We start from the raw sequence: 112,779 nt of genomic DNA on the forward strand, positions 1-112,779 counted from the left end.
GGATGGAAGCATAGCAGCCTCATTAAGTAAAAATGCTAATCTAGCACACAATTTACAAACACACCGATGCAAAGGAGACGCGGCATGAGCCAATTGAAAACCAGCCTAGTGCAGTGCGATTTACGCTGGGAGGATCCGCAAGCCAACCACACACATTTAGAGGCGCTGCTCGGTGAACTGGATAGCCGTGATACGGACGTGATCGTGCTGCCCGAGATGTTCGCCACTGGCTTTACGATGAACTCCAGAGAAATGGCGCAGCCCATGGCAGACAGCCAGAGCGTGGCTTGGCTGCAGGCTCAAGCGAAGGCAAGAGGATGCGTCATGACTGGCAGCGTCGCCGTTGTGGATGATGGCCAATATTTCAACCGTATGGTGTGGGCAACTCCCACTGGGAATGTAAGCTACTACGACAAGCGCCATCTGTTCCGCATGGCTGGTGAGCACGAACGCTATGGCATGGGCAAGCAGCGTCACATCGTCGAACTCAACGGATTCAAGCTTCAATTAAGTGTGTGTTATGACCTGCGTTTTCCCGTTTGGATGCGCCAGCAGCCAGCAGAAGGAGAGCATTTCGAGTATGATGCCATCCTGTGCGTGGCTAATTGGCCCGCTCCTCGGCGGCATCCGTGGCGTACGTTGCTACAGGCGCGCGCGGTGGAAAACCTCGCTTACGTGGTGGGCGTTAACCGCGTGGGTGAAGATGCCAAGGGGCTGGCCTATAGCGGCGACTCCATGCTGGTCGATTTCAAAGGGGAACCGCTGATCGACCATCCCGCCCATACTCCGTTTATTGAAACGGGGACGTTAGATAAAACGGAACTCGATGCCTTTCGTGACAAATTTCCTGCCTGGCAAGATGCCGACCGCTTTTCGTTGCTGCCAGGAGTGGGGCAATAATGCGCCTTGATCGTTTTTTAAGTGAGACCACACCGCTAACCCGCAGCCTAGCAAAACGTGCGCTTAAAAACGGTGAAGTGACGCTCAATGGCGAACCGATCAAACAGGCGGCCACCCAGGTAGATACCGGGAATGACGAAGTGAAACTCAATGGCGAACGGCTCGCCTTAGTGGGACTTCGCTACGTGATGATGCATAAACCGGTAGACGTGGAGTGTACTGCTCGTCGGGGGCTCTACCCACGAGTCATCGACATTATCGACTTACCGAAAGTGGAGCGGCTGCAGCCCGTAGGGCGTTTAGATGTGGATACTACCGGCCTGTTACTACTGACCGATGACGGCCAGTGGTCTCACCGAGTGACCTCGCCACGCCACCGCTGTGCCAAAGTCTACATAGCGGAGTTGGCCGAGCCGATGGAAGGTGAGGCCGCACAGTGGGCGGTAGATCAAGTCGCGCAAGGCATACTCTTGGACGGTGAAGAAACGCCGACACAGCCTGCCACGCTGCGATTTGTGACCCCACAGCAGGCAGAGCTGACCATTACGGAAGGGCGTTACCATCAGGTGAAACGAATGTTCGCTGCTTTAGGCAACCACGTGAATGCGTTGCACCGCCGCTCGATTGGCGATGTGGTACTGCCTGATGATTTGGCCCCAGGTGAGTGGCGGGAGCTGACGGCAGAAGAGATTGCCAGCTTTTAAGCGCTGATGATCCTCAATACGCCGCCTTGGACGCTATATCCAGAGCGGCGTTTTTGTAGCGAAGTAGGTCCTCATATTTATACCGTTATCTTGTATCCATCACTTTCGATTTGCCCACCCGAGTCATATTGACCCAACCGAAAATAAGTGAGGCAGAAACCTAGTGCAGATGTGCGGCTTCGATCAGCGCTTTGGTGTAGGCATGCTGAGGAGCGGCGAGCACTTCTAGACAGTTGCCTTGCTCCACCACGTCGCCATCTTTGAGCACCATGATGCGGTGAGCCATGGCGCGCACAACGGCAAGATCGTGGCTGATAAACAGATAGCTAAGCTGGCGGCGTGCCTGTAGCTCTCGCAGCAAGATCACCAACTGCTTTTGCACGGTGCGGTCAAGGGCAGAGGTGGGCTCATCAAGTACCAGAAGCTCTGGCTCCAAAATAATTGCCCGCGCCACGGCAATGCGCTGGCGCTGTCCGCCAGAAAACTCGTGAGGGTAACGAGCCGCGCAGCTCTCCGGTAAACCTACTTCACGCAGGGTGCGATGTACGCGTTCAGCGATGTTTGTCTCGTCTAAAGCGGGGAAGTGAAAGCGTAGCCCCTCACTGACGATATCGAACACCGGCATACGCGGCGAGAGAGCGCCATAAGGGTCCTGAAACACCATTTGAAAACGGTGGCGCTGACGTCGAAGCGCATCGCCAGAGAGCTGACTCAATGGCGTATCGCCCAGCTGCGCGTCGCCCTGGCTTGCCACCAAACGCATGATGGCGGAAGCGAGGGTCGTTTTGCCGGACCCGGACTCTCCGACGATGCCTAGCGTTTCACCCGGTGCAATGGTCAGATCAGTGGCCTTCAACGCGTCAAAGGCAGGCGGTTGACGTTGAAACAGTCGCGTTTTGGGCCGTGGGAAGCTCACGCGAAGCTGCCGTGTGGTCAACAAGGGCATCGTATTCGCAGGTTCTGCGGGTCGGCCTTCGGGCTCGGCGGCAATCAGCGCTTTCGTGTAGTCACTTTGTGGTTGGCTGAAGACCTGAGCAACGCTGCCGGTTTCTTGCACCTTGCCTTGGTACATCACGCAGACACGGTCGGCATGGCGGCGGACGAGGTTCAGGTCGTGGCTGATCAGCAGTACCCCCATGCCATGGTGGTCGCGCAGCTCTTTCAAGAGCGCAAGAATGTCTTGCTGCACGGTGACATCGAGTGCCGTGGTAGGCTCATCGGCAATCAATAGGGCGGGGTTGTTGGCAATGGCCATGGCGATCATCACTCGCTGGCGCTGACCGCCAGACAGTTGATGGGGCCATGCATCCAGCAACTCCTCGGAGCGAGGGAGTTTGACTTGTTCCAAAAGCGTTTTGGCTCTCTGCCGCGCCGCTTGCTCGGTTAAGCCTTGATGCAATCGAAGAGTTTCGCCAATTTGTTTGCCGATGCGATGCAGCGGGTTGAGCGATGTCATGGGCTCTTGAAAAATGAAGCCCACCCGGTTGCCGCGAATGCCGTTCCAGTCACGTTTGCCCAGCGTGGAGAGGTCGCGACCTTCCAGCCAGCGTTGGCCGCGCACCTGTGCATTGCTGGGCAATAGATCGATAGCCCCCAGCGCAGAAACCGATTTGCCCGAGCCAGATTCTCCTACAATGGCCAGCGTTTCACCCGCCCTCACTGAGAGCGATAGGCGGTCTACGACGGTTTTGCCGTCGAAGGCCACCGTTAGCTCATCGAGCTGGAGGAGCGGTTTGGCAGTGGAGTCAGACATGGGTGGCTTCCTGGGCAGTGGTAGAGCGCTGCTTGACGTGGCGCGGGTCGAAGGCGTCGCGTAGTCCTTCGCCGATGAAGACCAGCAGAGACAGCATGATGGCCAAGGTCATGAAAGCGGTAATCCCCAACCAAGGAGCATGCAGGTTATTCTTGCCTTGAGCCGCTAGCTCGCCTAGCGACGGTGACCCCGGTGGCAGGCCGAAGCCTAGAAAGTCCAGCGCCGTCAGGGTGCCAATCGCGCCGGTAAAAATGAACGGAATGAACGTCAATGTGGCCACCATGGCGTTGGGTAATACGTGTCGCCACATGATCAATCGAGAGGGCAGGCCCATGGCTTTGGCGGCGCGAACGTACTCCAAGTTACGGGCGCGCAGAAATTCGGCGCGCACGATATCCACGAGCCCCAGCCAGGAAAAGAGCAGCATGATGCCTAACAGCCACCAAAAGCCCGGCTGCACGAAGCTCGCCAGAATAATCAACAAAAACAGTACCGGCAGGCCAGACCATACTTCGGTGATCCGCTGGCCGATCAAGTCAACTTTGCCGCCAAAATAGCCCTGCACACCGCCCGCGAAGACACCAATCACCAACGATCCTGCCGTCAATACCAATGCAAACGCGACGGAAAGTCTGAAACCATAGATCACTCGGGCTAGCACGTCGCGGCCTTGATCATCGGTACCCAGCCAGTGGCGATGGTCAGGCGGCTCTGGTGAAGGCCGCGTCATCTGCATGTCCAAGGTTTGATAAGAGAACGGAATGATGGGCCACAGTGCCCAGCCGTGTTCGCTAATTTGCTGCTGAATGAAGGGGTCCAGGTAATCGGTGCGGGTCGGTAGAAAGCCGCCAAACTCCGTTTCTGGATACTCCACCAACAGCGGCACATACCACTGGCCGTCATACTGCATGACGATAGGTTTATCGTTGGCGATCAGCTCGGCAAAGAGGCTAACGAGAAACAAAACGCCGAACAGCCACAAAGAGACGCGAGCGCGGCGATTGTCTCGAAACGCGGCGAGGCGGCGCCGCGTGATGGGCGAAAGGCGTGAAGTGATCGCGTGCATATCAAGACTCCCTCGACGCAAAATCGATACGTGGGTCGACCCAGACGTAGGTCAAATCCGATACCAGCTTGAGCAAAAGGCCGATCACGGTGTAGAGGAAGAGCGTGCCGAAAATGACCGGATAGTCGCGTTGCATGACTGCTTCAAAGCCCAGCAGGCCCAGGCCATCCAGTGAGAAGATCACCTCGATCAGCAGCGCGCCGGTGAAGAAAATACCAATCATGGCAGAAGGCAGCCCCGCGATGATGATCAGCATGGCGTTGCGGAACACGTGGCCGTATAACACGCGCTGCTCATCGGCGCCCTTGGCGCGGGCGGTCAGCACATACTGTTTGTGTATTTCGTCAAGAAAGCTGTTTTTGGTTAGCATCGTCAGCGTGGCAAAGCTGCCAATCGAGGCCGCGATGACGGGAAGGGTGATATGCCAAAAGTAGTCCTTTACCTTTCCCCAGGTAGAGAGCTCGGCAAAGTCGGGCGAGGTCAGCCCGCGCAGCGGGAACCAGTCCAAGTAGGTGCCTCCGGCAAATAGGACGATCAGTAGAATGGCGAATAGGAAGCCGGGGATGGCGTAGCCCACGATCACCAGTCCAGATGTCCAGACGTCGAACCGTGAGCCGTGGCGCAGGGCTTTGCGGATGCCCAAAGGAATGGAAATCAGATAGACCAGTAAGGTGGTCCACAGGCCGAGAGAAACCGAGACGGGCAGACGCTCGATCATGAGCTCGATCACCGGTCTATCACGAAAGAAGCTGGTGCCAAAATCGAAGGTTAGGTAGTCAGCCATCATACCGATGAAGCGTTCGTGGGCGGGTTTATCGAAACCAAACTGCTGCTCTAGCTGCTCGATGAAGCGTGGATCGATGCCCCGTGCGCCTCGCGAGTCATCATTGACCTGGACATCCGCACCGCCCATGTCCAGCCGCGTGCTGGCCATGGCGTTGGCACCTTCGAAGCGCGCCAGCATTTGATCGATCGGCCCGCCTGGGGCGGCTTGGACAATCATGAAGTTGAGCAGCATGATGCCGAGCAGCGTCGGAATCATCAGTAGCAGTCGGCGTAAGGTGTAACGTGCCACAGCGCACTCCACGAAAGGATGACAACGAGCAGTGGTTGTCAGTAATGGTTGTCAGCGATCGATATCAGCGTTCATGCCAAGCGTCCAACCGCGCGATTCCCTAACGACGGCGGAGACGTTGCTGCAGTGCTGCTTCGCGTTCGGTATCTACCCACCACGCATCGAGGTCCATGGCGTAGTCAGGAAAAGGCTCGGGATAGCCAAATTTATCCCACACGGCGATACGTGTCTCGCCAGAGTGGTAGTGTGGAATGACATAAAAGCCCCAGCGCAGCACGCGGTCAAGGGCGCGCGTTGCAGTATCCAGCGACTCCCGGTCATCCGCGCGGATAAGGTCTTCCACCAGCGCATCCACGGCAGGGTGGGAAAGAGCCATACGGTTACGGCTCTGGGGCGCTTCGGCAGCGGCGCTGGTCCAATAATCACGCTGCTCGTTACCAGGGTTGTTGGATTGCGGGAAATGGCTGATGACCATGTCGTAGTCGTAATCCCGCACCCGGTTGAGGTACTGGTTGATATCGACGATCCGCATGGAGGTCTGAATGCCCAGGCGCGCCATGTTGCGTAACATCGGCTGGACCACGCGCTCCAGCCCGGCGTCATACAGCAGCACTTCGAGCGAGAGTGGACGCCCCGCATCGCTCACCAGCACGCCATCCTCGACCCGATAGCCCGCTTCGCGCAGCAGCTCCAACGCCAGTCGAAGGCGCTCACGCAACTCGGTAGGGTGTTCGATAGGCAGGGGGCGGTAAAGAGTCGATCCGATTGGTGCGACGCCAATAGCTCGTCACGGTAGGGTTCCAGCAGTGCCAGCTCCTCCTCGGAGGGCTTGCCGACCGCCTCCATTTCGGAGTTTTGAAAGAAGCTCTCGGTGCGAGCGTAGGTATCATAGAAAATGTTGGTATTGAGCCAGGGAAAGTCGAAGGTCAGGCTTAGGGCTTCCCGCACGCGGGGATCCTGGAATTTTTCTTTACGCAGGTTGAACACGAACGCTTGCATCATCGACGGGTTGACGTCTGGCACGGTGATGCGTTTTATCAGCCCGTCTCGGTAAGCAGGAAAGTCGTAACCAATCGCCCACGTCGCGGCACGCGCATCGATACGGAAGTCGGTTAGCCCCGCTTTGAAGGCCTCCCAGGCGATATCTCGATCCCGGTAGTATTCATATACCACGCGGTCGATGTTGTAACGCCCGACGTTAACGGGCAGGTCTTTGCCCCAGTAGTCGTCGTCACGCTGATAGACGATCCGGCGTCCCGGGTCGACCTCGCTAATTCGGTAAGGGCCAGAGCCGGGATGGGCGGCCAGCGTCGGGGTGCTAAAATCACGCGGTTCCCAATAATGGCGGGGCAGAATGGGTAGCTGTGCGACGATTAGTGGCAGCTCGCGAGACTCGGTGTCGTTAAACTCGAAGCGCACCTGATGCTCGTTTAGCGCGATGGCTTTTTCGACGCCTGCATAGTAACTGGCATAGAACGGATTGCCCTGTTCGCGAAGGAGATCAAAGGTAAACACCACATCGTACGCTGTGAGGGGCTCTCCATCCTGAAAGCGTGCCTGTTCGCGCAGGTCGAACTCCATCCAGCGCCGCTCGGGGTCTAGGCGCACACCTTCCGCGACCAGCCCGTAAAGGCTGAATGGCTCGTTGGGGTTGCTGGCCATCAGCGTGTCGTAGATTTGCGAAATGCCAGTGGCCGGTGTGCCGCGGATGATGAAGGGGTTGGTCGAATCGAAGCTGCCGCCCACGGCAGTGTGCGTGATGGAACCGCCTTTGGGCGCCTGCGGGTTGACGTGGGGGAAGTAAGCGAAATCGTCAGGCAGCGCCGGGCTATCGTAGAGCGATAGCCCATGCACGGTCTCGATGGAGGGGGCGGCCCTCTCGTCCGAGGCCCATAGCGAGCAGCTCAGCAGCAGAGCGCTGATCAGTAACACCGTATTCTTAAGCATGACGCTGCGTGCCATCGGTAAACTTCCTGTTGTAACCCTGACTCGTCGTGATACCACCCTAATACGGATTGTTGCCGTCTCTGCTACTGGCCCGACAGAGACAGCAGCTGTCCCGGCTGAAGTGCTTCCGGGCGCTCGATGGCATTCCAACGGATGAGGTCTTGCTGATCGAGATTATACTGTGCGGCAATCGTTGACAGGTTATCGCCCCGCTCGACACGGTGCACGTCCGGGGTGCTGGTCGAGGCCAGCGCCGTGTCATTGGATTGCGAAAGCTGAGCTAACACCTGTGTATCCACTTCCTCAGGCACCAGAAGCGTTTGTGCGCTGCGTGGGTCGAGGCTGCCATTGAGCAGTCCAGGGTTTAGCTCGGCCAGCGCGGATCGGCTGACATCCAACAGTTGTGATGCTTGTGCCAAGCTGACCGGCTGCTCCAACTTCACTTTGGCGAAGGCGGGGTCAGGATGGATATCCGGCAGTTTGACGCCGTACTTCTCAGGTTCGTTGATGATGGTGGCAATCGCTTTGAGCTTGGGCACGTACTGCATCGTTTCATGCGGCAGGGATAGATCCCAATACTTGCCTGCCAGCCCTTGGCTCTGCGCCTGGCGCTGAGCGCGATTGACCGTCCCTGCGCCCGCATTGTAAGCGGCTAGCGAGAGCATGAGATCTCCCTCGTACCACTCGTCGGCCTGCATTTCGAGATAGTCCAGCGCTGCTTCCGTCGAGGTCACGACATCGAGGCGGCCATCGTAATGACCGTTGCGCACCAGACCCAATGCATCGCCGGTGCCGGGCATGAACTGCCACAGACCCGCCGCGCCGAGATGGCTACGCGCGCTGGGGTCGAAGGAGCTTTCGACGAAGGGAATCAAGGCGATCTCACCCGGTAGGCCTCGGTCGCTTACCTGTTGGGCAATCCAGGCAAGCCAAGGTGTGGCCCGTTCGGTGATGGCCGCGATGTTCTCTGGGCTGGAGCGATAATACTCGATCCACTCATCGACTCTTGCCTGTGCATCGGCAGGCAGGTCTTTCTCTTGCCATTGGAAGCTGGCGCGCAGCGAGCTCCAAGCATCCTGGGGCTCCAGTACCAGCGATTCCCAGAAGTGGTGATGCAGCGCCGTAGGCTGAAAACGCGTTGCGCTGCGTTGGCCGCCATCCGTGGTGGCGTCGTTGACGGTGGTGTACGTCAGGTTTGGATCGGTAGCAGAGGCTTGCGAGCTTGCTGCCGCGGCCAAAAAAAGGCCCATTACTACGGTGCTCCCAGCGCTTAGCAATAAGCGCTGGCGAATCGTTCGATAGGTCATAATTGGGTTCGTGTCTAATCGATAGCGTTCTTAAAAACGGTTCTTCCACTCCCGAAGAGTGGTGAACGTAGCGAGTTCATCATGGATAGCCCCCTGGGTGCCTGCTGCTTGGCGCACGCTATCGGTGCCCACACGCAGGTAGGGGTTGATGGTCAGCTCGCGTCCTATCGTGCTGGGTAACGTTGGCCGGTCCAGTGCCCGCGCCTTCTCACACTCCTGCAGCGCGTGCGTTACAGCGTCATTCTCAGGGTCGGCAGCACGTGCAAACGCGAGGTTCGCCTGCGTATATTCATGCGCTGCAAAGACCAGCGTATCCTCAGGGAGTTCCGCCAAGCGATTCAATGAGCTGAACATTTGCTCGGGCGTGCCTTCAAAAAGGCGTCCGCAGCCAGCGCAAAAGAGCGTGTCGCCGCAGAACAGTAGGGCGGGAATACCCGCTGTAAAATAGCTGATGTGATCCAGCGTATGGCCCGGTGTGGCCATGACCTCGAACAGGCGACCCATAATACGTACCTGATCGCCGTCGCCAACACGCTCATCAATCCCCTGGATCGTAGGGTTGTCGGGTCCGATCACTCGGGGAGAGTAGCGTTGGATCAGCGTGGCCAAGCCACCAGTGTGATCCTGATGATGATGGGTGATCAGGATGGTGTCGAGGGTGAGCGACTCACGCTCTAGAAACTCGATGACAGGCGCTGCCTCACCGGGGTCCACCACGCAAACGCTTTGACTGGTATCCTGTCTTATTAGCCAAATATAGTTGTCGCTTAGGGCGGGTATCGGTGTCACGCTCATCATGGGCGAGATCCTTTAAATGCTAAAAATGCGTAACGTTCTATGATGCACGGTCGTGCGCCAAAACGGACGCATAAAGACGTTAAAAAGCCGTTACTGTGGAGGGAAGCGCCGTTTATGTCAAATTCGCCAAAGGCCATCAGCCTGGCCCAGCGCATGACCAACGCGCAGGCTTACTGGCAAACCGACGCCGGGCGCGCGCTTTGGGAAACACAACGCGCCTGTTTAGGCCCCGTGGTCGAAGGCCGTAAAGGCGGTCACAGTTTAGAAATGGGCATGGGGCCAGCGATGATGGATATGTCCGCCATCGCCCACCCGATCCGCTGGGCGCCCAGCCTATCCTTGGTGGAAAGCAGTGCCACCTTGGTCTGTCCGCCTGATCAATTGGCGCTGCCCGACCGCTGCTTGGATACCGTGGTCCTTCATCATTGGCTGGAACATCTTCCGGAGGCCCATTACACGCTGCAAGAAGCCGCCCGTGTCACGGCCGATAATGGGGTGCTGGTCCTGTTTGGCTTCAACCCCCTTGGCTTGAACGGGCTTACACAGCGCTGGCGCAAGCAGCAGGCGAACTTTCCCTGGAGCGGTCAATGGCGCTCGGCGAACCGTCTCAAGGATTGGCTGGCGTTTGTCGATTTTGAGGTGGAGCGCGTAGACTACTGCTGTTTTCGTGGCCCAATGAGCGCCGCCTGTGGTGAACGTTGGGAGGCGCTGGGCAGGCGGCATAACGTGCCCTTGGGCGAAAGCTATATGATTCAAGCCCAGCGACGCCAGCGCCATGCCCCGATTCAGCGTGTCAAATTTGGCCTGCGTGCACCGGTGGCGCCCTCATCACTGGGTGTCACCCGCACGGACGCCCCCTGGCGTTATCCGCAGAGCCAACGTCGTCTACAAAAGGAAAGTGAACGTGAGTAAGCAAGCAGCCGAGGGGCTGCCCCAGGTAACGGTGTATACCGATGGGGCCTGTCGAGGAAATCCGGGCCCGGGTGGCTGGGGGGTGGTGCTAGAAAGCGGCCCCCACCAAAAGACCTTGAAAGGCTATGAAGCCGAGACGACGAACAATCGTATGGAGTTGATGGCAGCCATCATGGCCCTGCGCACCTTGAACAAGCCATGCAGCGTTGCACTGTGGACCGACTCGCAGTACGTGCGTCAGGGCATTACCCAGTGGATTCATAACTGGATCAAGCGCGGCTGGAAAACGGCAGCCAAGCAGCCCGTCAAGAATGCCGAGCTGTGGAAGACCCTCCACGAAGAGACCCAGCGACACCAGGTAAATTGGCATTGGGTGAAAGGGCATAGCGGCCACCCAGGCAACGAGCGTGCCGATGAATTGGCCAACGAAGCCATCGACGAACATGAGAGGAGTGCGGCATGCGCCAAGTCATCTTAGATACGGAAACCACCGGCATTGACCCCAAAGACGGCCACCGTTTGGTCGAGATTGGTGCCGTCGAGATGATCAACCGCCGGTTCACAGGGCGTACCTATCATCAGTACATCAACCCTGAGCGCCATATCGATGCAGAAGTGGTGGCAGTTCACGGTATCGATGACGCCAAAGTCGCCAACGAGCCGGTCTTTGCGGAGATCGCTGATGCGTTTTGGGCGTTCATCGAAGGCGCCGAACTGGTCATTCACAACGCGCCCTTCGATGTCGGATTCATCGACCATGAGCTAGGCATGCTCAACAAACGCCGCCAGGCTCCCGCTCTAGGCCCGGTGCGCGATCACTGCCGCATTCTCGATACGTTGGTCATGGCTCGCGAGATGCATCCCGGCCAACGTAACAACCTGGATGCGCTGTGTAAGCGCTACGATATCGACAACGGACATCGGGTGCTGCACGGCGCACTGCTCGATGCCGAGATACTGGCCGACGTGTATCTGGCGATGACTGGCGGTCAAACCGCGCTGACGCTGGATGCCGATAGCGGTAGTGACAAGCGCCAGCAAAACGAGGCGAACGAGGGCCTCTCGGTAAGCCGCCTGTCGCTGTCGCCTGGGCAGTTGAGAGTGGTTCGTCCAACCTCAGAAGAGCGTGCGGCCCACCAAGCCAAATGTGAAGCGCATCAGTTGCGCTGGTTTCAAGAGTCGTTAGACGGTACCGCTGCCGATGCTTAAGCGCCTGATTCCGCACCATGCCAATGAAGGACGCGTGATACGCGTGTCTCGTAGCCACATTGCGCCTGCTCCTTTGACGGGTGAGCTGACACCGCTGCAGCCGTTTCAGCCGTGGACCGAGCAGATGCAGCCTTTGTGCTACTGGCACGATGAACCCGTCGCACTGTCAGTGGAAAGTCAGCCTGGGGATGACTGGATCGATGGGCGACAGTGGCTTGGGGAGCTGCCCGCGTCGTGGTTCAGTTTGCTATCGACGGCTCTGCAAGTGGGGGCATGGCTGGAAAATCATCGCTTTTGCGGCCGCTGTGGCGAGAAAGCCACCAAGCTCGAGGCCGAATTTGCGATGCATTGCCATGCCTGCGGACATCGCAACTATCCGCGTATTTCCCCGTGCATCATTACGCTAGTCACTAGTGGAGAAGCGATGCTGCTGGCGCGTAGCCCGCGCTTCCCGCCAGGGCGCTACTCTACGCTGGCGGGCTTTATCGAGCCTGGAGAGTCGGCCGAGGAGGCCGTGCATCGGGAAATTTTCGAAGAGGTGGGGGTCCATGTGGACCAGCTGCGGTATCACCATAGCCAGGCGTGGCCCTTCCCGCATTCATTGATGTTTGGCTTTTTTGCCGAAGCCACCACCAAGCGGATCAAGATCGACGGCGTGGAAATTAGCGATGCGGCATGGTTCTCGCCGCGGCAGCTGCCGGCGCTGCCGCCGCCTTTCTCGATTTCTCGGGACTTGATTGAAACGCACCTAGCGAAATGGCGCGATTAACAATAGCTTACTCGCTAGGGAACAGGCTGGTCAGTTTGGTGGCCAGCATGACGTTGCCGGTGGCTTTCAGTTTACCGGTCATGAACGCTGTCATGCCGTTGATGTCGCCATTCATGATGCCCTTCAGCGTATCCGTACTCATGCTCAGGCTCACCGAAGGGTCGTCGTGCTCGCCTTCATGCACGCCCAGCGTACCGTCTTGAATGTCTAGGTAGTGACTGCCCGCATCCGAGAAGTGAAACTGGAAGACTTCGTTCATGCCTTTGGCCGCATCGGGATTAAAGCGGGCCTGCAACTTTTCGAGCGTAGTGGATGACATAGGGATAATTCCTAAGCGTTAAGTGGGTCACAAAAAGGTCATGCCTGACGTGAGACTATTTCAAACATTTGTTTTAATCAAGCCTGATATACCAAGTGTGCGGCTTAGACTGACGACGTGGCAAAAAAGTAACCGTTTTAAACGTTTAAACACAGCAAAAGGAGAGTGACGATGGCTGAATGGCTCGCAGAAATGGGCACATTCCTACTGCAAACGACGCTGATCATGTCAGCCGCCGGGCTGATATTGCTCATCGTTTTGCGCAGCAAAGAGAGTAACGAACAAGGCCTGAAGCTACACGTCGAGTCGCTCAACGACCAGCGTCGGACTCGCCATCGCCGGCTTCGCGTCACGACCACCGCCCAGGGCGCACGCAAAAAGCTGTTGAAGGCGTTTCGCCAGGAAGAGAAAGCGCGACAAAAGGCGGCCAAGCAGGGCAAGAGTGATGACCAGACGCGCCAAAAAGTATGGGTGTTGGATTTCCATGGAGATATCAAAGCCTCGCAAGCGGAGCAGTTTGCCCAGGAGGTCTCTGCGGTCATCGAGATCGCCAGCGCCGACGACGAAGTCATCGTCAGGCTCGAATCGGCAGGCGGCTTGGTACATGCCTATGGTCTGGCTGCTGCTCAGCTCGACCGGTTGCGTCAGGCAGGTCTGAGCACGACCGTATGTATCGATAAAGTCGCGGCCAGCGGCGGTTATATGATGGCCTGTACCGCCAACCACATCAAAGCCGCGCCGTTTGCGGTCATCGGCTCGATTGGTGTCGTGGCGCAAGTCCCCAATATCCATCGCTTGCTCAAGCGAAACGACATCGACGTAGAACTGCTGACCGCGGGTAAATACAAGCGCACGCTGACGGTGTTGGGGGAAAACACCCAAGAGGGGCGGGAGAAATTCATCGATGACTTGGAAAACACCCACCGCTTGTTCAAAAACTACGTCTCCCAACACCGCCCAGAGATGGACATCGAAAAGCTCGCCACAGGCGAGATTTGGTATGGCAGCGAAGCCTTGGCGCAGAAGCTGGTGGATAGCGTCGGTACCAGTGAGGCTTACCTGGTAGAGCGCATTGCCGAAGCCCAGGTGTATCGTGTGAGGTTAGAGCCGCCGAAAACCATCAGCCGTAAGGTAGGGTTGGCGATCTCGGCGGGCGTAGAGCATGCCATGGTAAAAGCCCTGGGTGTGATCGACGCGGCGGGGTGGCAGCGTCGTTAACAGTGCGATAAGCGAACGATGATGACGCGTTATGCCGCGTAGTGTTGCGCCAGGGTGGCAATGATCGCCTTGGCGCTGTCGCTACTTAGGGAGTAATAAATGGTTTGCGACTCCCGCCGGGTATTGACCAGCTGGTCGCGACGTAAAATCGCGAGATGTTGCGACAGTGCCGATTGGCTCAATGAAAGTTGCTGGTTGATCTGCGTCACCGACAACTCTTTTTCCGCCAACAAGCATAGAATTTGTAACCGTTTTTCGTTGGCCAGCGCTTTGAGCAAATGTGTGCCTGCCTCGATGGCGTGACCGTTATGTTCCAGAAGACGTGCAGCGGCGCTAGTAGAAGCAGACATGAAGTTCTCCTTGCCTACACTGTTATGACAGCGTTGTTATAGATTATGTAGCCATCGTCGCGTCGCGAGGATTGGGTTGTTTAATGATCAGTAATTTAGGGGTTTTTGTCCAAATACCGGTTTAACGCTCTATCAATGGTAATGCCGCTGGTGTTGTTGACAATGCTGGCGCTTAGATACGGCTTTGGTCGAGTTTACGCCCATAGTATGAGGGTGAGATGGATGGTTACTTTATAAAGTGTCAACAATCCATCTTTGCTTTGAAGATGCTTCATCACTGACACAATAATCACAAGGTCACCATGAGCCTCTATCAGCGTACGTACCAGCACTCTATCGAACATCCCGACACGTTCTGGGCCGAGCAGGCCAAGCGGCTCCCTTGGTACACGCCGCCCAGCACCATTCTTACTTACGATGAGCAGCGCCACGCTCGATGGTTTGACGATGGCGAACTCAATATCTGCTACGCCGCCCTCGATTATCATGTGGAGCAGGGCCGCGGTAATCAGCCTGCGCTCTATTGGGACTCTCCCGTCACAGATGCCAAGCAAACGCTCAGTTACCGAGAGCTGCGTGATCGGGTGGCGCATTTTGCAGGTGGGCTTGCCAAGCTGGGGGTGAGCAAAGGCGACCGCGTGATCATTTACATGCCCATGGTGCCCGAGGCGCTGATTGCCATGTACGCTTGTGCCCGGCTAGGCGCGGTGCATTCCGTGGTGTTTGGCGGGTTTGCACCCCATGAGCTGGCGGTGCGCATCGAAGATGCCGAGCCCAAGGTGGTCATCGCCGCATCTTGTGGGGTTGAGGTCGATAAGGTGTTGCCTTACAAACCGATCGTCGATAAAGCCATCGCGCTGAGCAGCTTCAAGCCAGACGCCTGCGTGGTGTATCAACGCGAGGCGCATCGTGCAGAGCTTCAGCCCGGCGATGTGGACTGGCAAACCCTAGTGGCGGATGCCCCTTACGTGGAGTGTGTCTCCGTCAAAGCGACCGATCCACTTTACGTGCTGTATACCTCAGGCACGACCGGTAAGCCGAAAGGCGTCGTGCGTGATACCGGCGGCTATGCGGTCGCCCTGGCGTACTCCATGGAAGCCGTCTACGACTTGGCCCCAGGTGATGTGATGTTCACCGCCTCGGATGTGGGGTGGGTGGTAGGGCACTCCTACATCGTCTATGCACCGCTACTGCGTGGCTGCACCACCGTGGTGTATGAAGGAAAACCAGTGAAAACGCCGGATGCTGGTGCGTTTTGGCGTTTGATCGAGGAGTACAAAGTGAAGAGTTTCTTCACGGCTCCCACGGCGTTTCGGGCCATTAAAAAAGAGGATCCAGACGCCAAACAGCTAGAGAAATACGACATTAGCAGTCTGCGGCATCTTTACGTGGCGGGGGAGCGTCTGGACCCACCCACCTTTCACTGGCTGGACGATCTGCTCGATGTGCCGGTCATCGACCACTGGTGGCAAACTGAAACCGGCTGGCCGATTGCCGCCAATCTGCCGGGTATCGAAGCGGCGCCCACTAAGGCAGGGTCTGCCACATACCCGGTGCCCGGGTTCAACGTGCAAATAGTGGATCGCGACGGCGAACGGGCGGCCGCCATGCAGCAGGGCAGCGTCGTGATTCAGCAGCCGCTGCCGCCAGGGTGTTTGGTCGGCATCTGGCGAGATCCGCAGCGCTTTCACAGTGCTTATATGGCTGCTTACCCTGGTTATTACTTGACCGGCGATGGCGGCTACTTCGATGAAGAGGGCTACCTATTCATCATGGGGCGCACCGACGATGTGATCAACGTGGCGGGGCACCGCCTCTCCACGGGAGAAATGGAGGAAGTCGTAGGCGCGCATCCTGCCGTGGCGGAGTGCGCGGTGATCGGCATTCACGACGAGCTGAAAGGGCAACTGCCAGTAGGGCTGGTGATTCCCAAAGATGGCTTCGACGGCGATGAAGCAACGCTGGAGTCCGAACTCATCGAGCGCGTACGTGAACACATTGGCCCCATTGCCTGCTTCAAGCAGGTGCTGATCGTGAACCGGCTGCCTAAAACTCGGTCGGGCAAGATACTTCGCAAGCTGCTGCGTAATATCGCCGATGGCAAGTCCTTTGGCATTCCCTCCACCATCGATGACCCCACCAGCCTAGACGATGTGCATGCGGCGATGCGCGAGCGCAACGTTGGGGCGGCCGACCTAGCAACCCCCACCGATAGCTGATGTCGTGATGCCCACCCCGTCACTCAATGCCTGGGTGACGGGGAGCAGCACCCAAGCTGCGCCGTCTTTCATTAGCGTGAGGAACGCGTATAATGCGCGCCCCAGTGGCGCTAACCGCGCTTGTCCGAGGGTTCCCTAACCCCTCTCTCTAGTAAAAAAAGGCCAATCCACATGTTCGCTTTAACCGACGCCCAACATCGCCGCTGTCTCATGGTGATGGTCGCTTTCCATATTGCCATCATCGCTGCCAGTAACTACTTGGTGCAGCTACCCTTTACGCTGTTTGGTTTCCACACCACTTGGGGCGCATTCAGCTTCCCGTTTATCTTTCTCGCCACCGACTTGACGGTGCGACTGTTCGGTAAGGGGCCAGCCCGTAGCATTATCTTGCGTGTAATGTTTCCCGCGTTGCTAGTGTCTTACGTGGTCTCGGTGATATTCCCACGTGGCAGCTTCGCCGGTATCGAAGCGCTAGGCGAGTGGAATCTCTTCGTTGCTCGCATTGCCGTTGCCAGTTTTCTGGCGTACGTGCTTGGCCAGCTGTTGGACGTGCAGGTGTTCGACCGGCTGCGCCAGTGGGCCTGGTGGGTTGCGCCAGTGTGCTCGACGATTCTCGGCAATCTTGCGGATACGTTTGCCTTCTTTGCCACCGCCTTCTATAACAGTCCTGACCCGTTCATGGCTCAACACTGGGTAGAAATTGCGGCCGTCGATTACGCCATCAAGCTGGGTATTAGCCTGCTGTTCTTCCTGCCGCTGTACGGTCTACTGCTAGCTTGGCTGACTCGCCGCTTGGTGGTCTGGACTGGGCAGGCCGACGCCGCCCCGCGAACCGCTTAACCGATAAGGAAGTAGCATGACCGACCATGCCCCCGTGGATCTTTATGTGATGGACCTGCCCGCTGACGGCGACGCAGAAAGCCAGCCGCTGGTAGTGATTCATGGCTTGCTCGGCAGTGCCGACAACTGGCGCTCGCATCTGAAAGTGTGGCAACGAAAGCGCCGAGTCATCGCGGTCGACCTGCGCAACCACGGCCGCTCTCCACACGCCGAAGGCATGAGCTATCACGCCATGAGCCAGGATGTGTTGTCGGCACTGGATAAGCTGGGTATCGACCAGGCCCATATTTTGGGTCACTCCATGGGGGGCAAGGTTGCCATGACGCTGGCCCGCCAAGCGCCGCAGCGCTGCCTGTCGCTGATGGTGGCCGATATTGCCCCGGTGGCGTACCAGCACGGCCATGACGATGTCTTTGCTGCGCTCGCGCAGGTACGGGAAGGCAAGCCGACCAACCGCCGTGATGCAGATGCCTTGTTGGCCCAACACGTGGACTCGCGGCCAACCAGACTGTTCCTGGCGACCAACCTCGTGCGGGATGAGCAAGGAGTGATGGGAGTGCGGGTTGGTTTGGACGAAATTCAGCGCGGCTACGAGGCCATCATCGGCGAGCCCGATGGCGATGGCCCGTTCGAGGGGGCAACGCTGGTGCTGCGCGGGGCAGAGTCTCAGTACGTGAGCGACGATATGCTGCCCGCCCTGCGCGAAGTGCTACCGCGAGCCCGGTTGGTGACTCTGAAAAACGCCGGTCACTGGCTGCACGCCGACCAGCCAGAGGCGTTTCAGCAAGCCATCGACGCTTTCATAGCGGCGCAATCATAGCGGCGAAATCCTGAGCTTGTGCCGTTCTGGCGCGTTCAAAAAACGCGTCAGGATACGATAGGTATCCACATCGAACTGTGGCACTTCCCCCGTTAGCGTCTGGGCGCGTCTGCGGTTCGTGGCGCTACCCAAGTAGCACCAATGGTCGACCACATGATGCGCAATGGGGCCGCCGCGACGACTCTGCTCGCGGATCACGATCCGGCCAGGCCACGGCCATGCGCTCACCTGCAGTTTGGCCAGGGCCTGCTGCGCGCGCTGGGTGTGCGCGTCCAACGACTCCTGCTCGCAGCATGCGCCCCGGCATTTGCCGAGCTGTTGCGCAAAGCAGCGGCCGTTGCCTTTTTCCAAGCCCAACACCCGTGGGCAAAGCTGATGCTCTTCGGCGACGCTACGCAGCGCCTCTTTGGCTTCTTTGGCGCTTCTGAATAACCCGAACAGCTTGCCGGGCTGAGGCTGGCTGAGGGCTTTGCCGCTGACCAGCGTGGGGCAGGGGGCATCGCTCGGCCAGTACCAGGTTTTCAGCTGCCCTTGGCGGCGTAGCTGCCGATTCATGATCGGCATCAACGTTTTGACGAGCTTGGCCTCCCGCAGTTGCGCACTCAAATCCCCCGCAGTCTCCTCCCATTCGATATGCTGGATTTGTTGAGCAAGACGCATCTCTTTATCGTCTTGGTGGTCGCGCTGAAAGTGTCCCAAAACGCGGCTACGCAGGTTGACGCTTTTGCCCACGTAAAGCGGCAGTCGGTTATGGCCATAAAACAGATACACGCCGGGGGCGCTGGGTAAATCGGCGAGCTGCTCGCTAGCGAGATGGGCAGGCAAGCTACGGTGACGCTGCTCATCGGCAAGGGCGCCCTGCCAACGTTCAGGTTCACACTGGCGCTGCCAAGTTTGCCATAGCGCCCAGAGCGCGGTGGCGTCATCTTCGGCGCGGTGTTGGCGTGCCCGGGTAATGTCAAACTGCGCCAGCAGCGCCTCCAAGTTGTGCGCTGACAGCGTGGGGTGTAAGCGTCGGGAAAGACGCAGCGTGCATATCAGCGTTGGCCGGTAGGTGTAGCCCGCGCGTTTGAACTCATTGCGTAAAAAGCTGGCATCAAAGCGGGCGTTGTGAGCGACCAGCGTGGCGCTGCCGAGCCACTCCAACAGCGATGCGGCGATGGTGGAAAAAGCTGGCGCATCCGCCAGCATGTCGTCGTCAATCCCAGTGAGCTGGCTAATATGAGCCGGCACGCTGGTGCCGGGATGAATCAAGCTAACGTACCGCTCGACGACATTGCCATCCACAACCTTGAGCGCGGCAATTTCGGTGATGCGATCACGGGTGGCGCGGGTGCCGGTGGTTTCTACATCGATAAACACTAGTGGGGTATCGTGCATGTTGCTCCAGCGTGTTGAAGATGAGGCTAGTCTTGCCGTGGCAGATCACCGTTCCATCAGCAGATGCGGATTCACCGCCAAACGCGAGACGGGAAGCTCGGTGGTCGTCACACCGACGCTGCGCAAATAGCGCTCAAACGCCGCATAGCGCCGTTCATCGAGTGCGGCCGGGCTCAACGTGACGCGGCGAAGCAAATCTTCCCAGGCTGCTTGATGAATGGGGTTGTCCAGCACGGGGTGCGTCGTGACCAGCAGCGACCAGGCTTCGTTGGGATGCTCGATCATCCAGTTGCTGGCTTCTTCCAATGCCAATAGTACTCGCGACCATGTGGTGGCTCGGCGAGATACGGCATCGCTGTTGGCCAGTAGAATCAGCCCGTCATGGCGGGGGATGTCGAGCTCGCTGTAGCGCACGGTGTGCGTGACGATGCCATCGGACGCTAACTGTTGGGGCAGCGTATGGAAAAAACCATCCGCTACGGCGTCGACTCTGCTCGAACGCAGGGCATCGGCGGCATCGAAATGCACGCTTTCAGGCGCAACGAAATCGTCCACTTGACGGACTGAACGGGGCACCAGCCGCTCCACCAGCACATCGCGCCCTTCACGGGTAGAAAAACCGTAATGCAGATCGGCGAGGGCGTCCTCGGTTTCTGCAGGAGGCGGCGCTTCACCGGCAACGATGATGGCATTAAGCGGAGTCTCGATCAGCGTGGCGATGCGCACGATGGGCGCGCCCTCGTGGGCATGCAAGTGCAGCAGTGGCTGGCGCGTCAGCGCTAAATCAACTTCTCCCGCTGACAAAAGCTTGATGGCAATGGACGGGTCGGCAGGCGTCGAAAGCTCGATATCCAAGCCCTGAGCAGCAAAAAGCCCACGCTCTTTCGCCACAATGAGTGCCGCATGCTGGGGGCTTAAATACCAATCCAGCATCAGTGTGAGCTGTTTGAGCGGTGGCGGGTCGAGTGGCGGTGGTGGCATCACCGCCATGCTCGGGGCCTCTTCGGGAACAACCGCTTCACGGCCGTCATCGCTCGGCCATAGCCCCTCGGGCAGCATCACGTCGCTATCCAGACTGAGCGGCGCCTCTGGAGTATCGGCTTTACGCTCTTCGTTTGCGTAAGTCGCTGAAACTGAAAATAATAAAATTAAGGCCAATGACAGTGCTATCAATGAACGTCCACGCAAAAAAGCGTTCAACATAACCTCAACTCCCGATGGTAGGACGGCGGAGTTTAGCTGTCAGGCAAAGCACCTGGCTAGCCCCTTGCATAAACCCAGAGAACACGCTCAGTAAATTAAGCAGCGGCATGCAATAATAGAACGGCATTGATGTAGAGACGGAGAGACATGGACGCAATTTATACGTTCTTCCTTGTAGGTGGTTCCCTGATGACGCTCAGTATCTTGGCGAGCCGCCTCTCATCCATGGTGGGCGTACCGCTGCTGCTGATTTTCTTGGGCCTGGGCATGTTGGCCGGTGAAGAGGGCCTGCTAGGAGTCGAGTTCGACGATTACTCCATGGCCTTTACCATTGGTCACCTAGCGCTCGCCATGATTCTTCTCGACGGTGGCCTGCGTACCCGCCTCAAAACGTTCCGGGTGGGCTTCCGTCCTGCGCTGTCTCTCGCCACCCTGGGTGTTTTTATTACGAGCGCTATCGTCGGCGTCATTGCCATGTGGGTGTTCGATCTCTCCCTAGTGCAGGGATTGCTCGTGGGGGCCATTGTCGGGTCCACCGATGCCGCAGCGGTCTTTTCTATGCTGAGTGGCCGTGGGGTGAACCTAAACGAACGGGTGGGGGCCACGCTGGAAATCGAATCGGGTACCAACGACCCGATGGCGATTTTCTTGACTCTCATGCTGGTGGAGCTGTTGGTCGGTGACATTGGCGGTGTGACCGAAACGCTGCTGTTCTTCGTTTCTCAGTTTGGTATCGGGTTGGCGGTGGGTATTGGTGGCGGCTGGCTGAGCGCCAAGCTGCTCCGCTGGCTGGATTTGGCGCCGGGCCTTTATGCCATGCTGGCGCTGGCGCTTGGCTTTAGCGTATTCGGGCTAACCAGCGTGCTGGGGGGTAGCGGCTTCTTGGCGATTTACCTGGCGGGCTTGATGATTGGTAACCAGCCCGGGCGGCACCTCAACTTTATTCTCCCCGTGCACGACGGCTTGGCATGGCTGAGCCAAATCGGCCTGTTCTTGGTGTTGGGCCTGCTGGTAACCCCTAGCCAGCTTTGGGAAGTTGCGCTACCTGCGGGGTTCGTCGCGTTGGCGTTGATCTTCATTGCCCGCCCGCTGGCCGTACTGATCACCATCAAACCCTTCTTTAAATTCCGTTGGCGCGAAACCTTCTTCATTGCTTGGGTTGGCCTACGCGGCGCCGTGCCTATCGTGTTGGCGATCTTCCCGGTGATTGGCGGTGTCGAAAACGCCTCGCTCTATTTCAACGTGGCCTTCGCGGTTGTATTGATGTCGTTGCTGATTCAAGGCGGCTCGCTCACTCTGATGGCCCGCTGGTTGAAAGTCGAAGTGCCAGCGGGTACTACGCCTAACCGTCGAGGCCCGCTGGGTATTTTGCCAGATAACGACTTCGAGATGTTCGTGTACGTGGTCGAAAACGAAGACCTGGAAGACGTTCCCATTCGCCTGCTGCGGTTTCCCTCGGGCGCACTAATTTCCGCGCTATTCCGCAATCACGTCATGCTGCATCCCAAAGGCAGCACCCGGCTGAAGCTGGGCGATGTGATCTGCGTGATCGGTCGCACGGAAGACCTCGTTGCGCTCAACCGGCTGTTCAACGGTGATGCCAAGCTTAAACAGGAGCGCGCCTTCTTCGGTACCTTTACCTTGGATGGCAATGCGCAAATGCAGGACATCGCCCAAGCCTACGGCTTGACCCTGAGCCCCGGCGAGCAGGAGATGACGTTGGCGGAGTTCGTCTCACTCAGAGTGGGAGGGCACCCCGTCGTCGGTGACGACGTGGACTGGCACGGTATCCATTGGGTCGTGAGTGAAATGGAGGGGGGCGTGATTACCCGTGTTGGCTTAAGGCTCTACTAATTTATTCAAAAGGCGTTGACTTACAAGGGGAAGCTGTTATTATACGCACCCATAAGCCGGAGGGATGGCAGAGCGGTTGAATGCACCGGTCTTGAAAACCGGCATAGGTTAATAGCCTATCCAGGGTTCGAATCCCTGTCCCTCCGCCAGAACGCCTAAAAAAGCCCGCTAACTGCGGGCTTTTTTTTCGTCTGTATCCCGCGTAATCAATAACTTACGTTCGCATGGTGTTTTATCGGGTTGCACGGCATCGCACACAAGCGCAAAATCTATGTTGGGTGGGATGTTGGGTAAAGAGTTAGGAACCCGTTATGCCAAGACAAACGAAGCCATTAACTGCACTGGAAGTGAAGCGGATCACGCAACGGGGGCTTTATGCCGCTGGTGAAGTGCCCGGCTTATATCTTCAGGTCGCCAAAACTGGCACCCGGTCGTGGGTGTTGCGTTATGCCACTGGCGAAACGCGCATAGCCGCATCTGGCAAACCGTTCAAGGTGCGTCGTGATATGGGGCTAGGCAGCTATCCCGGCGTCACGCTAGCGCAAGCCCGCGAGAAGGCCCGTGCTGTTCGTGAAAAGCTGGATGCGGGGATTGACCCGGTTACTGAGCGCAGAGCCTCCGATCAGACCCGCCGCGCTGCTGAGCTGGCGCGTATTACCTTTGCCGATGCTGCCGCCGCTGTTATCAAGATTAAGCAGGCAGAGAGCCGCAACCAAAAGCACGGCAAGCAGTGGCAAGCCACGCTAGATACCTACGCTTTCCCCACGCTGGGCAAGATGGCCGTTTCAGATATTGAGCTAGTACACGTCAAGCAAGTGCTTGTGCCGATCTGGGAAACCAAAACGGAAACCGCTACCCGCGTTCGCCAGCGCATTGAAGCCGTATTGAACTGGGCAACGGTTCATGGCCACCGTAGCGGTGATAACCCGGCACGCTGGAAAGGCAACCTCGACACGATATTGCCCGCGCCTTCCAAAGTAGCAAAGGTGGAACACCACCGCGCCATGCCGATAGATACCATGCCTGCGTTCTGGCAATCCCTTGATAAACGAACTGGGGACGCGGCCAAGTGCCTGGCGTTCACGATCCTTACAGGCTGCCGTTCTGGTGAGGCCCGTGGCGCTCGCTGGGATGAAATAGACCTGGCCAATGCTACCTGGACTATACCCGCCAGCCGCATGAAGGCAGGCAAAGAACACCGCGTGCCGTTATCACCGCCAGCACTGGCCTTGCTCAAAGCGCAGCCCCAGGCGCGGGAACACGTCTTTCTAAGCCCTCAAGGCAAACTGCTGTCTGATGCAGCCATGACCGCTTTACTCCGCCGCATGAAAGAGGATCACCGGGCAACGGTTCACGGGTTCCGTTCAACGTTCAGGGATTGGATGGCAGAGCGTACCGGTACCCCGCATGAAGTGGCAGAGGCAGCGCTGGCGCATAGTATCCGCAACGGCACAGAGGCGGCTTACCGCCGTAGCGACTTATACGCCAAGCGAGCCCGCGTCATGGATCAATGGGCCGCTTTCGTTACCACGCCTACACCGGCTGGCGCTGGCAATGTCGCACCGATAAGGGGAGAGGTGGCTACTGATGGGTGATGAGCTGAAGGCGATCCAAGACGATCTGGATAGTGTGCTAGAGCGGCTAGCTGATTATATGAATAGCGAAGGCTCAGAAAAGCATGATTCCTTGGCCAGAAACTACAAGAAACCGGACGCGGCTAGAGTTGCACTGCATTACGTAAGCACCAAAGGAGATGCTTTGGATGCGTCAATTAACAGTGCTGAGTATTGTCATGATGGGCTTGACCGCAATGCGCAGGGGTTTCCAAAGGGCTGCCGCCTCCGAGAGCATCCGACGGATAACGAAGGGTTAAGCGACCTGATTGAAGCGCTACGCGCTCTAGAAAGCTGGATTGTAACCCGCTGGCCTCTTGAGGACTCACACACTCAGGCTCTAGCGTTTGCTGTAAATGCGTGGTCGCAGAATGAGTGTCAATTTATCGGTGAGAACGTTGGTCTTACTTTGACACCAAAGCGACTTGTTGATTGGCGCAAACTTGCCCGAAAGAGCGCAGCGGAAGAGGTTTATGTTTTGAATTTACGCGACCCTAAAGCCTACCCCATAGGGGAGGCTTTATTTGAGCATGTTGGCCAACAATTTGGCATGTCTGCTAAAACAGTATCCCGTGCTTACTATTCCAAAGATGCCAAAATGTTAAGGGGAGCTTTTGATCGTGCGTTCGGCCCTGAAGCCCCGCCGATGCCTGATAAAGATAGCTCAATAACTGTTGGGGAATGGCTTCAAGACTTTGATTGGTCAAAAACAGACGGAAGCTGATTATTATTCTGCTAGTAGCCTTGCCGGATAAAAGCCACGAAAGCGATGGCGCACATAATTCTTTTAACCGCACCATGGTCACATATCGCCAGGCTGAACTGTATTCAAAAGCGTGCCCGCGTTATGGAACAGTGGGCTGCTTTTGTTACCACGTCTGCACCGGCTGGCGCTGGCAATGTTGCACCGACCAGGGAAGTGGTGGCGACCGATGGATGATGAACTGAAGGCGATCCAAGACGATCTGGACAACGCGCTAGAGCGGTTGTCTTGTTATATGGAGCATAAAAGCCATAAAAGCGAAGATATAGAGCCGCGAACTTACAGTAAGGCAGATGCAGCCCGAGCGGTATTGAGTTACTTAGCAGTTGAAGATTCAACGTTAGAAGCTGCTATTCGTGCTGGCTTATTCAGTGAGAAACGACTCAAGGAAGCCCCCTCTGATACAACCATGCTTGGGGAGTATGCTAATCATGGTGGTGAAGTATCCACATTAATAGAAGCACTTCGTGCCCTACAGGAATGGCTTATTTCAGCATGGGTTCCACAGAGCCACCATATGGACACTTTGGCGCAAGCTGTTAACAGTTGGTCTGCTAAGGATGGGCGGTTTATTGGGGAAAGCATGGGCCTGGAGCTAACTCCCAAGCGTCAAATTGACCCCAGAAGAGACGAAAAAAGGGAAGCAATCGCTAAAGTATGGGCGATACACAAAATTGATCCAGAGACCTACCCAATAGGTGAAGCGCTGTTTGAGCTGGTTGGCGAGCAATCTGGCATGGCTGCTAGAACAGTATCCCGTGCTTATTATTCTGAAGATGGGCGCTTTGGTAGAAATTTTTTTGAAGAAGTTTCAAATGATCCTGAGCTAACGCAATGAACCGCCCCGGTTATTCCGGAGACCGGTTTGTTTGAGTCAAGCAGCTTCACCCGACTCTTCCAGTTGACGATAATACGTCCTTTCTCGTTCTGCTGGTGGAACGTTTCCGATGGGTTCCAGCAGTCGGCGGTTGTTGAACCAGTCAACCCACTCCAGCGTGGCATACTCAACGGCATCCAGTCCCCTCCATGGGCCACGATGATGGATCACCTCCGTTTTGAACAAGCCGATGATGGTTTCAGCCAGCGCATTGTCGTAGGAGTCGCCGGTGGTGCCGACTGAGGCATTGATACCCTCGTCAGCCATACGCTCGGTGTAGCGGATCGAGAGATATTGGCTTCCCCTATCACTATGATGGATCAACCCTTGTCTGTGTTTTCGTGCCCACAGAGCTTGCTCCAGAGCGTCCAGCACCAGTGCCGTTCTCATCGACGTCGCTACACGCCAACCCACGATACAGCGTGCATAAACATCGATAACGAACGCAACGTAAACGAAGCCAGACCAGGTAGCGACATAGGTAAAATCGGCTACCCAAAGCTGATTAGGACGCATAGCCGTAAAGTCACGTTTCACTAAATCAGGTGCCCGTTTCTGGCCGGGATCACTGAGGGTCGTGAAGGGGCGTTGGCCTCGCACCACGCCGCGAATTCCTAGGCGGCGCATGAGCCGTTCTACAGTGCAACGAGCAACATTAACGCCTTCACGGCGGAGTTGCCGCCAGACCTTACGGGCACCGTAGACGCAGAAGTTTTCTTCCCACACGCGCTGAATCTCAGCGGTAAGAAACGCATCCTGTCGATACCGGTCTGCCCGCCGTTCAGGATCAGCTTCAAGTGCCTTGTGGTGGTAATACGTCGATGGGGCGATTGGCAGTTGACTACAAATCGACTCGACCCCGAACTGAGCACGATGCTCGTCGATAAATGACACCATCAATTGGGTTTGCGGTCGAGCTCCGCCTGGGCGAAAAAAGCAGCCGCCTTACGGAGAATTTCATTAGCGCGCTTCAATTCGACGTTTTCACGCTCTAGCTGCTTGAGTCGTTCATTTTCAGGCAGGTTAACCGAGCTGTTTTCCTGCGTGAGTTCTGTGCGTTTGCACCAGGCTCTCAAAGTCTCTGGTGTACAGCCGAACTTGCTGGCAATGGAGCAGATCGCCGCCCACTTGGACGGGTATTCGCCTTGCTGTTCAAGGACTAATCGAACAGCTCGCTCCCGGACTTCTGGGGAATATCGTTTTGGTGAGTTCATAACTCCATCCTCTCAAGATATGGAGTCTCCGGTAAAGCCGGGGCGGTTCACAATCCCTAATGCCGCTGGCTTTAGAAATGTTTGGCGAGGCGCTAGATGACAGCTATGGAGAAATAACGTACTGGAAAATGGCTTTAGATCCATGCTCATGGAGAGTATTCCCTGGCGCTCCTCGGTTGAATCTATCACTAGATGAAGAAGAGTTATTATTTACCCCTCTCGACTTGTCAGAAACCTGCGAAAACTGACAATTACTCCAATCTATCACTTAGCCATGCTTTACCCCGTTACCCAATACGACGAGGTAAAGCCCCATGGCAGCGAAAACGAAACCCCAAGCACCCGCCAAGCCCGGCAATGAGTTCCTGAGCGCAGAACAAGCGGCTAACCGCTATGGCGTACACCGCGCCAGCATTTACCGCTGGGCAAAAGAAAGCACCTTCCCGGCACCGATCAAACTAGGCCCAAACGTTACGCGCTGGGCACTGGCAGACCTTGAAGCTTGGGAGCAATCCCAGCGGGAGGCGTGCTAATGCTTGCCAATGCGACGCCATGCGTTTACCCTTCAAGTGCTGGCGCAAAATCGTCAGCCGACCTTGGCCGGTCTGAATCACAAAGGCGCACCAGCGCCACCATCATAGCAGGCGCTTTTTTTATGCCCGCTAGTTATGGCGGCTGTGCGTGGGACGCTTTCGAGCGTGCCGGTTTCCTTTGTGACCGGTCGGCCAACCCGCGTACAGTCGCCCCCATCCGATGCTTGGCCGCATCCGGGGACGACTCCAAACACAAAGGAGTCACACCCATGGCATTACTACGCCTGTCCAACGTTATTACCCGCAGTTTATCTGGCCGTGCCGCAGCACACAGAGCGATGGCGAAAGCCGCCTTGTTTGCTGACAGCAGCGCCAGCACCCGCCTAAAGCGTTACAACCACCACATTGAAAAAGCCCAACAGCTAGAAGCACGCCTTTCTGATACTGCCCAGCGCAGCGTTGGGGGTGCCGTATGAAATTAACCACCCCTCAGCTAAAGCGCTTAATTGAGCTACTAGCGCCTTTCCGCACCGATCCTATCACCAAGCCGACTATTGAGCTGGCCTTGCGCCGCGTGCGTAGCGAGGTGCAGTCATGAGTCGTCTTGCCCCTCAGCTTGATAAGTTAGAAGACCTGCTAGGCAACATTAGCGGCCTTGCTGACATTCTTCAGCAAGACTTACGCCACAAAGAGAGTGATGGCGAAACGCCTACCCTGAATAGCCACCAGATTGGCTGCCTGTTATCTGCCATTGATGAACTGGCCAACCGTGGCTATCACGCCTTGGATGCTATTGAGAAAGCGTCACAGGGGCAGGAGGTGGCGTCGTGAACCATGCTAAAGCCCACTCCGAATACTTCACTATCACCCTGGCAGAAACAGGCGAACATCGCACGGTAGCCGCTAACGATTGGCGCGAAGCGCTGATAAGCGTTAACCGCCTTGATGCCATTGTGGTTATTCACTACCCCTGCATTAAGCAAGGCAAGCCGCAAAATGGTTTCGCCGCTTGCCGTCTAGTGTCACTTGCTCCCGATCCGTTCCCTTTCCTAGTCGTTGCTGAGAGCGCTGCCGCTTCCTTTGATGAAGCGCTTGCAGCATTCAAGGAGTCACGCTAATGAATACTCGCCAAGCGCACCTAACCCTCGACCAAGTCAACGCGCTGATAGCCATTGGCGATAAGGTGGACGACTTAGCCGACGAGCTTTCAGTTGATGGTGTGGCCACCGATGCCCTAGCCCACTATGCCAACGCCTGTCAGCACATATCGGAAGCGGCTAACGCGCTGCTGGACGCGATGAACTACGCCCAACACCCGATCACCCAGGCGTCAAAGCGTGTGGTGCTATCACTGTGTGCCGATGATGCTCACGATCTGGCGCACCTGCTGAAGGATGCCGCGCAAGTGCTAGAGCAGGGGCCGCGTGAACTGCAAGCCACTGCCGAAGATGCTGATATTCGCATGGGCCGTGATGGCCTGATGGTGGGCACGCTCAAGGTGGCCGACGCCGATCAGGCAGGAGGCAGTGATGCCAGCTAACGCCCAAAACAAAACAGCCCGGCACAATGGCCGGGCAGTCGCGCCACCTACCAAAGAAAACGCGAAACCTGAGCATAGCACGCTTTGTGACTTCGCCGCATTGATGGAGCCGGTAGCGCGTGAGCTGTTGGGGGAGCATAACCAAGACTTGAGCAAAGGCAGCGAGCTACGCTTTGGCACCAATGGAAGCCTTTCGGTAGACCTGGAAGCAGGCCGTTGGTATTCGCACGAAGAAGGTGTTGGCGGGGGTGTGCTTGACCTGCTGGCGCATGAGCTTGGAGTGGCCACCAGAGCCGAGCAACTTCGCTGGCTAGAAAGCAACGGCTTCAAAGAGAAAGCCGATGCTAAGCCCACAATCAAGCCTCGCATTACTAAGACGTATGACTACACCGACGAAAACGGCGAGCTATTGTTTCAAGCGGTGCGCATGGAGCCTAAGAGCTTTCGCCAACGCCGACCGGATGGAAACGACTGGAAGTGGAGCGTTAAAGGCGTTCGGCAAGTGCCGTATCGGCTACCTGAGCTGTTGGCTAATCCTGATGCGCTGGTATTCGTGGTGGAAGGTGAAAAAGATGCCGACCGTTTAGCTGAGCTGGGCTTGCTCGCTACCTGCAACGCCGCTGGCGCTGGCAAGTGGTTAAAGCCTCACAGTGAACCATTGGCACATCGTCGCGTGGTTGTGCTGCCTGATAATGATAAAGCAGGACGCGACCATGCCGAAAAGGTTAGAGCCTCGCTGGTAGCGGCTGGCGCTGAGGTGCGTGTGGTGGCCTTGCCTGGCTTGCAGGAGAAAGCCGACGTTTCAGACTGGCTTGACGATGGTGGCAGCAAGGAAGCGCTTCTCGGGCTGCTGAAAAACCATGAGCATGACATAAGTGCAGATAGTGTCACCTCGCATATAGCGCCACTGTTCGAAGTACATGGTGAAGACGACGGCGAAAAACAGGCGCAGACGGATTTAATTGTTGCCTTCGTTCAGCAGCACCATGAGCTTTTTCACGACGCTAACGACGAAACCTACGCCCGTAGCCGGGAAACTGGCGAGGTGCGTCGTATTGGTGGCAAGGCGTTCAAGCATTGGCTAACGGCAGCTTTTTACAAGGCGTATGAAAAGGCTGTGCGAGACCAGTCATTACGAGAAGCCCGCATGACGCTTGAAGGACTAGCCATGATGGACGAGCGGCCTGTTTACATCCGTGTGGCAAAGGCAGACGGGGAGTATTGGCTCGACCTAGCCGAACCCGGTAGCAGTAAAGCGGTCAAGCTACGCCCTGGTCACTGGGAAGTGGTGGAGCATCCGGGGGCGGTGATGTTCTGCCGTTCTGAGAGTGCCCATACGCTGCCTGAGCCAATAAAGGGTGGCAGCTTAGAACCGCTATGGCGCATTGCTAACGTGCCTGCTCAGTCACGGCTGCTGGTGACTGCCTGGCTGGTGGAATGCTTGCGCCCTGATACGCCCTATCCCGTGGTTGAACTGCTGGGGGAGCAGGGTAGCGGCAAGTCTGGCACGCAAACCGTTTTACGCCGCTTGATTGACCCCAATGCTGCCGATCTTCGAGGTGTACCAAAATCCTCGGAAGACGTATTTGTCAGTGGTGGTAGTAACCACATGATCAGTATTGAGAACGTCAGTCACTTAACGCCTCAGCTTCAGGATGCGTTATGCGTCGTGGCCACCGGGGGAGGGTTCGCCAAGCGCAAGCTTTACAGTGATAGCGACGAGGTGGTTATAACGCTGAAGCGGCCCATAGTGCTTAACGGCATTGTCGCCAGCGTGACACAGCAAGACCTTGTCAGCCGCACGCTGACAGTAGAACTGCCGGTATTAAGTGACGCGCAAAGCAAGGACCAGCTAGAGGAACAATTCGAGGCTGACCGCGCCAGCATTATTGGTGCGTTGCTAGATATTGCGGCTAAGGCGCTGGCTTACCTGCCTGAGATGACGCTACCCGCCAGTGAGCGCCCGCGCTTAGTAGAGTTTGCTTACCTCGGTATGGCCGTTGCCAAGGCGATGGGAGACAACCCCGATGCCTTTATAAAGCAGTTTGCCGCCGCAAGGCAGGACGGCTTAGAGCGCACGCTTGATGCGTCACCTGTGGCAACTGCTATCCGTGATTGGGCCGAAACTTACCCAAATGAGAAAAGAGAAAAGACCGCCAAGGACTGGCTGGCGCTAATGGAAAGCTACAAGCCACCGGGCTGTGATTCGTGGCCACGCTCCGCCAAAGGCATGGGCGATCAAATGCGCCGGGCGGCCCCTGCACTGCGTCAACTAGGTATTGAGTGTAAGTGTTTGGGCAAGCGTGGTGGCAGCGTGAAGTGGGAAATAGAGTACGACCCTAAAAGAAATAGCTGGAATCAAAGTCCTTCAAGTCCTGAAGTCCTGGTTGCTGAAGAAGCTAAGCAGGACATTAGGACTTCTAGGACATTGAACGGGGAAGTTTCTTTAAGTGCTGATGACTTCGAGGAGTTTTGATAATGCCCGCTATCGACTACCTGAAGCAGCATGAATTGAATGCCGAGCTTAAAGAAGATAACCGGCTGAGGGTGTGGCCCAAGGAAAATATCACCCCATCGGTGCGTGACTGGATAAAGCAGCATAAGGAGCAACTGCTTACTGAGCTGAACGTGGTCAATGTGCAACCGATGATGCCCAAGGGCATAAGGCTAGCATGGACAATTCGCGTTGGTGATAAGCGCATGACCATGGCAGGTATCCCGTACACCAGAGACCAAGCGCTGAGAGCCGCGCAAGCACGATGGCCGAAACATGATGTTGAGATTATCGAATCGACTAATGCCTAAGCCACCATGCCCACCTAACAGCAAAGGACACACGACCATGACAACCGCCATTACTCAGCAAGCCTTAGCCCAAGCCGCTGAACAAGGGGAGGGCATTGCCCACCTGCTTCCCCACCAGGCGCATACGCTGCACCTGCTAGGCGTCCCCGCAAGCGCCATTGCCAGCCCGCTAACGCCTGAGCAAGAGACCGCGCTGGCGCATGTCCACGGTCTTAATGTTGAAGAGTTCAAGCGAGCTTGCCCAACCCCTGAAGCGATGATTGAAGCCGCATACGATGAACGGCATCCACCTTACTTGCGGCTGCCTATTCAACATGAGTTGGCCGAAGGTATGCGGCATTGCTTCCCCGATCTGAAGCCAGCGGGTGTTGATAGCCAAGGTAGGGGGGTGTATCGACTGAGTGACCTAGCTAATGCACTAGGTGCCAGTGAAGACGAGCTTCACGACTTAGCAGAGCAACACGGAATGCAGAACACCCTTAACGATAGCGACGTGAACCCGATCCACTAAGCTGAAATGACAGCCTAGTACCAACCAGCCTGGCACCTGCTGGGCTTGGTTAAGAACTCAAGAGCACCCTTTAACAGCGGCTGAGCTTTAACTTTATTAATGACTAAACGTGAGGTACATGATGACTGAGCACGATGAACCCATGCGCTACGAAGATATTCCTGAAGAAACTCGCCGCTGCGTGGAATCTGAGATTGCCGCAATGGCGCCGCCATGTCTGAAGCTGGAACCAGAGGAGTGGCTGGCTATGCGTGAAATTGCCATAACAGCCATGGACACCTTTTATGAGCGAGCAGTCTGGACCGATGCGGGCTTACCGCATGGCCCCACTGCCTTTGATTTGGAGACGCTAGACCAGGCTATTGAGCTGCTATCTGATTTAAGAGACAGGCTTGTTGATCTAGAAGATTAGCGGCAATGCCTTGCTTAGGCACTCAAGCCCGGCACCTGCTGGGCTTTTTTACGCCTGAGTGCTGAAGCTGTATATTTATTCAGTGATAACGAAGCTACCAACCACCGGGGGGTATATGGCCGGATACTACCGACGCCCAAGCAAGGCAAGCCGCAACTTTGCGACCGATGCCCGCAAGATCAAAGACAGCGCCTTTAAGCACACCTACCGGGGGGCTGAACAGTACCGGGATGAACGTTTAGACGACGAGCGGGAGCGCTTGGAGCGGCGCCTATCTTGGGCCATAGGCCGGGGGGATGAAGCAGGCGTGAAGCATGTACAACGCCGCCTTGACCAGCTTGCCGACGAAGCGCTAACCGATATTGACGCAGGCTGTACGCCTGGACGCTTGGAGCGATGGAAGTTGGACTTCACCAACTGAGCGCCGTCTGTTGCCCTACCTGCTAGAGATCGAGGAGCCTACACCCATGAGCAAGGCACGCTGCAACCGTTACGCCTACCTAGACCGTTTGAACTTAAGCCGCCTGTTACGCCTCGCTGCCAGTGATGAGGTGGAGAAAGAGCTGGCTTCCGCTGCGCTTTACTGTGCTATCAAGGAGCTGCTGGAGATTGAGATAGAGCACCGGCTTACCACTGACCACGACAACGCCGGGTATGCTTCATCCAGCCCGCTGGCGTATGCCGGTGAAGGGGGAGGCAGTGGCCCGCGTGGCCAGTCAGATGGCGTACTGCTGGCAGCAATGAACCATCGAGGGCAAAGCGCCTGGCGTGAACTTAGCCGCGCCCTGCTGGGCACACTGAAAGAGAACAGCCAGCGAGCCGTTTTGATTTCTGCCTATGCGGTCACGCCTACCCGTGCTGCTCAGCGTTCCCCCCGGATGATGGGCCAAACAGAAGCCTGTGAGCCTGAGCGCCTCGCCAATATCAATCAAGCCCTTGGATGGCCGCCGCTTTCAGGGCCGCGCTACAACGCCCCTGATGCCCTCAGGACAGCCGCTCGCCGCGCTCGCCATAAGATGGCCGCTTCCCTATCTGCCATGCTTGCGGATGCGGTAGCGGCTGAGCATGATCCCGCCCGCCTGATCGACCATGCCCAAACGGCTTGAAAAGTAAGCCTTTAAAAAAATCTAGGTTCTTCTGGCCAACTTTGGCCCCGCCACGGGGATAAGCAGCCGCGGAATCCGGCAAAATTTCGGTGTTTTATAGTCGTCAGCAGCACCGCCCCCAAACCCGCATGGTTGACAGCTTTCCCGCTGCCGAAGGTGCCGAAACCGTAGCTCCGTGCTTTCGGCACCTACAGCCCGCCTTTCGGCACCCTCAAGCCGTGGTTGCGCGCCTTATCCACAACTCAAAAAAACGACACTAAAGTCCAATAAGGTGTAATAAGCTGCTTAAAAATCTGTTAATATATACAGTATTCAGCTTGTTATTGGTGGTGACATGAAAACACGAGGCCCGCAAGCATTCCCCAGCGAAAGGCAGCAACGGGAAATGGCCAAAATGCTGACAGAGATGGCAGTAGAAGGCGATGCTGAGGCCGCTGGCTGGCTGCTTTTGGTTTCTGAACTACGTAAGCAAAGGGTGAAGCAAAATGACAAACGCGCACAAAGAATGGTCTAGCTGGCTGGAGAAACGTAACGCCGCCGAAAAGGCCGCCAGAATTGAAGTAGGGGCATATAAAAGCGCCCATGAAAAAACGTTATTTCAGCTTCATCACTGCTTAGAGCGCTGGGAAACAGACCGCGTCATGATCAACATGCCGCCAACGGATGAGCAGGTAGAGCAAGTGCTTCAGCACCTTAATGCCCTGGTGTCCGGAACAAATCGTAGCGTGGCCCACTGGCAACACTTACCGGCCTACAAGGATGCGATTCATAGCATCAAAGGTGCTTGGTCGGATGCGCAAGAGGCAGAGCGCGAGCTTGAAGCCAAAAAGGCGGAAAAGGCGACTGCTGATAGCATGCTGACGGAAGTAGAAAAGTTGATGCCTGAGCCAGCCCCCGACGCTGTTCAGGCGATTGAAAGCGATCTGGAAGAGCGTTGGTCACGTGTTGCCCGGATTGATGACACGCTTTCGACTATGAAGGATAGCGGCAATATTACCAGCGATCTGGAAGAGCAGGCCGCCGCCGCTAAACGTGAAGTCGATCGACTTGAAGCACAGGCGATGCTTGGCGATGTTGACGAAAAGGAACGCCAGGTCGCTGCCGCCACCCTGGCCAAGGCTCGCAAAGCCTCAGAAAAGTCAGCAGAGCAGGCCGAAAAGCAGGCCGCCGCCCGCCGCGGGCTTGAAGAAATGCGCGCTGGTCTGCTGGAGGAGATCGACAGTCTCAGTGAGCTGAAGCAATCGGTAGGCTTCGAAGTCGCTAAGGCCGATATTGCCAAGCATGAAGCCGCACTTGTCAGCGCTATTGAACGCCTGAACATTCCCCAGCTAATGCAAAACCTAAACAGCGCCCGCGCTGACGCCAGCCGCAACGCGCCGGAAGGTCACAGCTATAGCACAGGGCGTATCAAGATCACCTTCCCCACTATGTACGCCATTGATGAACCGGAAGAAATCGAAACATCCGGTCTGGAGCTTTCAGAATGAAAACGAACCATACGTACAAAGCCGCCCGCTTGTCTGTACTAGCTGCCGCCCATAGCAAACTGGCAAAAGCGGAAGGCGATGTTGAAGAGCTAAAGCGGAAGCTGGAAGAGGCTCAAAAAGAAGTCGATCGACTCAAAAAGCAGATTGAGGAGCAGGAAGGCGACACTGAAGAAGAGCCTGAAGAGGTGTCCGCCCGGTTGAGCCCTCGCCGGGTGTACGCTCGCTACAATGCCGCCAAGGCGTCGAAGTCTTAACTGCTGGTCCTGGCGGATAAGTCGGAGAGTGCCGCTACCAATTAAAACCCCGACAGCCTGCGGGCTGCTCTATCTTCTGGCAGCCGTGGCAGGCACTTTCAACCCCTCTCACTTGAAGCAATCGCCCACCGATGCGAAAAAAATCGCACCGGCATAGGGCACAAATTGAAAAGCTGCGGTTGCAACTTCATGCGGTCACGCCTGCCGCACGCCGATCCGGATAAGCAGCACCTCAACCAAGACTGGCGCGCTGTCACTAACCCCGCCGCGCTGCTAATAACTTCCTGCTAATGAGCAGCTACAAGGCCAAGTGCCTTCAGTAGCCCGTGCTTCATAGTCAATAGCGGTATTACGCTACCGGATCCCCAACCACTAAAAGGTGGGAATCTGTACCTTTTCTTATAAAGCCGGAATCCCGGCTTTTAGCGAGCCGATCTAAGAAACCCCAACAGAGTAGTTTAAAGCTACTCTCAAAAATTCCTTTGCCCGCTAAGCCTGGAAACTGTCTTACAGCGATGCGCTTTTCTTCGCATCCGAACCCGCCGCTATATAAAAACGCTTGGTTCCTCCTGAGGCCGTGCTTCTGCTGTACGGGGGCGTAGAGGCTCAAATTCTGGCTATGTATGAGGATTTCCTAGGGTGCGGTTGTTGTTTAGTTATCGCTGCCCTGATGGCCTGAAAGCCGCACAGCTAGTGCCTTTGCGGTGCCCATGGCCGCGCTTAACGCACCAACTACACCAACCTAAAAGGCTTTTTCCGCAAAATTATCGCGCCGCGCCCTTCTTTTTCCACTAGAGAAGGGCACGCTCCCGATTAGTGCCCCTTATCAGCTAATACACACCTAGCAAAAAGGGGAGCTGATGAGCCCGCGTCCACCTGCAATTCTGCGCATGACGAAATTGAAAACATGGAGCGCTGTAGCGACTTCCGGCGGTCACACCTGGCGCACACTGCCAGTGCCGCACGCCGATCCTGAGCGTACACACCTCAACGAGGACTGGCGTCCCGTCACTAGCCCCGGTGCGCTGCGTGCTGCGATCGAGCAACGGCTGGCGCTGGTTACTGCCGCCGCCGCTAAAAGCCCCGTTCTGTGCGTTGAGTATCTGATTACCGCCCGTGCTGAGGGGTTCAAAGGCTACGGCGGGGAGGTAGACGCGCCCGCCTATTTCCGCGATGCCCTGGCGTTTATTGAAGCCCGCCATGGTGCTTCTAATGTGGTGGCTGTGAACGTCCAGAACGACGAAGCCGCGCCCCATTTGGTGGTGTATGTCACGCCGCTGGTGGAGCGCCCCGCCCGTACCGTGCGTAAAAGTGTTTTTGCGGGTGGTCGTGACGAAAACGGCAAGCTGAAGCGCGTCACAAAAGAGATTCGACGGCCTGCTGAGGTGGTGTTGTCTGCTGACCATTACAACGGCACTCCCGCCAAGCTGGCCGCGTTGCAAACGGTCTTTGCTGAGCAAGTAGCCGCTAAGCACGGGCTGGCGCGTGGTCTGGAGCTGTCAGCCGCTAGCCATACCACTAACAAACAGCATCATGAGGCGCTGGCGCGTGCGCTGGCTGGGCATATCGGGTTAACGCCGGAAGTGTTGGCGCGACAAGGCCGCCTGTGGTCGAAAGAAGCGCCCGAAGAGCAGGCCGCCCGCCTGTCTGACCTGATCCGGGATCACTACGCGCCCACCGTGGCCCGCGCTGCTACTGCTGGCCATGACCGCCGCCGCGCTGCTGAAATGGCCGAGACCGCCCGCCGTCATGAGGAGCGCTATAAAGCCGTTGTTACAGAACTGGCCGCATTTACGGAAGGGCTGAGCGCCGCACAGCAAGCGGAGGTTAGACAAGCCGCTAGCCAGTTGCGCCGGGAGAATGAGGAGCGGAAGCGCCGGGAGGCTGAGCAGGCCCGACAGCAGCGTGAGGAGGTGGAGCGGGAGCGCAAGCGGGAAGCCCAACGGGAGCGGGAACGCCTGGAGCATCGGGAGCGCGCCCTGGTGGAGCGCCTGAAGGTGGCCACGCCGCTGGCTTTTGCGGGTGCGGATGTAGCCACGCGCCGGAAGTGTTGGCAACTGATGCTAGGCCGTGATGACCTGTTTGAGGCGCTTCAGAGGATGGATACCAGCGGTTTTTTTGATAATGCTGGGTACCTTAGCGACGCGGGCCGCCGCGCCGTGTTGAGCGCTACCGATTCTGCTGCTAATAAGCTTCCGCGCCACAGCGATCCCAAAGCGCCAGCCGTACACCGCCCGCTTTACAACGTGCCACTAGGGCCGGGTATGTAATGCGCTGCCTGCTGTTTGGCCCCGGCTGGCGCTGGTAGGGAGGGGCTATTCCAATCCCTTCAGCGATCACCTGAGCGGACACCGTACCCCTAGTGATATTTTCACACCCGCGAAATTGAAAAATTGAGGCGCTAAGAATTGTTGGTAAATGGCACACTTTGAGCGCTGCTCCTCGATCAAAAGCCCCGGACTAAGCGGCAGGCACCAGAACAGCCAGCCATGGCGCGTGTGCCTGAGTCAGCGTTGAGCTTTGGCGATTTATTGGAGCGAATGGAGAAGCGCCAGCAGCATTAAACGCCGCCGATCCGCTGAGGCTTTGTAGGTACTCCCGCTGGGGGTAGTGCGTGCGGGTGACAAGTAGCGCTGAAACCAATGTGAGCGAGCCGCGCCGGGTGCGGTTGATTGTTGTTGTTTAGCCAAAGCCTCCCGCATTCGATGCTGTGGAGGTGGTGGCCATAGCTAGCCGTAAAAGGGGAGTATTCTCCCCTTTTGCGCTGACACCGTAAGCAACGTATTGATTTAGCGTAATTCCTTCAGAGAATCGGAATTATAGCCACATGCCACCTTAGCGGCTGTGGCTGTGCTCTTGAATGTACGCCTTTAGCGCCTGATCTATGCGCCGTTGCCAGCCTTCCCCTTGCGCTTTGAAGTGCTCGATCACTTCCGGAGATAAGCGGATGGAGGTCTTTACCTTGGTGGGTGCCTGCTGGCGGCCACGCTGACCAATGGCGCGTTGTAGGTTAGCGGGCAACACCTCAGACATAGGGCGCATCTGCTTAACGTCCTGGTCTGTGAGTTCTCTTACTTCGCCGTCTTTATTCGTGAGTCGCGTTTTCATAGCGCCTTACCTCCCGTGTGTTGGCTTTCCTCAGGCTGATAACCCGTATGCCGCCCTCAATGGGCGTAAAGCACACCACGTGTACCCGTTGCCCGATCTTGCCCAACCCGATGAAGCGCTGTTCTGGATAGTCGTAGCGGTCATCTTCATGGAATAGCGCGCCGTCCCAATCAAAGCGTTCAACCGCCGTGAAAGGTAAGCCGCGCTCCTCCTCATTGTGAGCGCTTTTGTTCGGGTCAAAGTCGATTATCATGTATTTAATTGTATGGACAAAAAGAGAGGAAGGAAAGTTCTATTTAGCTGGCGCTAGAATTTTCAATTAGCCACCGTCTGCCGGGTTAAAGGCATACCGTTATTAGTTTGGGCTACCTGGCCACCGCTTGAAAGCGGGCAAGCTGGGGAAGGCAAAGCACCCACCCGCCTTAGTGTGTTACGGGGGCTGAGCGTGTGCCATGAGCTGAGGGCCGACGCCATAGCCGCTAAAAGTGAGCCACAGTCACAATAAGCTAACCGCCATACAAGGCAGAACCTCCCGCAAGGGAAGCCCACCAGCGCCAGCGGTAAGCCCTTTCTGTTGAGCCGATCCTTTGCGCCAGTCTCACCAGTGAGACAAATAGCCGCCACCTGTTTAGCTTGGTGTGGCCAATGAGCGGAAAAGTCCGCCGATTGAATAAGCTGCTACCTTTGCGGGGCGCAAAATTGCGCCCCGTTAAATAGCCGGGCCGCGTGGTAGGGGCGGAGTAGTTTTAAGCGACTCTGTTGAAATGGGCATTCCACCGATTGTGGGTTAGCCCCGCTTGCGCGTGAAGTGTGGTTAAACTTTAACCTCGCCACTGGCGATGTTCGATAGCCGCCACGTGTTTAGGCTGCCGTGGTCAATGAGCCGAAAAGTCGTCCGATTGAATAGCCGCCGTCTGCTTAGCCTGTCTTGGCCACTGAGCGCAAAATTGCGCCCGTTAAATCGCCTTGCCGCGTGCGGCTTGATGGGTAGGGTATTACGAAGCTTTCGTAAAACCTGCCGTGCTTCCCCCTGCTTAATGGCAACCGATGCCGGAAAATCCGACATCGGTTGGCTGCCCGGCTTGCGCCTGGGGTATGGGTTTAGATATTGATGCGTCCAGATTTGGACACACCAGCGCCCCTTGTGCGCGTTTCCGCATAGTTTGCGCCTTAGCCTGGTACTGAGCCGAAAACCCGGCCTAGTAAACCTGAGTAGGCAGAGCCAACAACTTAGAGACACTGTCTCTAAAGCAGAGACACCTTGGCGAGTAAGTGTCACCAAAATGGTGACGGATGCTCACTCAAGCTGAAGCGTTAGCGCCACCAGGGTAAGCGGGTTAGGGCATCTTGCCCTGACTGAGGGCAAGGCGGGGGATGACGCAGATTTGCGTCATGTGGTGGAAGTTGTTTGCTTCGCGTGCGCGTGGGGGAGTTTTACGAAACTTTCGTAATACCTGCTCAGCGCCCCGCGTGCGCATGGGGGGAGATTGCCCGAGAACGCCAATTTGGCGTTTTGGCAGTGCCCCGCTTCAGGACACCCCCTAAAAAGTTTCACCAGTGAGACAAATAGCCACCACCTGTTCAGGCTGCTGTGGTCAATGCGCGGAAAAGTCCGCCGATTGAATAGCCGTGCCGCGTGGTAGGAACAGAGTGTCTTTAAGAGATGCTGTTGAAACGGGTATTCCGCTGATGGTGGGAATTGGCCCCGCGTGCGTTTGTGACCCTCTCAAAGAGGTTCGCAAAATCCCACTCTGCGTGTGTGGAGAAGCTTTCGCCCCAGAATTGGGTTGAGTCAATTTCCGTGGCCATGCGTGCGACTTGATGGATACTACGAAACTTTCGTAGTACCTACCGTAATGACAATCGTTGCCGGAAAATCTGGTAACGGCTTGACTACCCTTCCGCGCATGATAGAGCGTCACTATGGCGTAGTCAGATTTTCGGACAACGATCCAGTGCCCCGCGTGCGCGTTTCCGCATAGTTTTCGCCTTGGCCTGGTGCTGAGACGAAAACTCGGCTGAGCTAAGCCCACTCGTATAAACCTGAGGCAGAGTTAACGACCTAGAGACACTGTCTCTAAAGCAGAGACACCTTGGCGAGTAAGTGTCACCAAAATGGTCACAGTGTTACCAAAATGGTGACGGTTGCTCACTCAAGCCAGAACGGCCTCACTCAAGCCGAAGCGTTAGCTCCAGCAGGGTAAACGGGTTAGGGCATCTTGCACTGACTGAGGGCAAGGCGGTTGGTTAGTGGCCTTTTCCGCCGTTGGCGTGAAAGGCACAAGGCCGCGCCCCGCGTGCGGATGAGGTGGAGGGAGAGAGTAGTTTAAAGCTACTCACAAATTTCCCAGCGCCCCACGTGCGCGTGGGTGAGCCTTTAGATGTTGATGCGCCCAACTTTGGATACACCAGCGCCCCGCATTCGCGGGCGTTTAGGTGAATAGTCTTGAGAGTGACTTTAAGACACCCTCAAACGCTGGCGCTGCGTGACTAGCCAGCAACCAGGACTTCAGGACTTGAAGGACTTTGATTCGTGTAATTTCTTTTAGCCGAGCTATATTTACCAGTCTGTAGCTTTTAAGCTACAATGACGCCATGACCGAAATTACCCACTACCTTACCGCTGATGGCTATGACCCTTTTCAAGCCTGGCTGGATGCTACAAAGGCTAAAGACCGTCAAGCCGCTATGCGGGTACTAACACGCCTTAACAGATTGGCAGCGGGTAATGCAGGCGACACCAAGACAGTAGGTGATGGGGTATGGGAGCTACGCATTACCTATGGCCCTGGCTACCGCGTTTACTACGCCAAGGTAGGGACGCGCTTGGTAATGTTGTTAATAGGTGGTACCAAGCAGCGCCAACAGTCTGACATCGAACAGGCAAAAGCGTTTTTGGCCGACCACAAGAGGAGAACACGTCATGAAAAGTCATGATGAAGCAGTTATTGAGATGCTGCGCAACGATCCTGGTATGGCGCTGGATTACCTGCGCACGGCATTTGATGAACTTGACGAGAAAGGTGGAGAATCAGCCTTTCTTATGGCGTTGCGCCATGTAGTAGAGGCGCAAGGTGGTATGGCGCTGGTGGCAGAGCGCGCTAAAGTGTCACGCGAAAGCCTTTACCGGGCTTTATCCCCCAAAGGGAATCCGACACTTCGCACCATGACAGCAGTTATTAAAGCCACAGGCGTTAACTTCCACGATCTTACCCATCAAGCGCCAGCAAGCTAAAACCACCTAAAAGACGTGCATAGCGTCGCATCGAAGCGCATACAAGCACCTATATTTATGTTGGGTGGGATGTTGGGTAAAAATAAAAATATATGTTAAGCGACTGAATTTAAAGCACCGTTGGCGGACTGTCCCTCCGCCAAGTATTACGAATAAGCCGCTGATTTCAGCGGCTTTTTTGTGTCTGTAATTTAGTCAGCCCATACCCCAGCCCATACTTTGGTTTTGGCTTTCACGGAATAGAAACAAACCCCTCTGGACGCTCTCTCTTCGTAAGTCGTTTTTTGATACTCGCCTCCATGGCTCAATTCCCTCAAAAGCTTCACTGATGCACGTTCGTGAGGGCGAGGTGACAGCTTCTCTTCTTTCAGATACTGTCCTCTGAAGAGTTTTGAATGGTAGCCACCGGTTGGTAACGACTCAAAGCGGACGTTGGTGGAGGGCGGCTAACGGCCAGTACCAGATAGTCATCTCAAGAGATTGGTTTCGCCCGATAGATCATGTCATAAATCTACCAGTCATCAGGGATCAGCACTGGGTTGGCAGAAATGGCCAAGATAGGCATCCCTGCCTCGTCGTCATGAGTATCAGGGAGCGTCGCCGTGTACCTATCTATTTTGAAACTTGAAAATTTCCGCCAGTTTGGCCAGGCCAACCATGGCCTGGAGGTCACCTTCAACCCAGGTGTCACCGCGCTGGTTGGAGAAAATGATGCAGGTAAAACGGCAGTCATCGATGCGATCCGGTATGTACTGCAAACCCGTGATGCCGAATACCTGAAGCTGCAACTAGAAGATTTCCATATCGATGACAGCGGAGCTCAGACCAGCACCATTACGCTGAGGTGCACATTAGATGGTTTGAGTAAGGCCGAACTGGGTGCGTTCGCTGAGTATGTTACTTACAAGAACAGCGTAGGTCGGCTGCACATCCATTGGTCAGCCACGCGCGTCCAAGGCTCAACGCTCATCCGCAGATGGGTGGATATTTCAGTGCGTTCCGGAGAGAACGGGGAAGGGCCGTCCCTGGATGCAGGGGCTCGTCTTCTGCTCGCCACTGCGTACTTGAAACCATTACGTGATGCGGAGCGCGAGATGTCGCCAGGCCGCAATTCTCGGCTCTCTCAGGTCTTGAGCAGCTTCCCAAACATCGATGTCGGAAACGCTTTCGATACCGCCACCCCGCCTGCTAGCCCCGTTGATGCAGAAGCGTTGAGCATTGCTGGTATGGGTGACTACATGCGGTATCTGGTGAACAAGCACAGCGCTATCGTCAGCGCTGAACATGCTATCAACCAAAACTACCTGGCCCCGCTTTCTCTTGCGGGACGGCCCCTGACAAGCCGTATCAGTTTCGGCGAGGGGGGTACCGAGGATGCGAGGCTGAAACAGATCCTTGAGCGCCTAGAGCTCGGACTGCTTAATCACGCTTCGAGGGAGTCTCGTGGCGTGTATGGCCTGGGCTCGAACAATGTACTATTTATGGCCTGCGAGCTCCTCCTGCTTGGAAAAGAGCCGGACGGCCTGCCGCTGCTATTGATTGAAGAGCCTGAGGCTCACCTGCACCCGCAGCGGCAACTGCAGCTTATGGAGTTTCTTGAGAAGGCCGCGAAACCCGAGGATGGTTTGAGACCGGTACAGGTGGTTCTGACCACACACAGCCCGAATTTAAGCTCAAAGATTCCGATCCAGAATCTTGTGCTCATGCATCGAGGGCACGCGTTCTCCCTGGCTGAAGACCAGACCTGCTTGGGCGCCGATGACTATCGGTTCCTGAGTCGATTCCTAGATGTCACGAAAGCAGGATTGTTCTTCGCCAAAGGGCTGTTGGTGGTGGAAGGCGATGCTGAAGCGATCCTTCTGCCAGCCCTTGCACGTAGGCTTGAAAAAGACCTGACCAAGCATGGTGTGTCGGTGATCAATGTGGGCGGCGTAGGGTTGCGGCGCTACTCCAAGATCATGCAGCGTCGAGATACGAGCAAGGGTGAAATCTCCATTCCTACGGCGTGTATTACCGACATGGATGTCATGCCTGACTGCGCGCCTGAGATTCTCGAATTGGTAACGGGGCCGACTGATCCCAAGTGGAGAAGTACTACCCGCCGCTGGAAGGCTGTGCGCGATTTCGGCGCGAATACTGCAGAGCAAGAAGCCGGTATGGCTGAGCACCGCCAGAAACGGATGGCAAGCGACGGGCAATGCGTTCGAACCTTTGTTGCCGACCACTGGACGCTCGAATATGACCTGGCCTATTCCGGTCTTGCACGGGAAGTGCACGCAGCGGCTTACCTCGCGGTCAACGAGGAAAAGGTTGATCAGGGAAAAGTGACTAGAGCAGCTCTTTTAGTTGAAGCTGAAACCGAATTCAAGGCCATCGAGACTACCCACTCCACCAAGGAGGCTAGGTGTTCCGCTGTCTACAAGCTGGTCAAGAAAGCCTCCAAAACCATCACTGCCCAGCACCTGATCGACCTGATAGAAGAGCTTTTCGAGTCTAAGAAGCTAGATGCGGCAACTCTGCGCGGCTCGCTACCTAAGCCTCTGATTCACGCGATCGAATACGCCACTAGTGGCTCAGCTATACCGCCGACGGGGTCTACGCTCACACCGGCTGCCATGGGCACGGTAGCCGGGACCTCCGCGGCAGTTGAGGAGAGCGAGGAATGAACTTGGCCCAGCTCATCGATCCGATAACCGATGGCGATGTGGAGTGGGTCACCAAGCTCATGAAGCTGGAGGCGTTGGACGAGCCTCGACGCAGCTTCCTGAAATCAATGAGCACACTGGACGTCTCTGCTTGCCCTGGTAGCGGCAAGACCACATTGGTGGTGGCCAAGCTGGCTATCCTCGCTCGTCATTGGAAGAGTCGAACTCAGGGTATCTGCGTCCTTTCACATACCAACGCAGCTCGGGAGGAAATTGAGCATCGCTTGGGAGGCTCGGAGATTGGGCAGCGTCTACTTCGCTACCCACATTACATCGATACCATCCATGGCTTCACTGGGCGATTCCTTGCTTCACCGTGGCTGCGCTCGCAGGGTATTCCACTCACTGCCATCGACGATGAACTTACGCATGCCGCCCGCCGGAAAGCACTGAAACCCCGAGAATACGCGGGCATGAAGAAAACGTTCGAATCAGCGTTTATCAAAGTGGAAAGTTTGCGCTTAAGAACTGTCGATTTCGACAACCCGCTAACCGGTTTGAGTTTGAAATTCGGGACTCATACGGACACCTACAAAAATGCCTGCAAAGCGATGGCTCATGCAGCCAAGACAGGGCATTTTTGCTTCGATGAAGTGTTCGTCTTGGCTGATGCGCTGCTGGTTAAGGAACCTGAGGTGGCGAGCGCTTTGCGATCGCGCTTTCCCTGCGTTTTGATCGATGAGATGCAAGATACGCGGTACCAGCAGGCCAACATCTTGAGCAAGGTTTTCCCGCGTCAGGATCCAGATGTTTGTGTCATCAGGGCTGGGGATCCCAACCAGGAAATCTTCGATGTGACGGTGGAGATACCAGAGCCGTTCCCTGATCAATCGAGCACCATGGAAATCGCTAGTAGCTTCCGCTTCAATCAGTCGATCGCGTCCATCGCCAACCCCTTTGCCTACCTGCCAATCACTGGCGGCCTGGTAGGATTACGGCAGAGTGGTGCAAACCAGCCTGCTCCTAACACCATCATCGTCTTCCCTGATGACGACGTGAGTAATGTCCTAGATGCCTATGGGCAGCTGTTGATCCAGCACCTACCTGCAGATGTCCGGACATCAGGTGTCTATGCGATTGGAGCGGTACATCGACTGGAGAATGACAAGCCAGAGCACTACCCCAAAGCGCTTGAGCATTACTGGGCTCCGTATCAGTCAGAGGTTAATAAGCCTTCGTTCAAGCCGCGTACGTTTTCAGAGGGTGTGCACATCGCTCGTCGCTATGTTGCTAGGGATGCAACTGCGGCTCTAGGCGTGGAACTGATAGCGTCCTGCCTGTTAACCCTGGTGCGCCTGGCGTTTCCCAGGGACGCGATTGTGGCCAGATCTCGCAGTCATCAATGCGTCGAACAGCATCTTGCCGGTCGTGCTGGAGTGGTCGCCGCTTATCGCGGATGGCTCGAACGGCTGTTGTTCAGCCCCGCTGGTATTACCCAGGCGGAATGGGATGCAGCGGTTGCCTCAGGCTTGATGGATCTTGCTGCGAATTTGGTCTTTTCTGATCAACGGATGGCAGCAGCGGATGCTAAAGCCTATCTCGCTTGGTCAACTGCCCCTCTGGTAGAAGACCCAGGTGGCAACGGTGGTGCGCTGCTCAACACGTACAGGTTTGAGACCGGTTCTGAGAACGTGAACATCCGCTTGTCTTCGATTCACGCCGAGAAGGGTAAAACGCATGCTGCCACCCTGATTCTGGAAACGTACAACCGCACTCACTTCGTCAAAAAGCTCTTGCCGTGGCTTGAAGGCAAAGCCTCAGCTGCGCAGCGCCCGAACGAGACGGCGAAGAAGAGCATGATGCTCATGTACGTGGCGATGACCAGGCCGACTCACATGCTCTGTCTGGCCATGCGCAAAAGCTCGATGGGTGAGGGTAAAGCCGAGATCAAGAGGAGGACAGCACTGCAGCAGGCAGGCTGGTCAATTATCGACATTTGATACGGCCACGTGGTTCGCCGTTTAGATCAGTGAATCTCCTCTAGTTTCCCAAACACCCAACGACCGCTTTTGGCCGGGGTAACGACGGCCCGATGTCGGCCGTCGTTTGGCCGTATCAAACTTCTGTCTGTTCTGCCATTTCCAAAGCATCATCTACTTCAATCCCAAGATATCTGACGGTGCTTTCAAGCTTCGTATGACCCAGGAGCAGTTGTACTGCCCTCAAGTTTTTCGTGCGACGGTGTATCAGCGAAGCTTTCGTACGATGCATCGTGTGCGTGCCATAAATTGACGCATCTAGACCTACTTCGGTGACCCAGGCTTTCACGATACGGGCATATTGGCGCGTGGAGAGAAGCTTTGCGCTATTGATTCGGCTAGGGAACAAGAAGTCTTCGTTTCTGAGTTGAGCAAGCTGTATCCAGTCCATAATAGCGATACGGGTTTCTCGGTTATTTCGAACTGGACAGGTCAATGCGTTTTTTGCTGCATCACGATGGCTCGTGGGGATATGCATGCACCATGGGCTATATCGCGCACTCGTAAATTGACGAGGTCGCAGCCTCGTAATTTGCTATCGATGGCTAAATTGAAGAGGGTGAGGTCTCTCGTCTTTTGGCAATCTGTAGACGAACGCGGATGGCCCAAATATCCCTAAGACGTAGAGGCGCCTTCTGCCCAACCAACTTGCCTTTATTCCAAGGTGTAAAGGAGATTCCAGTCGAAACGTTCATGGCATGATCCTCCATCGGGTGGAGGTATAAGAATGGACCAATTTACGCTCGTCATATGCTAAGGTTAATTTGCAGTCGGGGCTCGACCCAAGACGGTCATACGGTACACACCCTGTTTTTAGAAGTGCTCAGTCTTGAAGGCCTCACGTTGGCTTTTGAGCCCTCAAAATTTTTGATAGGTTGGCTACTGCCGCTAATGGCCTTGTCTTTGTACCAATCGGTAGTAAGTAATGATACTTTGGTGGCAAGCTGGCGGATTATTCAGGACAGGAGCATGAGGACTATGGAACGGCGACCTTACCTTGCGTTAGAGACCAGTCGGCTGAGCAAGATCGTTAATGGCAACACGCAGGATAAAAAGCAGTTAGAATCAGTCCTATTTGAGCTGAACTTTCGAAAAACAAGTGCAGCGAGACAGCTCAAGCGCCGAGTTGAACAACTGTTAGAGCAGTCTGGTCAGCAATTGAACGATTCTCATGAAGCGCCTCAAATACAAGAAGTCGAAAATAAGCAGAACGAATCAATGGATTATGGATCTTCTAAAACAAAGGAACCGAGCCGGACCATGTCTAATGAACAAGACCAGCAAGCTGAGGATAACTTCCTAAACGCGTCAGACCCTTTCGTGCTTGAGTCGCTGGAACTCATGCGCAAAAAGCTATTAGATCTCACGGCTCGAAACAGATTGTTGAATTTCCCTATTCATCAGAAAGCTGCAGCCCTGCGGATTATAGATGAAGTTCCAAACCAACTGTGCGAAGTGCTTCTTTCTGAGCGTGAGCTTACGTTTAGGTCTGTTCCGCCTCCTACCCGGGAAGAGTTAATTGAGCACGGTTACCTTGAAGTAGATGAAGAAAATGGCAAAGACCGCCAGTTAAAAGCTAACCCTGATGCGAAGGAGTGGGCAAAGGTCCTCGGTTTTGATATTAGTTATGAGTTGCCGAGAGATGATGAGGCTCAAGGTGGTGAAAAGCATCAGGATGATGCGATTCAGGTTCTGCTCTACCCACCAGAAATGGAATCTAGATTACGTGCAATACGTAGCAAAGCTCAAACTGCGATAGAGGAAATGGGTTCAAGCATCCTCTATTTGTCGCTTGGTTTCCTGGAATGGGCAGAAAATGACAGCGGCTCAAAAACAAGATTGGCTCCGCTTTTTACAGTTCCGGTACATCTAAGCCGCGGGAAGCTAGACCACAATAGTGGAACCTATCAGTACACCTTGAGTTACACAGGTGAAGATATCCTTCCAAACTTGTCTCTAAAAGAAAAGCTGGCAGTCGATTTCGGTCTTGCGTTACCGGAAGTTGAGGAAGATGTCTCTCCTGAAACCTACCTCGATCATGTTGCTGAAGTAATTAGAATTACAAAACCAAATTGGTCCGTCCGGCGTTACGGCGCTCTTGCTCTGCTGAATTTTGGCAAGATGCTGATGTATTTAGATTTAGATCCAAAGAGATGGCCTCTCGACGAGCGAAATTTGATTAAGCATTTAATTGTGCAGCGCTTTTTCAAAAGTTCGGAAAATGGCTCGGATGAGGGGAAAGGAAATACTGTGGAATATGCCATCGATGAAGTTGAACAAATACATGATTTGTTCCCGCTAATCGATGATGCTGATAGCTCCCAACATAGTGCACTTATTGATGCAGTAAATGGTCAGAACCTCGTTATTGAAGGGCCTCCAGGGACTGGTAAATCACAAACGATAACTAACCTGATTGCTGCCGCTATGTTAAACGGCAAGAAAGTTCTATTCGTAGCGGAGAAAATGGCCGCTCTTGACGTAGTTAAAACTAGGCTAGATAAGGCCGGATTAGGTGATTTCTGCCTTGAACTACACAGCCATAAATCACAAAAGCGCAAGGTGCTTGAAGATATCAGTGCACGTGTAGTGAAACAGAAGCATTTGCACTCAACACAAAACATTGACGCAGAAACCATGCGTTATGAGGAGCTTAAAGAGCGGCTCAATCAGTATGCACAAGAAATAAACGAAACATGGGCTAATACAGATAGAACAATCCACGAGATTTTTAGTAGTGCGGCTCGTTATCGTCAATTGTTAGAGATAAATCCAACCGATATTCATATCGCTGGAATGACGGGGAAGTCTCTCACCGAATTGAAACGGCTTCAGCTTGTCGATCAAGTTAAAGAGTTCCAGCAGATTTATCGAGGAATGATAGAACAGGTCGGGCAAAGTGCCCAACTTCATGATCATCCTTGGTCTGGGGTAGAGAGTACGGCAATTCAGCTTTTTGACTCAGAACAGGTTGTATCTGTTCTTCGGGAGTGGCAACAGTCACTTGATCAATTGCATGAGCGCAACCTGGGAGCTGCACATACTCTCAAGATTGATGTGTCAGAGCTGTTAACGTTGGAGAAATGCGAGTCATTGGCTTTGGATCTCTACGATCTACCAGCACTTTCTCGTAAAGAGCTGTTTAAGGCGCTTGATGGGCTTGATCTCAAGACCCAGTCTGAGGTCGAGGAATTGCTCAGTCTCCATCAAAGAATTCAGGAGACATTTGGGAAGCTAGCAAAGCACATCCTTTCAGAAAAGCTTTCAGCACTATCGCGTGGCGAGCCCTTACCTCCATTCCCCGACTTGCATCTTCTATCTGGTGCATGTCGAGAAGAACACTTCTCAAATATTGTGCGTGCAACCATTAAGCTTGAGAAAGTTGAGGGTGAACTGAAGGCTCTTGATCGGCAGCTGCAAGAATTGAAGGTCGCTTTGCCTTCACCATTAAATGCGAATTTAGAGCCAACTTTTGAGGGCCTCGAAGCTGCAATAAAAATGATTGAAGCGATTGGAGCGCTTGATAGCCGGATGATTAGCCTTCGTTCGGAGCATTTTGATGAAGATGACCTCGATGCCACACTGGAAGCTCTAGACATAAAGCTTCTTCACCTCAAGCCGTTGCGGGAAAGGGTGAGGCAGATTTTTGATATTGACAAATTACCTGATTCAAAAGAATTACAAGCTTTACAAGTACAGCTATTGCGAGAGGGAATGGGTAAATGGTTCTCTGGGGATTGGTGGCGAGCTCGCAAGCAGCTTAAGGGTTTGGCAAAACAACCTGACATTAAATTAAAACAGATCAAGCCTGTTCTATCTGAGGCAATAGAATATGTCTCGGAAATGGAAACATTCGATTCACGGTTGTACAAGCGTCAAATAGGGCCTGCATTTGAAGGGCTAGAAACGGATATAGAGGGGCTGAAACTTCTTCGTGAATGGTATCAGCAAATTCGCAATACTTATGGCATCGGTTTTGGTCAAACGGTAGCTATCGGAGACGGCATTTTTTCACTAGATGCTCAGCTGTTCAAAGGTATTCAGCAGCTTCAACAGAAAGGGTTCGTAAAAGAACTGAGGGAGATACTCGCTTCACTAGATGATATTCAGGCGGTACTGCCCGGCATCTGGCATGAGCTTCATCAGAATCAAAATCTTACAGGCGAACAAGGCTCTTTGCTTTCGGCACACCGTCGCTTTAAAGCGGCCGTGCATGTGATTCAGCAATGGTTTAAAAACAACGAACTTACTCTTGAAGAAATTGAGTCTTGTATAAAACAGTTGAGAACTTTACAAAAGCAGCATTTAACGTTTGAAGAGAACGATCTGCTATATAAGCTCTTCGCTCCTGAGGCTGAGTTGTCAGTTGGGCCAACTGCAGAAAACAAATGTTCACTAGAGTCTATTCGCGAAACACTGGATTTCGCGAGTTACGTCCATCGCAAGCTGCGGTTCGAACCGCTCAGAAAAGTAATCCTAGCGATCAAAACGCATGGTGAGTATGAGCGGCTAAAGGATGAAGCAGATGCTTATATTTCGGATTGGAGCGATCAGGAAGAGGCATACGAGCAGTTTAAAAGTAAGACTGAGCTGAGGCCCGAACAATGGTTGACTAATCAAGATTGGAATATAGATGAAATCAGGCAAAGAAACCTACTAGCGATTGGAAAGCCTGAGTGGCTGAATGATTGGGTCAACTTCGTCCGGATTCGAAACGAGATGAAAGCACAAGGGCTTGAGCCACTTTGGCATCTGGTGACGAGTGGCAGGCTCAGTATCGAGAGTGCAAGGAAAGCTTTGAATTTGGCGATATTTGATCAGTTGTCCAGAGAAATCCTCTCACAAAGGCCACACCTAGGCCGAATATCTGGCAAGAATCAAGCAGCACTTCAAACTACTTTTTGCGAATATGACCAAAAACTAAAGTCATTACAGCGTCTAAGAATTGCCAGTGTGTTGGCGGAACGTCATGTGCCTGGAGGCAACGCAGGGGGAAGAAAATCCGAATATACGGAAATGGCTCTGATAAAAAATGAGCTTGGCAAAAAGACAAAGCATATCCCAATACGTCAGCTAATTAATCGTTCAAGCAACGCCTTATTGGCTTTGAAACCCTGCTTCATGATGGGGCCCATGTCCGCCGCTCATTATCTTAAACCAGGTCACCTGCAATTTGATTTGGTCGTAATGGATGAGGCTTCGCAGGTTAAACCAGAGGACGCGCTAGGCGTCATTGCTCGTGGTGCACAACTTGTCGTTGTAGGAGACCCAAAACAACTACCACCTACAAGCTTCTTCGATCGTCAGGATATGAATGATGATGACGAGCAAAATGCTGCTATGACGCAAACAGATAGCATTCTTGATGCCTCCCTGCCTCTATTCAAAATGCGTCGCCTGCGTTGGCACTACCGCTCTCAGCACGAAAGCTTGATCGCGTTTTCGAATCGAAACTTTTATGACAACGATCTTGTGATTTTTCCATCGCCTCATGCTAAGGCTCAGGAATATGGAGTTAAGTTCAGCTATGTCAAAGGGGGCCGTTTTGTAAACCAACACAACGTTGAAGAAGCAGGTATTGTAGCGAAGGCCGCTGTGAAGCATGCCGTCAATCATCCAAATGAGTCGCTTGGCATCGTTGCAATGAGCTCGAAGCAGCGGGAGCAGATTGAACGAGCGGTAGAAGAAGAGTGCAAAGCAGATAATAAAATCGCAGATGCCGTAGATTGTCTAAGGAATATGGAAGATGGCATGTTCATTAAGAACTTGGAAAACGTTCAAGGCGATGAACGAGACGTGATCTTCATTTCTTGCACTTATGGCCCAAGCGAGGTTGGGGGCGGGTCTATCAGCGGTTTGGCCCAATTAATTCTGATGTAGGTTGGCGGCGTTTGAATGTGCTTTTCACTCGATCCAAGAAGAGGATGCACATTTTTAGCTCTATGCGTGCCGACGATATTTTAATTTCGGAAACTTCTAAGCGTGGCGTGATAGCCCTTCGTGCTTTCTTAGACTATGCGGAGAAGGGCAGTATGAATGGGACGCCTCTCCATACAGGTAAATCTCCTGACAGCGACTTTGAGGTCTCGGTTATCGATGCGCTCCACCAGGCCGGTTTCGAAAGTGAAGCTCAGGTAGGTGTAGCTGGGTTCTTTATAGATATAGCGGTTAAGGATCCAGGTAAACCAGGTCGTTTTTTGATGGGTATCGAATGTGATGGGGCAACATATCATTCTGCCAAATCAGCTCGGGATCGTGATCGCTTGAGACAAGAAGTCTTAGAGCGGCTCGGCTGGCGGATTCGGCGCATTTGGTCAACGGATTGGTTTAGTAATCCCAAAGGTGAGCTTGAGCCGATTATTCGTGAATTGCACAGTCTAAAAACTGATATGTCTGTCGATGAGGGTCTCTACGCACACGATGCTGATCCTTTCGAGGAGGCCGAAGTTGATGCAGAAACGAATGATGAAGAAGTAACTTCAATATTAGGCAGTGAATTTAGCTTACGCGATCGTCTCGAGGCTTTTAACAAGACTGTTATAGCAAAGCATTTCCCAAATACGCCTAAGGATAGGGCGCTGCTACGGCCTGCGATGATAGAGGCTCTGGTTGAGCTCGAACCCGTATCTACTTCCGAATTCGTCGAGGTAATTCCCGAGTACTTGCGAAAGTCAACAGAGCCTAAAGAAGCGAGGCAATACTTGGAAAAAGTACTGGACATTGTTTCAGGGTCTGAGGTCGCACAGACTGCTGACCGGACCATTTAAAGCCAAAGGGATAAGCACGGTCCAAGCAGATTGCTATTGTTGTAGTAGCTCCAAGCTGGCTCTTGAGCCTAGTATTAGATGCTTCGTGAAAATATTGAAAGTGGAGTAGCCATGCATCCCAAATCCATCGTAGGGAATTTCGTCGAAGCGCTGGCGGCGCCCCAATTTGCTAAATCAGCGATAGCCATAAAGCTTTCTAGTGATCCGACACTCGATCTACCGGATGCAGAGACAATAGTCGAAGGTTTTGATTGGATTGACAGGGTTGATCCAAATAAGAGCTATGACTTAGTGGTCGTCGATATTCCGTTGGGAATGGGTCGTAAGAAGATCGAGATCGGAGGTTCAACTATCAGTGCCCGGGAAAACTGGATAGAACTTTCCAAAGCACTGCACTTGCTTACTCCCATTGGTTTGTGTGTGTCAATTGTGGAACCGCCCGCGTTTGGTATCTCCGAGGGACCAAAGTTTCAGGAAGCATTGGCGAGCGAGGGTTTCTATTTAAATGGTGTCTTTAATGTTCCTCCAAATCTCTTAACTACAACCACCATTCGTCCAGTAATTGTAGCGTTTAGTCGAGAAGATCATTCGAGCCTGTTTGTTGCTGAGTTGGAAGAAAAAAACCAAGCTGTCGCAATCGCTCAAGCCTTTAGCCATGGTGATGACCCGGAGTCGAATTCGCTACACGAAGGGATGACGCTTGTGGATGGGAGGTTTGATGGTTTCGAAAGCTTGAAGGCAAGGCTTCAGGTTGATCGTCTCAAGACACAGTACAAAGACTACAAGAGCTATGTCCTAGGCGAGATAGCTATTGAAATGAATACGGTTCGGTCCGGTGAGTCGTTGGAGCATAAGGACAACTCCATCTATGTGCCGACGATCGGGACCTCCGTCGTTACCGACGACCTCTCATCGGTGACGATAAAGCATCACAACCTCATTCAGGTTGTTTTGTCCGACATAGCTAAGAGCCAGTACGCTGCTGCCTTCTTTCGGTCCGATCTAGGCTTATTGATCTTGAGGTCTTTGGTACGTGGGGCAGTCATACCGCTAATAAAAAAATCTGATCTTGCTCAAGCGCAAATTGCTGTTCCAACCTTGAAAGAACAGCAAGAAATCGTACGCTCCCACAGCCAGCTTCAAACTTTGAAAGTGGCAATTGCGAACTTTCAAAGAGAGCTCGCTCTGAATCCCGGAAGTGCCTCCGCAATTCGGGGCCAAGTGGACAGTATGCTGGAAACGATTGGCGGCCTTACCGAAGCAGATAGGGTCATGAGCTTGTCTCGGGAGGGAGAATCTGCAACCGTTGAATTTAAGGAAAGCTTTAGTCTAGATGTACGAAAGGGAACAAAGGAAAAGTACATCGAACTATCAGCACTGAAGACAATTGTGGCGTTTCTTAATACGAACGGGGGCGTCCTTTTGGTTGGCGTTACTGACGCCGGCGATATTCCAGGGATCAGATACGAGGTGGAAAAGTTTCACAAGAGCGTAGATGCGTTCCTGCTTCACTTTAAAAATCAACTCAAGCAACGTGTAGGCGAGCAAAACTACCCTTATATCAATCACCGATTGGTTGATCTCGGCCATGCGAATGTTTTGATGGTTGACTGCAAGCCAGCGTCTTCTCCTTGCTATCTCGACGGGAAAGAGTTTTATGTTCGCACAAACCCAGCTACGGACAAGCTTGAAGGCCCGAAACTCGTCGAGTACGTGCAAAATCACTTCAACAAGTGAGACCGTATCTAAAAGACCAATCACGGTGACAGCTTTTCCGTTGCGGCTTCGCCTCCACTACAAAGCTGCGCGTGTTGGCGGCGTTATCTCAGGTACGACTAAAAGGCCGCTCTTGGCCGATAGCGGCCAAGCCAACTTTGGTGATGCAGAGTTGCATATCCGAGAATCATGTCACTGAATGCATCTGGTGCCAGGGAGAGAATTGCTTAGCCTGTGTTGTTTAGGTGTGTTGTTATTATCTGTATCAACCTGATGGTCGAGAGGAAATTGAACTGACGCCTGATTGCGCCATCGAAGGAAATATCAGATAAAGGTCGGCTTTTGCTGACAAGCTATTACTACCCGTTCTTGCAGGATGGGGTTTTCGCGGAGAACTTTATGGATTATGAACATGCAATTGTGAAATTCGAAGACGGGATTGGCACCCTGTTCTGCAATGGCTGCGGCATTATCATCGCTGAGGGTACCCAGCATGAGGATAGAGAGCACTACTGTACCATGTGCATGAGCGGCAATTGCAAAGCAAAATTCAAGGACGGAAACTGAAATTCCCAGCCCGCCACGCTCCGCGTTTTAGGGAAGGGGGTATGGAATAGATGTTGTGAACATCATTAATCTGAAAACTCTTTAACATCCGCTCTTGGCTGTTTGCTGAAGTAACGAAAAAAATAAAGGCAGCTTTAAGGATGGAGCTGCCAACGAGGCAGCTCTATTTTATTCCAGCATTCGCCTACAAATACCCCATTTCCGCAAATGACTTACACCCATCACTCCCCACCACCACGTGGTCAATCACCCGTATATCCATCAAGCCAAGCGCTTCTTTGAGGCGTTCAGTGATACGCCGATCCGCATCACTGGGCTCAGGATCGCCACTAGGGTGGTTATGAACGAGGATCACAGCGGCGGCGTTGTAAGCGAGCGCTGCCTTTAGTACCTCTCGTGGGTACACGCTGGCTGAATCAATCGTGCCGCGAAACAGCTCTTCAAAGCGGATGACACGGTGTTGGCTATCGAGGAACAGCACGCTGAACACCTCGTGCTCATAGTCTTGAAGCAGGAGCTGCAAGTGCTCAAACGCTTGCGAGGGCTGTGAGATCTTGCGGCCTTTGGCGAGCTTGCGGCGTGCGAAGCGCTTGGCCATCGTAATGATGTCTGTTTCGGTGACCGGTGACGTGACTAAGTAGGTGCCTTCCACTTCACCGGCTTTGAGTTTGCTATGGGGCATGATGACCTCCAAAAAATAAAGATGCCGGGGTGGTGGCCCCGGCATCTATGTCGTTAATAGTGAATGAGCGTTGATGTCCAGTGGGCAGGTCACGCCGCCATCACTTGGCTGATACGTCGCTCCATCTCTTCATGGAACGCCTCAACCCGCTCGGCAATGGTGCGGATCAGCGCCTCATCTCGGTAAGCACGTTTCACAAAAAGCGGCATACCCGGCCAGTAGCTCACAAAGTCGATCCATTCCCGTTCGCTGACCCATAGCCCTCCTTGGCATTGGGGCACGTGCTCGTCGGGGATTTCCCCGCTGAGCAGTACCTCAATCTGGAACTTGGGCAGCTTGGTTTTGATCTCCAGCAGGCCGTTTCTGCCGATCAAACTATCCGGTGAGTAGCCCACGTTATGGTTGAGAATCAGGCCTACTTCTTTGGGTTTCGGTGCACCGGTCATATCGCGATACAGCGAGCGGGCAACACTCTCTAGCTCTTGCCCCCGCTTGGTGTGGGCATTGCCTTGAAATGGCTCGGCCAGCTCACCGGTCATACGCTCGCGGATCAACTGGTGCATATAAGTGATGGCCCCAGTCCCCAACCCGCTTGGGCCTTTACCATTCACCAGCAATGCCTTGAGTTCCGACATAGTGACGCGCCCAAGACGCGCCGCCAGCCACTCCGGCGAGCCTTGTGGCATGGTGAGTATCTGCATACACGCCTCCTGTAGGCGATGAGTGGTCGGGCTAAGCCGCTATTTCACGGCTCGCTTGGTGAGGGATGCACGTAGTTTGTCGAAATCTGCCTGAGGCACCTGAACCGCAGCACCGTATTTACCGCTGAACCACTCTTGGGTAGTGACTGGGCATTGGCTGATCAAACGCTGAATCTGACCCGCCTGAAAGGCGGTGACCCTCTTCACGGCTGCACTTGTACTGGTATGACCGTTATCGTCTTGGCCACGTGTGGTGATGTTGAGCAACGCGCACAGCACATAGCGCTTGCCGTAGCTGGTGGACGATCCAAATGCCTGGACGGCGTTCTTGTTACCGCTCATATCCGCAGGCAGCAGCATGCTGGTCTCTTCACGGTGACCATCCTTATGCATTAGCACGCCCGTTACTTGGATACCGCGTTCCTGGGTCTGAATACGGAAGCTCACCGCAAAGCCGTGTTTTTGTAGGATGGGGCGAACGGTATCGACGATATCCTCCAGCGTGGCATAGCCGCCGTTGTTGGTTTGCCCACGCTCTTCAATGCTGGGCAACTCGGTCTGCATCGCTGCCATGGCCGCGCTGTAGGCCATCATGGCCTGGCGGTCCATCACGCGCTCCTGCATTTGTAGCAGGCGCTCCATTTTGTCGATATCGACGTCAGGGTTAAGCGCCGCGCGCTCGATCACTTGGATAATGGCGGTACTGTCATTGGTCGATGAAGAAGGAGTAGGCGGCACCGCCTGGAGAGACGATGCCTCTTGAGTGACCATGTGTGTCTTGTTCGCCATGACGGCTCTCCTTAAAAACGGTATGGGGGTTAGATATCGCTGGGCAACTGATCGGGGGAGACCGGCACGAGCCTAAGCTCCGCGCGGTAAAACTGGCCTTTCGCCATGACGTAGGTAGTTGCCTGAGTTTGGTCTTGGGTCAGCAGTCGCTCCGTGAGCTGGGTAAGGGCTAAGTCGAGATCGTGGTGTAGCGTTGCCATATAAGCCTCCAAACAAAAAAACGCCCAGCCGGTTAAGGGCTGAGCGTCTATGGGGTGAGGGTAGCGAGGTAGATCAGCGGTAACGTGGTGACTACGCCGTTAATGGTTAGCTGACCAAGGCCAGCGCCGCGTTGAGCGCTTCCTGCTTTAGCTGTGCGCCTTGGCCGAACCAGGCAGAGTCCATGCGGGTATCGTTACTGCGTGCGCGTTTTTCATGATCGACGTATTCGGTCACGGCATTGAGCAAGCCCCAGGCCGTATCCTTCGCGGTCACTAAGTGAGCGCCACGCCCTTCGCCTTGGTAGAGCTTTTGTACCTTGTTGAGCGCTCGGTAGTTGGGCAGTTTGGAAGGATCGTCTAACGGCGTCTCCACGCCGCACATCACCGCTTGGAAGTAATGCTGTGCTTCACGGTGATCAATCTTCCGTTCGGCTAACGCTTTCATGCGGTACATGAAGTCATTCCATTGCGACACCGAAATGCCCAGCTGACGCTTCACGGCACGCGGATCAAACTCTGAACGATGGGGCACCTTCACCGCTTGCGACGTGCCATCGACGGCAATTTGCAGCGTGTTGTTGCACACCACCCGAACCGTGGTGGGCGTGGCCATGGTGGCAAGCGTGCCATCGCAGGAAGTGGCCAACAGCAGATAGTCATTGACCTCATCCTGACCTTTAAGCGACGTACTTAAGCCGCTACGCGCCAGGGCCCAGAACTTACGTCCGCCTTTGAGCACGCCAGCGGTTTCTAGCTCATAACCGGCGTACTCGGTCAGGTCACGGTAAAACTCCAGGATCTCTTCAGGCTGCACCACCTTATAGCGCTGTGACACCACCGACAGCGGTGCTTTGGTATCTGAGCGGTAGAGCACTTTCTGCTCAGGGAACGAGTGAATGCTGCCCAGGTGGCTAGCCCCTTCGGCAATAAAGCGTACCGGCGCTTCTTCGATATGCCAGTTCATACCGGCCTGTTGCTGCCAGACCTCCAGCGGTTGATGACGAGACAGCTGTTGCCCCAGGCCATGCCAAGGGGTATCGCCAACGTAAGCCATGTGTTCAACGAGATGTGCCATGAGTCATTCTCCAGACATAAAAAAGCGCCGACCAGAGGCCAGCGCGAGAAGGTGAATAAGCGGATCATTCGCCCCATACAGGGCGAACAACGATGGGTTAAGCGTTAGGTGCTAGAGGCGGGTAAGCGTCGCGGTAGGTGCAGCCGCACGACAAGCATAACCATGGTGTCCCGCTGCCAACTGGAAGCCACTGCTCAAACAGTGAGGTGGCTATGCGCGAGCCGGTTTGACCTCCGGCCACGGCACCCATCATGGCGGCAGGCAGTTTTGCCAGCGGAAAGCGAGTCTCCGCCAATGGCTGTGAGCCGGTGACGGCGGTTGCGCGCCATGCGCCAACAGCACCGCCGATCAAAGTGCTACCTACCACGCTCACGCGTTGGGCAGTCTCCAGGTTCAGCATGCGCGTTGATGCACAACGCTTACAGGGTGGGGGCATATTGAAGCTCCTATGCAGAGGAAAAGGTTCCATGGGGTGTGGATGCATAGGAGTGATATAGGTTTGAAATTAATTTCATTGTGGCTTTGTATTAGAACGAATCACTTAAAACAGATATTTCAGAACTCCATCAGAAAATCTTCATGTGTGATATTTAGTTATTATATATTTTTCTAATGACAGTGTAATGAAAAGCGAGCCCACATCACTACCAGGTATCGCGATTGCGAGTGAAGATACAGGTCAGATCACTGACTTTAAAAAATAGATACCTGGAGCCTACATCATGAGAACCTTCGAATTTAGTCAAAAAATCGTGATTGCCACTGCGCTATTAGCATTGCTAGCGTCACCGATGGCTTTTGCTAAAACGTCCATTGAGATCAACCAAGACCGTTCTATAGGAACGGATGCGTTTGAGAAGGCACAGTCGTCAGCAGTTTCAGAACCCCCTTCATTTAGTACGGAAGAATTAACCTATGACAAGGGAGATAGACAGTTAGACAGTCATTTTTTGCAGACAGAGCACCAATCTTCAGTAAAACATGACAATGCTATTGCTATCGACTTAACTCATGAAGTAGGTGATGGGCTGCATTGGTAAATTATCGTTAAAGTGTAGCATCTAGTCACTTTTTAGTGGCTAGATGCGTGCACTTTATTTTTTATTAGTATCGCCAGGTTTGCTAGGGTGGCGATTGAAAGAATCATGCATAAAGCGAAACTGCTTATCACAGCAACGACATACTCCACACATGGAAAGATGAAATGCTAGCTGAGCTTTCTGTTGAAATGTTAGTGGCTGCTCAATTTTCAATGACATTAGTCGAGTAGCTTCCATACACATAATCATACCTATACCTCCATTTTATTGTATTAAAGAATATTTGGAAGATGCTTGTTCAAGTTGAACTTGTGTGTATTTGAAGTGTATTCCCTTACAAAATTTTTGAAATTAATTAAGCAGGTATATTTATCTCTGGTAGCTTCATCGCATAAGTTCTTCGAAAGCACCACGTAAATCGCGAGAGGAGGTAACGCCCTCGATGGTCTGCTGTCGATTTCCCTGCCCATCAAATAGAAGAATCGTGACGTGGCCCACTCCGTATCGATGCGCAAAATCGGCACCACTGGTGGTGTTGATATCTGCAATGCGCCAAGCCGGTGGCTGCTCCATTTCGTTCAGCGCTTGTTCTGCATTTGCTTTGAGACGTTGGCACAGCGGGCAGCTGTGATCATGCACTTGTACCGCCACCGGCTGACCACTTCCCAGGATGCTCAAGTCTGATTCTTCTTGTGCCTTATGTTCGTTGGCGATTAGCCAAGCAATGGGGACCGCCAAGAAGGCGAGAAGGATGGCCGCTTTGCGCATCAGCGTGCGGAGTTTGATACCTTTCTTTAGCGGCTTGTTTGCCTTTGTTGACGTCTTCTTCATTTCTCTGTTAACCAGCCTTTTTCAATGCAAGCACGTAATTTAAGCCTTGCTCTATGTAAGATGACCCAGCAATTCGCTTCACTCAGCGAAAGTATTTGGCAAATTTCTTGCGTGGTGAGATCCATGAGTTCGCGCATCGTAAAAACACGGGCTGTATTTTCAGGAAGAGCGATTAAACAGGTATCTAACAATTGCCAGAAAGCCGCATTTTCTAAAATTTGATCAGGCTCACCCCAGGGCTGGGGCATACTGGCGGCTTGCCAGCGTCCGTTCTCTTTAAAAAGATTTTCAAAAGAGTCTTCGTCGCTATGCTCATCGTCTTGCCATGAAATGTAGCGGCGTTCGTATCGAATTCGTTCAAGAAGCTTATTTTTTAAAATTCCAAAAACCCATGTTTCAAAGGCAGATCGGCCACTGAAGGTGTCTTGTTTTTCAATAGCAGTGATCAGTGTATCTTGAACAATGTCTTCCGCTGATGTTTGGTCTCTTAATTGTAACCGCGCAAAAGAGAGAAGCCTGGGCCGCATAGAAGCAACATGCTCATCCATAGAGGAAAGCGTCATAGCAGTGTTTATTCCCTAACAGAGCGGTTAATGAATAGAGTTGTCTCGCTGATCTATGACATTGTAAACATGAATATGTGGTTCAATATTTGTGAAATTACCAATATCTTCAATCAGTTGATTACCTACTTGTGCGAAGGCAGCTTCGTACGCTTCTAGACTATCAAAGCCCAGATGTGTCATTAGATAATAGGGGGACTGTTCATTGGCACAACGATGGACACGCAAATATAAGAGACCATGCTGACTCAATAAGTGATTGACAAGGGGCGTATGCTTGTCTGCATAGTACACATCATCAAAAGTTAATGAATCACTATTTGGATACGCCACGACAACATCTATCATGCGTTTCTCCTTCTAGTTTATATTCAAAGTGGCCGCTATGGCGGCCACAGAGATTGATTTAAGCGTCAGCTGTCCAAGCAAGTGGCTTTAATTCTTCGTTAAGTGGCGTTCCAGCGACATGGTTCGTGTAGTTAGACAGCGTTTTTAACGCACAGGCAATGACCAGTTCTAAAATCTGCTGGTGCGAAAAGCCCGCTTCTAAAAAGGCATCGATTTCCGTCTGTTCTGCCCAGCCGCGTTGTGCGTTTAGGTGGCGAGCAAAACGGGTTACCGCCGCAATTTTTGCGTCGTTGGGTGTCTTGCGTGAACGTAAATCTTTAATCACTGCATCATCAGCGCCTGCTTTTTTGATACCGCCCGTATGAGCTGCGACACAAAAAGAGCATTGGTTATCAGCACTGATGGCTAGCAAAGCCGCTTGTTGCTCGACAGGGCTCAAGCTTGTTTTGGCATAGATGCCATCAAGCGTGAGGTAGGCTTCCAGCAGGGTAGGAGCTTCTGCCATCTTGGCAAAAATGTTGGGCAAAAAGCCCATTTTTTTCTCGGCAGCCTGCAAGTTAGCTTGGGCAGCTTCAGGAGCACTATCCGTGGTGTGAAGCGGAAAATCAGCCATTACAACCTCCTTCTGTACGATAAATAAATCGATGAAGGCATCACGCAAGGCGTCATGCCTGAACGCTGTAAGATTATGGAACAATCGGTTCAAAAATGACAATACTCTTTTTTTGAGTGACGTGTGTAAGGATGTTTATGGCCTGATCACAGACAAAAGCAAGCCCCAATAACAATCTTATCGACAGGTGATCGCTATGCGCCTAGATCGTGATCTACGAAGCCAATTGCTTGGCCGTCTGCATAAACAGCTTTGCTACTCTGCCCCAGCCATTGCCTTGGTAGCAGGCGGCGTCATGTTCCAAACATTCACGGCGCAACAAACCGTTTTGGCAGAAGAAGTGTCATCTACGAGCGTCATGTTGGCGAGCAACCACCGCTCGGCGGAGGCAAGTCCCGAGGCGGGTAGCGAAGCCGAGGCAGAAGGTGAAGCAGAAGCAGAGGGGGAAGCCGAAGCAGAAGCCGAAGCCGAAGCAGAAGGGGAAGCAGAAGCAGCCTCACACCCTAAAGCAGCGTTGGTGAGAAGGCCTGACGGCTATAAGCCGCAGTATGATGAGCGTGGCAATAACCCGGCATCGCTCATTGAGCGCGGCGAAGCGCTGTTTAACGATGCTTCGCTGAGCACCAATGGCCTTTCATGTGCAAGCTGCCACGGCGCAAAAGGCGATGCTGGTTTTCAAACGAGCTTTCAGCAGCCGTTCCCCCATCCCGTCGCAATGGGAACCAACATGTTTGGCATGGAGACCGTTCATGCCGACGAAATGGTTCAACTGTGCATGGTAGCGCCTATGGCAGCAGAACCACTCCCTTGGGATTCTGAGGAACTAGCGGCCTTAGCGGCGTATGTGGTGCACGCACAGCAACGCTTCGCAGGCGAGGTAGACGGACACTGTAATAGGTAAACCTGCTGGGTTTAAAAAAGCGAAAAAAGCAGGGCGGCTTTTAGTCTTGAGCTGAAAGCCGTTTTTTGGACTGACTGTTCTTTTTGTGATAAAAACATCTGCCTGCGTTGGTTCGCAATGCTAAAAGAGCATGGTTAAAAGACACTGGTAGCTAGACATCGAAGGTTGGCTGACATGGCGAAAAATGCGTAACGGACTAGCTAAGCAACTGGCTGCCATGATGATGGTGGTCATCGTTATGCTGTCAGGAGCCAGTGTGAGCAGCATCGCTAAAGGCAGCTGCTTAGTCGATGCGCCTGTGTCAGTGTCTAGTGTGGCTGACGCCCACTGCCTTTCTCTCTCTGCCTTAGAGCAGGCCGCCGAGCATACCGACGCCTCCTGTTCCCCCTTTGCACCTGCGAGTGCCTGCGCGATGTCAGGCCCTGTGCTAACGCCTTCCCCACAAGGGTTGATGAAGGTGCCTTACCCGGAATCTCTTCCTGAGCAATTAGAAAAACCTCCCCGCTTTTTCTTGTCTTTCTAGCACCTTAAACGCTTTTTCATACCGCTTGGCGTTCATGGGGATACCCCGTGACATCACGGTATGCCTGTTAGAAAAACGGAGAAAGCAATGGACTATCCGGCGATTGACCCCGTTGCCGTGGCGCTTGGGCCACTGGTGATTCATTGGTACGGATTAATGTATGTGGTGGGTTTCTTATCTGCATGGTGGTTGGGACGTTGGCGTGCCGACTACTTGGGCCTAAGTAAAGATGACATTAGTGATCTGATTTTTTATAGCGCTGTTGGCGTGATGGTTGGCGGCCGATTGGGCTACGCCCTTTTCTATGGCATGGAGCAGTGGTTAAGCGACCCGCTGTGGGTATTGCAGGTGTGGGATGGAGGCATGAGCTTCCATGGTGGCCTCGTTGGCGTGATCGCGGCAGCGCTCTTTTTTGCGCGCAAAAAGCGACTGGCGTTTATCGATATCGCTGACTTTTTGGCGCCTCTTGTGCCCATTGGCTTAGGCGCTGGGCGGTTGGGCAACTTTATTAATCAAGAGCTTCCGGGCCGTGTGACGGATGTGCCGTGGGCGCTGATCTTCCCGCAGGTAGGGCCTGAGCCACGCCACCCCTCTGCGCTATACGAGATGCTGCTAGAAGGGGTGGTGCTATTTGTTGTGCTCTTCTGGTTATCACGTCGTCCTCGTCAAAGGGGATTGTTATCCGGGGCATTCCTATTCGGCTATGGCGTATTCCGCTTTGCGGTGGAGTTTGTGCGTATGCCCGATGCCCATCTTGGGTTTATCGCTTTCGACTGGGTCACCATGGGCCATGCGCTTACGCTACCGATGATAGTAGGGGGGCTGGGGTTAATACTGTGGTCACGTTATCAGCCTGCTGCCAATGTTAAGGAGGTAACACAATGAGTGCTGTTATGCGTCAGAAGGTAAAACGAGTGATGTTGAAACAGAGTGTCGCGGCGGTGCGTAACGCCGCATTACTGAGCGTGCTCACATGGCCGATCTGGGTGAGTGCAGAGGAAACGACGGTGCCCGATCACCACTATCCGCTGCCTGACAGTGGCGATGTCATCGGTCAATACTATCAAGTGCTTGCCAATGAAGAAGACACGCTGATTGATATCGCACGAACGCACAAAGTGGGCTACGAAGAGATCCGTGCGGCCAATCCCGAAGTGAGTCTTTGGATGCCAGGGGAAGGGACGGCTGTCACCATTCCCAGGCAACACATTCTGCCCAATGTGCCGCGCACGGGCATCGTCATTAACGTGGCGGAATTAAGGCTCTATTACTATCCAAATGTGTCTCAAGGGGAAGCTCCTAGGGTTGAGACTTATCCTATCGGGATTGGTCGTGATGGCTACGATACGCCGCTGGGTATCACACAAACGACTATGCGCCTTGAAAATCCTGCTTGGTACCCGCCGCGCTCTATGCGTGAAGAGGCGGCGGCGCGTGGCGAACCTGCACCCGCCGTGGTGCCGCCTGGGCCAGATAACCCGCTGGGTGAGCATGCTATTTTATTGGATATACCTGGCTATTTAATCCACGGTACCAACCAGCCTGACGGGATTGGCATGCGGGCCAGCCGAGGGTGCATACGGATGTATCCGGAAGACATTGGCTCAATTTTCGATAACGTGCCTACGGGAACGCAGGTCAATATCATTGATGAGCCTATCAAGGTAGGCGGTGGGCAAGACGGTGAAGTGGTCGTGCAGGTGTTCAACACCCTTGACGATGAACAAGCCACTTTGGAAACGCTGAAGGCGTTGCTGCTTTCTCAGTTGTTAATAGAGGAAGACGAGCTGGCGTTATTAGATGCCGACAAGGTGAACCAGTGGTTTGAGCAATCAGACGACCAGATTTGGTCACTTTCCTCGCTCTATGTGTCTGAAGAGGAAGACGCTGAGCCGGTCACCGACATGGATATTTACCAAATGATCAGCCAGACCAATGCAACGCATTGTGTTTACGGGTAAGGAGACAGGATAGAGCGCCATGGCACGTCGGTGCCATGGCGTTAAGTCAGCGGCAGACCTAGCACTAAAGCGGGGCGGAATCTCTGGAGCAGCGATTGCGAGCCTTCCAGGCTGTGGCCGGGCGCTGCCTAAGAGCATCCAGTGAGTAACGGTCAAAAGCAGGAAATGCCATCAGTAACAAGCTACCGGCAAAAATGGTGACCGAGGGGTAAAACAGAATATTGGTGCCAGGTAGATAGAGACCTAATGGGTCGACAATTGAGGGGAAAACAGCGATGAAAGATGCCCCATTAATGAGTGCCTGCATGGGGTATGCATATCGTCTTAGGTACCCAAGTAACACCAGCCCACCTAATAAGAGTTGTAAGGCCCCAAAGCACAGAATAAGCAGCTCTGCTGACATGAAGGGTAAGTAAAATTTGTCGCTAATCGCCACACTGCCGCTGGTATTGACGAGCTTATTCGCTCCCCAGGCCAACATAAGTCCTGCTAACGACACTCGCAGAAATAAAAGCGTTACAGCTTGCATCACATCACCCCTCATGGCGCTACGGCGCTATCGCCAATGTCTTGGAACAGCGCGTCTAGTGTCTCTGCCGCATGGGCTAAGCGCGGCGTGTCTGGGGTAATGTAAGGCGCAAACACAGTGCTAGGGTGCTTCCATGAAAGCGTGGCACGGTGGCCTTCACTATCGTCTTCGTTTTCGGTGACATAGAACCTGATAGGGGCCTCAATCATGGCGGGTACGCTTTCGCGAAGGATTGTCACCGCAAAATCGTTTCGAAAGACGCCCACCACCCGATTGCCGGGTATTGCTTCGCCTCGTTGGGCGGCAGCTTCCGTTGGACCTGCTTCTGTCACTACGGCCATACCTGCTGCTTCGACGGCATCACGCAAATCCGCTAATAGCGTTGCATAATTTTTGTCTGACGCCATCACGGTCCAGCCTTCCGTCGGCCATTCATGAGTGCCATTAGCAGTGGCCTGAGCCACAAAGGAACCTATACCGATGGTGAGTACCAACGCTGCAAAACGCGAGCGTGGTGGGGTAGTTCGTCTATTCATGAATAGCACTCCTTGGCATAAGGGTTAATGGGTGGATTGTCGCCAATGGCGCAGCGTGGAGGGGTGAACACCAAAGTCTTTGGGTACCGTGACACTCAGGGTGTCGCACAGTAAGCGAATCAGTGCCATGTGATGCACCGTATGGCTGGTAAGAAACGCCAACTCTCTTCCTAAACTAGAGGCGAGCGGATACGCATGGTCCTCATGGCCTACGAGATAGTTCAGTACCAAGGGGGTATCCGCGGGCTTATCATTCAATGCGTGAAGAGCGCTTTGTAGTGCGTTAATCGTATTGGCGGCTGCCGCAGGGTTCTCTTCTAGTGCCACCTCTCGTGGGCGCTGCTCATAATCCATCTGATCTACATGGGGGGCGTTAGCATATCCCGCCAGCAGCGTTTGGTAGTGCTCTATGATGTGGCGAACATGTTTGCCCACTGACTGGCTGCCAAATAGTTGGCTATACGACGTGCTGGCAAGAGAGGCCACGAGTGACTGCAGCTGTGTGAGCGAGAGTGTGTTCTCTTCAACCAACGGTTGGCAGGGAAATTGGCATTTTGAGATGGGCAGCGATGTCACGGGCATAGCGAAGGCTCCTAATAAGCTGAGCTGGTCGAAGCACCAGCTCAGCACAACGGATTAAGCAGTTAGCGCAGTGTTAACCGGCTTCAGCACCGCCTTCGGCTTCCCCTTCACCTTCTGGTTTTTCGCCTTCACCGCCGCCTTCAGCACCGCCTTCCGCTAGCATCATGGGCGCTTGCTGAACGTTAGTCATGCTGTCGGTCGGCTCATCCGCGTGGGCTTGAAACGCCAGACCGCTCGCTACCAGCGCGAGGGCGGGAGCCGTGTAGCCAAACTGACGGCTCAAACGGCTGAGTAACCGGCGTTTTGCTTCATGTTGAGACATGGTCGTTCTCCTATGGTCGCGATTATTGCGCCAAATGGCGCATCTTACCCACCGCTACACAGCGGCATGGGAAGTGGGGTGTAATACGTGGCGGCTCAGCCATGCGTCCAGATCATGACCCTGAGAGGCCAAACTGAGCGATACCTGCTCTGAGCGCTGACACAGCGCTTGCAACGCATGAAGCGATTCGGCGCTGAGGTGGTGTTCTGTTTCATACGCTGTCGGTAACAGCGCGCCTAGCAAAGACAAAGAAGAGAGCGGCTCGGGCAGCGTGTCAGCATCCGCGGAGAGGACGATGACGGTAGGCGTCCCTAACGGCTGATGAGGCAGAGGCGTCCAGTCGTGATCACTGAGCGGAAGATTCAGTGGAACAAGGCGCGCGGGTGACTGAGGGAAAAGTCGTGCCCCACGGGTGATGCTCAAGCCGTGCTGCGTAGCCACGTGTGCCAGTGTGTCGAGTACGCCTGGGGACATTGGGGTGGGTAATACGCAGGCGAATTGCTGCTGGGTATTGCCCAGTAGCGCAATGTCGAGCGTTAAATCGCCCGCACGAGACGCAGTCTTCATGCAGTAGCGGGTGATGGCATCCAGAATATCGGGCCGTTTAAGGCGAGCACTGATGACGCGGCTATGGTTGGTGAGGCAGTAACCGTTGGCGCTTTCTAATAGGTGTAAAGGCTCGGCGGGTAAGGCGGCGTCATGCATGCCTTTCGCCAATGGCGATAAGGCGCGCGCTAAATGCTCCGCGATAGCACCGCTAGGGGCCGTTAATAGCCACTGCCGCCCTGCAAAATAAAAAGTGGTTTGCCACGCGGTAGATGCTGTGCGCTCTGAATAGACCTTGGGCTCGTCTGAAGTAGCCGTATGCAGTGTCAAGAGACCTTGCTGGTACCAAGGGGTTAACGTTGCCCATAGGTCGGCCATCAACTGCTCTTTTGCTATTTGCCCCCCGCTGGCGGCGATGAGGTGCACGATCATCTGCTCGATAGACTCGCCCTCGCTAGCCAGTAGCCACATCAAGGCAGCGCTATCGTTTAACTGGTAGTAGAGCCCGCTTGGGTGGTGATAAAGCGCCAGCTGGTCGCCTTCAATCAGCTCACTCACTCCGTGAGTGCGAAACGCGATAGCTTGCTGAAGCTCAGGTGAAGCCAGCTGGTAGTCGGCGAGGCTGGGGAGTCCGATGAACGGTAAGTAATCCAGCGTGGCATCTAAGCTGGCCTCAGGATAGAGAGGCACAAACCCTCCTGAGCGCTTGCGTTCAGCGGCCAGCGCTTCTGCATCTATATAGGGAGGTGTCACCCGTGGGTAGAGTCCTACAAGGCTAAGCATATCGCTCACTAGGGCGCCTTTCACCGCCTCTTCGACGGTACCTCCATGTTCTGGTTTTGCGCAAATACCCAGCGACGGGCTTAAATTACACTCCAAAATCCACGGCTTCAGTTGATCATCCACCAGGCAGTCCAAGCCAATCAACTCGTAACAGCCCATAGGGTCTGCGCCATCCTCTTGGGTTCGTAACCGCATGGTACCGGCTGCCGAGAGCGCCGTGAGCGTGGCAAGATCCCGCAGCTGGTGGAACAGCACGTCATCATCATGCCCCTGATCGCGTAACCACTCTCGGTAGCGTTCTAGATCAATAAACTCGACAGGGATCTCCGCCTCGATATTCAAGGCATTGATATCTGGGTTGGTTAACTGACTAAAGGGGTTGTCGATATCGTCGGGGTCCCAGGGTTCAGAGGCGAGCTTGGCAAAACCCTGGTCATACAGGTACACCCGCAGCGGGTCGATACTGGCGATTAGCATATAGAGACGCAGCACGTACTTGTGCCCGCGAATGGTATGCGGGTTCGCGACGTACTCTTGCACCAGCCAGTTGGGGGTGAGAGGGGCGGTGGTGGGGTCCTTGAGAACACGAACTCCCTGCCCTTTGGAAGCGTTGGTGGGCTTTAAAATCCAGTGTTTATGCGGGTTAGCCGAGGCATCTTCGATCAAGGCCGGGTAGTCGTGAGGCATTTCATAGGCACGCGGAAAAAAGTCTAGCCGCGCCACGGTCTCATGGTCATCCCCGAAGGCGTGACGCATGCGCTCGCGCAAGCCGCTCAGGCTTTCGTGCAAGCGGCTCTTAACGGTGAGCGCCGCATTACCAGGAATATGGTTCATTTTGCACGTGGGAGAGGTGTGCTGGAAAGCACGCTTCAACGGCATGCCGGTTACCCACGCGGCCTGCCAGTGGTGTTCATCCCCCTCCTTCCACTGCTGAGCTTCTAAGGTGCGACGGAAAAAATGATCCTGCTCGGCATGGCGCTTCCCGCTTAGCCAGAAGGTGGGCGCTGACTCAGACGAGCGTGGTGTGGAAGGGGGCATAGCAGTGCTCCTGTTGCATTGTGCTCATGTTCAGTGATGCCACTTTCAAAATACTTACAGCGTCACACAGATTATTTTCTTGCGCCCTTGGCGAGTGCCATATAGCCAAACTCTATTGTCAGCTTCTCTTTTTATAGCGCATGATAAGGGTATTGTACCAATCGTTCCTTCCTGGCAGAGGAGTTGTCTCCATGAAACGCAGCGTTATCAGTGCCGTTGGTGTCTTCAGTGTGGTTGCCCAAGCTCAAGCGTTGGAAATGACGCCCCTTGTGGATGCGCAGTGGTTAGATACCCACAAAGATGAGCCATCTCTGGTGATTTTGGACGTTCGTTCCTCCATCGATAACGGCGGAGATGAAGATAGCTTTCGAGAAGCGCGCATACCGGGCAGCCGCTACACCAGCTATACCGATGACGGCTGGCGTGAAACCCGTGATAGCGTGGCGGGCTTAATGCCCGAAGTTGATGACCTGGAAGCACTGATCGGTAGTTTGGGCATCAGCAACGACAGCGACGTGGTGATTGTGCCAGCAGGCACAGGGCCGACGGACTTTGGCAGTGCAGCAAGGATCTATTGGACCTTGAAAGTATTAGGTCACGATGACGTGGCGATTTTGAACGGTGGTTTTGCAGGCTGGCAGCAGCAGGGCTATGACGTGGCCACGGGCGGCCCCGATGCCTTTGATTCGACCAACTTCGAAGCGTCTTTACGTGAGCAGTTAGTGGCAAGCACGGAAGAGGTAGAGGCAGCACGAGAAGAGCAGGCGCAGTTGGTAGACGCACGACCCTCTGACTATTTTTCAGGTGAGAATAAATCACCCGCCGCACGAGTGGCCGGCACGATACCAGGCGCACGAAGCCTACCGCACCAAAGCCACTTAAATGTTCAAAACGGTGCTTACTACCTGGATGTTGATGGTCTGCAATCACGCATCAATGAAGCCGACCTCGATAGCCGTGAGCGCACCATCGCGTTTTGCAATACCGGGCATTGGGCGGCGACCGACTGGTTTGTACTCAGTGAAGTGGCCGGATTTGAGAATATCGCCATGTACGACGGCTCTATGGCCGCCTGGACCATTAGCGACTCACGGCCAGTACAGCTTGCCCGTGAAGGCATTAAACAGGTACGTGAACTGCTCAATTAAGCCTTTTGCCTCTATGCCCGTACGAACGCGTGCGGGCATTTTTATGAATTGGGCAGACAGGCTCAGAGCGAGCGGCACCGCCCGCATGATATATTAGGCGGCTAATCAGTTAGGCAGGCAGTGAGGTAGACACATGAGCGTTGGAAGACCGATGCAGCATCAACCAGAGGCGGCGTTAAGCGCTGCCATGCATTCGTTTTGGCGTTCGGGGTATCACCATACATCGCTGCGCGATTTGCTGGATGCCATGAACATTTCCCGTAGCAGTCTCTACCATACCTACGGCAACAAAGAGGCGCTGTTCACTAAAGCGTTGTCGCGCTATCGGGAGCAGTTACTGGCACAGTTAGCCACATCGCTCGCTCAAGAAGAGAGCGCCTGGTGCTTTATCGAACGCTTGCTGAAACGCACCGCCGAGCAGGCCGAGAGCGAACAAGCCTCCCTAGGCTGTCTGATTTTTAATTCGGCGACTGAACTGGGCAACAGCGAGACCGCAGAAGCACAAGCGGCCAAACAGAGTGTACAGGCGATTACCGCGTTTTTTGTCACGGTGATCGAACAAGCGCAGCAAGAAGGCTCTATTTCCGAAGAATACGATGCACATAGCTTGGCGTATTTTTTGACGCTGTCGATGTCAGGCCTACGGCTACTGCTCAAAAGTGGCGCGACTCAGCAACAAGCTAAATCACAAGTTGAACATGTGTTACGAGGCTTGGGTGGATAAGAGGGTGCACGTCCCTGTGCATGAAAATTGCTTATCGTGCATGTTGCGATAGAAATGATAGGAACCTAAGACAGACGCTTTGGAAGTTCCCATGTGTGCAGTCATGCTCAAGAAATGATAAGATTGCTTTCTTAATACGTTTCTTAGCTAAAAATCAAGCAGAAGCATACTGATGAGCCTATCCCATACATACCTTTCAGGGTTGATGACTCCACCCTAGCGGCCCCTTCCTAAAACAGCGTATGCATCACTCCACTGTGGTGTCTTTACTGCGCGGCAATACATGACTTACACACCGACCGATGGTGCCTTGTAAGTTCAGTACCTGCTAAAAACAAGCTTGCATTGACAACAACGTCACTCTCTCTCAACGAAGCCTTACGAGCTTACGTTGTGACAGTGAGTGCCACGCTGAATGTTCTCTTCACGACGGACCTAAACACATGTACGAAAAATTTAGACAGTCTTGGCTCTCTAACCTAAAGGGCGACACCCTTGCAGGAATCGTGGTAGCTCTGGCTCTTATTCCTGAAGCTATTGCCTTTTCAATTATTGCCGGTGTTGATCCTAAAGTCGGGTTATATGCCTCGTTTGCTATCTGCGTCATCATCGCCTTCACCGGTGGCCGTTCTGGTATGGTATCAGCAGCAACAGGTGCCATGGCGTTGCTGATGATTACTTTAGTCAAAGAGCATGGGCTTGAATATCTACTAGCGGCCACTTTGCTCACAGGTGTTCTGCAAATAGTGGCAGGCTACCTACGTTTAGCAGAACTAATGCGTTTTGTATCACGTTCTGTGGTGACAGGTTTCGTAAATGCGCTAGCAATACTCATTTTTATGGCACAACTGCCTGAGTTAACGGACGTTACGTGGCAAGTATATGCCATGACTATAGCGGGATTAGCGATCATTTATGGTTTTCCCTATGTACCTGCGATAGGCAAAATGATCCCATCTCCCCTCGTTTGTATTGTTGTGCTCACAGCAGTCTACATGATGACCGGGATGGAGATTCGTAGCGTTGGAGACATGGGTGAATTGCCCGATAGCCTACCCATCTTCCTGTGGCCAGATGTACCGTTAAACCTTGAAACGCTAATGATCATCTTGCCTACAGCGCTTATGTTAACGGTAGTGGGGTTACTTGAGTCTATGATGACCGCGACGATCATCGATGACTTAACGGATACCCAAAGCGATAAAAATCGTGAATGTAAGGGTCAAGGCATTGCCAATATCGGCTCTGGATTAATTGGCGGCATGGCAGGCTGCGCCATGATTGGCCAATCGGTCATTAACATCAAATCTGGCGGTCGTCGCCGTACTTCCACCTTAGTCGCCGGTATTGCCCTGTTATTGATGGTTGTTTTTTTAGCCGATTGGGTATCACAAATTCCTATGGCAGCTTTGGTAGCCGTCATGATCATGGTGTCGATTGGTACCTTTAGTTGGGATTCTATTCGCGATCTTAAAAAACATCCCATGAGTACCAATATCGTGATGCTGGCAACCGTGGCCGTCACAGTAGGGACCCATAACCTTGCCATTGGCGTCTTTGTGGGTGTATTGCTGGCTGCCATGTTCTTCGCGAATAAAGTTGGCAACATCATGTATGTTGGATCTCATGAGATTAGCGTTGGACAAGAGCGTGAGTACCAAGTGGTGGGGCAAGTGTTTTTTGCGTCATCTGAGCGCTTTATGGCTGCCTTCGATTTTAAAGAGAGTATCGATAAGGTAACCATTAACTTGTCGAAGGCGCATTTTTGGGATGTCACAGCGGTTCAGGCACTTGATCGGGTTGTGATTAAATTCCGTCGTGAAGGTACTGACGTTGAGCTTGTAGGCTTAAGCGAGGCCAGTGCCACGGTGGTTGATCGATACGCTGTGCATAATGACCCTGAAGCCGTTGAAAAATTGATGGGTGGCCACTAATACATACAAGGAGAGAACATAATGACTGATCATGTACTTGCTGCCATTGATGGTTCGCAGTTTTCTGAAGGTGTATGCGACTACGCGGCATGGGCTAGCCTTGCCCTCGATGCGCCGCTTCATTTTGTACACGTAGTTGATAATCACTCTGAAGCTCCAGAAGCACATAATTTATCTGGCAGCCTTCGCTTTGGTGCGCGTGAGCAATTAATGAAAGAGCTCTCAGAGCTGGATGAACAGCGTGCCAAGATAAACCGTGAGCAAGGCAAGCTAATGCTGGAGGCCGCCAAAGCGCGCGCCTATGAAGATGGAGTAAGCGAACCCTTTACGCGTCAGCTTAACGGAACACTTGTCGAGACGTTGGTTGAGGTCGAAAAAGAGACTCGTCTATTGGTACTTGGGAAGCGAGGAGAGACAGCGAATCAGGCTAGCGGCCATTTGGGATCTAATCTGGAGCGTGTCGTTCGCGAGCTGCATAGGCCCATTTTGATGGTACCGAAAGTGTTTTCCCCTCCCCAGCGCATTCTCATGGCTTTTGATGGCAGCAAAACAGCGCGTAAAGGCGTGGAGATGCTGGCAAAAAGCCCACTATTTGAGGGCGCAGAGTGCCATGTAGTGATTGTAGGCGCGGAAACCGCAGAGAATCGTTCACAGCTGCAGTGGGCTACTGAGACCTTACAAACCGCTGGGCACCAAACCGAAAGCGACATTCGCGCTGGTGAGGTGGAGGAAGCCTTGCGAGCCTATCAGCAAGAAAAAGAAATCGATCTGTTGGTTATGGGCGCTTACGGTCACTCCAAGATTCGTCATCTGCTAGTGGGTAGTACCACCACAGCGATGCTGCGTAATGCCAAGTTACCGGTATTGATACTTAGGTAACGTTTATTGAGTAGTTGGCCTCGCTCAATACACCTTGAGCGAGTAACCAACCTACTACGAGAAAGATCAGCATAGAGATCAGGAAAGCATGAAACGACACGCCAGCAATAATGGCAATTTCCATTACAGCAGGGGCGATGCCGGTAGAAAACACCATCGCAGCGCTCAGTGCAGAACGTACAAGGCCAAAGTGTTTTGCCCCCTAGAGCTTAATCATTGATCCAGAGGCAACTAATTCTTGAGCCCCTATTGCCAAACCGCCTCCGACCATCAATTCCCATACGCTTTCATGGCCGCCTACTGTCACGGCCATTAACATGGCCAGCCCAAAAGGCAGATCATGGTGTCTCGTTCGTTTGGTCAACTGACCAACGATCCTCAACAGCTTAGAGAAGCGTTACGGCATCATGCCGCTAGGGCGGGTGAAAAGCTTCGCAAGCAGCAAAGCGTTACCAGCGCCGTCATGGTGTTTATCCGCACCAACTCGTTTTGCACGGATTTATCTCAATATCGTCAACGTGTGGTCATTTCTCTGGAACGGCCCACTGATGATAGTTGTGAGATCATCGCCGCTGCGGTGCAGGGTTTGCGTCGTCTCTGGCGAAAAGTATACGCCTACCACAAAGTGGGTCTCATGCTGCTTGATCTATCGCCTAAAGCTAACCGATAGCTCATCCTCACTGAATCCCCTCAGACTGACGAAAAAGCCAAACGTAGCGAACGATTGATGGCGACTATGGATAAACTCAACCGAGAGCTGGGCAAGGGGACGGTAAAGCTGGGCCTGCCCCGAAAAGGAAGCGCCTGATCGTTGCGTAGTGAGCGGCGTACACCAAGGTATACGACGCAGTGGAATGAATTACTGCAGGTCAAATAAGTTAATCAAGCCAATGAAGCTAGGGCTTACTGGCCACGACGTCACGACGTTGAAAACTTAAATCTATACAAAAGTGACGGTTACGCATGAAATAAACGGGTATGTCGACTGCGTACGTCGTCACATCATTCAAACCGGAGCGAAGTAACGTCATATCGTTGAGTGCGTGAGTGGCTTTACTTTTTGCCTCTTCGTCGATACTTGTGTGTGATCTTGCTGACCCAGCGTTCTAATGGGCTAAGAATCTGGTCATTGATGGTGATAAAACTGTTCCCGTTCCGAACACCACATGCTCTTGCAGGAGCCACATAAAATCGTCATTCCTTTCGCTTCCTTCATACGTTCGTTGGACTCGAAGGTTGAGAGCAACCCCCCTTGTTTGTGTACTCCTAAAGCTTCACCAAGGCCTCCCTCATATGAGTTAGCAGTCGCTTGCCAGACGCTGCTTGCATGACCATGAGCCGCTATCAAGCTATCAAGCTATCAAGCTATCAAGCTATCAAGCTACCCAGCGCCTTAGTGCGTAGGTTTATCGCGACATCTGCCGCAGTGCACTGATCGGCTAGCAACTGATGGAGCGTCGTAGGCTATTTTTGCCTCATGTGAGCGCGGTTCAGATTTACCAGGGGTGCCTATCGCAACGATTTTGGAACGCTCTTTCAGGTAGGGGGGGACGATATGGGGCCAGTCGACCATTGCATCAGACTTGGCGAGGTACCCAGTGATTGATGCCGCCAAGAAAAGTGGGTGGTGTGCCGTTTCTTACAAGGGAGTCTTATCATCTTAACCAGAGGTATCCCCGTTTGCTCAAGCATTGGGATAAAATTTATGCCTCACCTCGCCAAAAGCAAGCCTAAGCGCTTGGCGAGGTTCTCTCCAGCTAGTGGGTAGGCTACCATTATAAAAATTCGTGGATATCCCTGAGGGTTTCTTCGAGGGTAGGGGGACGAGGGCCGATAACCCAATACCGATTAGAGCCGCGTTTTCCATTGCTGTAACACGTAATTCTCTGCGCTTCTAACAGGGGAGCAATGCGCTTCAATGCAGAACCTAGGCCACGTGGTTCACGAGGCCATTTGCTTTCACTGGCCCATATAGGCTGATGTTCTGCCAAAGTGGCAAACCAAGCTTTTACGGGTTTTTCGATAGCTTCCTTAATGTCATTTTTGCTAATGTAATCAACGATTGCTTGGGCAACCGGTTCTTCCTCTGTCATTTCACAAAGCCTTTCTTTCCAATACGCGTCGTACTGAAGCCAAAAAAGTGTGTCGCTTCTGGTCAGTGCTATAGAGACAATAACGCCAATGCGACAGAAATCCCGCCATTTTGCAGGTACTTCACGCTCTATTCTCATCCGCCCTGCCTGTGAATGCACCTTGCCAAGTAGTGTAAGCAATGCATTGAATATGGGGGTTTGGAGCCTGTCTGTCATTCTCTGCTGCTTAGGTATTGAAAAGGCTGGGCTAACTTGTTGAGTATGAGAAATAGGGGGCATTTCCAAACTCAATGTCACGTCAGACAAAGCATCATATGTGATGATGGGTTCGGAACTGCTTAAAATGCAGGTGCGTGAAACCATGAGGGTGGAAGTGCTTTCATGGCAGCCTACTGGTTTCCAATTTAAAGGTGTTTTACGTAGGTAATCAAATAACCGGCGCTGTACCACAGGGCTAAGGCTGTCTTCGATGTCTTCTAAACTGATGGCATGATGTCGCCAAGCACATCTATCAATTTCTTTGACAGTTTTAGGGATGTCACGAATGGCTGTTTCCTTACGAACTGGATCGACTAAATTTTTAATGAGTTGCTGTAATTTTGATGCATCGCTGCTGCGTTCTCCGGTTATCTCTAATGCTAGCTGTTGTTTATCTGGCATCAAGCATAGAACTAAATAGGTATAGATCAAAAGCTCTCTATCCTTTGGGAGAGTGATATAGGATTCGATTGCTTTTAAGTCCTTGATGTCTCCCTGTATGGAGGGAGCCTGGAAAGACCGACTATTGCTGGGATGCCAATATGGACAGAGGTTCTGAGGCTGAGTCATGATTTCCTGTCCAGTTGGAAACATCATTACCGTGCCATTTAGTTCAATATAGCGCTCAAGGTTTTGACCTAGCCAGGTGCGTCCGTGACCGATAAGCTGCGGACTGGCTGGTTCATTGAGAATTACATCCAATGCATCCAGTATGCTTCGTTCAGTGACATCACGCTGGCTGTAATCTGCCACGATTTTCTTGATGAGTGGTGCAACTATCTCTGTTTCTGGTATCAAAACAGGCCCACCATCAATGGGCATCAGGAAATGAGCTCCATCAGGAGTCACTACATGCCGATAGTGTGCGTTAATAATCCACCTGACTAGGTTTACCTTAGATACTCTGGCTGTTCTACCACTGCTGGATTGAAGTTGTGGAGACACATTTGAAGGGATATTGGAGCCAGTAATGGTGGGGGGTTGGTAGCCGTTTGATAGCTCTTGTCTAGTGCCGTAGACGAAGAGAGATGGATAGGTAGTTTGATTACTCATGCGTTACTCCCAAATCTCGATTTAATGAATGCCAAAATAGCAACCGGTGTGTTGCTGTTTTTCTATGCCTAAGCTTAACAGTCGTTTGAGGGGTGTGGTTTGATGTTTTTTCATGAAAATTTAAAAGGATGTTGGACTGTATAAGACATTAATGAACCTTTTTATTGATTAATGTACGTTCAATGATCATTAAAATTATTCATGTTGAAATTTTTGTGAAGAAATTTAGTTGATTGACTTGACGGGGTGTATTAGCTTGAGAGGCTGAGTGAGTATGGATAGATAATACTGATTGCCTTGATTATTTGAATTAAATAATAATTGGCAATCTTTTTAAAATTATCAACATTAAATGGATTTATTTTATATTTTAAAATGTACTTTTATGCTTAGTAAAACCATCGAAAAGCCTGTTAGTGGAGGGCTTTAAGGGCTAAGTTATGAGTTGGTTAAGGGCTAGATTAATGACGGTAATATTATTATGGCTTTATAAAGAGTGATTATATTGACTATGGAGGGAGGCATTAAGGCCGACGACCTTATACCTGATCGATAGAGGGATGTCCAAGCTATTAGTTTATTTAATATTTATTCCTTAAATAAATTATTGTTATTAAAGGGGGAGGGGCGATTAGTGACGGGTTCAGACTAGCTCTTTAATCATTACACCCCTCTGCAAACATAAATATGGCTATTTAGCCATACATAATCCTGTGAATAAGGAAGGAAATTCATTATGAATACTGCTATATACAACGTTGGTCAACAGTTGCGTAAGCGCCATCCCGAAAATCCCGCTCTGAAGCTATGGTGGGAAAACTATTACCATGGCATGTGGGTGCAAACACAGAAAGGGCCGCTGATCGAAAATTATCTAATTAAATTGTTGGATGTTATGAGCAAAGCACGAAAGGACTGCAACCGTATCTTCGCTGTTCGTATTGATCTTCACTTTCCAAGCGGTATTCAAACAGGCGTGATTGATCTACAAAACACTATCATCAGTACTTTCATGTATCACTTCCAGTTAGAGTTGGATCAAGCAAGTACAAAGTATACGCACAAGCTCCGCAATGTGTGGTGTCGTGAGCAAGGTTCTAGTGTAAACCCTCATTTTCATCTTCTTTTACTGCTTAACGGGGATGCCTATAACGGCCTTGGATATATGGACAAGACTCCCTCTGGTGATTATGAATATAACAACTTGTTTCATCGTATCGTTAGGGCATGGTCAAGGGCCATAAACTATGCCCAGGAGTGCATGGAGGGGCTGATTCAAGTGCCGAAAAAGCCCGTTATTAACGAATTGGCTACATGGTTTTTTCATAGTAATGATCAAGCTGCATTCGCCGAGGTGTTTGGGGCGGCAAGTTATCTGTGTAAAGCAGCGACTAAACCTATCGGGCAGGGTGTACATTGCTTTGATGGTAGTCGTAAGTAGCAAATAAGAATGTGTCAATTTAAGTATTACTTTGCCATTAGGATGAGAGGTCAGCTGCTGCTAAAATAGCAGACGCTAAGGCTAAGAAAGAATTCTTTTTTTCACATGAAAAAGTAATTTCTCCATATGGTGAACATGTTGTTTGATATTGTTATGGAGGCCAGAGCTAGCTCTGGCCCATACTCTCGCTCATTAAATTTTTTTGATTAACGGAAAGTGAAATTTACTTTCCGCATTTTGTGAGGTTCAGGAACTGGCTGTATTCCGTTCTCGTTATAAATTTTTCTAAGTCGTGGTTCTGTAAAAATTAGTTTACGAATTTTTTCACTAAGTAAGTCGATATCATCGGGTAAGGGTAGAGAATATTCTTGAATCAGGGGGTGTAGTACGCTAGCAATAACGGGTGCAGCTAAATCGTAACGCTCCCATCCGCCTGAAGGACGGTGCTTGCTAAGTGCCCCTTTAATTAGGGCCCTAAGCATTACTTCTTTCTCATCCTTGATCTCTTGTTTGGCTTGATTGGCTTTTTCTTGGCGTGCCGCAGGAGAGTTGTCTCGAAAATCTTTTAACATGCGCCATGCTGTAGCATGTTGATAGGCACAAGCGAAAGACTTTGCTATTTTTGTATATTCATCCCGTAACATCAGCTGACGTCGATTATCTTCATTAATATTCTCATAAATTTTAGGAATCCAGTTTTGATTAAGGTGGCTAACAAAAGCTATTTGACGTAACGCAATACTTAAATGGTTATCGATCTTTTTCTGAAAATCATCTTTTTTTCTTGGTAATGATGAGTTTATAGGCACTTCCCAATCGTTCATTGGGTCAGGGCTGCGTCCCATAGCTTGCTGAAGTGCAGTGTGCCATTGCTCTTCGTGATCAATAGCATCTTTCTCACTTTTTGGCTGTTCATGAAGAAGAGCATCACCTAAGTCAGTCGCCATCTTATCGACTTCGGCCATTAGGTCTTTCAGTGCTTGTGTGTCCTGCAGTCCACGATGGTGTTGCTGCTCATCTGTCTCACTTCTGCTCATAGTCTGCACCTCTTTTGGATTATAGATTTTTTTAAAAGTCAATACCGCAACCTAAATTCGTTCTGAGTTTAGGTCTTACTGTATCCACATAATGCTCCCAGCGCGAACATAGCAGCGGTCAACGTCTGGTGAAGTCATCAGACGATACCCGTTCATTTGTTGTTGTGAGGATACGCAATGCATAACCAAATCAATTGCTTGAAAAGCTTTAACACTGACTCGCAACTTTCCGCATGTGGCGAGGTAAGGTATCAGCACAAGTCTATGCTCAGGCTGCCAGAGGTCATTAGGCGCACTGGGCTATCCAGATCAACCATTTACAATAAATTAGATAAAAACTCTCCCAATTACGACCCTTCATTCCCCAGGCAGGCCAAACTTGGGGGGAGGGCAGTAGCATGGGACGAAGAGGAGCTTGACTGCTGGATTCGAACCCAGCTGAGTGCGCGGCATCATTAAGTTGTGTCGGATCGTACTGGCGCGGCTAGGCAAATTATACGGTGATGTGTAGCCGCACCGTCGAACGCTCGATAAATGCACTCTTTGTCTAAGCGGCGATGCCATAGGGTACTCAGCTGCGAACCTAGGTGTGTATGATAGTGTCCATCAATTTTTACTGAATATGGGGAAGCATCCGTGAACACGGAAAGTCACTCTCAGCTTGCTGCTTTTATCTGGTCGGTCGCTGACCTATTACGCGGCGATTTCAAACAGTCCCAGTATGGCCGCATCATTCTGCCGTTTACGCTGCTGCGCCGCCTGGAGTGCGTCTTAGAGCCTACCAAGGCCGATGTGCTGAAAGCCGCTGAATACCATCAGAACAAGCCTGAGGCAGTGCGTGAGAAGCTGTTGCTGCGCGCAGCCAACCAGCCGTTTTTCAATGCGTCACCCTTTAGCTTAATCAGCCTGTCTGACACCCAGACCAGCGACGACCTGATGAGCTATGTGCAGTCGTTCAGCCAGAGCGCGCGGGAGATTTTCGAGCACTTCGAGTTCGAGAGCTTTGTTCAGCAGCTCAGCGCCAATAACCTGCTCTATAAGGTCGTGCAGCAGTTCGCGTCCATTGACCTAAGCCCAGTGCGGGTAAGCAACCACGGCATGGGCGGCATCTTTGAAGAACTAATTCGGAGGTTCGCCGAAAGCTCCAACGAAACCGCGGGTGAGCACTTCACGCCCCGCGATATCGTTCACTTGACCACATCGCTAGTGCTGACTGGGCAAGAGGCCAAACTCAAGCCCAACAGCATCGTCACCGTGTATGACCCAACGGCGGGCACCGGCGGCTTTCTTTCCGAAAGCGACGACTACATTCAGCAGGTCAGCCAGAATGTCACCGTCTCGTTGCACGGGCAGGAGCTGAACCCCGAGTCTTACGCTATTTGTAAGGGCGATATGCTGGTCAAGGGGCAGGAGGTCGAGCAGGTCAAGTTGGGCAATACGCTCTCGGATGACCAGCTGGCAGGCGAGCACTTTGACTATATGCTTTCTAACCCGCCGTTTGGCGTAGAGTGGAAGAAGGTACAGAAGCAAGTCACTGACGAGCACAAGCACCGTGGCTATGATGGCCGCTTTGGCCCTGGCTTACCGCGTGTCTCTGACGGTTCGCTGCTGTTTTTGATGCATCTGGTGGCCAAAATGCGTTCCCGCCAAGACGGCGGCTCGCGTATAGGCATCATCCTCAACGGCTCACCGCTGTTTACCGGCGGGGCAGGCAGTGGGGAATCTGAAATTCGCCGCTACCTGCTGCAACATGACATGGTGGAAGCCATCATCGGCCTGCCCACCGATATGTTCTATAACACCGGCATTGCCACCTATATATGGGTGCTTTCCAACAACAAGCCCGCCGAGCGTAAAGGCAAAGTACAGCTAATTAACGCCACTAGCCGGGCCAGCAAGATGCGCAAGTCGCTAGGCAGCAAACGCCAATACATTACCGACCGAGATATTGACGATATCGTGCGCCTTTACGGAGCCTTTGAAGAGAACGACGAGAGCAAAATTTTCCCGGTGGAAACCTTTGGCTATCGGCGTATCACTGTTGAGCGGCCGCTGCGCCTGAACTTTGAAGCCAGCGACGAACGCCTAGCCAAGCTGGACAACGAAAAAGCCATTCAGAAGCTAGATGACGGCGAGCAGTCCGCACTAAAAGCCGCCTGCGAGCAATTAGGTGAGCAGCGCTACAACAATCGTAAAGCGTTTACCAAGGCCCTGAATGCAGCGCTCAAGGCTAAAGGCTTAAAAGTGGGCGCCCCCGTACAGAAGGCCATTCTCAATGCGCTTTCTCAGCGCGATCCGGACGCCGATATCTGCCTGGACAAGCAAGGCAACCCCGAGCCAGACACCAGCCTGCGCGATAACGAAAACGTGCCCTATGGTGAATCGGTATATGACTACTTTGATCGGGAAGTAAAACCCCACGTACCGGATGCCTGGATCGACGACAACAAGCGCGATGAGCTGGATGGCCGCATCGGCATTGTCGGCTTCGAGATTCCTTTCAACCGCCATTTCTACCAGTTCACGCCACCGCGCCCACTGGAAGAGATAGACGCCGACCTCAAAGCCTGCACTGACAAGATCAAGCAGATGATCGAGGAGCTATCGGCATGAGCTATCCCGCTTATCCTGAATACAAGGATTCCGGCGTTGAGTGGCTAGGGGAGGTGCCAGCGCATTGGGATGTAACACCAGTAAGGGCTTTTGTTGAAGAGCGAACAGCGAAGAATCCTAGTGGCGACGATGAAAACTATCTATCGCTGATGGCCAATGTTGGTGTTATCCCATATGCAGAAAAGGGTGATGTCGGCAATAAAAAACCAGATGATCTTTCCAAATGCAAAAAAGTAGATATTGGTGACTTGGTCATCAATAGTATGAACTACGGTATTGGTTCGTATGGCCTTTCTGGACTAAAAGGGGTGTGCAGCCCTGTTTACATTGTCCTACGCCCTATGGAGGAAAAGGTACTTCCACGTTATGCGTTAAGGATATTTGAGAATAAAGAGTTCCAGAAGCTGGCTCAGTCTTTCGGCCAGGGAATTCTGGCACATCGATCTGCCATCGGGTGGGATGACCTAAAAAACATAAAGGTACCGATGCCAGAAACGACGGAGCAAGCCCAATTCTCAGCCTTCCTCGACCACGAAACCGCCCGTATCGACGCCTTGGTGGAAGAGCAGCAGCGCCTGATCGCGTTGCTCAAGGAAAAGCGCCAGGCGGTGATTTCTCATGCCGTCACAAAAGGGCTCGACCCTGATGTGCCGATGAAAGACTCTGGGGTGGAGTGGCTGGGGGAAGTGCCGGCGCATTGGGGCGTACCAAAACTTAAACATTTAGTGCGGATTCGTAATGGACGTGATTACAAAATAGTGGAAGTTGAAAGTGGTGGATACCCGGTAATTGGCTCAGGTGGTGAGTTTGCTCGGGCTAATGATTTTTTGTATGACGGTGAATCTGTCTTACTAGGAAGGAAAGGGACGATTGATAAGCCCCTGTATATTAATGGCCCTTTTTGGACTGTTGATACCATGTTTTATACAGAGCTTAGCCAGAGAGTAAACGGACGCTTTCTTTATTATTATGCGACCTGCTTTCAGTTTGGCCAGTATTCAACCAATACGGCTCTTCCAAGTATGGCTCAAGAGGATTTAGCCAATATTTATCTAGCTGTCCCTGGGCCTCCTGAACAAATTCTAATCGCCACCTTTCTCGACTACGAAACCGCTCGCATCGATTCCTTGGTGGAAGAAGGGAGGTCAGTCGTCAGGCTTTTACAAGAGCGCCGCTCAGCCCTAATCTCTGCCGCCGTCACCGGCAAGATCGACGTGCGCGGCTGGCAGCCACCAGAGGATTCGATGTTGACTGGTGAGGCCTCTCAGATGGAGGTTGTATGACACAACTTCCACCCGATACTCAGGAAATGCTCAACAGCCTTCGCACCGCCGTGGCCGAAACCTTAGAGCGCAAGCGCCGCCTGGGCCAATACGCGGTGTTTTGGCAGGATGGCAAGCCCGTTTTAATCGGTGAAGACGCACCGTCCAATCCTGACGTCACAACCCCCGACGATAATCAGCAGGCCAAGACGCAACATTGATCACTCATTAGTTGATCATCGCGATAATCGTCATGTATTGGTATCGCTCTGCTTTTTTTATTTGACGGGTATTTGATAAGCAGTGCCCTTTTATAAGCAAGAATGGGTTATAGATCATTTAAATCAACTGCTTATGAATGTATTTCTTTTGACAGGTATGTGATTAATGACACAGGGACGCAGCATCCGGCTGTTTCTAGTGGATGGCACGCCCAATGGCTTGCTTACCGCCGAAATCATGAACTGGACAGGCCATGTGCTGACTGGACCGCGCACAAAGCTGACAGAGCTAGTGCAGCGGCCCGAGTGCGGCCGCACCGGTATCTATTTTCTGGTGGGGCCTGACCTGGAAGGCAGCCCACGCCCACAGGTGTATATCGGCGAAAGTGATGATGTGGGAACACGATTAAAACAGCATAACCGGCCAGAAGATAAAGGTGGCAAGGACTTCTGGGAGAAAGTCTGTTTAGTGACCAGCAAGGATCAAAACCTCACCAAAGCCCACGTCAAATATCTGGAAAGCCTGCTGATCCAGTCAGCAGGCGAGCTAGGGCGCTGCAAGCTGGTCAATGGCACTGCTCATGAGTACATCAACTTGCCCGAATCAGACCGTGCCGATATGGCTTTTTTTATGGAGCAGATCCGTACGGTACTGCCGGTACTTGGGCTGGATTTTTTGCGAGGTCGGCCTATGCCATCTCACCCATCGTCGATATTAAAACCGTCGCCAGCTGCCTCTCCAAAGTTTGTAGCAGAAGTACCTCGTTACGGTATTAAAGCTTACGGGCAAGAACTGGACGGTGAGTTTTACGTGCTGGAAGGTTCTATCGCGAGAGGTACATGGACAGGTGTTGATGGTGGTTACCAAAGCCTCTATCAGCAGCTATGTGATGAAGGAGTGCTGGTTGAGGACGAGAACAAGGTGAGACGTTTCGCCAGCGATTACGCCTTTACTAGCCCGAGTGCCGCTGCTGCAGTGGTGTCAGGTCGAAGTGCCAATGGACGAATACATTGGAAATTGGAAGGCACTGGCCAAACATATGGGGCTTGGCAAGACCAGCAGGTGAGTGCTGCGGCCACTCTAGGGAAATCAAGGAGTGAACTAGCGTGATTGATGGCATGGTGAAAACCAGCACTAATGGCTCTGATCAAACGTTGAAGCGAAAACGGCTGGGGGAGTTAAGGCTTCTTGAATCACATTTAGAGGATGTGATCTTCAGGAACCATGAGTTGCTGTGTCTTGAGAGGATAGGCCTGTTTGTAGACAGTATTCATTTAGTTAGGCAGGGCCGTGTTCAAGACTTAATGGGGCATCAAAAATACCCTGATTTAATGTTTCTGACTGATCGTGGTGATGTCGGAATTGTGGAAGTGAAGCGCTTTGGAAACAGGGAGCTTAGAGGTAGGTCTGTCATTTCACAGATTCTCGATTACGGTGCTGCACTTGGAAGCCTTGATGAACGCAGCCAAGTTGAACTGTTTTCTCAAGGTCTACCTGGCTGTACTCGGCTTGAACACGTCGCTTTGAAGCTAGTGGGAGATCCCAATCGGGCGCGTTGGGTAGCGCAAAGTTACAGAAATCGGCTGTCTCAGGGGCAGTTGCATTACATCATTGCTTGCGATGAAGCACCTGAAGGTTTATCAGAATGGATTCGTTCAGCCAGTAGGAACGATGCAACCGATTATCAGATTAGTGTTTTGGAAGTCTCCCCGTTTCAAAACGATGAGTATCCTGAAGACATTATATGGCTATCTCAGCCCATAGCTCGCACTGAGACCATACATCGAACCACTGTGGAAGTTATCCGGAATGATGACAGCGGACAGCTTTCGGTCAATATTTCTAGTGAATCACCCGATACCATTGAAGAGCGGGCTGAGTCTGATCAGCCGTTAGTCGCCTCTGGCCAGCGTAAGTTTAAAAATGGGATTGAGACGGTTGCCGAAGAAATTGGTCTGCCCAGCAAGATGATTCACACGGCTTTGAAGTCGGCCAATCAGCAAGGAGTTAGCGCTGACTGGGAGTGGGCTTACGATGCATTTGCCAACTCAGAGAGTGAAAGGATTGCTTTTTTAAGAGGAAAAAGAATTCTGGGGATGGTGGAAGGGCGCTATGGAGTTAACCTAGCCCAGCCGTGGAGACCTAGCGTTTTTGTTGGATATTACTTCTCTTCTCATGATCATAGTATCCAGCCTGTAGGCAAGGGGAGGGGCGGGGATTTCTCTATTATTCTTGATGTTACAAAGAATTGGGGGCAGCGGAATAGGTTCTGGGAAACGCCTGAGTACCGCTCGCTATGCCATCGACTAACCCAGCAGTCTGGCGAGTGGACGGTTTCGCAGGGAAATAACCTATGGCATCCGTTGATGATTCATCGCCCGATGGCCGACGTTATGAAAGGGGCAGTGGACGAATCTGACATGGTCAATCGCTGGTTCAGTGCTGCGAAAGAGGGACTTGATATGCTTTTGTCTGGTAGAGAGCTACAAGCACTTAGAGATAGGCTGGAGGACGAAGGCAAAGTATAACGAAAGCTGGCCATGGTGGATTATGAAGAACGCTGGTTATCCACTGGCTCATGTATGATCAAAATAAAGTAAAGCAGCTATGTAGTTAACTACTAAGGATTTTCAATGGCAGACAGCAGGGAAGCGCAGTTCCAACAAGACATCATCGACGCCATGGCTGCTAGTGGTTGGGCAGTGGGTACTGCCAGCGGATATGAGCGCACCTCAGCACTTTATACCGAAGACCTGCTGGGGTATGTGCAGGAGGCTTGGCCCGAGCGTTGGGAAAAGTTCTGCAAGGCTAACCCGCAATCGTCTGAAACGGTGTTTGTGCAGAAGGTAGTACGCGAGCTGGAGAGGGCAGGCACTTTAGAGGTGCTGCGCCATGGTTTTAAAGTGCCGGGCGTGGCATTCGACCTGTGCAGCTTTAAACCCGACCATGCCATGAATCCTGAAGCGCTTTCCCGCTACCGTGCCAACCGCCTGCGCGTGGTGCCGGAAGTTTCTTATTCACACCATGCGCGTGAAAAAGGGAACGGTGGTCAGAGCTACAACCCACGTTTAGACCTGGTGTTGTTTGTAAACGGTATCCCTACCGCCACCTTAGAGCTGAAAAGCGAATTCAAGCAGTCGGTGGAAAACGCCAAGCGCCAATACCGCAACGATCGCCCGCTAAAAGATCCTGTCACCCGCAAGGTTGAGCCGCTGCTGGCGTTTAAGCGCGGCGCGCTGGTGCATTTTGCGGTTAGCCAAGCGGAAGTAGCCATGACTACGAAGCTGGCGGGGAAAGAGACGTTCTTTTTGCCGTTTAACCTGGGCAGCGAAGGCGGCGGTGCTGGCAACCCGCCACCAGAAGATGACAATAGCTACGCCACAAGCTACTTGTGGGAGCGTGTGCTATTGCCGGATGCTTGGCTGAAGATTCTAGGGCGCTTTTTACACCTGGAGCAGAAAACCACCGAAGACTTTCACGGTCGGCGCAAAACGAAAGAAACGCTGATTTTTCCGCGCTACCACCAATGGGAAGTGGTTAATCAGCTGATTGAGGCCACCCAAGCCGAAGATGGCGGCCAGCGCTATCTAGTTCAGCACAGCGCGGGCTCGGGTAAGTCTAATTCCATTGCCTGGCTGGCCCACCAGCTCGCCAATCTGTATGACGAAAGCGGCCAGCAAAAGCGCTTCAACTCAGTGATTGTGGTGACTGACCGCACCGTGCTGGATAGCCAGCTGCAAAACACCATTTACCAGTTTGAACATGCCCATGGGGTGGTGTGTCCGATCACCCGCGATGTCGGCAACCAGAGCAAATCTGAACAGCTGGCGGAGGCGCTGGCGAGCAATACCCGCATCATCATCGTCACTATCCAGACCTTTCCTGCGCTGTTCGATGCGCTGGATAAGCGGCCCGCGCTTGCCGAAGGCCGCTATGCAGTGATTGCCGATGAAGCACACTCTTCACAGGCGGGCGATTCTGCGCGCAAGCTCAAGGCGCTGTTAGCTGCCGCTGGCGAGAGCGCGGGAGATGATGAGGAAATCAGTGCAGAAGCAATGCTGGATGCAGCCGTGTCCACTCGTCGCCCGAATGAGCGCATCAGCTACTACGCCTTTACCGCCACACCCAAGGCTAAGACACTAGAACTGTTTGGCTGTGTACCAGACCCAAGCTTGCAGCTAAGCGCGGACAACAAGCCTGAGCCATTTCATCTCTACTCAATGCGTCAGGCTATCGAGGAAGGCTTCATTCTGGATGTGCTGCGTAATTACGTCACCTACAGTACCGCCTGGAAACTGGCCCATTTAGAGGATGAAGAGCAGGAAGTAGACGCCAAAAAGGCCTCCCGCGCATTAGCCAAGTGGGTTCGCTTACATCCTTACAACATTGCCCAGCGCGTAGAGGTGATTGTTGAACACTTTCGCGCCAATGTGCGCCACTTGTTAGATGGCCAAGCCAAGGCCATGGTGGTCACCGCCAGCCGCCAAGAGGCAGTGCGCTACCAACTGGCGATGCGCCAGTATGTGGAAGCTCAAGGCTATCGCGACGTGCATCCCTTGGTGGCCTTTTCGGGCAGCGTACCGGCCGATGAGGTCATACCTGAAGAAGTAAGCGAAACCAGCAAGCTGCTAAACCCCAGCGTGCGTGGGCGTGATTTAGCGGCAGCGTTAGATACCGACGAGTTCAACGTGATGATTGCTGCCAACAAATACCAAACTGGCTTTGACCAGCCCAAGCTATGCGCCATGTACGTGGATAAGAAACTGCAGGGCGTGGACTGCGTGCAGACGCTCTCGCGGCTGAACCGCCTGTTTCCTGGCAAACAGACGTTTATTCTCGATTTCTTTAATGAGCCACAAGAAATCTTAGAGGCGTTTGCGCCGTACTACCGCAAAGCAACCTTGGCTGACGTTTCCGACCCGCAGGTGGTGTACGACCTCAAACGCACGCTGGATGCTAACGGCATTTATCACTGGCCCGAGGTGGAAGCGTTCGCAGCAGCGTTTTTTGACCCCAAAGCACCGGCCTCACGCTTAAGTTACTACTGCCAGCCTGCTCAAGATCGCTTCAAAAAGCGTTATGAAGTCACCGTAGAGCAGCAGCAGACGTGGAAGGAAGCCCGCTATCAAGCTGAGCAGCAGGGCGACGATAAAGGCATAAAGCGTGCCGAGCAGGAACTGGAAGACGCGGGCAAAACCCGCGATGAACTCGACCTGTTCCGTAAAAACCTGCAAAGCTTTGTACGCACCTATGAATTTCTAAGCCAGATTATTCACTTCGATGATGCTGAATTAGAACAGCTGTGCGTGTATGCCAAGCACCTGCATCCCTTGCTACGTATTGACCGGTTATTAATTGGCGACCCTATTGATGTCAGCGAGCTTGAGCTGGACAGCTACCGGCTGACCAAGCGCGCTGAGCAGCGCCTCTCGCTTGAAGAGGAGAGTGGCGATTACGGCTTGAAACCAATCTCAGATGTTGGCTCCGGCAAACCCCATGACCCCGAAACTCAACGCCTTAATGAGATTATCGAGCGCCTGAATGACCTCTACGGCGCAGATATTAGCGATGGCGATAAGCTGCATTTCGCCAACGGCATTGCTGACCGCATTGAACGTGATGATGCTGTCATGGCCCAGATCAACCACCATGACGAAACCCAAGTGATGCATGGGCTATTTCCCAAGCGCGTGACCGACGCCGTGTTAGACGCGATGAACGACCATGAAAAACTGAGTATGCCGCTGCTAGAAAACGAAGAAACCGGTAGGCAGTTTGCGCTGCTGATCTTGAAGCTGCTTACAGGTCGGCAGCTTGATGGGCGAATCTAGCGTATGATGATGAATTCAAACGTGATGGATTCATCACGATACTGCATAGATTTTACTGCCTGCGTAAGGTGGGTGATTTACATCTCATGGGCTGGAGGACACGGTGAATGGCTAAAGTTGGCTACCTCACGCACCTAGAAATTAATGGTTTTCGCTCTATCGAGTCTACCTCACTAGAGCTCAAGCCACTGAACGTGCTAATTGGCCCCAATGGTGCGGGGAAGTCGAACTTCATCAATTTTTTTCGCTTCATGAATAAGCTGCTTCAAAAAGATTTGCAGCTATATGTAGCGGAACAGGGCGGGGCGGATGCGCTGCTTCATTTTGGCCGAAAACAGACTCCCACACTTTCAACGTACTTGCGCTTTGATCCAAACAGCTATGGGGCAACCTTGATTCCATCGCAAGATGGGCGGCTAGTCTTTAAAGAGGAGTTTTGCGAGTTTTTTGCTGACACCATAGGCTTTTCAGGTGGCGACAAAAAAAAAGGGCTAGCTAAGCCTGGTGCTGACGAATCAGCATTGCCTGCCCCACAGGGAGCGACTATTGCAGGTAATGTGGCTAAGCACATTTCTGACTGGAAGGTGTATCACTTCCACGATACGAGCAGCAGTGCGCCTATGAAGCAGGCGGGAGAGCTGTTGGACAGTGACCGATTACGCGAGCAGGGTGAAAACTTAGCGGCTTTCCTTTATGACATTCAGACGCACAACCCGGATGTCTATAAGCGAATTGTATCTACGATCCAGCGGGTTGCGCCGTTTTTTCACGATTTCATACTGGCACCTGAACGGCATAACGACAGCAAAATTCGGCTGCGTTGGAAACATAAAGGCAGCGACGCTTACTTTGATGCCCATGCACTTTCAGACGGTACGCTACGGTTTATTTGCATGGCTACCTTACTGCTACAGCCCAGCCTGCCTTCCCTGATATTGCTAGATGAACCTGAGTTAGGTTTGCACCCGTATGCCATACAGCTATTGGGTTCCATGCTTAGGCTGGTTAGCCAATCAACTCAAATTATTATCTCTACGCAGTCAGTCTCGTTGGCTAATGAGTTTGGCGCTGACGATGTGGTCGTTGTGGAGCATCACGAAAATCGATCGACTTTTAAACGATTAGATGCGGGCGCGCTAGAAGCGTGGCTTGATGACTACCGTCTAGGAGACCTCTGGGAGAAAAATCTGCTGGGAGGTACGCCAGCATGATTCGGTTGGGTATTAGTGTGGAAGGGGCAACGGAACGTGAGTTTGTGACGCGGGTATTGGCACCTGTATTGGCATATAGCAAAGTGTTTGCGTATCCCATCGATATGCATGGACGTGTTTCGCTTGAGCGAGTGGAAAAAGAGCTTAGCAAGCTGCTTGCGATGTTCGATCATGTGACTACGTTTTATGATTTCTACGGATTCCATAAACGACCAGAAGGAAGTGTCGATGCGTTAGAGGCAGCGATCAATGATTTGGTGCCAGCCGACAAACGTCATAGATTCACACCATACGTTCAGCAGTATGAATTTGAAGCGCTGGTACTCGCAGTGCCTGACCGTGCGGAAAGTGTCATTGGCATCAATGGCCTGGGGGATAAGATTCGTCAGATAGTTGATCGGTGTGGTGGGGCTGAACAAGTCAACGATGGTTATGACACCTGCCCCTCTCGGCGTATTAAAGCGATTGCCCCTCAGTATGATAAAAAATTCCATGGTCCAGTGACGTTAGAAGATGGTTTGCAAGAAGCGAGGGCAGCTTGCCCCCGCTTTGATGCTTGGCTGACTGCTATAGAACAGCTCAAAAAATAAAAGTATGGTTAAATAAAATTTAATTCTGGCCGATAGTTTCATTGCAGCATTCAAAAGCTAAAAAAGGAATTGCAATGAAATTATCAACTGCTTTATCAGTTTCTTGCGTGATTGGGTTGGTGGCTGTGCCTGTTACTGCCAATGCCTACTTTGGTGAGCCTGGTACCTGGGCAAGTGGTTGGGGTCAAGGAACGGCAGAATATATGGCGGTAAGCTCTGACGGCTCTGCTGAGTTGTACATTGCATGTAATGATGAAAACCCAGTCAGCATGACTCTGACTATTGACGGTATCGCTTATGGGAATGATCGTCAGGGTGAGTTCAATCTTGTACTAGATGGTTATGAAATATCCAATCCACATTTCACTAATTCACGCGCGCACGCTGAAGGGTTCCTATATGCTTGGGAACGCATGCGCAAAGCCACAAGTATTATTGCTGTGACAGATGATGGTAAGCGTGTGGAGCTTCCAAGTCGTGGCTCTGCGGCAGCACTGCCAAGTGTTGACTCTCCCGCGATGGGCTGTAAAACACAATTCTACTCGTTCTGAAGGATTTTAGGCGCTGTACCAAGCAGCGCCTAATTGTGACAGTTGTTCCTTAAATGATGTAATCCGCCCATTCCTGCATCATTGCTCTACGCTTTTCAAACAGGTCTCCACGTCGATAGGCGGCTTCCACTTTGTTTTCAATGGCATGTGCTAACGCCATTTCAGCTACATCCCTAGGATAGCTCGTTACCTCGCCTGTCCAATCCCTAAAGCTTGAGCGGAAGCCGTGGGGTACATAATTGCCTTTTTCACCACTAGGCCCGTAACCAAGCCCGCGCATAAATTGCAGAAGCGACATATTGGATAGCGGTCGACCCGCTTTCATACCTGGAAAAATAAAGCTATTGCCTCTCACGCGAGGGAGGCTCAACAACAGATCCAGTGCCTGCTTAGATAGTGGCACCCTGTGCTCACGATTCGCTTTCATACGTGTGGCGGGTATCTGCCAAGTTGATTTTGCTATGTCGATTTCATGCCACTCAGCATTGAGTACTTCTGACGTGCGAGTAGCGGTCAATATGAGGAACTGCAGCGCCTTAGAAGACATGCTGCTGTAATGCTGGATTGATCTCATAAACTCCGCTACTTGCTCGTAAGGCATAGCAGGGTGGTGATTCACCTTTTGAACCCTCGAAGGCTTAGCTAGGAGTTTGTCGAGATGGCCACGCCAGCGGGCAGGGTTAACCGGGTCGCGATATTCATGTGCTGCTGCGAAGTCTAATACGTTTTCAATACGCCCTTGTACACGCTTAGCGGTCTCGTTTTTGGCCGTCCAGATAGGCGTTAAAATCTTCAATATATCATGCGTGGTGACCTCCTCTACTGGAAGGTTGCCTATTACCGGGCGCACGTATGTTTTTAGCGTACTTACCCACTGGCGCGCATGCTTTGCGTTTCGCCAACTGCGACGGTGAGACTGAATGTAGCGCGCTGCACAATGAGTGAACGTTACAGGCCCCGCTTCAGTATCAGCTTTCTGTTCACGTGCTGACAGCGGGTCGATGCCTTGCTTGACGAGCTTACGTTGCTCAGAAGCTAAATCCCTTGCCTCTGATAGCGATATGTCGACGTAACTACCAAGCCCCATGTCACGTAACTTGCTATTCCAGCGAAAGCGATAAATCCAGCTTGCACCACCACCTTTACCAATTTTGAGGTACAAGCCATCCCCATCATTGGTCATGCCAGGATTTGACTCCCTGACCAGTTTTTGAACGCCTTTTGTCGTCAGTTTGCCCATAGCCGCTATCCCCGAAGTAGGTTTTTAGCGTACCATATCCCAGCCCATACACCAGCCCATACTTGAGCTCTGTTTTACGTTGTATGTGAGTGGATGGGGTTGGACTGTATTGACTATTTTTTTATTTTAAATCAGTAGCTTGCTGGATTGTGGTGGATGTTGTGGGATGTGTAGTATACGGACTGTCCCTCCGCCACTTATCTCGAAAAGCCCCTGTAAATCAGGGGCTTTTTTCGTTTCTAGGCCCTGCGCTTCCTCCCTAGCAAGCCCTCTATAAAATGCACCGGTCTTTCACTGTGTCCAGATTGTGTCTGGGACTCCTGACCCAAAGAGCGCAGCAGCTCAAGGAAATGGGCCGCACGCTGACGGAGATAGACTTTCATTCCATTTATTCCCGTGGTAGCAAGAGTCGACGTATAGGATGGGCCCCAAGGGCTTCGTTTAAAAGCGATAATCGCTGCTAATCCAACAACGACTCGCCCGTGCGGGTAAGCAGTGCTTTCAGGCTAGGCGACTCGAACCGACGCTGAATAGTAATGGCGTAGAACTCCTCCCACACGCCGGGCAGTGCGCCGTAATCTTTCAGCGTACCGTTATGCAGCTCGTCGCGCACGACGACCGGCGGCATGACGGCGATGTGCTGGGTATCCCGCGCCAGCAGACGCATCATGGCCATGTCGTCCACTTCGGCAGCGATCTTGGGCGTGAGGCGGTAGTGGCCGCATAGCTGATCGAAAGCGTGACGCGTGGCGTTTTCCACTCCGGGCAGAATGAAGGCGTGCCCGTTCAACGCGCTGGGAAATACCGGCGGTGGCGTGAGGTGCGGTGTTGCGATCAAACTCACCGGCTGGCGCGCCAAACGCTGTGAGCGCCAAGGATGCTCACTGTCTCCGCGAACGGGCTGGTTCGAGAGCACGACATCAAGCTTATGGGCTGACAAACGCCTTAGCAGGTCGTCCAGCCCGCCGCTTTGTAATATCAAATCCAGATCGTCTCGGCCTAGCAGCGGCCGCACGAACCCCTCCTGAAAGTTTCGCGACAGCGTGGCGACGGCACCTACACGCACCACCTCGCGGTGGGCGTGGCCACCTTCGGCAAACAGTGCGCTAAGCTCCTCGCCTTGGGTGAAAATGGCTTCTGCGTAGTCGAACGCGAGCCTGCCCGCTTCAGAAAGATGCAGCTGACGCCCCTCACGGATGAACAGCGCCTGGCCCAGGCGCTCCTCCAACTGACGAATTTGTTGCGAAAGCGACGACTGCGACACGTGCAGCGCCTCGGCCGTGCGGGTCAGGTGGCCCGATTTTGCCACCTGCCAAAAGTAGTAAAGATGGTGGTAGTTAAGCTTCATGGCAGCGTCGTCTCGGTAGCGATTGGGCTCTTCGTTCTGTTTTAGTGAACGTTTTATCAGATATAAACTATTTTTTATATGGTGGCGAGAACGGCATAGTCCTTGGCATACGACCAAGGGAGAACGGTTATGCCACATGTCATCGAGATCGCAGTGTTGTCACTGCTGGCGCTCTGGTTATTGATTCCGGTATCGCTGCTGGTAATGGCGGGTGCCAGCGCTCGCGCCAGCTCGCCCGCATCGCTTCAGCGCGCGTGGAAAGTCGGCCGCGTACTCACCGCCAGTGCGCTAACGGCCAGCCTGGCCGTAGGCGGCCTGCTGGTGCTGGATGCGCTGGGTTTGCCCACCGGCCTGCCTGAAGCGGCTCAGCCGCTGGGGCTATACCCCGATGGTTTGGCCGTGTGGATGGCACTGCTCATCAGTTTATTAGGCACCGTCTTGCTGCGCTTTGCCGAAGGGTACTTGCAAGGTGACCGTGGTGAACGTCGCTTTTTACCCTGGTGCTTGGTCGTACTCGCCAGTGTCATGCTGCTGGTGTTCACCCACCACTTGGTCGTCATGCTGATCGCATGGGTGGGCGTGAGCGTGGCGCTCCATCATCTTTTGACGCTCTACCCCGAGCGTGTCGAAGCCCAGCGGGCGGCGTGGCAGAAATTCGTCGTAAGCCGCATTGGCGATGCCGCCTTAATCGCAGCAGTGGCGCTGCTGTATGCCCGTTTTGGCACGTTCGAACTCCCCGAACTGTTCGCAGCAGCGGCGGTGGCAAGCGGTGGCTGGCAATTGGAAGCAGCCTCGGTGGCGCTGGCAGTGGCGGCGCTGTGCAAGTGTGCCCAGGTGCCGATGCATGGCTGGCTGATTAAAGTGATGGAAGCGCCCACGCCGGTGTCTGCGCTGCTGCATGCTGGCGTGATCAACCTGGGTGGTTTCGTGTGGCTGCGCCTGTTTCCAGTCTTCGATGGCTTGACGTTGGGGCACTACCTGCTGATTGCCGTCGGTGGCTTTACGGCACTCGTGGCGGTGATGACGATGCTCACGCAAACGTCCGTCAAACACGCTCTGGCGTGGTCTACCTGTGCGCAAATGGGCTTCATGCTGTTTGAAATCGGCGTAGGCGCTTATACGCTGGCACTGGCACATTTGTTGGCGCACTCGCTCTACAAAGCGCACTCGTTCCTGGCGTCTGGCCGTACCGTTCGCGCGGCACGCTGCGAACGCTTGCCACTGGCCCCGCTGCGTCAGCGCCTCTCCCTTGCGCTACCCGCAGCAGCGTTGGCCGCGGTGCTGCTGGCCATCTTCCCGGTACTGGTGAGCCACAATCCACTGTTAGGCGCGCTATTGAGCTTGGCGGTTGGCAGTACGCTGCTGGGAATGCCGGTGGGCACGGCTAAACCCAAGCGTGTGGCGCTGTTTGCCATGGCGCTGGCACTGATACCGCTGTATGCCTTGCTGCACAGCGTGTTGGCGCCTGCGTTGCCGAGTGCGTACGCGCCTCTGACCCTCACAGCGGCCTTGTTGGGTACCTTGATGTTGGCAAGCCTCGTGCTCTCTGCCGGTGCCGTAACGCTCTTCCCTCAGGCAAGCTGTGTGGCGCGCTGGCGCGTTCACTTTAGCCAAGGCCTGTATCTGGCGCTGCCGTTCCAACGCGCGGTGGATGCGGTGGCACCCATTCGCCCCTGGTCGCGCCCAGCCTCCTTGGCGCCTGGTTTGAAAGGAGAGTGGTCATGAATCAGTCACCGGTGTCAGAAACCGCGATGTCTTCCGCCCAGCAAACGGCCCCTTACCATGATGCGGTAACACGAGCGACCGATGCCATCGCCCCGGTATGGCCGCTGGATCAGTGGATTGCGGTCAACCCGTGGTGGGGAGTGAAGCATCAGCCTATCGAGCGGGTAAGCCACGCACTGACCCGTCGCGCCGGGCAGCCGATGACCATGCCTGCCGAGTTCTATCGTCATGCCTGGGAAACGGGCCGAATCACGCGGCAAGATGTGCAGCAGGCGCTACGTCAGGGCGGATACGCCTACAGTGAGCAGAGCGTGATCGGTTATTTGACAGCGCCCCCAAAAATGACCGCTTCGCTGCATAGCGCCTGGGATCGTCTGGAGGGCCATACCGGGTTCGATCCGCTCGCGGAGAGCTGTGCCAGCTACTTCGATCAGCATCAGCAGCGCTGGTCGGCGCCTGCTGGAGAGTCGCTGTATCACTACTGGAAAAGTATGGCGCAGCACGATCTACGCTGGCCTAAGGCCTTGCGCCAAGCGATACACTCGCTGCCCGATGAGCCGAAGGCTGCAATCGAGCAGGTGGCGGTGGACTGGGCGCTTACGCCGGAAGCCTTCGAAGTGTTGACCCATACGCTCTTGCTGAGGGTGAATGGCTGGGCATCTTGGTGTCAGGGCATGGGTTGGCACAGCGCCCATCAGCAGGAGGCGGCCGGTATTCACCAACTGGCAGCGATGGCGCTGGCCTGGGAGTGGCTTGGTGTCAATCAACTCGCCAGTATTCAGCAGAGTGAATGGCTTGCCCAATGGCAAGCCGATGAGGCGTCCACGCCTACCCAGCATGAAGCGCTGTGGTGCTGGCAGCACGCGTACGAGCTGGGCTATCAGCGAGCATTGGCGGCTTCGTTGGCAGCTCCAAGTGCGACGCACGCCACCACACCCGACGTTCAAGCAGCGTTTTGTATCGACGTTCGCTCCGAGCGCTTCCGTCGACATTTAGAACACGCTGCTCCTACGGTCGCCACGCTGGGCGTGGCGGGATTTTTCGCCATGCCGGTAGCCGATGCGGCCACGGGGCCAGAGCGTGCTCAGCCCCGCGTGCCCGGTTTGTTGAAACCGACCTATCGCGTGGGCTCACCAGATCCGACAACCCGGGGCGTGCAGCGCTATCAAAAAGAGAGCCAACGGCAAAGCGTACGCCACGCCAAGTACGCGCCGCTCTCCACCTTTACACTGGTCGAGACCACCGGCATTGCCTGGGGCTGGAAGTTGATCAAAGACAGCCTGCGTAAGTCGGCATCGGTGCCGCAATGCGAGGCGCCTGCCGGATTGTTCCACACCTACGACGGTGAGCCGATTGCCCGCCATGAAAAGGTGGCGTTGGCCAAGAACCTGCTCACGCTGTTGGGCAACCCGAGCGCGTCGCTATTGGTGCTGGTGGGTCACGATTCACAAAGTGACAATAATCCGCACCATGCCGGGCTCACCTGCGGTGCCTGCGGCGGGCAGGGCGGTGGTATGAACGCCCGGGTCGCGGCTGCGTTATTGAACGACCGAGACGTTCAGCAATCGTTGCAGCAGGCGGGCGTCGCGCTGCCCACCCCGTTCTTTGCGCTGGCGGCAACGCATTGCACGCTGACCGATCGGGTGCATGTTTACCGGGATGATCAAATGCCCAAGGCGCTGGAAAGCGCGTTGACCGCTTTCGAAAACGGCGCGCAGCGCGCTGGGGAGGCGACTCGGTTAGAGCGCGCACCTGATTTGGGCGTCAAAAGTGAGAATGCGATCGATCGTTTGAAGGCCTTGGCCATGCGCGGTGCAGACTGGTCTCAGCCGCGGCCAGAATGGGGATTGGTCAATAACGCCGCGCTGGTGTTAGCCCCTAGGTCGCGCACGCAAGGCAAAGTGCTGGATGGCCGGGTCTTCCTGCATGAGTACCACCCCGACCAAGATCCGGAAGGCAACGTGCTAGAAGGGTTGATGATGGCGCCGATGCTGGTCGCCAGCTGGATCAATCTGCAATATTACGCATCCACCGTGGTGCCAGGACTTTACGGCGCGGGCAACAAGCTGCTGCACTCGGTCGTGGGAGGCCATGTGGGCGTCATTGAAGGTAACTCTCCTCAACTCCGCATTGGGTTACCGGAGCAGTCGCTGCGCGATGGCGACAAGCTTCATCACGAGCCGCTGCGTTTGACCGTGGTGATCGACGCACCCAGAGAGCGCATCGAGGCGATCATCGAGCGTCAGCCAGTGGTAGCGGATTTGATTCACCATCGTTGGCTGTGGCTGACGCGGCTGGGGGAAAGTGGTTTGGAGCGCTATTCACCCGTAGGGTGGCAGCCCATCCTAGAGGAGTACGATTAGTCGTTTACCTCGTAGCCGGTCATTTCGAGATAGCCCACCCCCAGAGCCTCTTGTGTGACGGTGTCTCGCACCGTCACGTCGCCTTCCCAGTAGGGCACGGTGGTGGGCATCCAACGATTAGGGTGGCGGGCCTCGATGGTGAGGTCCAAGCCCGCGTCAGGCAGCATTAGCTGCCACGTGGTTGGAATATCCCGCCGTGCCACGCGCTGAATCTCAAGGGGTGTCAGGACAACGCCGTCGGTCCCTCGTTGCTGGGTCGTGCCCCGTGCGTCCATGAGGTGGGTGAACAGGTAGACCCCGCCGTCCTCACCGCCGCCACGCAGCCGATACGCCATCAGCTTGCGTCCGTCGTTCAAATGCAGTGAAAACCAGTCCCAGCCGGTCTGCTCGGCGGTCAGCAGTTGGCTGCTCCACTCTCGGTCTAGCCAGCCCCTTCCCGTCACGGCTTTTTGCTCGCCGTGGAGCGTGACGCTTCCTTCGATACGTAAATAGGGCTGTGAGTAGTAGCGCGATCCCTGGCCTTGAACGGTTTTTGCGTTGAAACCATTGTCGCCGTGCCACACCAGTGGCCCGTCTGCGGTCAGAGAAAGCTCGTAGCCAAAGCGCTCCTCGCCGTCACCACTGTAGGCGCGAAGGGTGAACCGTTCGAAATTGTCGCTACCGGGGCTTTGAAGGTCCCAATCGTCGATCCACGCATGAAAGGGGAAGGCCGTGACCCCCGCTTGCCCCGGTGGCTGCTGGCTGTGGCTACGGGCAAACCGCTCGGCCGCAAGGTGAGTTTCCCCTTCTGAGAGCCCTAAGTGCGCCATCCATACTTGGTCGCTGGCCCAGGGAGCAGGTGCTGGGCGTTCATCCGGTGGCATGAGCGCTTGACGAAACAGCGTCCATTGAAGCCCCAGCGGCTGGCCAGCACTGTCTTCCAGGTTGGCAGTGAGGTACCACCACTCGATGCGGTAATCGGGATGGGGGCCGTGATCGGTTGGAAAGGTTAGCGGCACGTCGGCGCTGGCCTGGGCGTAGCCCTCCGCCTGTGCCCCGAGCCCGGCGAAGCCCTCTTGCGATGGCGTAGTGCGTGGCTCGTCGCTGCATCCCGTTAAGATGCCGACTAGCCACCCGACGAGCATGGCGCGTTTCGCGTATCGCTTCATGTGTTTCCCTCACTCAGCAAAGCGCTTGGCCTGCTGCGCCACAGCCGCCAGCAAGGCAGAGCGGCTGCCAACAGGGCGACACCGACGGCGGTGATCATTAGGGTGGCGATCTCGCTGGGAAACAGCTGAAGCGGTAACCGCCAACCAAACGCTGCCACGTTGATGACGGCGACCAGCAGCCAGGTAATCGCGATGCCTAGCGGCAGGGCAAACAGCCCGGTTAACAAGGCGAGTCCGCCGAGCTGGATCAGCGGAACAGCGACCAACGTTTTGCGTGGCACCCCCAGCGCCCAGAGCGTGGCGAGGTGGCGTTGGCGCTGCTGGGCTTGGGCTAATAGCGTGGTCAGCAGAGCCAAGGCAGCCACGCCCAGAGTGAGACCGTTTAGGGCGCGCGTGATGCTAAACGTGCGCTCGAAGATGGTCGTCGCTACCTGTTTGACCTCTTGCTGATCGACCAGCGCGTCACTGGAGAGGTTGAACCTCTCCATGAGCATACGACGAAACAGGGCGACGTCGGCGCCTTCTCGCAAAGCGACGCCCACGGTGGCCAACTCGCCTCCATAGCGTTGGGTCAGCGTGTCGACGGTCATGACGATCTGCGGTCGGGGATTTCCGTAGTCGGGATAAATTGCGGCGATAGTGGCTTCTTGGCTGCCCTGTGGACGAACGAGCGTCAGGGTGTCGCCGGGGGTGAGATCGTGTGCGAACGCCATCTGCTCGTTGATGAACACGCCGTCGCGTGTGAGCGCCTGCCACGCGGTGGTGTTGCCGCTTTGGGTCTCTGAGAGAGGCCAGTGCTCGGTCAGGCGCGGTACAGGCTGAATGCCGAAAAGCGGGATGCTGCCCGGTGGTACGTCCTGGCTGCCCGATGCTCTGCGAACATTCACTACCTCGGTACTGCCTCTCGCGGTGGGTAACAGCGCCAGCACGCTCTCTTGGTCGCGTAGCCAGTCGTTGAGAGGCCCCAGAGTAGCCGGGGCCGCGTTGATGTAGAGTGGCGCACTCAGCCGCTGGTCCAGCCACTCCAGGAAGGTCAGCCGAAAGCCACCGACCATACTGCTCACGCCAAGATTCGTTGCGAGGGCAATGAGCAGCGCCATCATCGCCAGTGATAGGCGAGGAAGCTGTAGCTGCATATCCGCCACCGCCCACTGTAGCAGCGCCACGCGGCGAAAGACGGCCTGCAAACCGCGTAAGATGGCATCGAGCAACGGGGGTAAACAGAGCGCACAGGTGAGCAGCAGCGCAGCGACGAGCGTGAAACTCAGCATCAAACCACTGCCGGTGGGGAGCCTGCTTAGCCACAGTGCCAACCCAAGCGTCGATAGCGTCGCTACCCCGCCCGCGATTCGCATGCGACGTAGCTGGCGCTGATAGGCACTGCGCAAGGCATGGGCATGCCCTAACGCGAGGACGTCGAGAGTTGCGGCGCGCCATAGCGTGCCACTCGCGGCCAGCAATAACCCTCCTAACGTTATGGCAACGCTCCCCAGCCAGTAGTGCCACGGTAAGCTCAGCGCGTGTTGTACCTCGGCGCGATAGAGCGAATTGAGCGTGCTGGCAACGTCTGGTAGGAATTTGCTCGCCAGCCACAGCCCACTGACCACGCCGGCGGCAGCCCCTAAGCCACCCAATATCAATAGCTCTATCAACATGGCCAGGGTGAGGCTGGCGGCCGGTACGCCCAGGGCACGAAGCGTGCGCATGGTCGACAATCGCTGCTCCATGGCCAAGCCCAGGGCGGCCTGCACGATGAACAAGCCTACGACCAGCGAGAGAAACGCCAGTGCGGTGAGATTGAGGTGGAAACTGTCGGTCAACTGCTCGGGGATGCCACACTGGCGGCCCGGGTCATCCGATAGCCGTTGGGCGGCCGCTCGATGGCATCGGGTTCGGTCACCAAGCGTAGCGTCGTCTGTTCCCCCATGAGCGCAGAGAGGGCGCCAATATCCATCACAAGCGTATCGGGCGGTAAGTCACTGCGCAGTTGAATCGGCGGCAGGGTGTAATCGCCAAGGGTGAGCCTCGTACCAGGGCCATCACCACGATTCAGCCCGAGGGAGGGCAACGTATCCGGGGCGAGCTGTGTTCGCCAAGGGGGTGTGATGAAGTCGATGAGCGAGCCGCTGCCTTCACCCGTGGGCAGCGTGAGGGGGTCGATACCCAGCAGCGTCAGCGATACTCCTTCATGGGGTATCGTGGCTTCCAACAGTGGGGAGACGGGTAGCCCAGCCCGGCGCAGAGCCAGGTAGTCATCCATGCGTAGCGGCTGACCATCCAAGCGGTCGAGCTGGTCGGTATCGGCGCTGAAGAGAGCGTTAGCGCGGGCATAACTCTCCTTTGCCGTGGCGTTAATCGCTTGAACGCTGCTCCATAGGGCGCTGGCGACCCACAGCCCCACCAGCAGCATCGCCAGTTGCGCAGGGTGGCGCGTGTAGTGGCTGAGTAGCGTGAGGAGGGCGCGTCCGATCATGAATGGGGATCCTGTAACTGCCCCCGGTGCAGGCGTAAGGTACGGTCCAGCGGAGCGGCAACGCGGGCGCTGTGCGTCACCATGAGCAGCGCACAGCGGGTTTCTTTGACCAGAGAGAGCAGCAACGTCAGGACGCCATCGGCGGTTTGCTCGTCTAAATTTCCGGTCGGTTCATCCGCCAGCAGTAACGCTGGGCGAACGGCGAGGGCCCGTCCGATCGCCAGCCGCTGCTGCTGGCCGCCGGAGAGCTGTTCGGGGAAGTGTGTTTCCCTACCGGTTAGCCCTAATCGATCGATCAGATGGTGGCTCCACGCGGGGTCTTCCCTGCCCGCCAGCCGTGCTTGCAGGCGTAGGTTATCGGCCACATTCAGGCTAGGCACCAAATGAAACTGCTGAAAGACTAATCCTAACTGCTGTCGCCGCACCCGGGCGCGCTCGGCTTCGTTGAGCTGGGAGAGAGGTTGGTCGTTGATGATGACTTGACCGGTATCCGGGGTATCCAATCCGGCGGCCAAATGCAGCAAGGTCGATTTGCCGCTACCGGATTCGCCCATCAATGCCAGGCTACTACCAGGAGTGAGAGTGACGCTCACGCCATCGAGTACCTGAAGTTTGCCCTGTGGCGTGTGAAAGGCTTTGCTAAGCTGGTGCAGGGCAAGCATCGGCGTCTCCTGAGCGTGGCTAGGCCTCACTATAGCAAAACCAACCAGCAGAGAGGCATCCCCACGCCTGACGGGGGCGATAACAGATGTGTTAACAACCTCCACCAAGCGGGCCAACGAGGAAAGCACATGGAAAGGATTTACGCGTGGGATCATCGACACGAGCAGGTGGTGTATCGCATTCCTGGGCATACTCACAAGGATGGTCGAGAAGATAGTGATCTCTCACCGGTCTGGTTGCCGGCATCGCCCGACGAGTTACCTGAGGGCGTAGCCATCGACGATTTGCGCAAGGTCGATGTGAAAGAGGAGTGAGAGGTGCAAGCGCCTCAGGCACTGCGTTTTGATAAAAGTTTGCTAAGCTAGCCTGCGATTTTCTTGGCGGGTACTCTTGGCATGCGCTTTTCAGACGTCCCTTTTCGACCGACGCGTTGGTTGCCCGGTGGGCACTTGCAAACGCTCTTTAGCCCACTGTTTCGTGCGAAGCCCTCCCTTGAGCGTCAACGTGAGCGGCTGACGCTAGACGATGGCGACTTCATCGATGTGGATTGGTACGGCCCCAAGGGGGACACGACGCGTTGCGCCGTTTTACTGCATGGCCTGACCGGCAGTTCTAATTCACTCTACATCCTTGGCCAACAGCGGGCGCTGGCGGCGCAGGGGTGGCAGAGCGTGGCGGTCAACTGGCGGGGGTGTTCCGGCGAACCCAATCATCGGGCGCGGGGCTATCATTCCGGCGCCAGTGAAGACCTTGCAGATATTCTCAAGCAGCTGGCCTCGCGCTACCCGCACAAGCCCCTGGTGGCCGTGGGTTACTCCTTGGGCGGTAACGTACTGATGAAATATCTCGGGGAGACGGGGCAACACAGCCCGCTGCAGGCAGCGGTCGCGGTGTCGGTGCCGTTTCGTCTGGATCACTGTGCCGACCGTATTAGTCAGGGGTTCTCGAGGGTGTATCAGGCGCGTTTTCTGCGTGACTTGCGCCACTATGTCGAATCCAAACAGCGCGCCTTTCAAGCACATGGCCGTGCTGACGAGCTTGCGCGGCTGACGTCGCTGGAAACACTGGACGGCATGAAGTCGTTCTGGGATTTCGATGGGCGTGTCACGGCCCCTTTGCACGGCTTTGCCAATGCCGATGAGTATTACCAGCGCAGCAGTAGTGCTTTCTTCGTGCCCGCCATTCAGGTTCCAACGCTCATCGTCCATGCCAAGGACGACCCTTTTATTTACCCCCACAGCGTGCCAACAGCCGATGCGTTACCGGACTGCGTGACGCTGGAGCTTTGGGAAAGCGGCGGGCATGTCGGGTTTATCGAAGGCGCTCCCTGGCGGCCCCGCTATTATCTCGAGTATCGTTTGCCCGCTTGGTTGGGCGAGCAGGTGACCCCGACGGCGTTGGCGCACTCCGCGCAGGCGATAGCGTCGTAACCATGGTTGAGAGGTGTTGTATGTCTGGGTTCTATGAACGTTTGAAGGAAGTCGACTCGCCGCGTATCGGGCTCGGCTGTATGAATTTATCCCATGGCTACGGACACATCGTGCCCGAAGATGCGGGTATACGCGCGCTAAACGATGCCTTCGAGATGGGCTATCGGCATTTCGATACGGCCACGCTGTACGGAGGGACGGCGAATGAACGCTTGCTGGGCAAGGCGCTCGCTTCCAAGCGCCAGGCACTTTTACTGGCCAGTAAGTGCGGCATGGCCATGGACCCAGAGAGCGGCAAACGCGTGATCGACGGGCGCCCTGAGACCCTCAAGCGCCAGTGCGAAGAGAGTCTTACGCGCCTGAAGACCGATCATCTGGATCTTTACTACCTGCACCGCATGGACCGTCAAGTTCCTATCCAGGAGAGCGTGGGAGCACTTGGGCGGCTGGTAGAGGAGGGCAAGGTGCGTGCCGTGGGCCTATCAGAAATTTCGGCCGATACCCTGCGTCAGGCGCATGCCGAGTACCCGATTGCGGCTGTGCAGTCGGAATACTCGCTATGGACGCGCAATCCCGAAATTGCCCTTAGTCAAGCATGCCAAGCGTTAGGAACGGCACTGGTCGCGTTTAGCCCGCTCGGGCGCGGCTTTTTGTCCGGTGCGATTCATGCCGCTACTGCGTTTGCAGAGGGGGACATGCGAGCGGGAATGCCGCGCTTCCAGAGTGAAAACCTTCGCCATAACCTGACGCTGCTGGCGCAGTTCCGGTCGGTAGCGCAGCGTTTGGAGATCACGCCAGCCCAACTGGCGCTGGCTTGGGTAAAGGCGCAGGGCAGCCATGTGATTCCGATTCCCGGGACACGCTCCGCCGCGCATATGCGTGAAAATCTCCAGGCCGAGCAGGTCGTACTGAGCGCGCCGGACGTAGCCCTGCTGAACGATATGATGCGTCCCCATGAGGTGGCCGGTGCCCGCTACAATGAGGCCCAGCAGGCGGATATCGACACTGAGGAGTTCGTCTAGCAGGACAGGCCGTTTATTTTGAGCGCTGCGTTGCTTTCTGGTAGCCCTGCGCTACTATTCGAGACATTCAGGCGAGCGTTTCGCCTGTCAAAGGAACGTGATCATGTTAAAAGGTTTAATCATCTGTTTTGCGGTGCTGTTTGCTCAGTTGACCGTGCTGAACATCATCGATGCCCGGCTCTACAATGCTCAGGATGCTCGCCAAGTCACCTCGACGGTCGCCACCCCGCACAAAGATGAGGATGAGGACGACACCGAAGCCCCGCCACTGTAAGCGCTACGTGTCATAAAGGATGTGCCTGTGGGCAACGAAAAAGGGTAGCGTCGGCTACCCTTTTCGATACAGGCTCCGTCTGCCGTGTGGTTACAACATCTCTTCGAGCCACTGATTGAAAGTGGCCCAGGATTGCTCATCGGCACGCTGGTGGTAACGGTCGCTGCCAAAGACACTGAACGCGTGCGGCGCACCCGAATAGATGCCGACTTCATAAGTCACTCCCGCCGCTTCCAGCTCTTCTGCCAACGTCGCCACAGCGTCTAGGCTGACGGCCTCATCGGCACCGCCGTGAGCAATGAAGATGGGAGGTGTATCGCTGGAGTAGGACTGGCCTTCGGGTGTGTCCAGCCCGCCATGGAAGCTCGTATAGGCGGCAACGTCGCTGGCTTCCCCAGAACGAGCGATCTCTAACGCGACCGTCCCGCCAAAACAGTAGCCCATGATGACCGTCTCGGTAGCGGCTCCCGATGCTCGGGCTTGCTCCAGCCCAGCCAGCGTGAGCGTACGCATGCGGTCGCGGTCCTGGTAAAGCGCTTGCGTAGCGGCTTGCTTGTCTTCGACGGCTTGTGGGCGATTGCCTGCACCAAACAGGTCGACAGCAAACGCATCGTACCCTTGCTCTGCCAGCATATCGGCGCGCTGGCGCTCGTAGTCATCCACGCCGTCCCAATCGTGGACGATGATGACGCTGCCTTTGGCATTGTCGCCCCCGGAGACGAAGTAACCCTCGAAGCGCTCGCCGTTCACTTCGTAGGAAATATCGTCACCGCTGGGTGTGAAACCGTAAGCCGCCGTTGAAAGGGCTAGTGTAGAGAAGGTAAAAATACTCACACGAGAGAGTAAGGTAGGGATCTTATGATGCATGGCTCTGTCCAAGTCGTTGTGGAAGTTAAAGCATAGTCAACTTGTCTGTAGGAGGAGCACAAACGCATCTGGGGAACGTGGAAGACTAACACTTGCGTCTGGAACTAGGTAACGGCATGCTTGTCCGTTGATAGTATGACCACTAGGGAGCATAGATACATGGCTTTTAACGATTCGAATACGGCTAGAACGCAAGCTCACAGTACGGTGAGCGGTGTCAGTGCCAACAAAGTGTTACGTAATACTTACGCACTACTGGCCATGACGCTGCTATTTTCTGCCGTCACGGCTGGTGCGTCCGTGGCCATGGGTATCCAACAGATGAACATCTTCGTGTTCTTCATTGGGGCCTACGGCTTGATGTTCCTAGTCCACAAAACCGCTAACTCTGCTGCGGGCCTATTGGCCACGTTTGCCTTCACGGGCTTCATGGGGTTCACCTTAGGCCCGATCATCTCGGCTTACCTGACGCTGCCTAACGGCGGGGCGCTGATCATGAACGCGCTGGCCATGACGGGTCTGACGTTCATCGGTCTGTCCGCAGTCGCGTTGACCACCAAGAAAGATTTCAGCTTCTTGAGCAACTTCTTGATGGCCGGTGCCATCGTACTGATTCTGGCTATGGTGGCGGGCATCTTCTTCAATATTCCCGCGCTGTCGCTGATGGTGTCGGCAGGCTTCGTGCTGTTTGCGTCTGCTGCGATTCTCTATCAAACGAGCGAAATCGTGCACCGTGCTGGCGAGACCAACTATATTCTTGCAACGGTGACGCTGTACGTTTCCATCTACAACCTGTTCGTCAGCCTGCTGTCTATCCTGGGCATCATGAGCAACGACTGATCGACATAAAGCAGGTGGTCACTTGACGTGACATCCATGACAGACCCTACTTGGTAGGGTCTGTTTTTTTTCGCGGATTCAGCACGAGACGACGCTATGGAGTACGGCTTATTGGTGATGGGCGCACCTTATGCAAGTGCGGCCCCACACTCTGCGCTTCGTTTTGCCAAAGCGGTCATTAGCAGCGGCCACCAAGTGGCGGGGGTCTTCTTTTATCGAGAGGGCATCCATAATGCCTCTCAGTTAATGACGCCTCCTCAAGACGAGCTCAACATGCGAGAGGCCTGGGTCGCTCTGCACCAAGAGCATGGTGTGGCGCTGGATGTGTGTATTGCCGCGGCGCTGCGCCGTGGCGTGATGAGCGAGACCGAGGCCAAGCGCCATGGTCAAACGCACTTCAACCTGCAAGCGCCCTTCGAATTGACCGGCTTGGGGCAACTGCTGACACTTCAGCAGCGGTGCGACCGTTTGATCACGTTTGCTTAGGGAGCAATGCAGATGAGTCATGAACACGAGCGGCTGGTGATCATTCGTCATGCGCCGTATAGCTCCAATGCACTGCGAGAAGGGCTAGACGTTGCCCTGGTGGCTGCCGCGTTTGGCCAAGCGGTCAATCTACTGTTTCTTGGTCAGGGCGTGCTGGCGCTGGTCAAAGAGCAAGCCGTTGGAGCGCCAGGGCAGAAAGCAACGCTACCGACTATCGATATGCTGGACATGTATGACATCGACCAGTTGCTAGTGCCGCAAAGTGCGCTGGAGGCGTTGCATTTGCAGTTAGACCAACTAGTGGACGGGGTAACGATGATGGCCGACGAACGATTGCCCGAACTGATCCAACGCCACTCTTATGTCATGAATTTTTAAACGGGCAGCGACATGTTACATATTCTGAACAAGCCCCCACACAGCGAAGCAGCTGCGCAAATGCTCTCTACGGTAACGGAGGGCGATAGCATTCTGCTGATTGAAGATGGCGTTCAGGCGTTATTGTACGTCGATTGGCCAGGCTGGAATGCTAAGGCTGATGTGAACGTATGTGTGCTAAAAGAGGATGCTGTGGCGCGCGGCCTAAGCGAGGTGGTCTTCCGTCATCACGCAACGCTGGTGGATATGAAAGGCTTTGTCGAACTGACCGAGCAGCATACTAAGATCCTGTCGTGGTACTGATCAATGAGTGATGAAAGTTTATACCGTTATCTTGATTATGATGAAAAAATTAAACTCGATCCCGAAGGCTATCTAGTAAAGCAGGAGGACTGGAACGAGCACGTAGCCGATTTGTTAGCCAAGGATGAGGAGCTAACACTGACAGAGGAGCATTGGGAACTCATTCGCGTGGTGCGTGATTTTTATGCGCGTTATGAAATGGCACCCGCGATGCGGCCGCTCGTCAAAGCCACCAAACAGGCATTAGGCGAGGAAAAAGGGCGCTCGGTCTACTTGATGCGCCTTTTTCCCGGCAGCCCGCCGAAGCGTTTGGCGAGGATTGCCGGGTTACCGAAACCGACGAACTGTTTATAGTCGGCCTCCGTCGCGTTAAACCAAATCCCCTCGAGTACACACCGAAAGTACGACAGCATCGTCTTGGCTGGTAGAGACTAGGGCGTGGCCCATGTCACTATCGAAGTAGATGCTGTCGCCTTCGGCCAGTACCAGCGGCGCATAGAACTCTGTATAGAGCATGATATCGCCGTACAGCACCATTAAAAACTCTTCGCCATCGTGACGCACCCACTGATGATACTCTTCAAAACTGCGTGCCCGGACGATGGTTTTGAACGGGATCATGCGTTTTTGAGCGAGCTGATGGCCCAGCAGCTCGTGTTCGTAGGTAGGGGTCGGGTGTAGCTGGCCTTTTCCTTTACGCGTGAGATCGCGGCGACCCATGGTGTAGCGTTCGCGTTTGGGGGGTGTAAAGAGCTGGGGGAGGTCGATGTTGAGCCCGCTGATCAGTTTTTGCACCACGCTAAACGTCGGCGACACCTGGTCATTCTCGATTTTGGAAAGCGTTGAGCGAGCAATGCCAGTACGCTGGCTGACATCTTCCAGCGTCCATTGGTTGGCCAAGCGAATTTGTTTGAGCCGCTCGCCCAAGCGTAACGGTTCGACAAAGGGTTTACGCCCTGACGCGATGCGCAGCGCTGCGTGCTCTTCAGAAGTAGCGGTCATAACGGTCACGTAAAATGGAGGGCAACATGGTGGCTGAATAGTACCACAGCTCCCTCCCTGCCAGGGCCGCTAAGGCGCATTGGTGAAGGGCAGCCCCAAGAGGGCTTTCAGATGGGCCTCGGCACTGCTAGCCAGTGACGTTGGGTTGTAACCGCCTTCTAACACCGACACGACGCGGTTATCGGCGTAGAGTGCCGCAATTTCCATGGCAAGATGCGTCACCCAGTAGAAGTCTTCGTCTTCCAGGCAAATATCACCCATTGGGTCGTCTTTGTGGGCGTCAAAGCCTGCTGACAGCATCACGAGATCAGGCTTGAAGGCGTGTAGCGCTGGCAGCCAGTGGCGCTCAATGACGCGTCGATACTCTTCACTGCCGGTACCCGCCTCCAGCGGTGTATTCACTACGTTTTGCCACTCGCTGCGTAAGTACCGCCAGGGGTAAAACGGGTATTGAAAGCTGGTGCAAATCAGCACGTCTGGGTCGTTTTTGAAAATGTCGATGGTGCCATTGCACTGATGAACGTCGAAATCGAGAATGGCGATGCGCTTAGCGCCATATGTGGCTCTGGCGTGGGCGGCCCCCACGGCAATGTTGTTGTAAAAGCAGAAGCCCATGGCATCGGATGCTTCGGCATGATGGCCAGGGGGGCGCACTGCACAGAAAACGTTGTCTGCCTGGCGTTTGAATACCTGGTCCACACCGCGAACGACGGCACCGGCAGCCACGCGGGCAGCCTTTAGGCTGTCGGGGTTCATCATGGTGTCGCTGTCTAGCGTTACGATCCCTTCGCTGGGTAAGCACTTTTCCAATGCGTGGAGATGGCGCAGCGGATGGACTCTTGCCAGCGCTTCATCACACGCCTCTTTGGCATCCCCCTGCATGGTTTGTTGCAACAGCCCAGACAATGACAGCCGCGCGCGAATGGCCTCCAAGCGCAGAGGGCTTTCGGGGTGCTCTGGCCCCATGTGGTGCAATGCGCAGTCGGGGTGGGTAAGGTAGGCAGTGATCATTCAAGCGCTCCGGTAACGTTAGAGCCACCTTAATCGCCCCGGGGGCTTGCGCGACAGTGTCAATAAGTCGTACACAGTAGTCATTCATGTCAGGGGAGACGCATCCGTGAGCACACGCTTTTTGCATCATTTTTTCGAACCTCGCTCGGTTGCAGTGTTCGGTGCCTCTGAAAAACCGGCGTCTCTAGGTGGCTTGGTCTTGAGCAATCTCCAAGAGGGCGGCTTTCGAGGCAAACTCTTGGCCGTGAACTTGAAGGGATACGTATCGGTATTCGGTGTGGACTGCGTGCGCACCGTGGACGAATTACCCGAAATACCCGATCTCGCGGTGGTGTGTTCACCCATCGAAGGCGTCCCCAAGCTCATCAAAAAGCTCGGTAGGTATGGTGTGAAGGCCGCCTTGGTGCTCTCCGGAGGTGCCTACCTGGACCGAGAGGAGGGTAACAAAGGGTCGATTCGTCAGCGTATGCTCCAGACCGCTCGTGAATCGGGGATTCGCGTGCTTGGGCCGGAGTGTATGGGGCTGATCGTGCCGGGTAAAAAGCTCAATGCCTCGTATGCCAGTCAGCCGGTCAAGGCGGGTCGCGTCGCGTATTTAGGCCAGTCGGGGATGCTGGCCAACGCGATGATCGACTGGGCTGCAGGCCGAGATGTGGGCTTCTCCCATTTGATTACCGTCGGGGACAGCGTGGATGTGCTGCTCCCTGATTTGATCGACTACGTGAATCAGTTTTCTCCTGCCCAAGCCATCTTATTGCACTTAGAGCGAGTCACGGACGCCCAGCACTTCATGACGTCCGTGCGGGATGCCTCCCGCAATCGCTTAGTCGTGGCGATTAAAAGCGGCCGCACGCCGCAGTCGGATATCTCCGGCATGCCCCCAACGCCAGGCATCGCTAACCGCGATGTCGTTTTCGATGCGGCCTTCGCCCGCGCGGGTGTCGTGCGGGTCAACGATTCA

Annotated in this window: 111 protein-coding genes, 1 tRNA gene, 3 pseudogenes and 1 other annotated feature (2 of these 116 cut by a window edge); of the genes and pseudogenes, 73 read left to right on the forward strand and 42 right to left on the reverse strand. The window is 54.0% G+C overall.

Features of this window, described 5'->3' with window-relative positions; all coding sequences use genetic code 11:
* Positions 1-12: the start of an EamA family transporter RarD gene (gene rarD / locus CTT34_RS08735; protein WP_159342071.1), read on the reverse strand. The gene continues 894 nt to the left of window position 1, outside the view; the window shows 12 of its 906 coding nt (coding positions 1-12); it begins with the start codon at positions 10-12; the stop codon falls past the left edge of the window.
* 72 nt (positions 13-84) lie between these two features.
* Here rarD and CTT34_RS08740 point away from each other — a divergent pair, with 72 nt between their 5' ends.
* The gene (locus CTT34_RS08740; RefSeq protein WP_159342072.1) at positions 85-900 is read left to right on the forward strand and encodes an amidohydrolase; all 816 of its coding nucleotides are present in this window, start codon (positions 85-87) and stop codon (positions 898-900) included.
* Positions 900-1,604, forward strand: a complete 705-nt coding sequence (locus CTT34_RS08745; RefSeq protein WP_159342073.1) for a pseudouridine synthase — start codon at positions 900-902, stop codon at positions 1,602-1,604. Before CTT34_RS08740 ends, CTT34_RS08745 begins: the two co-directional genes overlap by 1 nt.
* A 160-nt stretch (positions 1,605-1,764) precedes the next feature.
* On the opposite strand, the gene CTT34_RS08750 is transcribed toward CTT34_RS08745, so the two are convergent.
* The 6 genes and pseudogenes from CTT34_RS08750 to gloB all read right to left on the reverse strand — a co-directional run bounded on the left by CTT34_RS08750 (position 1,765) and on the right by gloB (position 9,550).
* The gene (locus CTT34_RS08750) at positions 1,765-3,357 is read right to left on the reverse strand and encodes an ABC transporter ATP-binding protein (protein WP_159342074.1); all 1,593 of its coding nucleotides are present in this window, start codon (positions 3,355-3,357) and stop codon (positions 1,765-1,767) included.
* Positions 3,350-4,423 carry an ABC transporter permease gene (locus CTT34_RS08755; protein ID WP_159342075.1) on the reverse strand — a complete coding sequence of 358 codons (1,074 nt, stop codon included), beginning with the start codon at positions 4,421-4,423 and terminating at the stop codon, positions 3,350-3,352. The genes CTT34_RS08750 and CTT34_RS08755 overlap by 8 nt, the downstream gene beginning before the upstream one ends.
* 1 nt (position 4,424) lies before the next feature.
* Positions 4,425-5,498, reverse strand: coding sequence for a microcin C ABC transporter permease YejB (locus CTT34_RS08760; protein ID WP_159342076.1), 1,074 nt, complete (start codon positions 5,496-5,498; stop codon positions 4,425-4,427).
* A 100-nt stretch (positions 5,499-5,598) separates the two neighbouring features.
* Positions 5,599-7,445 (reverse strand): annotated as a pseudogene (locus CTT34_RS08765) (extracellular solute-binding protein).
* A gap of 83 nt (positions 7,446-7,528) precedes the next feature.
* Complete coding sequence (locus CTT34_RS08770) at positions 7,529-8,752, reverse strand: transglycosylase SLT domain-containing protein (RefSeq protein ID WP_159342077.1); 1,224 nt, start codon at positions 8,750-8,752, stop codon at positions 7,529-7,531.
* A gap of 30 nt (positions 8,753-8,782) precedes the next feature.
* Positions 8,783-9,550 carry a hydroxyacylglutathione hydrolase gene (gloB, locus tag CTT34_RS08775; protein WP_159342078.1) on the reverse strand — a complete coding sequence of 256 codons (768 nt, stop codon included), beginning with the start codon at positions 9,548-9,550 and terminating at the stop codon, positions 8,783-8,785.
* 114 nt (positions 9,551-9,664) lie between these two features.
* On the opposite strand from gloB, the gene CTT34_RS08780 reads away from it, so the two are divergent.
* The 4 genes from CTT34_RS08780 to nudC are packed head-to-tail and all read left to right on the forward strand — an operon-like array spanning position 9,665 to position 12,440.
* Positions 9,665-10,462 carry a class I SAM-dependent methyltransferase gene (locus tag CTT34_RS08780; protein WP_159342079.1) on the forward strand — a complete coding sequence of 266 codons (798 nt, stop codon included), beginning with the start codon at positions 9,665-9,667 and terminating at the stop codon, positions 10,460-10,462.
* On the forward strand, positions 10,455-10,940 hold the full coding sequence (rnhA, locus tag CTT34_RS08785) for a ribonuclease HI (RefSeq protein WP_159342080.1): 486 nt from the start codon (positions 10,455-10,457) through the stop codon (positions 10,938-10,940). The genes CTT34_RS08780 and rnhA overlap by 8 nt, the downstream gene beginning before the upstream one ends.
* Entirely contained in the window at positions 10,922-11,671 is a 750-nt protein-coding gene (dnaQ, locus tag CTT34_RS08790; RefSeq protein ID WP_159342081.1) for a DNA polymerase III subunit epsilon, read from the forward strand. Before rnhA ends, dnaQ begins: the two co-directional genes overlap by 19 nt.
* Positions 11,664-12,440, forward strand: coding sequence for an NAD(+) diphosphatase (gene nudC, locus CTT34_RS08795; protein WP_159342082.1), 777 nt, complete (start codon positions 11,664-11,666; stop codon positions 12,438-12,440). Before dnaQ ends, nudC begins: the two co-directional genes overlap by 8 nt.
* 7 nt (positions 12,441-12,447) lie before the next feature.
* Here the strand turns inward: nudC and CTT34_RS08800 are convergent, their stop codons facing one another.
* Positions 12,448-12,759 (reverse strand): SCP2 sterol-binding domain-containing protein, encoded by a 312-nt coding sequence (locus CTT34_RS08800; protein WP_159342083.1) that lies wholly within the window; start codon positions 12,757-12,759, stop codon positions 12,448-12,450.
* Between the two features lie 171 nt (positions 12,760-12,930).
* On the opposite strand from CTT34_RS08800, the gene sohB reads away from it, so the two are divergent.
* On the forward strand, positions 12,931-13,977 hold the full coding sequence (gene sohB, locus CTT34_RS08805) for a protease SohB (RefSeq protein WP_159342084.1): 1,047 nt from the start codon (positions 12,931-12,933) through the stop codon (positions 13,975-13,977).
* A gap of 29 nt (positions 13,978-14,006) precedes the next feature.
* On the opposite strand, the gene CTT34_RS08810 is transcribed toward sohB, so the two are convergent.
* Positions 14,007-14,327, reverse strand: coding sequence for an ArsR/SmtB family transcription factor (locus CTT34_RS08810; RefSeq protein ID WP_159342085.1), 321 nt, complete (start codon positions 14,325-14,327; stop codon positions 14,007-14,009).
* A 299-nt stretch (positions 14,328-14,626) separates the two neighbouring features.
* Here CTT34_RS08810 and CTT34_RS08815 point away from each other — a divergent pair.
* The 3 genes and pseudogenes from CTT34_RS08815 to CTT34_RS08825 form a co-directional block, all read left to right on the forward strand.
* Positions 14,627-16,546: pseudogene (locus CTT34_RS08815) on the forward strand (propionyl-CoA synthetase); the annotation flags it as partial.
* Positions 16,547-16,717: 171 nt separating this feature from the next.
* A complete protein-coding gene (locus CTT34_RS08820; RefSeq protein WP_159342087.1) occupies positions 16,718-17,386 on the forward strand; it encodes a 7-cyano-7-deazaguanine/7-aminomethyl-7-deazaguanine transporter in 669 nt (222 codons plus the stop codon).
* 16 nt (positions 17,387-17,402) lie between these two features.
* Positions 17,403-18,206 (forward strand): alpha/beta fold hydrolase, encoded by an 804-nt coding sequence (locus CTT34_RS08825; RefSeq protein ID WP_159342088.1) that lies wholly within the window; start codon positions 17,403-17,405, stop codon positions 18,204-18,206.
* Here CTT34_RS08825 and CTT34_RS08830 read toward each other — a convergent pair.
* The gene (locus tag CTT34_RS08830; RefSeq protein WP_159342089.1) at positions 18,201-19,586 is read right to left on the reverse strand and encodes a 3'-5' exonuclease family protein; all 1,386 of its coding nucleotides are present in this window, start codon (positions 19,584-19,586) and stop codon (positions 18,201-18,203) included. The genes CTT34_RS08825 and CTT34_RS08830 overlap by 6 nt on opposite strands.
* 45 nt (positions 19,587-19,631) lie before the next feature.
* Complete coding sequence (locus tag CTT34_RS08835; RefSeq protein ID WP_159342090.1) at positions 19,632-20,789, reverse strand: ABC transporter substrate-binding protein; 1,158 nt, start codon at positions 20,787-20,789, stop codon at positions 19,632-19,634.
* A 147-nt stretch (positions 20,790-20,936) separates the two neighbouring features.
* Here CTT34_RS08835 and CTT34_RS08840 point away from each other — a divergent pair, with 147 nt between their 5' ends.
* The 5 genes from CTT34_RS08840 to CTT34_RS08860 all read left to right on the forward strand — a co-directional run bounded on the left by CTT34_RS08840 (position 20,937) and on the right by CTT34_RS08860 (position 25,857).
* Positions 20,937-22,643: a potassium/proton antiporter gene (locus CTT34_RS08840; RefSeq protein ID WP_159342091.1), complete on the forward strand. Its 1,707-nt coding sequence runs from the start codon at positions 20,937-20,939 to the stop codon at positions 22,641-22,643.
* 58 nt (positions 22,644-22,701) lie between these two features.
* Positions 22,702-22,792 (forward strand) — tRNA-Ser (locus CTT34_RS08845).
* A 162-nt stretch (positions 22,793-22,954) separates the two neighbouring features.
* Entirely contained in the window at positions 22,955-24,238 is a 1,284-nt protein-coding gene (locus CTT34_RS08850; RefSeq protein WP_159342092.1) for a tyrosine-type recombinase/integrase, read from the forward strand.
* Positions 24,231-24,980, forward strand: coding sequence for a hypothetical protein (locus tag CTT34_RS08855; RefSeq protein ID WP_159342093.1), 750 nt, complete (start codon positions 24,231-24,233; stop codon positions 24,978-24,980). The genes CTT34_RS08850 and CTT34_RS08855 overlap by 8 nt, the downstream gene beginning before the upstream one ends.
* A 208-nt stretch (positions 24,981-25,188) precedes the next feature.
* Positions 25,189-25,857, forward strand: a complete 669-nt coding sequence (locus tag CTT34_RS08860) for a hypothetical protein (RefSeq protein WP_159342094.1) — start codon at positions 25,189-25,191, stop codon at positions 25,855-25,857.
* A 36-nt stretch (positions 25,858-25,893) separates the two neighbouring features.
* Here the strand turns inward: CTT34_RS08860 and CTT34_RS08865 are convergent.
* A protein-coding gene (locus CTT34_RS08865; protein WP_159340751.1) for an IS3 family transposase occupies positions 25,894-27,110 on the reverse strand; the annotation gives its coding sequence in 2 pieces (ribosomal slippage) (positions 25,894-26,825 and positions 26,825-27,110; 1,218 coding nt in all).
* Positions 26,719-26,835, reverse strand: a sequence feature (AL1L pseudoknot). (Overlaps the previous gene by 117 nt.)
* 314 nt (positions 27,111-27,424) lie before the next feature.
* Here CTT34_RS08865 and CTT34_RS08870 point away from each other — a divergent pair.
* From CTT34_RS08870 to CTT34_RS08940, 16 genes are all read left to right on the forward strand, one after another.
* Entirely contained in the window at positions 27,425-27,643 is a 219-nt protein-coding gene (locus tag CTT34_RS08870; protein WP_159342095.1) for a helix-turn-helix transcriptional regulator, read from the forward strand.
* Between the two features lie 269 nt (positions 27,644-27,912).
* Positions 27,913-28,119, forward strand: coding sequence for a hypothetical protein (locus CTT34_RS08875; protein WP_159342096.1), 207 nt, complete (start codon positions 27,913-27,915; stop codon positions 28,117-28,119).
* Positions 28,116-28,241 (forward strand): hypothetical protein, encoded by a 126-nt coding sequence (locus CTT34_RS18585; protein WP_264757770.1) that lies wholly within the window; start codon positions 28,116-28,118, stop codon positions 28,239-28,241. The genes CTT34_RS08875 and CTT34_RS18585 overlap by 4 nt, the downstream gene beginning before the upstream one ends.
* Positions 28,238-28,474 carry a hypothetical protein gene (locus CTT34_RS08880; RefSeq protein WP_159342097.1) on the forward strand — a complete coding sequence of 79 codons (237 nt, stop codon included), beginning with the start codon at positions 28,238-28,240 and terminating at the stop codon, positions 28,472-28,474. The genes CTT34_RS18585 and CTT34_RS08880 overlap by 4 nt, the downstream gene beginning before the upstream one ends.
* Positions 28,471-28,761, forward strand: coding sequence for a hypothetical protein (locus tag CTT34_RS08885; RefSeq protein WP_159342098.1), 291 nt, complete (start codon positions 28,471-28,473; stop codon positions 28,759-28,761). Before CTT34_RS08880 ends, CTT34_RS08885 begins: the two co-directional genes overlap by 4 nt.
* Positions 28,761-29,183: a hypothetical protein gene (locus tag CTT34_RS08890; RefSeq protein ID WP_159342099.1), complete on the forward strand. Its 423-nt coding sequence runs from the start codon at positions 28,761-28,763 to the stop codon at positions 29,181-29,183. The genes CTT34_RS08885 and CTT34_RS08890 overlap by 1 nt, the downstream gene beginning before the upstream one ends.
* Positions 29,173-31,659 carry a hypothetical protein gene (locus CTT34_RS08895; RefSeq protein ID WP_159342100.1) on the forward strand — a complete coding sequence of 829 codons (2,487 nt, stop codon included), beginning with the start codon at positions 29,173-29,175 and terminating at the stop codon, positions 31,657-31,659. The genes CTT34_RS08890 and CTT34_RS08895 overlap by 11 nt, the downstream gene beginning before the upstream one ends.
* Before the next feature lie 2 nt (positions 31,660-31,661).
* A complete protein-coding gene (locus CTT34_RS08900) occupies positions 31,662-31,988 on the forward strand; it encodes a hypothetical protein (RefSeq protein ID WP_159342101.1) in 327 nt (108 codons plus the stop codon).
* 37 nt (positions 31,989-32,025) lie between these two features.
* Positions 32,026-32,499 (forward strand): hypothetical protein, encoded by a 474-nt coding sequence (locus CTT34_RS08905; protein ID WP_159342102.1) that lies wholly within the window; start codon positions 32,026-32,028, stop codon positions 32,497-32,499.
* A gap of 118 nt (positions 32,500-32,617) precedes the next feature.
* Positions 32,618-32,911 (forward strand): hypothetical protein, encoded by a 294-nt coding sequence (locus CTT34_RS08910; protein ID WP_159342103.1) that lies wholly within the window; start codon positions 32,618-32,620, stop codon positions 32,909-32,911.
* A gap of 115 nt (positions 32,912-33,026) precedes the next feature.
* Positions 33,027-33,332: a hypothetical protein gene (locus CTT34_RS08915; protein ID WP_159342104.1), complete on the forward strand. Its 306-nt coding sequence runs from the start codon at positions 33,027-33,029 to the stop codon at positions 33,330-33,332.
* Positions 33,333-33,378: 46 nt separating this feature from the next.
* A complete protein-coding gene (locus tag CTT34_RS08920; protein WP_159342105.1) occupies positions 33,379-34,017 on the forward strand; it encodes a hypothetical protein in 639 nt (212 codons plus the stop codon).
* A 334-nt stretch (positions 34,018-34,351) separates the two neighbouring features.
* Entirely contained in the window at positions 34,352-34,531 is a 180-nt protein-coding gene (locus tag CTT34_RS08925) for a hypothetical protein (protein ID WP_159342106.1), read from the forward strand.
* A complete protein-coding gene (locus CTT34_RS08930) occupies positions 34,503-35,504 on the forward strand; it encodes a hypothetical protein (protein WP_159342107.1) in 1,002 nt (333 codons plus the stop codon). The genes CTT34_RS08925 and CTT34_RS08930 overlap by 29 nt, the downstream gene beginning before the upstream one ends.
* Positions 35,501-35,758, forward strand: a complete 258-nt coding sequence (locus CTT34_RS08935; RefSeq protein ID WP_159342108.1) for a hypothetical protein — start codon at positions 35,501-35,503, stop codon at positions 35,756-35,758. Before CTT34_RS08930 ends, CTT34_RS08935 begins: the two co-directional genes overlap by 4 nt.
* An 860-nt stretch (positions 35,759-36,618) precedes the next feature.
* Complete coding sequence (locus CTT34_RS08940) at positions 36,619-38,028, forward strand: plasmid recombination protein (RefSeq protein ID WP_159342109.1); 1,410 nt, start codon at positions 36,619-36,621, stop codon at positions 38,026-38,028.
* Positions 38,029-38,593: 565 nt separating this feature from the next.
* Here CTT34_RS08940 and CTT34_RS08945 read toward each other — a convergent pair.
* Positions 38,594-38,866 carry a BrnA antitoxin family protein gene (locus tag CTT34_RS08945; protein WP_159342110.1) on the reverse strand — a complete coding sequence of 91 codons (273 nt, stop codon included), beginning with the start codon at positions 38,864-38,866 and terminating at the stop codon, positions 38,594-38,596.
* Entirely contained in the window at positions 38,844-39,119 is a 276-nt protein-coding gene (locus tag CTT34_RS08950; protein ID WP_159342111.1) for a BrnT family toxin, read from the reverse strand. The genes CTT34_RS08945 and CTT34_RS08950 overlap by 23 nt, the downstream gene beginning before the upstream one ends.
* A 2,342-nt stretch (positions 39,120-41,461) precedes the next feature.
* Here CTT34_RS08950 and CTT34_RS08955 point away from each other — a divergent pair.
* The 4 genes from CTT34_RS08955 (at position 41,462) to CTT34_RS08970 (ending at position 46,746) form a co-directional block, all read left to right on the forward strand.
* A complete protein-coding gene (locus CTT34_RS08955) occupies positions 41,462-41,803 on the forward strand; it encodes a type II toxin-antitoxin system RelE/ParE family toxin (RefSeq protein ID WP_159342112.1) in 342 nt (113 codons plus the stop codon).
* A complete protein-coding gene (locus tag CTT34_RS08960) occupies positions 41,790-42,101 on the forward strand; it encodes an addiction module antidote protein (protein WP_159342113.1) in 312 nt (103 codons plus the stop codon). Before CTT34_RS08955 ends, CTT34_RS08960 begins: the two co-directional genes overlap by 14 nt.
* 602 nt (positions 42,102-42,703) lie before the next feature.
* On the forward strand, positions 42,704-44,767 hold the full coding sequence (locus tag CTT34_RS08965) for an ATP-dependent nuclease (protein ID WP_159342114.1): 2,064 nt from the start codon (positions 42,704-42,706) through the stop codon (positions 44,765-44,767).
* The gene (locus CTT34_RS08970) at positions 44,764-46,746 is read left to right on the forward strand and encodes a UvrD-helicase domain-containing protein (RefSeq protein ID WP_159342115.1); all 1,983 of its coding nucleotides are present in this window, start codon (positions 44,764-44,766) and stop codon (positions 46,744-46,746) included. The genes CTT34_RS08965 and CTT34_RS08970 overlap by 4 nt, the downstream gene beginning before the upstream one ends.
* A gap of 115 nt (positions 46,747-46,861) precedes the next feature.
* On the opposite strand, the gene CTT34_RS18710 is transcribed toward CTT34_RS08970, so the two are convergent.
* Positions 46,862-47,263 (reverse strand): tyrosine-type recombinase/integrase, encoded by a 402-nt coding sequence (locus CTT34_RS18710; protein WP_475326274.1) that lies wholly within the window; start codon positions 47,261-47,263, stop codon positions 46,862-46,864.
* 500 nt (positions 47,264-47,763) lie between these two features.
* On the opposite strand from CTT34_RS18710, the gene hhe reads away from it, so the two are divergent.
* From hhe to CTT34_RS18255, 4 genes are all read left to right on the forward strand, one after another.
* A complete protein-coding gene (gene hhe / locus CTT34_RS08980) occupies positions 47,764-52,665 on the forward strand; it encodes a DUF4011 domain-containing anti-phage protein Hhe (RefSeq protein ID WP_217352993.1) in 4,902 nt (1,633 codons plus the stop codon).
* A gap of 44 nt (positions 52,666-52,709) precedes the next feature.
* Complete coding sequence (locus CTT34_RS18310) at positions 52,710-53,552, forward strand: DUF559 domain-containing protein (RefSeq protein WP_217352994.1); 843 nt, start codon at positions 52,710-52,712, stop codon at positions 53,550-53,552.
* Between the two features lie 111 nt (positions 53,553-53,663).
* Entirely contained in the window at positions 53,664-55,289 is a 1,626-nt protein-coding gene (locus tag CTT34_RS08985; protein ID WP_159342116.1) for an ATP-binding protein, read from the forward strand.
* A gap of 378 nt (positions 55,290-55,667) precedes the next feature.
* Complete coding sequence (locus CTT34_RS18255) at positions 55,668-55,835, forward strand: hypothetical protein (protein ID WP_167520875.1); 168 nt, start codon at positions 55,668-55,670, stop codon at positions 55,833-55,835.
* A gap of 184 nt (positions 55,836-56,019) precedes the next feature.
* Here CTT34_RS18255 and radC read toward each other — a convergent pair whose 3' ends face one another.
* The 6 genes from radC to CTT34_RS09015 all read right to left on the reverse strand — a co-directional run bounded on the left by radC (position 56,020) and on the right by CTT34_RS09015 (position 59,718).
* A complete protein-coding gene (gene radC, locus CTT34_RS08990) occupies positions 56,020-56,562 on the reverse strand; it encodes a RadC family protein (protein WP_475326276.1) in 543 nt (180 codons plus the stop codon).
* Between the two features lie 44 nt (positions 56,563-56,606).
* The gene (locus CTT34_RS08995; RefSeq protein ID WP_159342118.1) at positions 56,607-57,218 is read right to left on the reverse strand and encodes a lambda exonuclease family protein; all 612 of its coding nucleotides are present in this window, start codon (positions 57,216-57,218) and stop codon (positions 56,607-56,609) included.
* Positions 57,219-57,257: 39 nt separating this feature from the next.
* Positions 57,258-58,007 (reverse strand): ERF family protein, encoded by a 750-nt coding sequence (locus tag CTT34_RS09000; protein ID WP_159342119.1) that lies wholly within the window; start codon positions 58,005-58,007, stop codon positions 57,258-57,260.
* Positions 58,008-58,036: 29 nt separating this feature from the next.
* Positions 58,037-58,207: a hypothetical protein gene (locus CTT34_RS09005; RefSeq protein WP_159342120.1), complete on the reverse strand. Its 171-nt coding sequence runs from the start codon at positions 58,205-58,207 to the stop codon at positions 58,037-58,039.
* Positions 58,208-58,313: 106 nt separating this feature from the next.
* Positions 58,314-59,282, reverse strand: a complete 969-nt coding sequence (locus CTT34_RS09010; RefSeq protein WP_159342121.1) for a DUF932 domain-containing protein — start codon at positions 59,280-59,282, stop codon at positions 58,314-58,316.
* Between the two features lie 97 nt (positions 59,283-59,379).
* Positions 59,380-59,718 (reverse strand): hypothetical protein, encoded by a 339-nt coding sequence (locus CTT34_RS09015; RefSeq protein WP_159342122.1) that lies wholly within the window; start codon positions 59,716-59,718, stop codon positions 59,380-59,382.
* Positions 59,719-60,004: 286 nt separating this feature from the next.
* On the opposite strand from CTT34_RS09015, the gene CTT34_RS09020 reads away from it, so the two are divergent.
* A complete protein-coding gene (locus tag CTT34_RS09020; protein WP_159342123.1) occupies positions 60,005-60,322 on the forward strand; it encodes a hypothetical protein in 318 nt (105 codons plus the stop codon).
* 384 nt (positions 60,323-60,706) lie between these two features.
* On the opposite strand, the gene CTT34_RS09025 is transcribed toward CTT34_RS09020, so the two are convergent.
* The 4 genes from CTT34_RS09025 to CTT34_RS09040 are packed head-to-tail and all read right to left on the reverse strand — an operon-like array spanning position 60,707 to position 62,677.
* On the reverse strand, positions 60,707-61,153 hold the full coding sequence (locus tag CTT34_RS09025; protein ID WP_159342124.1) for a thioredoxin domain-containing protein: 447 nt from the start codon (positions 61,151-61,153) through the stop codon (positions 60,707-60,709).
* On the reverse strand, positions 61,150-61,716 hold the full coding sequence (locus tag CTT34_RS09030) for a sigma-70 family RNA polymerase sigma factor (RefSeq protein ID WP_167520876.1): 567 nt from the start codon (positions 61,714-61,716) through the stop codon (positions 61,150-61,152). Before CTT34_RS09030 ends, CTT34_RS09025 begins: the two co-directional genes overlap by 4 nt.
* Before the next feature lie 27 nt (positions 61,717-61,743).
* Entirely contained in the window at positions 61,744-62,064 is a 321-nt protein-coding gene (locus CTT34_RS09035) for an EthD family reductase (protein WP_159342125.1), read from the reverse strand.
* A 58-nt stretch (positions 62,065-62,122) separates the two neighbouring features.
* Positions 62,123-62,677, reverse strand: coding sequence for a carboxymuconolactone decarboxylase family protein (locus CTT34_RS09040; protein ID WP_159342126.1), 555 nt, complete (start codon positions 62,675-62,677; stop codon positions 62,123-62,125).
* 196 nt (positions 62,678-62,873) lie between these two features.
* Between CTT34_RS09040 and CTT34_RS18315 the strand changes: the two genes are divergently transcribed.
* From CTT34_RS18315 to CTT34_RS09060, 4 genes are all read left to right on the forward strand, one after another.
* Entirely contained in the window at positions 62,874-63,578 is a 705-nt protein-coding gene (locus CTT34_RS18315) for a hypothetical protein (RefSeq protein WP_217352995.1), read from the forward strand.
* A 184-nt stretch (positions 63,579-63,762) separates the two neighbouring features.
* Positions 63,763-64,101: a hypothetical protein gene (locus CTT34_RS09050; protein ID WP_159342127.1), complete on the forward strand. Its 339-nt coding sequence runs from the start codon at positions 63,763-63,765 to the stop codon at positions 64,099-64,101.
* Positions 64,102-64,188: 87 nt separating this feature from the next.
* The gene (gene lgt, locus CTT34_RS09055; RefSeq protein ID WP_159342128.1) at positions 64,189-64,986 is read left to right on the forward strand and encodes a prolipoprotein diacylglyceryl transferase; all 798 of its coding nucleotides are present in this window, start codon (positions 64,189-64,191) and stop codon (positions 64,984-64,986) included.
* Positions 64,983-66,062, forward strand: a complete 1,080-nt coding sequence (locus CTT34_RS09060) for a L,D-transpeptidase family protein (protein ID WP_159342129.1) — start codon at positions 64,983-64,985, stop codon at positions 66,060-66,062. The genes lgt and CTT34_RS09060 overlap by 4 nt, the downstream gene beginning before the upstream one ends.
* A 64-nt stretch (positions 66,063-66,126) precedes the next feature.
* Here CTT34_RS09060 and CTT34_RS09065 read toward each other — a convergent pair whose 3' ends face one another.
* The 5 genes from CTT34_RS09065 to CTT34_RS09085 all read right to left on the reverse strand — a co-directional run bounded on the left by CTT34_RS09065 (position 66,127) and on the right by CTT34_RS09085 (position 70,398).
* Positions 66,127-66,591 carry a DoxX family membrane protein gene (locus CTT34_RS09065; protein ID WP_159342130.1) on the reverse strand — a complete coding sequence of 155 codons (465 nt, stop codon included), beginning with the start codon at positions 66,589-66,591 and terminating at the stop codon, positions 66,127-66,129.
* A gap of 11 nt (positions 66,592-66,602) precedes the next feature.
* Positions 66,603-67,127 (reverse strand): DUF302 domain-containing protein, encoded by a 525-nt coding sequence (locus tag CTT34_RS09070; protein WP_217352996.1) that lies wholly within the window; start codon positions 67,125-67,127, stop codon positions 66,603-66,605.
* Between the two features lie 24 nt (positions 67,128-67,151).
* Positions 67,152-67,709, reverse strand: coding sequence for a DinB family protein (locus CTT34_RS09075; RefSeq protein ID WP_159342131.1), 558 nt, complete (start codon positions 67,707-67,709; stop codon positions 67,152-67,154).
* A gap of 73 nt (positions 67,710-67,782) precedes the next feature.
* A complete protein-coding gene (locus CTT34_RS09080) occupies positions 67,783-68,031 on the reverse strand; it encodes a hypothetical protein (protein ID WP_038484122.1) in 249 nt (82 codons plus the stop codon).
* A gap of 54 nt (positions 68,032-68,085) precedes the next feature.
* On the reverse strand, positions 68,086-70,398 hold the full coding sequence (locus CTT34_RS09085) for an amylase (protein ID WP_159342132.1): 2,313 nt from the start codon (positions 70,396-70,398) through the stop codon (positions 68,086-68,088).
* Between the two features lie 191 nt (positions 70,399-70,589).
* Here CTT34_RS09085 and CTT34_RS09090 point away from each other — a divergent pair, with 191 nt between their 5' ends.
* The 4 genes from CTT34_RS09090 (at position 70,590) to CTT34_RS09105 (ending at position 75,083) form a co-directional block, all read left to right on the forward strand.
* Complete coding sequence (locus tag CTT34_RS09090) at positions 70,590-71,546, forward strand: sulfurtransferase (protein ID WP_159342133.1); 957 nt, start codon at positions 70,590-70,592, stop codon at positions 71,544-71,546.
* Positions 71,547-71,697: 151 nt separating this feature from the next.
* Positions 71,698-72,270 carry a TetR/AcrR family transcriptional regulator gene (locus tag CTT34_RS09095; protein WP_159342134.1) on the forward strand — a complete coding sequence of 191 codons (573 nt, stop codon included), beginning with the start codon at positions 71,698-71,700 and terminating at the stop codon, positions 72,268-72,270.
* Between the two features lie 443 nt (positions 72,271-72,713).
* Complete coding sequence (locus CTT34_RS09100; protein ID WP_159342135.1) at positions 72,714-74,204, forward strand: SulP family inorganic anion transporter; 1,491 nt, start codon at positions 72,714-72,716, stop codon at positions 74,202-74,204.
* A gap of 21 nt (positions 74,205-74,225) precedes the next feature.
* Positions 74,226-75,083, forward strand: a complete 858-nt coding sequence (locus CTT34_RS09105; RefSeq protein ID WP_159342136.1) for a universal stress protein — start codon at positions 74,226-74,228, stop codon at positions 75,081-75,083.
* Here CTT34_RS09105 and CTT34_RS18285 read toward each other — a convergent pair.
* Positions 75,076-75,240, reverse strand: coding sequence for a hypothetical protein (locus CTT34_RS18285; RefSeq protein WP_174788522.1), 165 nt, complete (start codon positions 75,238-75,240; stop codon positions 75,076-75,078). The genes CTT34_RS09105 and CTT34_RS18285 overlap by 8 nt on opposite strands.
* 183 nt (positions 75,241-75,423) lie before the next feature.
* On the opposite strand from CTT34_RS18285, the gene CTT34_RS09115 reads away from it, so the two are divergent.
* A complete protein-coding gene (locus CTT34_RS09115; protein WP_159342137.1) occupies positions 75,424-75,753 on the forward strand; it encodes a DinB/UmuC family translesion DNA polymerase in 330 nt (109 codons plus the stop codon).
* A gap of 57 nt (positions 75,754-75,810) precedes the next feature.
* Positions 75,811-75,960 (forward strand): annotated as a pseudogene (locus CTT34_RS18630) (DUF4113 domain-containing protein).
* Positions 75,961-76,858: 898 nt separating this feature from the next.
* Here the strand turns inward: CTT34_RS18630 and CTT34_RS09130 are convergent.
* Positions 76,859-78,487: a hypothetical protein gene (locus CTT34_RS09130; protein ID WP_159342138.1), complete on the reverse strand. Its 1,629-nt coding sequence runs from the start codon at positions 78,485-78,487 to the stop codon at positions 76,859-76,861.
* A 736-nt stretch (positions 78,488-79,223) separates the two neighbouring features.
* On the opposite strand from CTT34_RS09130, the gene CTT34_RS09135 reads away from it, so the two are divergent.
* On the forward strand, positions 79,224-79,928 hold the full coding sequence (locus CTT34_RS09135; protein ID WP_159342139.1) for a YagK/YfjJ domain-containing protein: 705 nt from the start codon (positions 79,224-79,226) through the stop codon (positions 79,926-79,928).
* A gap of 206 nt (positions 79,929-80,134) precedes the next feature.
* Here the strand turns inward: CTT34_RS09135 and CTT34_RS09140 are convergent, their stop codons facing one another.
* The gene (locus CTT34_RS09140) at positions 80,135-80,965 is read right to left on the reverse strand and encodes a hypothetical protein (RefSeq protein WP_159342140.1); all 831 of its coding nucleotides are present in this window, start codon (positions 80,963-80,965) and stop codon (positions 80,135-80,137) included.
* Positions 80,966-81,229: 264 nt separating this feature from the next.
* On the opposite strand from CTT34_RS09140, the gene CTT34_RS09145 reads away from it, so the two are divergent.
* The 10 genes from CTT34_RS09145 (at position 81,230) to CTT34_RS09190 (ending at position 93,245) form a co-directional block, all read left to right on the forward strand.
* Entirely contained in the window at positions 81,230-81,424 is a 195-nt protein-coding gene (locus CTT34_RS09145; RefSeq protein ID WP_159343746.1) for an AlpA family phage regulatory protein, read from the forward strand.
* A 177-nt stretch (positions 81,425-81,601) separates the two neighbouring features.
* On the forward strand, positions 81,602-83,578 hold the full coding sequence (locus tag CTT34_RS09150; protein WP_159342141.1) for a type I restriction-modification system subunit M: 1,977 nt from the start codon (positions 81,602-81,604) through the stop codon (positions 83,576-83,578).
* On the forward strand, positions 83,575-84,861 hold the full coding sequence (locus tag CTT34_RS09155) for a restriction endonuclease subunit S (protein WP_159342142.1): 1,287 nt from the start codon (positions 83,575-83,577) through the stop codon (positions 84,859-84,861). Before CTT34_RS09150 ends, CTT34_RS09155 begins: the two co-directional genes overlap by 4 nt.
* The gene (locus CTT34_RS09160) at positions 84,858-85,061 is read left to right on the forward strand and encodes a hypothetical protein (protein ID WP_159342143.1); all 204 of its coding nucleotides are present in this window, start codon (positions 84,858-84,860) and stop codon (positions 85,059-85,061) included. Before CTT34_RS09155 ends, CTT34_RS09160 begins: the two co-directional genes overlap by 4 nt.
* Before the next feature lie 166 nt (positions 85,062-85,227).
* Positions 85,228-86,172, forward strand: a complete 945-nt coding sequence (locus CTT34_RS09165) for a GIY-YIG nuclease family protein (RefSeq protein ID WP_159342144.1) — start codon at positions 85,228-85,230, stop codon at positions 86,170-86,172.
* The gene (locus CTT34_RS09170; protein WP_159342145.1) at positions 86,169-87,590 is read left to right on the forward strand and encodes a hypothetical protein; all 1,422 of its coding nucleotides are present in this window, start codon (positions 86,169-86,171) and stop codon (positions 87,588-87,590) included. The genes CTT34_RS09165 and CTT34_RS09170 overlap by 4 nt, the downstream gene beginning before the upstream one ends.
* Before the next feature lie 105 nt (positions 87,591-87,695).
* Positions 87,696-90,893, forward strand: a complete 3,198-nt coding sequence (locus tag CTT34_RS09175) for a type I restriction endonuclease subunit R (RefSeq protein WP_159342146.1) — start codon at positions 87,696-87,698, stop codon at positions 90,891-90,893.
* Between the two features lie 107 nt (positions 90,894-91,000).
* The gene (locus CTT34_RS09180) at positions 91,001-92,104 is read left to right on the forward strand and encodes an AAA family ATPase (protein WP_159342147.1); all 1,104 of its coding nucleotides are present in this window, start codon (positions 91,001-91,003) and stop codon (positions 92,102-92,104) included.
* Positions 92,101-92,694, forward strand: a complete 594-nt coding sequence (locus tag CTT34_RS09185; RefSeq protein ID WP_159342148.1) for a DUF4276 family protein — start codon at positions 92,101-92,103, stop codon at positions 92,692-92,694. The genes CTT34_RS09180 and CTT34_RS09185 overlap by 4 nt, the downstream gene beginning before the upstream one ends.
* Before the next feature lie 74 nt (positions 92,695-92,768).
* On the forward strand, positions 92,769-93,245 hold the full coding sequence (locus CTT34_RS09190) for a hypothetical protein (RefSeq protein ID WP_159342149.1): 477 nt from the start codon (positions 92,769-92,771) through the stop codon (positions 93,243-93,245).
* 49 nt (positions 93,246-93,294) lie between these two features.
* Here the strand turns inward: CTT34_RS09190 and CTT34_RS09195 are convergent, their stop codons facing one another.
* Positions 93,295-94,485: a tyrosine-type recombinase/integrase gene (locus CTT34_RS09195; RefSeq protein ID WP_159342151.1), complete on the reverse strand. Its 1,191-nt coding sequence runs from the start codon at positions 94,483-94,485 to the stop codon at positions 93,295-93,297.
* A 460-nt stretch (positions 94,486-94,945) separates the two neighbouring features.
* The gene (locus tag CTT34_RS09200; RefSeq protein WP_159342153.1) at positions 94,946-95,833 is read right to left on the reverse strand and encodes a LysR family transcriptional regulator; all 888 of its coding nucleotides are present in this window, start codon (positions 95,831-95,833) and stop codon (positions 94,946-94,948) included.
* A 129-nt stretch (positions 95,834-95,962) separates the two neighbouring features.
* Between CTT34_RS09200 and CTT34_RS09205 the strand changes: the two genes are divergently transcribed.
* Positions 95,963-97,558, forward strand: coding sequence for an NADH-quinone oxidoreductase subunit L (locus tag CTT34_RS09205; protein WP_159342155.1), 1,596 nt, complete (start codon positions 95,963-95,965; stop codon positions 97,556-97,558).
* Positions 97,555-99,921, forward strand: a complete 2,367-nt coding sequence (locus CTT34_RS09210; protein WP_159342157.1) for a putative inorganic carbon transporter subunit DabA — start codon at positions 97,555-97,557, stop codon at positions 99,919-99,921. Before CTT34_RS09205 ends, CTT34_RS09210 begins: the two co-directional genes overlap by 4 nt.
* On the opposite strand, the gene CTT34_RS09215 is transcribed toward CTT34_RS09210, so the two are convergent.
* Genes CTT34_RS09215 through CTT34_RS09225 form a run of 4 tightly spaced genes read right to left on the reverse strand, consistent with a single transcriptional unit; the run spans position 99,918 to position 104,204 of the window.
* Entirely contained in the window at positions 99,918-101,069 is a 1,152-nt protein-coding gene (locus CTT34_RS09215) for a lipocalin-like domain-containing protein (protein WP_254436471.1), read from the reverse strand. The two genes, CTT34_RS09210 and CTT34_RS09215, sit on opposite strands and share 4 nt — an antisense overlap.
* Positions 101,066-102,889 carry an ABC transporter permease gene (locus tag CTT34_RS09220; RefSeq protein WP_254436472.1) on the reverse strand — a complete coding sequence of 608 codons (1,824 nt, stop codon included), beginning with the start codon at positions 102,887-102,889 and terminating at the stop codon, positions 101,066-101,068. Before CTT34_RS09220 ends, CTT34_RS09215 begins: the two co-directional genes overlap by 4 nt.
* Positions 102,886-103,542: a hypothetical protein gene (locus CTT34_RS18450; protein WP_254436473.1), complete on the reverse strand. Its 657-nt coding sequence runs from the start codon at positions 103,540-103,542 to the stop codon at positions 102,886-102,888. The genes CTT34_RS09220 and CTT34_RS18450 overlap by 4 nt, the downstream gene beginning before the upstream one ends.
* Positions 103,539-104,204: an ABC transporter ATP-binding protein gene (locus CTT34_RS09225; protein ID WP_159342159.1), complete on the reverse strand. Its 666-nt coding sequence runs from the start codon at positions 104,202-104,204 to the stop codon at positions 103,539-103,541. The genes CTT34_RS18450 and CTT34_RS09225 overlap by 4 nt, the downstream gene beginning before the upstream one ends.
* A 129-nt stretch (positions 104,205-104,333) precedes the next feature.
* Here CTT34_RS09225 and CTT34_RS09230 point away from each other — a divergent pair, with 129 nt between their 5' ends.
* The 4 genes from CTT34_RS09230 (at position 104,334) to CTT34_RS18260 (ending at position 106,931) form a co-directional block, all read left to right on the forward strand.
* Entirely contained in the window at positions 104,334-104,519 is a 186-nt protein-coding gene (locus tag CTT34_RS09230) for a hypothetical protein (RefSeq protein ID WP_159342161.1), read from the forward strand.
* Positions 104,520-104,600: 81 nt separating this feature from the next.
* Entirely contained in the window at positions 104,601-105,635 is a 1,035-nt protein-coding gene (locus CTT34_RS09235; RefSeq protein WP_159342163.1) for a hydrolase, read from the forward strand.
* 20 nt (positions 105,636-105,655) lie between these two features.
* Positions 105,656-106,657: an aldo/keto reductase gene (locus CTT34_RS09240; protein WP_159342164.1), complete on the forward strand. Its 1,002-nt coding sequence runs from the start codon at positions 105,656-105,658 to the stop codon at positions 106,655-106,657.
* A gap of 103 nt (positions 106,658-106,760) precedes the next feature.
* On the forward strand, positions 106,761-106,931 hold the full coding sequence (locus CTT34_RS18260; protein WP_167520877.1) for a hypothetical protein: 171 nt from the start codon (positions 106,761-106,763) through the stop codon (positions 106,929-106,931).
* Positions 106,932-107,021: 90 nt separating this feature from the next.
* Here the strand turns inward: CTT34_RS18260 and CTT34_RS09245 are convergent, their stop codons facing one another.
* Entirely contained in the window at positions 107,022-107,798 is a 777-nt protein-coding gene (locus CTT34_RS09245; protein ID WP_159342166.1) for a dienelactone hydrolase family protein, read from the reverse strand.
* Between the two features lie 159 nt (positions 107,799-107,957).
* Between CTT34_RS09245 and CTT34_RS09250 the strand changes: the two genes are divergently transcribed.
* The 5 genes from CTT34_RS09250 to CTT34_RS09270 all read left to right on the forward strand — a co-directional run bounded on the left by CTT34_RS09250 (position 107,958) and on the right by CTT34_RS09270 (position 110,159).
* Entirely contained in the window at positions 107,958-108,638 is a 681-nt protein-coding gene (locus CTT34_RS09250) for a Bax inhibitor-1/YccA family protein (RefSeq protein WP_159342168.1), read from the forward strand.
* A 96-nt stretch (positions 108,639-108,734) separates the two neighbouring features.
* Positions 108,735-109,124 carry a sulfurtransferase complex subunit TusD gene (tusD, locus tag CTT34_RS09255; RefSeq protein WP_159342170.1) on the forward strand — a complete coding sequence of 130 codons (390 nt, stop codon included), beginning with the start codon at positions 108,735-108,737 and terminating at the stop codon, positions 109,122-109,124.
* Positions 109,125-109,136: 12 nt separating this feature from the next.
* Positions 109,137-109,502, forward strand: a complete 366-nt coding sequence (locus tag CTT34_RS09260; RefSeq protein WP_159342171.1) for a DsrE family protein — start codon at positions 109,137-109,139, stop codon at positions 109,500-109,502.
* Between the two features lie 12 nt (positions 109,503-109,514).
* A complete protein-coding gene (tusB, locus tag CTT34_RS09265) occupies positions 109,515-109,805 on the forward strand; it encodes a sulfurtransferase complex subunit TusB (protein ID WP_159342172.1) in 291 nt (96 codons plus the stop codon).
* 3 nt (positions 109,806-109,808) lie between these two features.
* On the forward strand, positions 109,809-110,159 hold the full coding sequence (locus tag CTT34_RS09270; RefSeq protein ID WP_159342173.1) for a TusE/DsrC/DsvC family sulfur relay protein: 351 nt from the start codon (positions 109,809-109,811) through the stop codon (positions 110,157-110,159).
* Between the two features lie 15 nt (positions 110,160-110,174).
* Here the strand turns inward: CTT34_RS09270 and CTT34_RS09275 are convergent, their stop codons facing one another.
* The gene (locus CTT34_RS09275; RefSeq protein WP_159342174.1) at positions 110,175-110,807 is read right to left on the reverse strand and encodes a helix-turn-helix domain-containing protein; all 633 of its coding nucleotides are present in this window, start codon (positions 110,805-110,807) and stop codon (positions 110,175-110,177) included.
* Between the two features lie 69 nt (positions 110,808-110,876).
* Positions 110,877-111,818, reverse strand: a complete 942-nt coding sequence (locus tag CTT34_RS09280) for a histone deacetylase family protein (RefSeq protein ID WP_159342175.1) — start codon at positions 111,816-111,818, stop codon at positions 110,877-110,879.
* A 106-nt stretch (positions 111,819-111,924) separates the two neighbouring features.
* Between CTT34_RS09280 and CTT34_RS09285 the strand changes: the two genes are divergently transcribed.
* Positions 111,925-112,779 carry the beginning of a bifunctional acetate--CoA ligase family protein/GNAT family N-acetyltransferase gene (locus CTT34_RS09285; protein ID WP_159342176.1) on the forward strand. Its footprint extends 1,893 nt past the window's final position, so the window shows 855 of its 2,748 coding nt (coding positions 1-855); its start codon is at positions 111,925-111,927; its stop codon lies beyond the right edge, outside the window.

The organism is Halomonas meridiana (genome assembly GCF_009846525.1).
Taxonomy (GTDB): Bacteria; Pseudomonadota; Gammaproteobacteria; order Pseudomonadales; family Halomonadaceae; genus Vreelandella.

What these genes read in the sequence shown, in the direction of transcription:
- dnaQ (WP_159342081.1), top strand. Translation starts at nt 10,922, where the DNA reads ATGCGCCAAGTCATCTTAGATACGGAAACCACCGGCATTGACCCCAAA.
- CTT34_RS08850 (WP_159342092.1), top strand. Translation starts at nt 22,955, where the DNA reads ATGCCAAGACAAACGAAGCCATTAACTGCACTGGAAGTGAAGCGGATC.
- CTT34_RS09090 (WP_159342133.1), top strand. Translation starts at nt 70,590, where the DNA reads ATGAAACGCAGCGTTATCAGTGCCGTTGGTGTCTTCAGTGTGGTTGCC.
- CTT34_RS09180 (WP_159342147.1), top strand. Translation starts at nt 91,001, where the DNA reads ATGGCTAAAGTTGGCTACCTCACGCACCTAGAAATTAATGGTTTTCGC.
- CTT34_RS09270 (WP_159342173.1), top strand. Translation starts at nt 109,809, where the DNA reads ATGAGTGATGAAAGTTTATACCGTTATCTTGATTATGATGAAAAAATT.
- nudC (WP_159342082.1), top strand. Translation starts at nt 11,664, where the DNA reads ATGCTTAAGCGCCTGATTCCGCACCATGCCAATGAAGGACGCGTGATA.
- CTT34_RS09100 (WP_159342135.1), top strand. Translation starts at nt 72,714, where the DNA reads ATGTACGAAAAATTTAGACAGTCTTGGCTCTCTAACCTAAAGGGCGAC.
- CTT34_RS09015 (WP_159342122.1), bottom strand. Translation starts at nt 59,718, where the DNA reads ATGCCCCCACCCTGTAAGCGTTGTGCATCAACGCGCATGCTGAACCTG.
- CTT34_RS09070 (WP_217352996.1), bottom strand. Translation starts at nt 67,127, where the DNA reads ATGAATAGACGAACTACCCCACCACGCTCGCGTTTTGCAGCGTTGGTA.
- CTT34_RS09135 (WP_159342139.1), top strand. Translation starts at nt 79,224, where the DNA reads ATGAATACTGCTATATACAACGTTGGTCAACAGTTGCGTAAGCGCCAT.
- hhe (WP_217352993.1), top strand. Translation starts at nt 47,764, where the DNA reads ATGGAACGGCGACCTTACCTTGCGTTAGAGACCAGTCGGCTGAGCAAG.
- CTT34_RS09025 (WP_159342124.1), bottom strand. Translation starts at nt 61,153, where the DNA reads ATGAAGAAGACGTCAACAAAGGCAAACAAGCCGCTAAAGAAAGGTATC.
- CTT34_RS18260 (WP_167520877.1), top strand. Translation starts at nt 106,761, where the DNA reads ATGTTAAAAGGTTTAATCATCTGTTTTGCGGTGCTGTTTGCTCAGTTG.
- CTT34_RS08970 (WP_159342115.1), top strand. Translation starts at nt 44,764, where the DNA reads ATGAACTTGGCCCAGCTCATCGATCCGATAACCGATGGCGATGTGGAG.
- sohB (WP_159342084.1), top strand. Translation starts at nt 12,931, where the DNA reads ATGGCTGAATGGCTCGCAGAAATGGGCACATTCCTACTGCAAACGACG.
- CTT34_RS08890 (WP_159342099.1), top strand. Translation starts at nt 28,761, where the DNA reads ATGAATACTCGCCAAGCGCACCTAACCCTCGACCAAGTCAACGCGCTG.
- CTT34_RS09005 (WP_159342120.1), bottom strand. Translation starts at nt 58,207, where the DNA reads ATGGCAACGCTACACCACGATCTCGACTTAGCCCTTACCCAGCTCACG.
- CTT34_RS09105 (WP_159342136.1), top strand. Translation starts at nt 74,226, where the DNA reads ATGACTGATCATGTACTTGCTGCCATTGATGGTTCGCAGTTTTCTGAA.
- CTT34_RS08870 (WP_159342095.1), top strand. Translation starts at nt 27,425, where the DNA reads ATGGCAGCGAAAACGAAACCCCAAGCACCCGCCAAGCCCGGCAATGAG.
- CTT34_RS09175 (WP_159342146.1), top strand. Translation starts at nt 87,696, where the DNA reads ATGGCAGACAGCAGGGAAGCGCAGTTCCAACAAGACATCATCGACGCC.
- CTT34_RS18255 (WP_167520875.1), top strand. Translation starts at nt 55,668, where the DNA reads ATGGATTATGAACATGCAATTGTGAAATTCGAAGACGGGATTGGCACC.
- CTT34_RS08910 (WP_159342103.1), top strand. Translation starts at nt 32,618, where the DNA reads ATGATGACTGAGCACGATGAACCCATGCGCTACGAAGATATTCCTGAA.
- CTT34_RS08995 (WP_159342118.1), bottom strand. Translation starts at nt 57,218, where the DNA reads ATGCAGATACTCACCATGCCACAAGGCTCGCCGGAGTGGCTGGCGGCG.
- CTT34_RS08770 (WP_159342077.1), bottom strand. Translation starts at nt 8,752, where the DNA reads ATGACCTATCGAACGATTCGCCAGCGCTTATTGCTAAGCGCTGGGAGC.
- CTT34_RS09165 (WP_159342144.1), top strand. Translation starts at nt 85,228, where the DNA reads ATGACACAGGGACGCAGCATCCGGCTGTTTCTAGTGGATGGCACGCCC.
- CTT34_RS08835 (WP_159342090.1), bottom strand. Translation starts at nt 20,789, where the DNA reads ATGTTGAACGCTTTTTTGCGTGGACGTTCATTGATAGCACTGTCATTG.
- CTT34_RS09140 (WP_159342140.1), bottom strand. Translation starts at nt 80,965, where the DNA reads ATGAGCAGAAGTGAGACAGATGAGCAGCAACACCATCGTGGACTGCAG.
- CTT34_RS08945 (WP_159342110.1), bottom strand. Translation starts at nt 38,866, where the DNA reads ATGAAAACGCGACTCACGAATAAAGACGGCGAAGTAAGAGAACTCACA.
- CTT34_RS18315 (WP_217352995.1), top strand. Translation starts at nt 62,874, where the DNA reads ATGCGCCTAGATCGTGATCTACGAAGCCAATTGCTTGGCCGTCTGCAT.
- CTT34_RS09065 (WP_159342130.1), bottom strand. Translation starts at nt 66,591, where the DNA reads ATGCAAGCTGTAACGCTTTTATTTCTGCGAGTGTCGTTAGCAGGACTT.
- CTT34_RS08740 (WP_159342072.1), top strand. Translation starts at nt 85, where the DNA reads ATGAGCCAATTGAAAACCAGCCTAGTGCAGTGCGATTTACGCTGGGAG.
- tusD (WP_159342170.1), top strand. Translation starts at nt 108,735, where the DNA reads ATGGAGTACGGCTTATTGGTGATGGGCGCACCTTATGCAAGTGCGGCC.
- CTT34_RS09280 (WP_159342175.1), bottom strand. Translation starts at nt 111,818, where the DNA reads ATGATCACTGCCTACCTTACCCACCCCGACTGCGCATTGCACCACATG.
- CTT34_RS09240 (WP_159342164.1), top strand. Translation starts at nt 105,656, where the DNA reads ATGTCTGGGTTCTATGAACGTTTGAAGGAAGTCGACTCGCCGCGTATC.
- CTT34_RS09040 (WP_159342126.1), bottom strand. Translation starts at nt 62,677, where the DNA reads ATGGCTGATTTTCCGCTTCACACCACGGATAGTGCTCCTGAAGCTGCC.
- CTT34_RS08825 (WP_159342088.1), top strand. Translation starts at nt 17,403, where the DNA reads ATGACCGACCATGCCCCCGTGGATCTTTATGTGATGGACCTGCCCGCT.
- CTT34_RS09235 (WP_159342163.1), top strand. Translation starts at nt 104,601, where the DNA reads ATGCGCTTTTCAGACGTCCCTTTTCGACCGACGCGTTGGTTGCCCGGT.
- CTT34_RS09215 (WP_254436471.1), bottom strand. Translation starts at nt 101,069, where the DNA reads ATGAAGCGATACGCGAAACGCGCCATGCTCGTCGGGTGGCTAGTCGGC.
- CTT34_RS09085 (WP_159342132.1), bottom strand. Translation starts at nt 70,398, where the DNA reads ATGCCCCCTTCCACACCACGCTCGTCTGAGTCAGCGCCCACCTTCTGG.
- CTT34_RS09155 (WP_159342142.1), top strand. Translation starts at nt 83,575, where the DNA reads ATGAGCTATCCCGCTTATCCTGAATACAAGGATTCCGGCGTTGAGTGG.
- lgt (WP_159342128.1), top strand. Translation starts at nt 64,189, where the DNA reads ATGGACTATCCGGCGATTGACCCCGTTGCCGTGGCGCTTGGGCCACTG.
- CTT34_RS18585 (WP_264757770.1), top strand. Translation starts at nt 28,116, where the DNA reads ATGAAATTAACCACCCCTCAGCTAAAGCGCTTAATTGAGCTACTAGCG.
- radC (WP_475326276.1), bottom strand. Translation starts at nt 56,562, where the DNA reads ATGCCGGGGCCACCACCCCGGCATCTTTATTTTTTGGAGGTCATCATG.
- tusB (WP_159342172.1), top strand. Translation starts at nt 109,515, where the DNA reads ATGTTACATATTCTGAACAAGCCCCCACACAGCGAAGCAGCTGCGCAA.
- CTT34_RS08855 (WP_159342093.1), top strand. Translation starts at nt 24,231, where the DNA reads ATGGGTGATGAGCTGAAGGCGATCCAAGACGATCTGGATAGTGTGCTA.
- CTT34_RS08900 (WP_159342101.1), top strand. Translation starts at nt 31,662, where the DNA reads ATGCCCGCTATCGACTACCTGAAGCAGCATGAATTGAATGCCGAGCTT.
- CTT34_RS09225 (WP_159342159.1), bottom strand. Translation starts at nt 104,204, where the DNA reads ATGCTTGCCCTGCACCAGCTTAGCAAAGCCTTTCACACGCCACAGGGC.
- CTT34_RS09260 (WP_159342171.1), top strand. Translation starts at nt 109,137, where the DNA reads ATGAGTCATGAACACGAGCGGCTGGTGATCATTCGTCATGCGCCGTAT.
- CTT34_RS09195 (WP_159342151.1), bottom strand. Translation starts at nt 94,485, where the DNA reads ATGGGCAAACTGACGACAAAAGGCGTTCAAAAACTGGTCAGGGAGTCA.
- CTT34_RS08950 (WP_159342111.1), bottom strand. Translation starts at nt 39,119, where the DNA reads ATGATAATCGACTTTGACCCGAACAAAAGCGCTCACAATGAGGAGGAG.
- CTT34_RS08875 (WP_159342096.1), top strand. Translation starts at nt 27,913, where the DNA reads ATGGCATTACTACGCCTGTCCAACGTTATTACCCGCAGTTTATCTGGC.
- CTT34_RS08930 (WP_159342107.1), top strand. Translation starts at nt 34,503, where the DNA reads ATGACAAACGCGCACAAAGAATGGTCTAGCTGGCTGGAGAAACGTAAC.
- CTT34_RS08925 (WP_159342106.1), top strand. Translation starts at nt 34,352, where the DNA reads ATGAAAACACGAGGCCCGCAAGCATTCCCCAGCGAAAGGCAGCAACGG.
- CTT34_RS09210 (WP_159342157.1), top strand. Translation starts at nt 97,555, where the DNA reads ATGAATCAGTCACCGGTGTCAGAAACCGCGATGTCTTCCGCCCAGCAA.
- CTT34_RS09095 (WP_159342134.1), top strand. Translation starts at nt 71,698, where the DNA reads ATGCAGCATCAACCAGAGGCGGCGTTAAGCGCTGCCATGCATTCGTTT.
- CTT34_RS09200 (WP_159342153.1), bottom strand. Translation starts at nt 95,833, where the DNA reads ATGAAGCTTAACTACCACCATCTTTACTACTTTTGGCAGGTGGCAAAA.
- CTT34_RS08895 (WP_159342100.1), top strand. Translation starts at nt 29,173, where the DNA reads ATGCCAGCTAACGCCCAAAACAAAACAGCCCGGCACAATGGCCGGGCA.
- CTT34_RS09050 (WP_159342127.1), top strand. Translation starts at nt 63,763, where the DNA reads ATGCGTAACGGACTAGCTAAGCAACTGGCTGCCATGATGATGGTGGTC.
- CTT34_RS09115 (WP_159342137.1), top strand. Translation starts at nt 75,424, where the DNA reads ATGGTGTCTCGTTCGTTTGGTCAACTGACCAACGATCCTCAACAGCTT.
- CTT34_RS08780 (WP_159342079.1), top strand. Translation starts at nt 9,665, where the DNA reads ATGTCAAATTCGCCAAAGGCCATCAGCCTGGCCCAGCGCATGACCAAC.
- CTT34_RS08985 (WP_159342116.1), top strand. Translation starts at nt 53,664, where the DNA reads ATGCATCCCAAATCCATCGTAGGGAATTTCGTCGAAGCGCTGGCGGCG.
- CTT34_RS08940 (WP_159342109.1), top strand. Translation starts at nt 36,619, where the DNA reads ATGAGCCCGCGTCCACCTGCAATTCTGCGCATGACGAAATTGAAAACA.
- CTT34_RS08880 (WP_159342097.1), top strand. Translation starts at nt 28,238, where the DNA reads ATGAGTCGTCTTGCCCCTCAGCTTGATAAGTTAGAAGACCTGCTAGGC.
- CTT34_RS09000 (WP_159342119.1), bottom strand. Translation starts at nt 58,007, where the DNA reads ATGGCGAACAAGACACACATGGTCACTCAAGAGGCATCGTCTCTCCAG.
- CTT34_RS09275 (WP_159342174.1), bottom strand. Translation starts at nt 110,807, where the DNA reads ATGACCGCTACTTCTGAAGAGCACGCAGCGCTGCGCATCGCGTCAGGG.
- CTT34_RS08905 (WP_159342102.1), top strand. Translation starts at nt 32,026, where the DNA reads ATGACAACCGCCATTACTCAGCAAGCCTTAGCCCAAGCCGCTGAACAA.
- CTT34_RS08915 (WP_159342104.1), top strand. Translation starts at nt 33,027, where the DNA reads ATGGCCGGATACTACCGACGCCCAAGCAAGGCAAGCCGCAACTTTGCG.
- CTT34_RS08755 (WP_159342075.1), bottom strand. Translation starts at nt 4,423, where the DNA reads ATGCACGCGATCACTTCACGCCTTTCGCCCATCACGCGGCGCCGCCTC.
- CTT34_RS09145 (WP_159343746.1), top strand. Translation starts at nt 81,230, where the DNA reads ATGCTCAGGCTGCCAGAGGTCATTAGGCGCACTGGGCTATCCAGATCA.
- CTT34_RS09190 (WP_159342149.1), top strand. Translation starts at nt 92,769, where the DNA reads ATGAAATTATCAACTGCTTTATCAGTTTCTTGCGTGATTGGGTTGGTG.
- CTT34_RS09245 (WP_159342166.1), bottom strand. Translation starts at nt 107,798, where the DNA reads ATGCATCATAAGATCCCTACCTTACTCTCTCGTGTGAGTATTTTTACC.
- CTT34_RS08840 (WP_159342091.1), top strand. Translation starts at nt 20,937, where the DNA reads ATGGACGCAATTTATACGTTCTTCCTTGTAGGTGGTTCCCTGATGACG.
- CTT34_RS09130 (WP_159342138.1), bottom strand. Translation starts at nt 78,487, where the DNA reads ATGAGTAATCAAACTACCTATCCATCTCTCTTCGTCTACGGCACTAGA.
- CTT34_RS08820 (WP_159342087.1), top strand. Translation starts at nt 16,718, where the DNA reads ATGTTCGCTTTAACCGACGCCCAACATCGCCGCTGTCTCATGGTGATG.
- CTT34_RS18450 (WP_254436473.1), bottom strand. Translation starts at nt 103,542, where the DNA reads ATGATCGGACGCGCCCTCCTCACGCTACTCAGCCACTACACGCGCCAC.
- CTT34_RS18310 (WP_217352994.1), top strand. Translation starts at nt 52,710, where the DNA reads ATGCACATTTTTAGCTCTATGCGTGCCGACGATATTTTAATTTCGGAA.
- CTT34_RS09160 (WP_159342143.1), top strand. Translation starts at nt 84,858, where the DNA reads ATGACACAACTTCCACCCGATACTCAGGAAATGCTCAACAGCCTTCGC.
- CTT34_RS18710 (WP_475326274.1), bottom strand. Translation starts at nt 47,263, where the DNA reads ATGCATATCCCCACGAGCCATCGTGATGCAGCAAAAAACGCATTGACC.
- CTT34_RS08935 (WP_159342108.1), top strand. Translation starts at nt 35,501, where the DNA reads ATGAAAACGAACCATACGTACAAAGCCGCCCGCTTGTCTGTACTAGCT.
- CTT34_RS09020 (WP_159342123.1), top strand. Translation starts at nt 60,005, where the DNA reads ATGAGAACCTTCGAATTTAGTCAAAAAATCGTGATTGCCACTGCGCTA.
- CTT34_RS09010 (WP_159342121.1), bottom strand. Translation starts at nt 59,282, where the DNA reads ATGGCACATCTCGTTGAACACATGGCTTACGTTGGCGATACCCCTTGG.
- gloB (WP_159342078.1), bottom strand. Translation starts at nt 9,550, where the DNA reads ATGATGAGCGTGACACCGATACCCGCCCTAAGCGACAACTATATTTGG.
- CTT34_RS09250 (WP_159342168.1), top strand. Translation starts at nt 107,958, where the DNA reads ATGGCTTTTAACGATTCGAATACGGCTAGAACGCAAGCTCACAGTACG.
- CTT34_RS08920 (WP_159342105.1), top strand. Translation starts at nt 33,379, where the DNA reads ATGAGCAAGGCACGCTGCAACCGTTACGCCTACCTAGACCGTTTGAAC.
- CTT34_RS18285 (WP_174788522.1), bottom strand. Translation starts at nt 75,240, where the DNA reads ATGGTGTTTTCTACCGGCATCGCCCCTGCTGTAATGGAAATTGCCATT.
- CTT34_RS09230 (WP_159342161.1), top strand. Translation starts at nt 104,334, where the DNA reads ATGGAAAGGATTTACGCGTGGGATCATCGACACGAGCAGGTGGTGTAT.
- CTT34_RS08860 (WP_159342094.1), top strand. Translation starts at nt 25,189, where the DNA reads ATGGATGATGAACTGAAGGCGATCCAAGACGATCTGGACAACGCGCTA.
- CTT34_RS08745 (WP_159342073.1), top strand. Translation starts at nt 900, where the DNA reads ATGCGCCTTGATCGTTTTTTAAGTGAGACCACACCGCTAACCCGCAGC.
- CTT34_RS09030 (WP_167520876.1), bottom strand. Translation starts at nt 61,716, where the DNA reads ATGACGCTTTCCTCTATGGATGAGCATGTTGCTTCTATGCGGCCCAGG.
- CTT34_RS09075 (WP_159342131.1), bottom strand. Translation starts at nt 67,709, where the DNA reads ATGCCCGTGACATCGCTGCCCATCTCAAAATGCCAATTTCCCTGCCAA.
- CTT34_RS08830 (WP_159342089.1), bottom strand. Translation starts at nt 19,586, where the DNA reads ATGCACGATACCCCACTAGTGTTTATCGATGTAGAAACCACCGGCACC.
- CTT34_RS09060 (WP_159342129.1), top strand. Translation starts at nt 64,983, where the DNA reads ATGAGTGCTGTTATGCGTCAGAAGGTAAAACGAGTGATGTTGAAACAG.
- CTT34_RS09185 (WP_159342148.1), top strand. Translation starts at nt 92,101, where the DNA reads ATGATTCGGTTGGGTATTAGTGTGGAAGGGGCAACGGAACGTGAGTTT.
- CTT34_RS08955 (WP_159342112.1), top strand. Translation starts at nt 41,462, where the DNA reads ATGACCGAAATTACCCACTACCTTACCGCTGATGGCTATGACCCTTTT.
- CTT34_RS09205 (WP_159342155.1), top strand. Translation starts at nt 95,963, where the DNA reads ATGCCACATGTCATCGAGATCGCAGTGTTGTCACTGCTGGCGCTCTGG.
- CTT34_RS08810 (WP_159342085.1), bottom strand. Translation starts at nt 14,327, where the DNA reads ATGTCTGCTTCTACTAGCGCCGCTGCACGTCTTCTGGAACATAACGGT.
- CTT34_RS08800 (WP_159342083.1), bottom strand. Translation starts at nt 12,759, where the DNA reads ATGTCATCCACTACGCTCGAAAAGTTGCAGGCCCGCTTTAATCCCGAT.
- CTT34_RS08960 (WP_159342113.1), top strand. Translation starts at nt 41,790, where the DNA reads ATGAAAAGTCATGATGAAGCAGTTATTGAGATGCTGCGCAACGATCCT.
- CTT34_RS09035 (WP_159342125.1), bottom strand. Translation starts at nt 62,064, where the DNA reads ATGATAGATGTTGTCGTGGCGTATCCAAATAGTGATTCATTAACTTTT.
- CTT34_RS09080 (WP_038484122.1), bottom strand. Translation starts at nt 68,031, where the DNA reads ATGTCTCAACATGAAGCAAAACGCCGGTTACTCAGCCGTTTGAGCCGT.
- CTT34_RS08750 (WP_159342074.1), bottom strand. Translation starts at nt 3,357, where the DNA reads ATGTCTGACTCCACTGCCAAACCGCTCCTCCAGCTCGATGAGCTAACG.